Below are 115050 nucleotides of genomic sequence, written 5' to 3' on the forward strand. Positions count from 1 at the left end.
GCTTGCACACTGGATTTGCAGTGTTTGTAAATTAATCTGACTTCCCTTGCCTCTGCCGAGCGTTCCATGCCCGACTTGCTCGACCGTTACCCGCTGACCGCGGGCACTTATCACGAACTGCTGGACGACAGCGGCGCGGTTCGCGCCCATTGGCAGCGGCTGCTCGATCACTTGCAACGCAGCACCCCGGCGCAACTGGCCCAGCGCCAAGCCTTGCTGACTCGGCAGATCCAGGAAAACGGCGTGACCTACAACGTCTACGCCGACCCCAAGGGCGCCGATCGTCCCTGGGAGCTGGACCTGCTGCCCCACGTGCTGGCCGCCGATGAATGGAAGCAACTTGCCGCCGGCATCGCCCAGCGTGCGCGCCTGCTGAATGCAGTACTGGCCGACCTCTACGGCCCGCAACGCCTGATCGCCGAAGGCTTGCTGCCGGCAGAACTGGTGTTCGGCCATAACAATTTCCTGTGGCCGTGCCAGGGCATCCAGCCGCCCGACGGCGCGTTCCTGCACCTGTACGCCGTGGACCTGGCGCGTACGCCGGATGGCCGCTGGTGGGTCACCGCCGACCGGACCCAGGCCCCGTCCGGCGCCGGTTATGCTTTGGAAAACCGCACCATCGTGTCCCGCGCCTTCCCGGACCTTTACCGCGACTTGCAGGTGCAGCACCTCACCGGGTTCTTCCGCACCTTGCAGGAAACCCTGGCCCGCCAGGCGCCGAGCGACGACCAGCCACCGCTGATCGTGCTGCTGACCCCGGGCCGTTTCAACGAAAGCTATTTCGAGCATCTGTACCTCGCCCGCCAGCTTGGCTACCCGCTGGTGGAAGGCGGCGACCTGACCGTGCGCGACGCCACGGTGTACCTCAAGACCCTCAGCGGCCTGCGCCGGGTGCACGCGATCATGCGCCGCCTGGACGACGATTTCTGCGACCCGCTGGAACTGCGCACCGACTCGGCCCTCGGCGTGCCCGGCCTGCTGGATGCCGTGCGCCAGGGCAATGTGCTGGTGGCCAACGCCCTGGGCAGTGGCGTGCTGGAATCCCCTGGCCTGTTGGGATTTCTGCCGAAGATCAATCAATTCCTGTTTGGCGAAGAACTGATCCTGCCGTCCATCGCCACCTGGTGGTGCGGTGAGCCGCCGGTGCTGGCCGAAGCCCTGGAGAAACTGCCGGAACTGCTGATCAAGCCGGCGTTTCCGTCGCAAAGCTTCACCCCGGTATTTGGCCGCGACTTGAACGACGAACAACGCGAGGCCCTGGCTGAGCGCATGCGCGCGCGGCCTTACGCCTATGTCGCCCAGGAACTTGCGCAGTTGTCCCAGGCGCCGGTCTGGCAAACCGTTGACGATCACCTTCAGCACCGCGCCATCGGCATGCGTGTGTACGCCGTAGCCAGCGCCGACGGTTATCGGGTACTGCCCGGTGGCCTGACCCGTGTGGCCGCCGATGCCGATGCCGAAGTGGTGTCGATGCAGCGCGGCGGTGCGAGCAAGGACACCTGGGTGCTCGGCGAACGCGCTCATGGCACCGAGCAATGGCGCGCCCAGCGGGCCATCGGCGCCCATGACCTGGTGCGACGTGATCCGTACCTGCCGTCGCGGGTGGTGGAAAACCTGTTCTGGTTTGGCCGTTATTGCGAGCGCTGTGATGACAGTGCGCGCTGGTTGCGGATCGTCCTCGCCCGCTATGTCGACGGAGACGACCCGCTGGCGCTGCAGGCGGCGGTTGAACTGGGTGAGAACCTGCGACTGTTGCCGGAGGAGGGCGAGTTGCCTGAGCGGCTTCAGGCGGCGTTGCTCGGTGATGACTGGCCCTCGAGCCTGCGGGCCAACTTGCAGCGCTTGCAGTGGGCGGCGTCCCAGGTGCGCGGCAAGCTGTCCCGGGAAAACTGGCAGGCGCTGGTGGAGTTGCAGCGCGAAGCCCTGGAACTGGAAAGCGAAGAGCCGGACTTCGGCGAACTGCTGGATTTCCTCAACCGCCTGGTGATGTCCCTGGCCGCGCTGTCGGGCTTTGCCCTTGACGACATGACCCGCGACGAAGGCTGGCGCTTCCTGATGATGGGCCGGCGCATCGAGCGCCTGCAGTTTCTCAGCAGCAGCCTGGCGGCGTTCCTGCGCGGCGTGGCGGTGTTCGATCAGGCCGGGCTGGAGTGGTTGCTGGAACTGGGCAACAGCAGCATCACCTATCGTTCGCGCTACCTCGCGGTACCGCAGCTGATTCCGGTGCTGGACCTGTTGCTGCTGGATGAGCAAAACCCCCACGCAGTGCTGTTCCAGCTGAAACTGGTGAGCCGCACCTTGCGCCGCTTGAATGACGATTTCGGCGTGCCCCGGGAAACCGGGTTGGCGCCGTTGGTGGAGCGCCTGGCGCGCTTTGACCTGGGCTGCCTGGAGAATCCGCTGTTCGGCGAGTCCAGTGTGCGCGCTGCGCTGGACGGCCTGGCCGACCTGCTGCAAGCGGTGGCCGATGAAAGTGGGCAAGTCTCCGACCGCCTGGCCTTGCGCCATTTTGCCCATGTGGACGATGTCAGCCAGCAAACGGTGTCTGTGTGATGAGTGCCCGCTACCAGATTTTCCACGATACCCACTACCACTACGACAGCCCGGTGTCCCTGGCCCAGCAGCTGGCGCACCTGTGGCCGCGGCCTTGCGCCTGGCAGCGCTGCAGCTCGCAGCAACTGGAGATCAGCCCCGAGCCGACCTCGCGCCGGGATGAACTGGATGTGTTCGGCAACCCGATCACCCGGCTGGCATTCGAGCGGCCCCATGATGAACTGCTGGTGAACGCCGGGCTGACAGTGGAGGTGTTGGCGCGGCCGCTGCTGGATTTCAGCCTGTCGCCGGCCTGGGACCAGACCCGCAACGGCCTGACCTACAGCAGCCAGCCGCTGTCGGCCGAAGTGATCGAGGCGTGCCGCTATCGGTTCGAATCGCCCTATGTGCATTTGAAGAAAAGCTTCGTCGAGTTCTCCGAAGACTGTTTCCCGGCCGGTCGTCCGTTGCTGTTGGGTGTGCAGGCGCTGATGCAGAAGATCTTCAGCGAATTTACTTTCGATGCCGAAGCCACCCAGGTCGCCACGCCGTTGGTGGAAGTGCTGGAGCGCCGGCGCGGCGTGTGCCAGGACTTCGCCCACCTGATGCTCGCGTGCCTGCGTTCCCGGGGCCTGGCGGCGCGGTATATCAGTGGTTACCTGCTGACCCAGCCACCGCCCGGCCAACCACGGTTGATCGGCGCGGATGCGTCCCACGCGTGGGTGTCGGTGTTTTGCCCGGTGTCGGGTTGGGTGGATTTTGACCCGACCAACAATGTGCAGCCGGCACTGGAACACATCACCCTGGCCTGGGGCCGGGACTTTTCCGATGTTTCGCCGTTGCGGGGGGTGATTCTGGGGGGAGGGAGCCATGACCCGGAAGTGCGGGTGACGGTGATGCCGCTGGAGTAATGCACATATCTCAAATCGGGACGCGGAGCGCCCCAGGATGCATTCCCACGCGGAGCGTGGGAACGATCACCTATTCAGCGTCTTTCGGTGCTTCGGTTTCGTCTGTAGCCACTGTACCTTCAGCATCCGGGTTCAGTGCACCGGCTTCTTCGTCGGCTGCAATTTTCTTGCGCTGCAGCTTTTCCTCTTTCTTCTGCTCTTTGGCCAAGTCTCTCTGACGTTTGGCGAAGGAGTAATTAGGTTTTGCCATGGGCGATCCTCTGGGGTCGAAGGTGAGGTTGAGCGGCGCGTATTCTGCCTTTAATCGCGTCCCAAGGGTTAATCGGGTTTTTGGTCCACCCATTTGGGCAGGACCAGCGGTTGCCAGGCATCCAGTACGTCAAGCAGCTCAGCCGGCGATTCGCTCATTTGCAGCATGGCACGATGCGGTGCCCGGACGAAGCCTTCGCCGACGATATGATCAAGAAAATCGGTCAACTTGCGGTAAAAGCCGTTCACTTCGAGCAACCCCAGCGGTTTGCCGTGGTAGCCGAGCTGGCCCCAGGTCCAGACTTCGAACAGTTCTTCCAGGGTGCCCAGGCCGCCCGGCAGCGCAATAAAGGCGTCGCTCAGCTCGGCCATGCGTGCCTTGCGGGCGTGCATGCCGTCGACCACCTCCAGGCGGGTCAGGCCTTTGTGGCCGATTTCGAGGTTTTTCAGGCTTTCGGGAATAATTCCGATCACCTCGCCGCCGGCTTCCAGCGCCGCATCGGCGACGATACCCATCAGGCCCACGGCGCCGCCGCCGTACACCAGGGTCAGCTTGCGCTCCGCCAGCGCGCGCCCGAGGGCCACGGCTGCTTCACGGTAGGCCGGGTTGGTGCCGCTGCTGGCACCGCAAAACACACAGACAGACTTCAAGGACATACCTGACTCCACTCAGTTGTGGCTAAAGAGTAAAGGCTGGCTTGCGTCTCTCAAAGGATTAAACCTCGCGTTGAGGTGTTTCGCAGGTGCCGCTGGCACCACAGGCATACGCGGCAAGCAGGCTGCGGAACAGGCTATTGAGGTGCATGGCTGGGACTCCGGAAGGGTGATGGACCGATCATAGGCCGGCACCCGCACTTTGGCCGGTAGATTGTGTCGATGAGTCTGATAGCCTAAAGTTGTATACAATCTGTTGATACAGATCATATGAAGTCCTGCCTGACTCAGGCACCCTTGTCGCAATATGCGTTTTTTAAACCCTGCCCTGGAGATTCACATGTTTGCCAAACTCGTTGCTGTTTCCCTGCTGACTCTGGCTAGCGGCCAGTTGCTTGCTGCAGAGTGCAAGGTCACTGTCGACTCCACTGACCAGATGTCCTTCAACACCAAGGCCATCGAAATCGACAAGAGCTGCAAGACGTTCACCGTTGAGTTGACCCACTCCGGCAGCTTGCCGAAAAACGTCATGGGCCATAACTGGGTGCTGAGTTCCGCCGCCGACATGCCTGGCATCGCCAGCGACGGCATGGCCGCCGGTATCGACAAGAACTACCTGAAAGACGGCGACACCCGCATCATCGCCCACACCAAGATCATCGGTGCCGGCGAGAAAGACTCCGTGACCTTCGATGTGTCGAAGCTGGCGGCAGGCACTGACTACGCGTTCTTCTGCTCGTTCCCAGGCCACATCTCGATGATGAAAGGCACTGTGACCCTGAAGTAAGCAATCTTCAGGCAAAAAAAAGCGCCCTTCGGGGCGCTTTTTTTGCCTGTAGGCAGGCTGCTCTTGTGGCGAGGGAGCTTGCTCCCGCTGGGCTGCGGAGCAGCCCCAATAAGCTCACCGCGTAGCATCAGAAAAAGCAGTAAGCAGGTTTCAGGGGCCGCTTCGCGCCCCAGCGGGAGCAAGCTCCCTCGCCACAGCAAGCTCTTTCACCACAGCAAGCTCTGTTTCACCACAGCAAGCTCCTTCACCACAACAAGCCCTTTTGCCAGAATGAGCCGCTACGTCAGATCAGGGTGCAAACGGCATCACTCGCTTGTGCTCGGTCTTGCGATAGGTGTCGCAGATGATCTTGAAGGCTTCCTCGCGCACCGGCTCGCCGTGCAGGAACGCGTCGATCTCGGCATAGGTCACGCCATGGGACGCTTCGTCCGGCTTGCCCGGCGAAAGGTCTTCCAGGTCGGCCGTCGGGATCTTCTCTACCAGCGATTCCGGAGCACCAAAGTGCCGGGCAATCGCGCGCACCTGGTTCTTCACCAGCCCGCTCAGCGGTGCCAGGTCGCAGGCGCCGTCACCGAACTTGGTGAAAAAGCCCATCAAGGCTTCCGCCGCATGGTCGGTACCGATCACCAAACCACCGGCCGCGCCGGCGATGGTGTACTGCGCCACCATGCGCATGCGCGCCTTGGTGTTGCCCAGCACGAAGTCCCGGGAGACTGCGGCCTTGCCTTCAAACGCCGCCACTTCATTGGCCAGGGATTTCACCGCCGGGCCGATGTTCACTGTGTGGCGTTCGTCGGGTTCGATAAAGTCCACGGACGCCTGGGCGTCGTGTTCGTCGAACTGGGTTTCGTAGGGCAGGCGCACCGCGATAAAGCGGTACGCATCGTCACCCTTGGCAGCCCGCAACTCTTGCATTGCACGCTGGGCCAGCAGGCCGGCGGTCAGGGAGTCGACGCCGCCGCTGATGCCCAGCACCAACGTCTTGAGGCCTGAATTGAGCAGGCAATCCTGGATAAAGGTAACGCGCCGGGCGACCTCCGCCTCAAGGGCGGCCTGGTCCTTGAACGGTGGTTGGACCTTGAGCTGTTCAGCAATCTCGCGCTGTACGGCTTGCATGATTCACTCCTTGCTGGGTAGGGCAGGTACTTTGAAAACGTGGCGCAAATAGGCGACAAAGTTCGGATCGGTGCAGTGGGTCTTGCCCGCTTCATCGGAAATCTTCGCGACGGGCTGGCCATTACAGGCAGTCATTTTAAGCACGATGCTCATCGGTTCCACACCTGGAATATCACAGGTCAGGTTGGTGCCGATGCCGAAGCTCACATTGATCCGACCACGCAGCGCGCGGAAAATCTCCAGCGCCTTGGGCAGCGACAGGCTGTCGGAGAACACCAGGGTCTTGCTCATGGGCTCGATCCCCAGCTTGTGATAGTGGGCGATCGCCTTTTCGGCCCATTGCACCGGGTCACCGGAGTCGTGGCGCAGGCCGTCGAAGAGCTTGGCGAAGTACAGGTCGAAATCGCTGAGAAACGCATCGGTGGTGATGCAATCGGTCAGGGCGATGCCCAGCAGGCCACGGTACTCGCGCACCCAGCAGTCGAGGGCGGCGATCTGGCTGTCGATCAGGCGCGGGCCGAGTTGCTGGTGGGCCATGATCCATTCGTGGGCCATGGTGCCCAGCGGCTTCATGTTCAGCTCGCGGGCCAGGTGCACGTTGCTGGTGCCGACAAAACGCCCGGGGAAGTCGTGCTTGAGCACGTTCACCACTTCTTCCTGCACGCGGTAGGAGAAGCGTCGACGCGTGCCGAAATCCGCGACCTGCAGTTCGGACAGTTCTTCGACGCTGGCGTTGGCCGTCAGCCAGTCGAACTTGCGATACAGCTGCTCGCGGGCCTGTTCGAGGATCACGCTCTGGTAGCGATAGCGGTTACGCACTTCGCTGACGATGGCCAGCATCGGCACTTCAAACAGGATCACGTGCAGCCATGGCCCGCGCAGGCGGATAAACAGCTCACCGTTTTCGATACCGGTGTGCACGTAGCGCAGGTTGAAGCGAAACAGCCCGAGGAAACGCAGGAAATCCGGCTTCATGAAGCTGATGCGTTCCAGGAAGCCCAGTTGGTCGGGGCTCAGGCTCAGCTCGGCGAGGCGCTCGATCTGGTAGCGGATCTCCGCCAGGTACGGGCGCAGGTCTTCACTGTTGCGGCAACGAAACTCCCATTCAACTTCCACGTTCGGGTAGTTGTGCAGCACCGCCTGCATCATGGTCAGCTTGTAGAAGTCGGTGTCGAGCAGGTTCTGCACGATGCGATCGGCAAACACACTCTCGCTCATAACGGGAATCTCCAGACGGGTCGGCGATGGGCGCCGACCTTTACGCACAATTAAGGAATGGCGCTAGTGGCGCATAGACCTGTGCTGTTTTGCCAGTGTTTTTTCAGCTGGGCATTGTTGTTTGGCCCCTGACGCCTTCGCGAGCAAGCCCGCTCCCACATTTGAAATGCGTTCCAAATGTGGGAGCGGGCTTGCTCGCGAAGGCGGTATTGCAGGCGACGCGCCTCAATCAGACTCAACCTGCTCCATCATCCACTTCACAAAATCTCGCACCTTGGGCACTTCCGCCGAGTGCTCGGGGTAGGCCAGGTAATACGCATCCTGGCTCGGCATCGCATGCTGCCAGGGGATCACCAGTTTGCCTTCTGCTAGCTCTTCTTCCACCAGAAACCTGGGCAGCAGCGCCACACCGCAGCCAACCTGTGCGGCGCGAATGCACATATAAAAGGTCTCGAAGCGCGGCCCATGGTAGCTGTGCTCGGTGTGATGACCCTGGGCGGCGAACCAGTCGTGCCAGCCTTGCGGGCGCGAGGCGTTTTGCAGCAACACCAGTTCGCTCAGTTGCGTGGGGTCGGTAAATGCTTGGGCGGGCAGGCTGTCGGGTGAGCACACGGGCACCAGTTCTTCGCTGAATAGCTTGAGGCTCTCGGTGCCGGGCCGTGAGCCCTGGCCAAAGTAGAAGGCCAGGTCGGCCTTGCCTTGCAGCAGCTCGTCGGGCTCCTGTTCGTTGCACAGGTCCAGGTGAATCTGCGGATGGCGCAGTCGCCAGCCCTTGAGGCGCGGCACCAGCCAGCGGGCGCCGAAGGTGTAGGGCGTGGACACCCGCAGCACTTCAGTCTCGCCGCCGTAGGAGCGCAGGTAATGGGTGGACATCTCCATCTGGGTGAGGATCTTGCGCACTTCCACCAGGTACAGATCGCCCGCCGGGGTCATCTGCAAGCGGCGGCGCACCCGGCGAAACAGCAGGTGCTGCAACAGTTCTTCCAGCTGCGCGACCTGTTTGCTGACAGCGCTCTGGGTGAGGTTCAGCTCTTCGGCGGCGCGGGTAAAACTCAGGTGGCGGGTGACCGCTTCGAAGCACTGCAGGGCGGTGATCGAGGGCAAATGTCTTTTATTCAGCACGGCACGCCTCTTTTTGTTCTTAGCATGAATAAACGGAATGATATCTCGCCTAATCGTCGTTTGTTGGCAAGTCTTGGGCCAGCTACAAATAAGGTCTGGATCGCCGCGACCGCTGGCGGCGCATATTTCTGTTTGTAGATTGAAGGAGTGACCCATGGTTGCCGCATTGCTTGATCGTCTCGGGGTAAACCCGGCGCTGTACCAGTCGGGTAAACAACCCGTGCATTCGCCCATTGATGGCAGCCGGATTGCCAGCGTGCACTGGGAAGGCGCCGCCGAGGTGGAGCAGCAGGTCAGTCGCGCCGAGCATGCATTCGAGGCCTGGCGCAAGGTGCCGGCCCCCCGTCGTGGTGAGCTGGTGCGCCAGTTCGGTGACGTGTTGCGCGAGTACAAGGCCGACCTCGGCGAGCTGGTGTCGTGGGAAGCCGGCAAGATCACCCAGGAAGGTTTGGGTGAAGTGCAGGAAATGATCGACATCTGCGACTTCGCCGTCGGCCTGTCGCGCCAGTTGTACGGCTTGACCATCGCCTCCGAGCGTCCGGGCCACCACATGCGTGAAACCTGGCACCCGCTGGGCGTGGTTGGCGTGATCAGCGCCTTCAACTTCCCGGTCGCCGTATGGGCGTGGAACACCGCGCTGGCGCTGGTGTGCGGCAACGCAGTGATCTGGAAACCGTCGGAAAAAACCCCGCTTACCGCCCTGGCCTGCCAGGCACTGTTCGAGCGCGTACTGAAGAACTTCAGCGATGCGCCGCCGTACCTCAGCCAGGTGATCATCGGTGGCCGCGATGCCGGCGCCGCACTCGTGGATGACCCGCGTGTTGCGCTGATCAGCGCCACCGGCAGCACCCGCATGGGCCGCGAAGTAGCGCCGAAAGTCGCTGCACGTTTTGCCCGCAGCATTCTCGAACTGGGCGGCAACAACGCGATGATCCTCGGCCCAAGCGCCGACCTGGACATGGCCGTGCGCGCGATTCTGTTCAGCGCCGTCGGTACCGCCGGCCAGCGCTGCACCAGCCTGCGCCGCTTGATCGCCCATGAGTCGGTGAAGGAGGAAATCGTCACCCGCCTCAAGGCTGCGTATTCCAAAGTGCGCATCGGCCATCCGCTGGAAGGCAACCTGATCGGCCCGCTGATCGACAAGCACAGCTTCGAAAACATGCAGGACGCCCTGGAGCAGGCCTTGAGCGAAGGCGGCCGGGTGTTTGGCGGCAAGCGCCAGTTGGAAGACACGTTCCCCAACGCTTACTACGTGTCGCCGGCCATCGTGGAAATGCCGGAGCAGAGTGATGTGGTGTGCACCGAGACGTTCGCGCCGATTCTGTATGTGGTCGGCTATACCGATTTCGCTGAAGCGCTGCGCCTGAACAATGCGGTGCCACAAGGCCTGTCTTCGTGCATCTTTACCACTGACGTGCGCGAGGCCGAGCAGTTCATGTCGGCGGTAGGCAGTGACTGCGGGATCGCCAACGTCAACATCGGCCCGAGCGGCGCGGAGATTGGTGGCGCGTTTGGCGGTGAGAAAGAGACCGGTGGCGGGCGTGAGTCGGGCTCGGATGCATGGCGCGGGTACATGCGTCGCCAGAGCAACACCGTGAACTACTCGCTGGAACTGCCGCTGGCCCAGGGTATTACCTTCGACTGATACCTCAAGTCGGAGTGAGGTCAATGTGGGAGCGGGCTTGCTCGCGAAAGCGGTGTGTCAGTCAACGAATGCTTATCTGATCCACCGCTTTCGCGAGCAAGCCCGCTCCCACATTTGACCGTATTTACAATTCGGAAAAGTGGTTTGTTAGGTCTCATCGGAGTCTGGCAATGGCATTACGCGAAGCATGCTTGTGGGAACAACTCACTCCTGGCCGGCCGGATCGTGCCGCGCTCAAGGGCGAGGTAAAAGTGGATGTGTGCGTGATCGGCGCCGGCATCACCGGTTTGTCGGCAGCCATACACTTGCTGGAACAAGGAAAAAGTGTCGCCGTACTCGAGGCCCATCGCACCGGCCACGGTGGTTCGGGGCGCAACGTAGGGCTGGTCAATGCAGGGATGTGGATTCCCCCGGACGAGATCGAAGCCGGTTTTGGTACCGCGGTGGGCAGCCAGCTCAACCGCATGCTCGGCGCGGCACCGTCCCTGGTGTTCAGCCTGATCGACAAATACAACATCGACTGCCAACTGCGTCGCGAGGGCACCTTGCACATGGCGCACAACGCCCGTGGCGAGGCGGATTTGCGCAGTCGTGAGGAACAATGGAAGCGTCGCGGTGCACCGGTGGAGCTGTTGACCGGCGCTGCATGCGAACAAGCCACCGGTACCAAAAAGATTGCTGCCGCCTTGCTCGACCGGCGGGCCGGCACCTTGAACCCGATGGCCTACACCAGTGGTTTGGCCAATGCCGCCGTCGGGCTCGGCGGACAGTTGTTCGATCACTCCCCAGTCACCCAACTGGAACGCCAGGGCCAGCACTGGTCAGTGCAGACTGCCCAAGGCTCGGTGCAGGCTGAACAGGTGGTGATCGCTTCGAACGCCTACACCGAAGGCGAGTGGACCGAACTGCGCCGCAACTTCTTCCCCGGTTATTACTATCAGGTGGCGTCGGCCCCTCTGACCGACGACGCCGCCCAACAAATCCTTCCGGGCGGCCAAGGCTCCTGGGACACTCGCCAGGTACTCAGCAGCATCCGCCGCGACGCCGAAGGCCGCCTGCTGCTCGGCAGCCTGGGCAACGGCAACCAGAAACCCGCGTGGTTCCTCAAGGCCTGGGCCGATCGGGTGCAACAGCACTACTTCCCGTACCTCAAACCGGTGCAGTGGGAGTGCACCTGGACCGGCTGCATCGCGTTCACCCCGGACCACTTGATGCGCCTGTTCGAGCCGGCGCCCGGGCTGGTGGCGGTCACCGGTTATAACGGGCGCGGGGTGACGACCGGCAGTGTCGTGGGCAAAGCCTTCGCGGATTATCTGTGTCACCAGGATCCACAGGCACTGCCGATCCCCTTTGCGCCGATGCAGCCGTTGGCCGGTGTGGGCCTGCGCAGCTGTTTGTACGAGGCGGGATTCTCGCTGTATCACGCGGGCCAATGCCTGCGGATCGTGATCTGATCAACGAAATACCCCTCAGAAGCCTGCATTTTCTTAGCCGGCTACTAATCTGTATTGGTGCGAGTCGTAGCAGTAACGCACTGTAAATGTGCACTTCCGTTACGCACGCTGTTACATGTTTAAGGGTGGCCGTTTAGTGGCCGGGTTGCAGTGCTAGATTGGTCGGGTTGCACTTTATAGGTCCAATGGTTGCACCTGGTTGAGATAGACGGTTGCACGTCCAATCAAAAGGCGCCCAAAAACCTGCAATAACAATGACACCGTGTCTTTTTGAATAATAAAAACGTAATGGCACGACGCTTGCTCTGGGCTTTCTCCGAAAGTTTTTGAAGTGAAGCTGCAGTGCCAATTCAACAAAAACCTCGGAGCACCACTCATGTCCCAGACGTTTTACAAGAAAGGTTTTCTAGCCCTCGCCGTTACTGCGGCGCTGGGTGTTTCTGCGTTTGCTCAAGCTGATGTGAAGATTGGCGTAGCGGGGCCGATGACCGGTGCCAACGCGGCATTTGGCAAGCAGTACATGACAGGTGCCCAGGCGGCAGCCGACGTTATCAACAAGGCCGGCGGCATCAATGGCGAGAAAGTCGTGCTGGTTGCCGGCGACGATGCCTGCGAACCCAAGCAGGCCGTGGCCGTGGCCAACCGTCTGGTTGACCAGGACAAAGTGATCGGTGTGGTCGGGCACTTCTGCTCCTCGAACACCATTCCGGCCTCCGAGGTTTATAACGACGCGGGTGTAATCGCGATCACTCCAGGCTCCACCAACCCGCAAGTGACCGAGCGCGGCATGACCGCCATGTTCCGTATGTGCGGCCGTGACGACCAGCAAGGCATCGTGGCCGGTGACTACATTGTCGACGTGCTCAAGGGCAAGAAAGTCGCGGTTATCAACGACAAGGACACCTACGGCAAAGGGTTGGCTGACGCCACCGCGGCGCAGTTGACCAAGCGTGGCGTGAAGCCGGTGCTGGAAGAAGGCCTGACCCGTGGCGAGAAAGACTTCAGCGCCCTGGTCACCAAGATCCGCTCCACCGGTGCTGATGTCGTGTACTTCGGCGGCCTGCACCCGGAAGCCGGTCCACTGGTTCGCCAGATTCGTGAAGCCGGCCTGAAAGACGTCAAGTTCATGTCCGATGACGGTGTGGTCACCGACGAACTGGTAGCGACCGCCGGCGGCGCACAGTATGTGGACGGCGTGTACATGACCTTTGGCGCCGACCCGCGTCTGCTGCCAGACAGCAAGGCGGTGGTGGAAGAGTTCCGCAAAAGTGGCACCGAGCCTGAAGGCTACACCCTGTATGCCTATGCTTCACTCCAGGCCCTGGCCGCTGGCTTCAATGGCGCCAAGTCCAACAAGGGCGAAGACGCGGCCAAGTGGCTGAAAGCCCACCCGGTCAAAACCGTCATGGGCGAGAAGACCTGGGACGCCAAGGGCGACCTGAAAGTCTCCGACTATGTGGTTTACCAGTGGGACAAGGATGGCAAGTATCACCAGCTGGAAAAGCAGAAGTAATCCGAACTGACTGCATGACCTCTCTGTAGGAGCGAGCTTGCTCGCGAAGAACGTCAACGATGACGCGGGCATCCTGGATGCATGCGTCGCTCTCGGGTTTTTCGCGAGCAAGCTCGCTCCTGCAGTGGGCGAGTGCTGAGCCTCTGTTTTCCTCCTAGAAGATCCGCACACACACGCACCCGTGTGCAGGCTCTCACTGCGTGAGATTGCGTTATGGATGGTATTTTCCTGCAGCAACTGGTCAATGGGCTGACCCTCGGGTCGGTCTATGGCTTGATCGCCATCGGCTACACAATGGTCTATGGCATCATTGGCATGATCAACTTCGCCCATGGCGAGGTTTATATGATTTCCGCTTACCTCGCGGCGATCAGTCTGGCACTGCTGGCTTACTTCGGCATCGAATCCTTCCCGCTGCTCATCCTTGGCACCCTGATCTTCACCGTCGTCGTCACCGGCGTCTACGGCTGGGTCATCGAGCGTGTCGCCTACAAACCGCTGCGCAACTCCACCCGACTGGCACCGCTGATCAGCGCCATCGGTATTTCGCTGATCCTGCAGAACTACGCGCAGATCGCCCAGGGCGCCAAGCAACAAGGCATCCCGACGCTGCTGGCCGGCGCCTGGAGAGTCGATATCGGCACCGGCTTCGTGCAATTGACCTACACCAAGGTGTTCATCCTGGTGGCCGCGTTCGTCGGCATGGGCCTGCTGACCTACATCATCAAGTACACCAAGCTCGGCCGCATGTGCCGCGCTACCCAGCAAGACCGCAAGATGGCGTCGATCCTCGGTATCAACACCGACCGGGTCATCTCCTACGTATTCGTGATTGGTGCCGCCATGGCCGCGCTGGCCGGTGTGCTGATCACCCTGAACTACGGCACGTTCGACTTCTATGCCGGCTTCATCATCGGCATCAAGGCATTTACCGCAGCGGTACTCGGCGGCATCGGCTCCCTGCCTGGGGCCATGCTGGGCGGGATCATCCTGGGTATTTCCGAGTCGCTGTTCTCGGGGTTGATCAACTCTGACTACAAAGACGTGTTCAGTTTCTCCCTGCTGGTGGTGATCCTGATTTTCCGTCCCCAGGGCCTGCTCGGTCGCCCACTCGTGGCGAAGGTATAACTATGTCTGCTGCCTACTCTATCGATATCAAGAAAAGTGTCGTCGATGCGGTACTCGCCGGGCTGATTTCGCTGATCGTGTTCGGTCCGATCGTCGGCGTGGTCCTCGACGGCTACAGCTTCAACCTGCAACCGGCGCGTGTCGGCATCCTGGTGGCCATCGTGATGGTCGGCCGGTTCGCCATGAGCCTGTTCCTGCAAACCCCAAGGGGCCTGCGGATTCTGCAAGGGTTTGAAAGCACCGGCTCCGGTGTGCATGTGCTCAAGCCGGACTACAAGTCGCGCCTGCGCTGGATCATCCCGGCGTTGATCGTGATTGCCATCGTGTTCCCGTTCTTTGCCAACAAATACCTGCTGACCGTGGTGATCCTCGGGTTGATCTACGTGTTGCTGGGCCTTGGCCTGAACATCGTGGTCGGCCTGGCCGGGCTGCTCGACCTGGGTTACGTGGCGTTCTACGCCATCGGCGCCTATGGCCTGGCGCTGGGTTACCAGTACCTCGGCCTGGGCTTCTGGTCGGTGCTGCCGCTGGCGGCGATTTGTGCGGCGCTGGCGGGGTGCATACTCGGGTTTCCGGTGCTGCGAATGCACGGCGATTACCTGGCGATCGTGACCCTGGGCTTCGGTGAAATCATCCGCCTGGTGCTGAATAACTGGCTGTCGTTTACCGGTGGCCCGAACGGCATGCCGGTGCCCTCGCCGACGTTTTTCGGCCTGGAGTTCGTGCGCAAGGCGAAGGATGGCGGGGTGCCGTTCCACGAGTTCTTCGGCATCGACTACAACCCCAACATCAAATTCCTGTTCATCTACATCGTGCTGTTCCTGGTAGTGCTGCTGGTGCTGTACATCAAGCACCGCCTGACCCGCATGCCGGTGGGCCGCGCGTGGGAAGCCTTGCGCGAAGACGAAATCGCCTGCCGTTCCATGGGCCTCAACCACGTGCTGGTGAAGCTCTCGGCGTTCACCATCGGCGCGTCCACTGCCGGTCTGGCCGGGGTGTTTTTCGCCAGCTACCAGGGCTTCGTCAACCCGTCGTCGTTCACCTTCTTCGAGTCGGCGCTGATCCTCGCCATCGTGGTATTGGGCGGCATGGGCTCGACCGTCGGCGTGGTGATTGCCGCGTTCGTGCTGACGGTGGCGCCGGAGCTGCTGCGCAGCTTCTCCGAGTACCGCGTGCTGCTCTTCGGCGTGTTGATGGTGGTGATGATGATCTGGCGACCACGAGGCCTGATTCGTATCAGCCGTACCGGTGTTGTCCCACGTAAAGGAGTGGCGCCATGAGCAAGGAAGTCGTTCTTTCCGTGGAACACCTGATGATGCACTTTGGTGGCATCAAGGCCTTGAGCGACGTAAGTCTCAAGGTCAAGCGCAACTCGATCTTCGCCCTGATCGGTCCCAACGGTGCCGGCAAGACCACCGTGTTCAACTGCCTGACCGGTTTCTACAAAGCCTCCGGCGGCAAGATCGAACTCAATGTGCGCGGCAAGCAGACCAACGTGATCCAACTGCTGGGCGAGCGCTTCAAGGCCACCGACTTTGTCTCGCCGAAAAGCTTCGTCAGCCGGGTGTTCTACAAGATGTTCGGCGGCACTCACCTGGTGAACCGGGCGGGTTTGGCGCGCACCTTCCAGAACATTCGCCTGTTCAAGGAAATGTCGGTGGTGGAGAACCTGCTGGTGGCCCAGCACATGTGGGTCAACCGCAACATGCTCGCGGGCATCCTCAATACCAAGGGCTACCGCAAGGCTGAAAGCGATGCCCTCGACCATGCGTTCTACTGGCTGGAAGTGGTGGACCTGGTGGACTGCGCCAACCGCCTGGCCGGCGAGCTGTCCTACGGCCAGCAACGCCGCCTGGAAATCGCTCGTGCCATGTGCACCCGGCCGCAGATCATCTGCCTCGACGAACCGGCTGCCGGCCTCAACCCCCAGGAAACCGAAGCCCTCAGCGCGATGATTCGCCTGCTGCGGGACGAGCACGACCTGACGGTGGTGCTGATCGAACACGACATGGGCATGGTGATGAGTATTTCCGACCACATCGTGGTGCTGGACCACGGCAACGTGATTGCCGAGGGCGGGCCGGAAGCGATCCGCAATGATCCGAAGGTGATCGCGGCTTATCTGGGCGCTGACGAAGAGGAGCTGGTATGAGTGAGCCAATCCTCGAACTGAAAGACCTGGACGTGTTCTACGGCCCGATCCAGGCCCTGAAGAAAGTTTCGCTGCACATCAACGAAGGCGAAACCGTGAGCCTGATCGGCTCCAACGGCGCGGGTAAATCCACGCTGCTGATGTCGATCTTTGGCCAGCCACGGGCCGAGTCCGGGCAGATCATCTACCGCGGCGTCGACATTACCCACAAGTCGTCCCACTACATCGCCTCCAACGGCATCGCGCAGTCGCCGGAAGGGCGGCGGGTGTTCCCCGACATGACCGTCGAGGAAAACCTGCTGATGGGCACCATCCCGATTGGCGACAAGTTCGCCACCGAAGACATGCAGCGCATGTTCGAGCTGTTCCCGCGGCTCAAGGAGCGGCGCAACCAGCGGGCGATGACCATGTCCGGTGGTGAACAGCAGATGCTTGCCATCGCCCGCGCACTGATGAGCCGGCCCAAGCTGTTGCTGCTGGACGAGCCGAGCCTGGGGCTGGCGCCGATCGTGGTGAAGCAGATCTTTTCCACGCTGCGGGAGCTGGCGTCTACCGGCATGACCATCTTCCTGGTGGAGCAGAACGCCAACCATGCGCTGCGCTTGTCGGACCGGGCGTACGTGATGGTCAACGGCGAGATTCGCCTTACCGGCACCGGCAAGGAGCTGCTGGTGAATGAGGAGGTGCGTAACGCCTACCTCGGCGGGCACTGATGTAACTCTGATCGTTCCCACGCTCCGCGTGGGAACGCCTCTTGTGACGCTCTGCGTCACGCTTTGGGACGCGGAGCGTCCCGGCCTGCATTCCCACGCAGAGCGTGGGAACGATCATCCACAGTGCTTTCCTGAAATTGTGGACAACAAATCCGGGCACCTGCCAAAGCGCGACATATAGCCGCCGCAAATCCCTGTTTTGTCACAGTTTTGACTTGTCCCCAAGCACTGTGGAACCGGCTGTGGGTAACGTGGGAGTAGCTGGCTGGAGGCCTTTGTTTTCGCGGCTTGCAGCGTGGTGGTTGTTTATTGATCAGTGAGTTTTTCGTGACCACCCGAGGGGTTTGTCAACCTGTTTAAAGACACAGGTATATGACCGGAATATGTCACTCCGGCCTGTGGATAAGTCTGTGACTAAACTCTGGAAAGAGTGCCGCAGAGGCCGGAATGACTGGCCTGGAGCCATCGTCCTGGTTGCACTGTTTTGAACCGGGCTACATACGGGCTGCGCAAGGTCAAGCAAAAAACTTTTTGAATCGCGCTGAAAGCCTTGTGTAGCGCGGCTTTCAGCTTTTGTACTTGCCCCCAAAGACTGTGGACGGGGCTGTGGATAAGGTGCGCGCACATGGCTGCACGCCACGGCCTGTATGGCTTTCGGGCGATTGGTTGAATTTCGTACAGCATGAGCGGCATTCACCTGTGTCCACAGCGTGTATCAGTTGCCGCCAGCCCGGCAGCCGGGCATTCTGCTGGCTGATTTTTTACCTCGTAGCCCCGCAAGGAGAACACCATGTCCGATACGCTGTTTATTACTGGCGCGACCTCCGGTTTTGGCGAAGCCTGTGCCCGCCGTTTTGCCGAAGCCGGCTGGAAACTGGTGCTCACCGGCCGCCGCGCAGAGCGCTTGAACGCCCTGTGCGCCGAGCTTTCCAAGCAGACCGAAGTGCTCGGCCTGGTGGTGGACGTGCGTGACCGCAAGGCCATGGAAGAGGCGATCGCCAACCTGCCGCCGTCCTTTGCCACGCTGCGCGGGCTGATCAACAACGCCGGCCTGGCGGTGGGCACCGACCCTGCGCCGAAGTGCAGCCTCGACGATTGGGAAACCATGGTCGACACCAACATCAAGGGCCTGCTGACCACCACCAGCCTGCTGTTGCCGCGCTTGATCGCCCACGGCCGTGGCGCCGGCATCATCAACCTCGGTTCCATTGCCGGCAGCTACCCGTACCCGGGCAGCCACGTGTATGGCGGCACCAAGGCCTTCGTCAAACAGTTCTCGCTGAACCTGCGTTGCGACCTGCAGGGCACCGGCGTGCGCGTGACCAACATCGAGCCGGGCCTGTGTGAGAGTGAGTTCTCGCTGGTGCGCTTTGCCGGTGACCAGGCGCGTTATGACGCGACTTATGCCGGTGCCGAGCCGATCCAGCCGCAGGACATTGCGGATACGATCTTCTGGGTGCTTAACACCCCGGCACACGTGAACATCAACCGCCTGGAGCTGATGCCAGTGAGCCAGACCTGGGCCGGGTTTGCGATTGAGCGTGGCGCCAAGGCCTAAGTTCGTCGAGCTGTTGTGGCGAGGGAGCTTGCTCCCGCTGGGCTGCGAAGCGGCCCTGGCTTTTTTGGGGCGGCTTCGCCGCCCAGCGGGAGCAAGCTCCCTCGCCACAGGGTTTTTGTCAGCCTGGAAAATGCGGCAAATCGGCCAAAACAGGACATAAGGTACACTCCACCCCTGAAAACCCCGCCGCGCTGTGCGGTTCAAAGGTTTTGACAGGAGGATATGTGAGTAACCGAGGTGAGCAGTCGCTGCTCAAACAATCGACCATCCTGATGTTCGCCGTGGCGATCGCCGGGATTGTCACGGGGGTGGTGTCGGGCGCCCAATCGATTTTATTCGACGGCTTTTTCTCGCTGATCGCCACCGCCATCAAGGTGCTGATGCTGATCACGGCCAAGCTGATCGCCAAGAAAAGCAACGAACGTTTCCAGTTCGGCTACTGGCACCTGGAGCCCATGGTGCTGCTGATCGAGGGCAGTTTCCTGCTGTTGATCGCCATCTACGCGTTTCTCAACGGCGTGTTCGGCATTATCAATGGCGGGCGCGATATCGAGTTGGGTCTGGTGATCATCTATGCGGCGGTGTTTACCGTCGTCGAGTTCGCCTATTTCTTCTACGTGCGTTACCGCAATCGCACGCTCAAGTCGTCGCTGATCCAGTTCGACAACATCAGCTGGCTGGTGGACGCGATGCTGTCGGTGGGGCTGCTGGTGAGCTTCCTGGCGGCGCTGTTGCTCAAGTCCCAGGGCTATGGGCAGTGGGCGGTGTATGTGGACCCGTTGATCCTGATCCTGCTGGCGTTGAGCATGCTGGCGCCGGCCTTCAAGATCCTGCGCCCGGCGCTACGCGACGTGTTGGGGATTGTGCCGGACCAACTGGACGGCAAAGTGCGCGAAGTGATGGAGGCGGTCGTGGCCAGGCATGGTTTCGATGATTACGTGTCCTACGTACAGAAGCACGGGCGGGCGCGGTTTATCGAGATTCATGTGGTGCTGCCGGCGGATTACCCGGTGGATAACGTCGCCACCCTGGACGGGCTGCGCGAAGAAATATCCACAGGGTTGGGCAAGCCGGATGCGGCCCGCTGGCTGACGATCAGTTTTACCGGGGACCGCAAATGGATTGCGTAAGGCCCAGGTAGCACGTCGCCAAGTGGTAAGGCGTGGTCGACGGCATGTCCCGCCGGCTCACGTGCCCCTTGGCATCCAGGCACTCATTCCAGCCTTTGTCGTGCAGGAAGCGTTGTTGCAGCGCCAGCAATTGGCGTTGCAGCACGGCTTCACTGTCGGGCCGCAAGGTCAGCGCCCGCAGGTATTCGGCCTGGGCCCAGATGCGCTGGGTGCCGTCGCGCACGCTGCCGTCCAGGGCGAGCATGCCGCTGACCGCACCGGTCAGGTTATCCACACCCTTTTGCTCTGCATAGGTGAACGCTTTGCTCAGTGATGTGTGCAACGGTGTGCCCCGCAGCAAATCCGAAGATTCCAGCAGGAAGAACCATTCGAACTGATGCCCCGGTTCAAACCAGTTATCCACAGCGCCCAGCGGTTTTTCCATCATCACCCCGTGTTGGCGGTCGATGAAGCGCTTCTGCATGGCGTTGGCCAGGTCCAGCAACGCGTCTTGGGTGACGGCGTCCTCCCGCACGGCCAACGTGGCGAGGAAACCTTCGGCAAGGTGCATCAGCGGGTTTTGCAGAGGGCCAGACTTGAGGGATGACCAGTTACGTTCCAGCACCGCATCGTACAGGCCGTCGCCGGTGGCGAAGCGTTCGGCGACCACTTCCAGGGCGGCGTCGAGTACCGATTCCACCAGCGATTCACGTACCTTGGCCCAATAGTGGGCGCAGGCGAAGATGATGAAGGCGTGTGTGTAGAGGTCCTTGCGCTTATCCAGCGGCTTGCCGTGGGCGTCGATGCTGTAGAACCAGCCGCCGTGCTCGGCGTCGTGGAAGTGCCGTTGCAGGGAACGGAACAACGCGGCGGCGCGCTCCTCGGCAAAGGCTGCGCCGGGTTCACCGATCAGGCTGGCAAACAGGTACAACTGCCGTGCGCAGGCCATGGCGCGATAGCGTTGCGGGGGCAAAGGCCGATGATCGGCGTCCAGGGCCTCATAGGGCAGCGCCAGGTCGGCATTCCAGCCCGGGCCTTGCCAGAGCGGCACGATCAGGTCGTGGAAGTGCGTCAACACGGCGGTCAATTGAGGCTTGAGGGCGGAGCTTGGAGCGATGGGCATCGGCTGGCGTCGTCACGGCAGGGGTGTTTGCGCGACATGGTATCAGGCTTGGGATCGGTGTTGTCTTTACTGCCGCCTTCGCGAGCAAGCCCGCTCCCACATTCGATCGAGTTCCATTGTTGGAATGCAGTCGAATGTGGGAGCGGGCTTGCTCGCGAAGGGGCCCTCAGGAGCACCGAAAATCAGGCAGCGAGCAACCAAACCCCGGTCGCCGCCGAAGCCGCACCCGCCACCCGCACCAACGGCGCAGCCGCCGCCGGCAGGAAACGCACCACGGCATAACCGGCAGCATGCAAAACCGCCGTCGCACCCACAAACCCTATGGCATACGCCCACGGGCTGGACATGTCCGGCAGCTCCAAACCATGGGCCACGCCATGGAACAGTGCAAACAGCGCCGTCGCCGCCACCGCCACGAACAACGGCGGCCGCACCGCCAGCGCTACCGCCAGGCCCAGCGCCAGCACCGACGCGGCAATCCCGCTTTCCAGCGCCGGCAGTTCCAGCCCTTCAAAGCCCAGCATCCCGCCGATCAGCATGGTGCCGACAAACGTGCACGGCAGCGCCCAGCGCGCCGAGCCTTTTTGTTGAGCGGCCCACAGGCCCACGGCGACCATTGCCAGCAAGTGGTCGATGCCGCCCAGCGGGTGGCTGATACCGGCCACCAGGCCGTTGTCGCCATGGCCGGGGTGGGCGAAGGCGAGGGCGGGAGTGAGCAGCAAGGCTGCGGCAGCGAGAAGTGTATTGAGGCGCATGGACAGGCTCCTTGTGGGGGTTGATCAGGCTGCGGTCAGCAAGCCCTGGCGTTCGATGAAGGCGACGATTTCTTCCAGGCCGACGCCGGTTTTCTGATTGCTGAAGACGAAAGGTTTACCGCCGCGCATGCGCTGGGTATCGCTGTTCATCAGTTCCAGGGATGCGCCTACCAGCGGCGCCAGATCGATCTTGTTGATCACCAGCAGGTCGGATTTGCAGATTCCCGGCCCGCCTTTGCGCGGCAGCTTGTCGCCGGCCGACACATCGATCACGTAGATGGTCAGGTCCGACAGTTCCGGGCTGAAGGTGGCCGACAGGTTGTCGCCGCCGGATTCCACCAGGATCAGGTCCAGACCGGGAAAGCGACGGTTGAGTTGGTCGACCGCTTCGAGGTTGATCGAGGCGTCTTCGCGAATCGCGGTGTGGGGGCAGCCGCCGGTTTCCACACCGATGATGCGCTCGGGCGCCAGGGCCTGGTTGCGCACCAGGAAGTCGGCGTCTTCGCGGGTGTAGATATCGTTGGTGACCACCGCCAGGTTGTAGCGATCACGCAGGGCCAGGCACAGGGCCAGGGTCAGGGCGGTCTTGCCGGAGCCGACCGGGCCGCCGATGCCGACGCGCAGGGGTTGGGTGTTCATGTGATTCTCCAAGATAAAGTGCCCTAGGAACGGAACAGGCGGCTGTACTGGCGCTCATGGGCCATGCACGCCAGGGACAGGCCAAACGCGGCGCTGCCGTAGTGATTGGGGTCAAGCTGGCTGGCGTCCTGCTGGGCTTGTTGCAGCAGCGGCAGCAGTTCGCTGGTCAGGCGCTGGGCGGCTTGTTGGCCCAGAGGCAGCGTCTTCATCAGCACCGCCAATTGGTTTTCCAGCCAACTCCACAGCCAGGCGGCCAGGGCGTCATCCGGGCTGATCTGCCAGGCGCGGGCGGCCAGGGCCCAGCCCAGGGCTAGGTGCGGTTCGGAGCGCTGTGCCAGGAACTCTCGGGCGGCGTCATCCAGCTCCGGTAAACCGTTCAATAGCTGGTGCAGGGAATAGCCCATCTGCCGGCTTTCCTGATAAAGCTCGCGGGTTTCACGGCTGGCGCGGTGTTCCTCGCACAACTGCGCGAGGCGTGGCCAGTCCTGTTCGGCGGCGGCCTGGCAGTGGGCGAGCAGCAGCGGCGCTTCGAAGCGCGCCAGGTTGAGCAACAGTTGATCGCTGATCCAGCGCCCGGCACTTGCCGGGTCGGTCACGCGGGCTTGCTCCACGGCCATTTCCAGGCCCTGGGAATAGCTGTAGCCACCAATCGGCAGCTGCGGACTGGCCAGACGCAACAGCGCCCAGGCTGGGTTCATAGGCGTACGCCGAACTGGTGCAGCTTGGGCGGGTAGTTGAAGTCTTCGTCGCCATGGCGGGAGTGGTGGTGGCCGCCGCCATAGGCGCCGTGTTCCGGCTGGAAGGGGGCCTCGATGGTCTCGGTCGTCGCGCCCAACTGATCGAGCATGGCCTTGAGCACGTAGTCATCGAGCAGGCGCAGCCAACCGTCACCCACTTGCAGCGCCACGTGGCGGTTGCCCAGGTGATAGGCGGCGCGGGTCAGTTCAAAGGCATTGCCGCAGGTGACGTGCAGCAGTTGTTCAGGCCGGGCGCACACGCGTACGACACGTCCGTCTTCAGCCTGTAGGAATTCGCCATCGTGCAGCGGCGGTTGGCCGCGCTCCAGAAACAGGCCGACGTCTTCTCCGTCGGCACTGAAACAGCGCAGGCGGCTTTTGCTGCGGGCTTCGAAATTCAGCAGCAACTCTGCGGCCCAGACGGGTTGGGGGGCGATTCGGCGGTGGATCACCAGCATCAGAAAGCTTCCAGCTATGAGCGATGAGCAAGCTAGAGCAAGGGTCTTGCCAACCACGCGGGGAGTAGGAATTCCCTGTAGGCAGGCGACTTGTGCCACCTGATGGCGCAGGAAATTATTCCAAAATGTTTCATTTTGGTGCGTGGTTGGATTTATAGCACCGGATTCGGGCGCTCGGCGTTGAATTCCATTGCTTGGTGCATGAAATTTCTTTCATCTTTTATGAGTTTTGATTGCTTGGGACTTTTCCTACGCACTTGCAGGATTTGCCGTGCGTTGCGTTACGCGCTGTTTCATTAGGATTCCGCTCCGTATTTAATCTTCAGCGGTTTCCACCATGTACAAGTCATTTTTCTGTTTACTCATTGTCAGTTTGTCGCTCGCCATTTCATCTGCTTCGGCCAACCTTCAGCGTGCCCCGGCATTCGCGCCGCCACCTACTATCGACAACGTGATCGACCGCGCCCACGAGCTGTTGGGCACGCCCTATAAATTGGGCGGCGCTTCGGTGAAGCAGGGCTTCGATTGCAGCAGCTTCCTGGTGTACCTGTTCAAGACCGAAGCCAACATTCATCTGCCTCGCACCACCTCGGCGATGCACCGCTCAACCGCGGCCACGGTCAAGCGCAATGCGTTGCAACCGGGTGATGCGGTGTTTTTCAGGGGCAATGGGCGCGGCCAGGTCAGCCACGTTGGTCTCTATATAGGAGAGGGCAAGTTCATCCACTCGCCACGCACGGGCAAAAGCGTGCGCATCGACTCACTGGCCAACAGCTATTGGAACCGGAACTACACCACCGCCAAGCGTTTTCACACCGTGCGCTGAGTTATTCGGTGCTGCCCAGGCCTTGCCAATGCTTGAGGCCGATAAAGATGAAACGCAGCTGCTGGGTGATCTTGGCTTGTGGCGTGAGGTGCGCAGGCAGCGCTTCGGCGGGCGGGTCGATAATGTCGGGCAGGGTGGCGAACACGCTCTTGACGATCAGGTCGGCCATCACGTGCAGGCCGTCGGCATCCAGGTGCTGGAGCTTGGGCATCAGGGTCAGGTCGGCGGCGAGGTCGCTGGCGATGTCTTCACGCAGGGCACCAATGGCTTGGCGAACGGCGAGGCTGCCACCGTATTGCTCGCGGGCCAGGAACAGGAATTGCGAACGGTTGGCGGCGACCACATCCAGGAAAATCCGCACGGAGGCATCGATGATGCCGCCCATCACGAATTCGTTGTGGCGCACCAGGCGAATCGTCGCGCGAAAGGTCTGGCCGACTTCGCTGACCAATACCAGGCCCAGCTGATCCATATCGGCAAAGTGACGGTAGAAACCGGTGGGCACGATGCCGGCGGTCTTGGCCACTTCACGCAGGCTGAGGCTGCCGAACCCACGGCCACACTCCATCAGATGGCGGGCTGCGTCCATCAGGGCGAGTCGGGTCTGTTGCTTCTGTTCGGCGCGGGGCAGCATTGGCAGGCGGGCTTTGTGGACAAGGACAGCGACGCACTCTAGCAAATCAGCTTTGCCAGCGTCGAACTTCAAAAGGGAGAAGGGCGTTGCGGTTCACACAAAGTCAAAGCCCGATCGGCTGATCGGGCTTTTTTCCAGGGCCAGCACGGGCTTAGCTCTGTGCTTGATGCAGTTCTGCCAGACGGTCAGCACCGCCTTCCACTACGCCGTCAGCATAAGCGCGTTTGTTGGCGCGGCTCGAACCATCTTCAACCAGGCCTTTCTGTTCCAGACGATCACGACCACCTTCGGCAACAGCATTGCGTTCCATCAGGCGATCAGCGCCACCTTCAACCAGACCTTTCTGTTCCAGACGGTCACGGCCACCTTCAGCAACGCCTTCGGTGTAAGCACGTTTGTTGGCTTGTTCAGAACCGTTTTCAGTGATGCTGCCGTTGTAGTCGGTGTTGTTCTTGTCCGAAGCGCCGCTGCGAGCCAGGGTTTGGCTGAAGTGGGAAGCGTCGGCTTTCACTTGTGGGGTTGCCTGTTCAGCAGCTGGCAGGGCAAATGCGCTGGTGGCCAGGAGGGAAAGTGCAAAGCTTGCGAGTATTTGGCGTTTCATGATGGGTTGCTCCTTGGGAGGGCGATAAATTGGGTACAGGGCTAATGCTACTCTTGATAAGTCGATATAAAAGTTCATAAACACAATGGTAATAATCAACAGAATTGATTGTTCCCTGCGAAGGCTCTATCTCGCAGGTCTCAAGCCCGCGCTTTTGCACCGAGGTGGGTATTTTCGACACGAACGTGGGTAACAACGGTGCGTCGTTGATGATTGAAACTGTCTGGTTGGTCAGGAAAGGCGGTTTTTATGAGGAATTCATCAATGGGGTTAAACCCCCGCGCCGTTTGTCAGTCGTAGCCATATAAGCTGTAGTCAAAACGCGCGCCGCAAAGCGCCCGCTCAGTCGTAACCTGGAGTCCTGTGCAATGACGCGCACTCGTAAAATTCTCGCCTGGAGCTGCGCCAGCTTCGTTTTGTTAATCGCCATTGTGGTGTTGGTCCTGGTGTTCTTTGACTGGAACCGGATCAAGCCGCCCCTCAACGCCAAGGTCTCCGAAGAGCTGCATCGACCGTTTGCCATCAATGGCAACCTGGCAGTGGTGTGGCAGCGCGAGCCCGATGAGGGTGGCTGGCGCGCCTGGATTCCGTGGCCCCATGTGATTGCCGAAGACCTGACCCTGGGCAATCCCGACTGGTCGAAAGCCCCGCAGATGGTCACCCTCAAGCGCGTGGAGTTGCGTATCTCGCCCCTGGCGTTGCTGGCCCAGCGCGTGGTGATCCCGCGTATCGACCTCACCGAACCGAGTGCGCAGTTGCAGCGCCTGGCCGATGGCCGCGCCAACTGGACCTTCAAGTTCGACCCCAAGGACCCGAATGCCGAACCGTCCAACTGGGTGGTGGACATCGGCGCCATCGGCTTCGACAAAGGCCATGTGACCCTCGACGACCAGACTCTCAAGACCCAGCTCGACGTCGTGATCGACCTGCTCGGCAAGCCGATCCCCTTCGGCGAGATCGTCGGCGATGCCGACGCCAGGAAAGCCCTGGAAAAAGGCTCGGCGCCGCAGGATTACGCGTTCGGCCTCAAGGTCAAGGGCCAATACCACGGCCAGAAACTCGATGGCACCGGCAAGATCGGTGGCCTGCTGGCCTTGCAGGACGCGGCCAAGCCGTTCCCGCTGCAAGCCCAGGCCAGGATCGGCGACACCAGCATCGCGCTGGCCGGCACCCTGACCGACCCGATGAACCTCGGCGCCCTCGACCTGCGCCTCAAACTCTCCGGCAGCAGCCTGGGCAACCTGTACCCCCTGACCGGCGTGACCCTGCCGGATTCGCCGGCCTATTCCACCGACGGCCACCTGATCGCCAAGTTGCATGAGGCCAGCGGCGCGTCGTTCCAGTATGAAAACTTCAACGGCAAGATCGGCAACAGCGACATCCACGGCAACCTCGGCTACGTCGCCAGCCAGCCGCGGCCCAAGCTCACCGGGGCGCTGGTCTCCAACCAGCTGTTGATGACCGACCTGGCGCCGCTGATCGGCGCCGACTCCAACGCCAAGCAAAAAGCCCGTGGCGGCGAAAGCAAGCAGCCGGCGACCAAGGTGCTGCCAGTGGAAGAGTTCCGCACCGAGCGCTGGCGCGACATGGATGCCGACGTCGAATTCACCGGCAAACGCATCGTCCACAGTGCCGAATTGCCGTTCACCGATCTCTACACTCACCTGGTGCTGAACGACGGGCAGTTGAGCCTGGAGCCCCTGCGTTTCGGTGTGGCCGGTGGCAAGCTCGACGCGCAGATTCGTCTCAACGGGCGCACCACGCCGATGGAAGGCCAGGCCAGACTCACCGCGCGCAACTTCAAGCTCAAGCAGCTGTTCCCGACCTTCGAGCCGATGAAAACCAGCTTCGGTGAGCTCAACGGCGACGCGGACATTTCCGGGCGCGGCAACTCCGTCGCGGCATTGCTTGGCACGTCGAATGGCGATCTGAAGATGTTGATCAACGACGGCGCCATCAGCCGCGGACTGATGGAAATCGCCGGGCTCAACGTCGGCAACTACGTGGTCGGCCGCCTGTTTGGCGACAAGGAAGTGAAGATCAACTGTGCGGCCGCAGACTTCGGCATCAAGTCGGGCCTGGCGACGACTCGCCTGTTTGTGTTCGATACCGAGAACGCGATCATCTACATCGATGGCACCGCGAGCATGGCCAGCGAGCAGCTTGACCTGACCATTACCCCGGAGTCCAAAGGCTTCCGCCTGTTCTCCCTGCGCTCGCCGTTGTACGTCAACGGGCCGTTTATCAAACCGAATGCTGGCGTGAAGGCGGTGCCGCTGATGCTGCGTGGTGCGGGCATGGTTGCCTTGGGTGTGATTGCCGGCCCGGCGGCGGGTTTGCTGGCGCTGGTGGCACCGAGCGGCGATGAGCCGAACCAGTGTGCGCCGCTGCTGCAACAGATGAAGGAAGGCAAGGCACCTAAAACAGTGAAAGGCTAGCTGACAAAACCGTGAACCAAATGTGGGAGCGGGCTTGCTCGCGAAGGCGGTGGATCAGTCAAGAATGTTCCGACTGACCCACCGCCTTCGCGAGCAAGCCCGCTCCCACATGGATTTTGCGGTGTTAGCTGTGTTAGTTACAGGTCCTTCAGAATATCCGCCATGTCGTCGGCGTGTTCTTCTTCCTGGGCCAGGATGTCTTCGAAGATCCGGCGAGTGGTCGGGTCTTTGTCACCGATGTACTGGATGATTTCGCGATAGCTGTCTACCGCGATGCGCTCGGCCACCAGGTCTTCGTAGACCATCTCCTTCAGCGTATTGCCGGCCACGTACTGCGCGTGGGAATTCTTCGACAGCAGGTCGGGGTTGAACTCCGGCTCGCCACCCAACTGCACGATACGCTCGGCCAACTTGTCGGCGTGTTCGGCTTCCTGGGTGGCGTGCTCGAGGAATTCCTCGGCGGCGACATGTGCCTTGACGCCATTGGCCATGAAGTAGTGGCGCTTGTAGCGCAGCACGCACACCAGCTCGGTGGCCAGCGATTCGTTGAGCAGACGCAGGATTTCCTGGCGGTCGGCGTCATAACCTTCGGTCACGGCACCGTTTTCGACGTTCTTGCGGGCGCGGTCACGTAAAGTGGCTACGTCAGACAAATGTGAGTCAGTCATCTCATTCTCCTGGTACTAATCCGGTTTTGCGCCACGCTCTGCCGGCGTGATCGCTCCAAGTTGTGAGTCCCAGGCAACGCAAAAAGTTTTATCGGATTTTACAGAGCGTGCCCCGACAGCCGCGCTTCCTCCTGCAACCACTCAAAAAACGCCCGGACCGGCGGGTGCCGTTCCCGTCCCGGTACGCACAGGGCGCTGTAGCCGGCGCCGTTGACGCGGACCTGTGCCCGGTAAGGCACCAGCAACCCGCTGGCGACGCTTTCCGAGACCAGGATATTGCTCGCCAGCACCAGGCCCTGGCCGGCGATGGCCGCTTGCAGGGCGTAGTGTTCTTCGTCGTATTCGCGCAGCGGCGAAGCGGATTGCAACCAGTCTTCCCCGGCCTTTTCGCACCATGCCTGCCAGCCCAGGGCGTACAGCCTGGAGTTGTGCCAGCGCACGCTGATCAGGGTCGGGGTGCGCTCGCGCGCCAAGGCGACTTGTTCGGGGGAGCCATACACGGCGAAACATTCGTCGAACAGGCACAAACCGTAGAGGTTCGTGTAGTCGTCGATGCTGTAGCGGATCACCAGGTCGACGCTGGCATCCTGCTGTAAATCGACCACGGCGCAGTTGGTGTCCAGGCGCAGGCTGATATCCGGATGGGCGGCATAGAAGCGCCCGAGTCGCGGCACCAGCCACAGAGCGGCAAACGCCGGCGTAGTGGAGAGCGTGAGATTGCCGGCGCTGCGTTGCGGGCGCAGGGTGTCGACGCTTTGCGCGACGTCCAGCAAGGCGCCGTGCAAGCTGTGGAACAGGCGCTCGCCGCGTTCCGTCAGGCGCACCTGGCGCGGCAGGCGCTCGAACAGCGGTACGCCGAGCCAGGTTTCCAGGGAGCGAATCTGATGGGACACCGCCGTCGGCGTGACCGACAACTCCTGGGCGGCGGCCTTGAAGCTCAACAGGCGCGAGGCCGATTCAAAGGCGCGCAGGGCGGTCAGGGGCAGCGAGGCAAACATGTGTGGCTCCATGGATGAATTCAGTTCATCCAAAACAACTATTGCTCATTTGTGAGGGTGGCCGCTCGGCTCTAGATTTATGCGCAACAGAGGTAGCCATTCAGGTTGCCTGAGTCTAGCGTGTGAAGGCCTACAGATGAAAAAAATTCTTGCGATCCATTCCAGCCCCCGCGGCGAACGTTCCCACTCCCGGCGCCTTGCCGAGGTGTTCCTGGCCGCCTGGCACACCGCCAATCCCGACGCGCAGCTGACCCGCCGCGAAGTGGGCCGGGCGTCTATCCCCCACGTCAGCGAAGCGTTCATTGCCGCCAGCTTCCACCCGGAGCCGCAGGCGATGCCGTTGTCCATGCACGCCGATTTGCAACTGAGCAATGAGCTGGTAGCCGAGCTCTTCGAGCACGAACTGCTGGTGATTTCCGTACCGATGTACAACTTCGGGATTCCCAGCGGCCTCAAGGCCTGGATCGACCAGATCGTGCGCATGGGTCACACCGTGGATATCACCCAGGACAGCCAGGGTATCGCCCAGTACCAGCCGTTATTGTTGGGCAAAAAGGCCTTGATCATCACCAGTCGCGGCGGCAGCGGCTTTGGCCCGGGCGGGGAAAACGAGGCGATGAACCACGCCGATCCGCACCTGCGGACCGCGTTGGGGTTCATCGGTATTGAAGATGTCACGGTGATCGCCGCAGAAGGCGAGGAGTCCGACCCGAGCGTTTTCCGCCGTTCCTGCGATGCAGTCGAAGGGCAACTGCGCGACCTGGCCGGGAGCTTCTGAAGTGTCGTGGCTTTTCCTGCTGATCGCCGCCGGCTTTGAGGTGACCTTCGCCATGGGCATGAAGTACGCCGATGGTTTCACCCGGCTGTGGCCATCGCTGGTCACCGTCATCGCGGCCGTGGGCGGGATCTACTTCCTGACCCTGGCCATGCGTGAGTTGCCGGTGAGCGTGGCCTACCCGATCTGGACTGCCATCGGCTCACTGGGCACGGTGTTTCTCGGTTTCGCGTTGCTGGGGGAGAGCCTGACGCTGATCAAGCTGGTGTCGGTGGGCTTGATCGTCGCCGGTGTGGTGGGGCTCAAGTAGCTTCCTGCGCGCTGACATTGCTGCGAACCGGCGTCGTCCAGCGCTCCGACAAAATCACCCCGCCCAGGGTCAGCAAGCCGCCCACCAGGTGATACATCGCCAGCTGCTCTTTCAACACCACTGCGGCAATCAACGCGGTGATCAGCGGCAGCAGGTTGAAAAACAGCGTGGTGCGGCTTGGGCCGAGGGTCTTCACCGAATGCATCCAGGCCAGCGGCGCGAGCATCGAGGCCAGCAGGCAGGCGTACAGCACCAGCGGGATATTCGACCAGCCAAGGCCGGCCTTGTCGGAGAGCAGGAACAGCGGAAACAACACCACCACCGCCACCAGCACCTGCAGGTACAGCAACACCAGTGGCGGCAAGCGCAGCTGCCATTTTTTCAGCAGGGTGCTGTAGACCGCGTAGGCGAGGGTGGCCACCAGCATCATCGCGTCACCCATATTCAGCCCGTGTTGCAGCAGGGCGCTGAGACTACCGGCGGAAACCACCACTACCACGCCGGCAAACGACAGCACGGCACCGGTCAGGGCGCCGAAGGTCAGGCGCTGGCCAAGGCTGATGATTGCGGCGGTGAGAGCCATCAGTGGCATCAGCGAGAGGATAATGCCCATGTTGGTGGCCGAGGTCAGGTTCGCGGCGTAATACGCCAGGCTCTGGTACACCGCCATGCCCAGCACGCCGAGGATGAAGATCTTGCCCAGGTTGGGACGAATCAGCGGCCAGTTGGCGATGACGGGTTTGAGCATGAACGGGGTAAACAGCAGGCCGGCCAGCAGCCAGCGGTAAAAACCGATCTCGGCAGGGAAAATCGTCCCCACCGCGAGTTTGTTGACCACGGTATTGCCGGCCCAGATAAAAATGGCCAGTAACGGATAAGCGTATTGCATCGAAAAGAACCAGTTGCGTCTATGAGCGGTGATTATCCTTTGTCTGGATCGAAGCCTATACTTCGATCCAGCCATCCGACCTTTGTATCCAGACAACATGCTCAAGAAGTACATCAACCTTCCCGATTTTGACCAGTTACCGGCCCCGGTGTATTTCCGTTATTCGGAATTCGAGGCTGACACCCATGCCAGTGCGCACCAGCATGCCTGGGGTTCCCTGGACTACTCGGCCCGTGGCGTGATGCGCTTTGAAGTGGCCGGCAGTCGCTTTATGTCGCCGCCGCAATATGCGGTATGGATCCCACCCAACACCCAGCACAGTTCCTACAACGCCCAGGCGATCGTCTACCGCTCCGTATATCTGGCGCCCGCCTTGTGCGAGCAATTGCCGGCGCAGCCGTGCACCCTGACCATCAGCGATATCCTCAAGGCGATCCTCAGTGATTTCGCCGAGCGTGACGTCAACATTCCCGAGAACGAAGCCGACGTGCGCCTGGCCCAGGTGCTGGTAGACCAGCTCAGGCAGGCGCCGGTGCACGATTGTTTCCTGCCGTATGCCAGCCATCCCGGGTTGCTCAGTGTGCTGGAGGGCATGCAGGCCGACCCTGGCGATAACCGCGCGCTGGCCCAGTGGGCGCAGCAGGTGCATGTCAGTGAGCGCACCCTGGCGCGGCAATTTGTGCGTGAGCTGGGGATGAGCTTCGGCGAATGGCGCCAACGCCTGCGGTTCCTGGCGTCGATCGAAGCGCTGGACAGCGCGCGCAGCGTCCAGGAAGTTGCGTTTGACCTGGGCTACAGCACGGCCTCGGCGTTTATCGCGATGTTCCAGCGCCAGGCCGGCTGCACGCCGGAGCAGTATCGCCGGACCCATATACGCGGCAGGAAGGTGTAACAGGGTTTGACTACACTGCTGGGGAGGCCGTGCCCCTCGGCACGGTAACAGGGAGAAAACTCCATGAAGATGCTGCGTATTCCGCTGTTGATGATGGGCCTGCTGCTGTGTTCCCAAGGCTTTGCCGCGACTGCCGCACAGACGGCTCAGCAACAAAAAATGACTACTTGCAACGCCGAAGCCAAGACCAGTGGCAAGACCGGTGATGATCGCAAGGCGTTCATGAGCAACTGCCTCAAGGCGGCCCCGGCGGCCAACGACGCCAAGACCCTGACCCCCCAGCAACAGAAGATGAAAGATTGCAACGCCACCGCGAAAACCCAGGCGCTGACCGGCGATGCGCGTAAAACCTTTATGAGCACCTGCCTGAAGAAATAATGATGCAGAACTCTGTGGGCGCTGGCTTGCCTAAGATTGCGACCTGACAGTCGATGCCTTTGTTGGCTGACCCACCGCCATCGCAGGCAAGCCAGCTCCCACATTGGACCGCGTTTAGACTTCTCGCTTGATTCACCCAACGCTGGCAGACTGCCCATCCTTTAACGCCGTTCGTTTTGAGGCTGTATGCCAACGTTTTCTCAGCGTCACGTGTTGTTGTTGGTCAGTTGCGTGCTGATTTTTGGCGGGCTGCTGCTGGTTTTGCCATTGAAGTTGCTGCCGAGCCTGCTGGCCGGGCTGCTGGTGTATGAGCTGGTCAACATGCTCACCCCGCAGTTGCAGCGGTTGATCGAAGGCCGGCGTGCGCGCTGGTTGGCGGTAGCCTTGCTGGGGACCTTGATCGTCAGCATCCTGACCCTGATCTTTGCCGGGGCCATCAGCTTCCTGCTGCACGAAGCGGAAAACCCCGGGGCTTCCCTCGATAAGTTCATGGGCGTGGTCGACCGTGCCCGCGGCCAGTTGCCGCCGTTCCTCGACGCCTACCTGCCGGCCAGCGCCGCCGAGTTCCGCGTGGCCATCGGCGAATGGCTGAGCAAACACCTCAGCGAACTGCAACTGGTGGGCAAAGACGCCGCGCACATGTTCGTGACCTTGTTGATCGGCATGGTGCTGGGGGCGATCATCGCCCTGCAACGGGTGCCGGACCTGACCAAGCGCAAACCCCTGGCGGCAGCGCTGTTTGATCGCCTGCACCTGCTGGTCCAGGCCTTTCGCAACATCGTTTTCGCGCAGATCAAGATCGCCGCGCTGAACACCGCGTTCACCGCGATCTTCCTCGCGGTGGTGCTGCCGTTGTGCGGGATCCACCTGCCGTTGACCAAGACGTTGATCGTGCTGACGTTCCTGCTGGGCCTGCTACCGGTGATCGGCAACCTGATGTCCAACACCCTGATCACCATCGTGGCCTTGTCGCTGTCGATCTGGGTGGCGGTGGCGGCGTTGGGCTACCTGATCGTGATCCACAAGGTCGAGTACTTCCTCAACGCGCGGATCGTCGGCGGGCAGATCAGTGCCAAGTCGTGGGAATTGTTGCTGGCGATGCTGGTGTTCGAAGCCGCGTTCGGCCTGCCGGGGGTGGTGGCGGGGCCGATTTATTATGCGTACTTGAAGAGTGAGTTGAAGCTGGCGGGGATGGTTTAGGCATTGATGTTGCCTGGACTGGCCCCTTCGCGAGCAAGCCCGCTCCCACATTTGACCGAGTTCCAACTTTGGAATGCAGCCGAATGTGGGAGCGGGCTTGCTCGCGAAGGGCGCGCCACGGTTTCAGCTAAAACTCAGTAGCCGTAGCGCTTGCTGGCCTCAATCGCCAGACCACTGCCAATACTGCCAAAGATGTTCCCTTCCACATGCTGCGCATTCGGCAGCATCGCCGAGATGCTGTGGCGCAGCGCCGGAATCCCGCTGGAACCCCCGGTAAAGAACACCGTGTCCACCTGGGCCACGTCCACCGAGGCGTCGTTGAGCAGTTGCGTCACCGCATTGCGCACCCGCTCCAGCAAGCCATCGATGGCCGACTCGAACAGCGCCCGGCTCAATTCCACGCTCAACCCCGGCTCGACCCGGTCCAGCAGCACATGGCGGCTGTCCTGCCGGGTCAGCTGAATCTTGGTTTCTTCCACTTCCATCGCCAACCAGTGCCCGGCGCGCTGTTCGATCAGGTTGAACAGGCGGTCGATGCCACCCGTGTCCTCGATGTCGTAGCGCATGCTGCCCAGCGCCAGCTTGGATTTCTGCGAGTACACCGAGTTGATGGTGTGCCAGGTCGCCAGGTTCATGTGGTGGCTGGTGGGCATATAAGCGCCGCTCTTCATGCGGCTGCCGTAGCCGAACAGCGGCATCATGCCGGCCAGCGAGAGCTGCTTGTCGAAGTCGGTACCGCCGATGTGCACACCGCCGGTGGCGAGGATGTCGTCGTGGCGGTTGTCGATCTGGCGGCGCTCGGGCGACAGGCGCACCAGGGAGAAGTCGGAGGTACCCCCGCCGATGTCGACAATCAGCACCAGCTCTTCTTTCTCGATGGTGGACTCGTAGTCGAAAGCCGCGGCAATCGGTTCGTACTGGAAGGAAATGTCCTTGAAGCCGATCTTGCGGGCCACGTCCACCAGGGTGTTCTCGGCTTCCTGGTCGGCCATCGGGTCGTCGTCGACGAAGTACACCGGGCGGCCCAGCACCACTTCGTCGAACTCACGCCCGGCGGTGGTCTCGGCGCGGCTCTTGAGTTGGCCGATAAACAGCGCCAACAGGTCGGTGAACAGCATGGCCGTGCCCAGTACGCTGGTGTCGTGCTTGATCAGCTTGGAACCCAGCAGGCTCTTGAGCGAGCGCATCAGCCGGCCTTCGTAGTTTTCCAGGTACTCGTGCAGGGCCAGGCGACCGTACACCGGGCGGCGTTCTTCGAAGTTGAAGAACACCACCGACGGCAGCGTGATCTTGTCGTCCTCCAGCGCGATAAGCGTTTCCATGCCGGGACGAATCCAGCCGACGGTGGAGTTGGACGTGCCGAAGTCGATACCGCAGGCACGGGCTGGGGATGGGTTTTTCATGTCAATCGGGTTCCGGTTGAAAAACGGCCGCGCAGTGTATGCCACCCGCGTGCAGATGCGTAGGCCGACTATCCGCTAAATACAACGCACTTGTTACCTTGAAAGCCCGGCCTTTGCCCCCAAATCCTCCCCATACGGTTGGTGGCTGCAGGATTCTGCCCGCAGCGCCGATAAACTTCTGACGCACCCTTCGGTCACAAGATTGAGATCGGTCAATCCAGACGCCGCAAACAGGCGCATGCTGTGACGCTGGCAGTGCGATATCGATAATGGATGGTGATGCCTCCGATGGACTTCAAAGACTATTACAAGATTCTCGGTGTAGAACCCACCGCTGACGACAAGGCGATCAAGGCCGCCTATCGCAAGCTGGCGCGCAAATATCACCCGGACGTGAGCAAGGAAAAGGACGCCGAAGCCAAGTTCAAGGACGCGTCCGAAGCCTATGAAGCGCTGAAAAGTGCCGACAAGCGCGCCGAATACGACGATCTGCGCAAATATGGCCAGCATGGCCAGCCGTTCCAGGGCCCGCCAGGTTGGCAGAGCCGTGGTGGCTATGGCGGCGGTGGCCAGGACACCGGCGACTTCTCGGACTTCTTCAGCTCGATCTTCGGTTCGCGCGGCAATGGTTTTGGTGGTGCCCAGGGCCGCAGTGCCGGGCGCCGGGGGCAAGATGTGGAAATGGAACTGCCGGTCTTCCTCGAAGAGACCCTGTCCAACGAGTCCAAGCAGGTCAACTTCCAGGTGCCGCAATACAACGCGGCCGGCCAGCACGTCAGCAACACCACCAAGAGCCTGAACGTGAAGATCCCGGCCGGTGTGGCCGACGGCGAGCGCATCCGCCTCAAGGGCCAGGGCGCGCCGGGGATTGGCGGTGGTGCCAATGGTGATCTGTACTTGATCATCAAGTTCGCGCCACACCCTAAATTCGATGTGGAAGGTGAGAACCTGATCATCACCCTGCCACTGGCCCCGTGGGAGCTGGCGTTGGGCACGGAAGTGGCGGTGCCGACCCTCACCGGCAAGATCAACCTCAAGGTGCCGGCCGGCAGCCAGAACGGCCAGCGCATGCGCGCCAAGGGCCATGGCTTGTTGAACAAGGCCGGGCAGCGCGGTTACCTGTTTGTGCAACTCAAGGCGGTGATGCCGAAAAACACCGACGACGAGGTCAAGGCGTTGTGGCAGGAACTGGCACAAAAAGCCGCCTTCGATCCAAGAGAATCATGGAGTAGCTAACGATGAGCAGTCCCCGTTTGGTTCAAGTGAACATGGCAGAATTCTGTGAGGCCACCGACCTGTCGGTGGCCTACGTGATCGAAATCGTCGAGCACGGCATCGTTGAACCGGTGGGGACCAGTCCCGAGTCCTGGCGCTTCACCGATTACGAACTGGCCCTGGCCAAGCGCGCCTCGGCGCTGCAAAAGGACCTGGAGCTGGAATGGGAAGGCGTCGCCCTGGCGCTCGACCTGCTGGAAGAGGTCCAGCAACTGCGGGCCGAGAACCAGATGCTCAAGCAACGGCTGGGGCGGTTGGTGCAAACGCCCTGAATCCATCAGGTGATGCTGCAGCGCGCCTTGCACGGCACCCAGTCGCGCAGGGTCAGCGAGCGAATCAGTTGCGCCTCGTGCACGGCCAGTTGCAGTTGCACATTTTCAGCCTGGGTTGCGTATGCCTCATCACTGAGGGCGCCCGCATCGTGTTCCTCGGATAACGCATTCAAGCGCACGTCATGGGGCTCCCTCAGGACTCTGAACTCATCGTCATAATGGTTGCGAATAAAGGCCTGCCAGAATTCGCGGCCTAACAGCGACTGTACGAGCTTCTTGGAGTTGTCCAGTTTTTCTATTGTGATGGCGGCATTATTCAGGATCTGCGGCGCTACCTGTCCCGTTGCGAGGTAGCGGGCATCGTTGGGCTGACCGGGCAGGCCGAGGCGGCGGGCCAGGCCCATGCGATAGGCCAGGCGAATTTCAACATCTTCCAGTTTTTCCAGGGCGGCGACTTTTTGTTCAGGGGTCATGGTCGACGTGCGAATCATGCCTTCTCGAACCCGAATGTCTGCGCTGGCTAATTTTTCCACCTCGTCCAGGCGAAAAAGACCTTTGGCCAACGTGTAGAGTGCCGGTCCCGCCTCGCCATCGGCGGCATAGCGCGTGGCTTGCCACGTCAGCACCTTGGTCTCCATGTCACTGAACACCAGGGCCGACCGATCGCCGCAGCGCGGGTCACCCGCCAGGTTGAACAGCTCTTCACGCAAGCCATCGTCCCGGGCCGCATAGAGCAATTGCCACAGGCGCGATTGCAGGTCGGTATGGCGGCTGCGGTACTCCGCCGATTCTTTGAGGTTGTCGAGGATGTCGAGGAAGATCTGCGAACCGGGTTTCTCGGCAATCGACTCCCACAGGCTGCGTCGTACGTCGATTTCCTCGGGTGACAGACCATCCATCCAGTGCTGGTATGCCGGCTCCGGTGTGTCGTCCACGATCTGTTCTTGAGGCGCGTGAACCTCGACTGTAGCGGGCTGTGGCGCCCGATAACGCATCGCGCCGGGCTGCCGGCCCGCTGCTGCCTCGCGGTGGAGCAAGGTTGCATTGCTCCAATACTCGACCAACTGCCTGCGGGCTTCGGTGCTCAGCGGGTTGCCGTCGATAAAGGTGACGTTGTTGACGTAGATGAATGCCTCGGCCTCCTCGGGCAGCGGGTTGACCAGGGACTCGGGCAACTGCGTGATGCGGTTCTGCGCCAGGTTAACGATGTCCAACGCCTGATGTGGCCCCAAGCCCTGCGGCCACTCGGTGATCCCGGTGTTTTTCAAATTCACCCTACGCAGGTTCGGCAGGGTTGCGAAGTTGGGGGTACGCGCCAGGGCGTTGCGGCTCAGATTGATGATCTTGAGTGAAGTGAGCCCCTCCAGCAGATCCACGTCGGCCTCGCTCAGGGAAAGTTGGTTGCTCCTGAGGTCCAGGCGGGTAAGCCGAGTCATCCGGGCAACGCTGGGCGGGATTGAACGCAACTCTCCGTACGACAGGTCGAGCCAACGGGTGTGACTGAAGTGGCCGAGAAACTCATCCAGGCCGTATACGGATTGCATGTCCTGAAGCTTGATTGACCCAACGTGGCTGAAATCTGCTTCCAGCGCAGGCAAGTCGCCGACTCTCAAGCCGAGTGCTTCAAGGGTGTAGCCGGCGGGAGAACCATCTTGGGCCAGCACTTTGGGAGTCATGCGCCGCCAGCACGCCTTGAGGTCTCGAGCGAATTGCTGGCGATGGTTGGCATCCCCTGCACGCAGGTTTTCGCTGTCGGCAGCCACCAGGAACCGTTGTGTGGCCCAGGCGTTCAGTTGGGTGCTCAAGGTTTGCCACTCGCCTTCCAGGCGCGTCAGTTCAGCCGGCGCCCCGTCGCCTGCGTGCAATACGAATTGCTCGTTTTCCTCCTCGCTGTAGCCGGGAAACAGGTCCCTTATCCGCCGCATTTCGTCGGTGTGGCTCAAGGGTACTTCGAAGGCGCCAGGCTGGCCGCCGTTGCGCCAGCCCGGGCGAGTTTGTGCCAGGCGAGCGATGTACGCCCGCATCTGCTGATTGGCTTGCGGGGTGAATGGGTTGTCACGCAGGCGGGTCATGCGGTTGAGACGGATGCTGGCTTCCACGTTTTCGGGGGCTGGGTTGAGCAGGCTGTCGGGCACCGCGCTCAGGTGATTGCCGGACAGGTCGACTTCTCTCAGCTCCGGCAGTTCCAGCAGGCCTGTGGGCCACTGATTGATCCGGGTGTCACGCAGCTCCAGCTTGCGCAGTCGTAGCAGCGGGCTGAAATCCGGCAGGGTGCCCAAGGGGTTGTCGTTCAGGCACAGTTCTTCCAGGCGGCTCAGGCCGGCCAGTTGGCCGGCGCTGATTTCGCTCAGGCGGATGGCATTTTTCGACAGGTCCAGGTGCGTCAGCGCCTTTATGGCCGTGATTGCTTCGGGCAGTTCGGTCAGCGTATGGCGTCCGATACCGCCGACTTGTTTGAGGGTCAAACGTTTCAGATTGGGGAAGTTGCCAAGGAACTGCCCGGGGCCGTCGCTGAAGCTCACGTAGTCGAGAACCAACTCCTCGACATGGCCAAAATCGGCGTTGAGTTTGGGCAGGTTCACCTGGGCGCTGATTTCCAGTCGGCGCCCGGTGTAGGCCCCGGCACGGTCCACGGTCTGTCGGCGCCAGCAATCTCTCAATGCATCGGCCACTGACTGCTCCCGGCCTCCCGGGTTTACCTCAAATGGACGCCGGCTCGTATCTTCTCGGGCACTGCGATTCACCCAGTCCTTGAGTGCGCGTTTGAGGGCGGCGTACTGGTCTTCCCGGCGCGTCAATTCAGTGCGCGCATCGCTCCCGAGGGTCTCGATGAAGGCTGTGGCCTGCTCGTCGCTGAACCCAGGATACAGCTTGCGCACCCGCGTATGGGTGCTGCGCAATTGAGTGAGTTTGTGCAGCGGGGAGCCGCCCCGCAGGCGCAGGTCTCCTGCCAAGGGTTTGCGCAGCATCGGGTATTCCAGCAGCACCGAGCGCAGCTCGTCCCGGGCCAATGGCGTTTGTCGCACCCGCTGCTTCAGGGTGCCGGCGTCCCGTGCGGCTTCGCCAAGTGCTCGACGCTGGCCCTGTTCAAGGCGTGCCAGAACGGCGCCATACAGGTCGGTGGCGCCGAACGCTCCGTCTTCACCCATCGCCAGCACCAACGGCTGTGCGTCGGCCTCTGGGCCGACGGCGTCGATCAGGGGGCCCTGTTCGCTGCCCAAGCGGATTTCTACCCGCAGGCTCGGGTCCCAACCCGGCAAGCTGGGCAGGGTATGCAGGGCCAAGCGCAGGCTGTCCTGGCTCTGCAGGGTGTCGAGGAACAAGCCTTCATAGGCCCGTGCCATGCGCACTTGCTGCTGGCTTTCGCGCGCCAGGGCGGTGAGCCTTGGTGACAACTGCTGATGGCCACTCAGCGCAGTTAAATCCGCGTCCGTGGCGGTTTCCAGCAACTGCCTGGCAACCTCCGCCGGCAGGCCGGAAAACCTGTCCATGAGCTGCTGTACCGGGGGCGAGCGAGTCAGGTTATGGGCGCGGTAATCCGCGTCGAACAGCGAGGTCCGACTGTCCCGGGCAGCCTGGGCAACTTCGCGGCGCCACAGCATCGTCTGTTCGTCCAGCCCCCGGGGAGTCGGGTCGAGGACCGCCGGATAGGTCAAGCCTCGGTGCGCCACCACGCGCTCGGTGATCGCCGGGTCGGCCAGCGCATAATCCAGCGGGTCGTCACTGCCCATCTTCTCGATAAACGTCTCGATCCGCTGATGGATGCCAAAGCGCGCCAGGCTGTCGCTCAACAGGACGGGCGGCGGTTGCAGGTCCACATGCAGTTGGCGCAGTTGATCGGCGCGAGTGCCACTGGCCAGGCGTGCCTGTTCCAGTTGTGCGTCGCTCAAGCCCCGGGTGCGACAACCCAGGCGGCGCATCAGCGCCGGGCCGTCCCAGGTCAGTGGTTCTTCGCCTTCATGCAGCCAGGCGCCCGCGCCGTTATGCGCCACCTGCGGGGCATAAGCGTCGGAGCGTGTGGGGTGTTGTATGCGATAGGTGTCGCCGTCGGGCTCGGGTTTGATGGCATACAGTTGATCGTCGAGGGGCAGCAGCGGCTGCTGGTCGTGGCTGTGCAAGCCCAGGTCATCAAACGTGGCGTCCTTGGGCAATACGACGGGGCTGCGATAAGGCGTAAGGTCCGGCTTCCACAGCCGCTGCTCGCCACCTGGCAAACGCACCGGCTTGAGCCCTTGTACCAACGCGGGTGTAGGCGGCGCAGCGAGCTTTTGCAGGCCTTTCCCCGCGCCGGCCAGCAGCGCCATGGCGGCCAGGTTTTGCGCGACGTCGAACCAGTGAGCCTTGGCCGTGTCACGGTCGCCTTCGCCCCAGTCGATCACGCCTTCGAAGGTTTCGTAGAGCAATTGGCCCGCCATGGCGGCCAGCATGATTTCGCCGAGCACCGGGACGAACGCCAGTCCCAGGCCGAGCACGGTAGCGCCGGCCTCCAGCCAACGGGCGATTTTTTGCCCGCGCACCCGGGCGTCGACATCGGCGGTGGGCACTGCCTGGTCGCGCGCATCGCCGAGGGCCTTGTCGCGGCCATGCTCAAACAGGTTGGCCCACAGGTCGACGTTGTCAGCCCACAGGCCCTGTCTTGAGACCACCATCAGGTACAGGTCGGGAGCGCCCGTCTTCACCACCCTGCAGCCGGCTTTCGGGGGCGGAAGCGACTGGGGCATGACCGTCGTAGTCAATACCGGGAAGGCCAGTTGCAGCATTGTCTGGGTCACCGGCGAACGCGCTACTGCGTCGACGGCGGCGGTGGAGTCCGCAGCGGGTTCGGTAAACCGGTTGAAGAACGCCGGCTTGTCATGCTCATTGAGAAACTGGCTGAAAAAATGCTGGTAGCTCGTGGGCGTCGGGCGGTTGTTATTGCCGGATTCGCTTGGCGCTTTGTCGCGCGCCACCCACTGGCGGTTCAGTTCGGTTTTCAGCGCATCAAGGCTGTTGTAGCGCTTGAGCGGGTGCTCCGGATCGTGGGGCAGGTAGACGATGAAGTCGGTGGCATAGCGATATTTTTCCACCGGTGTAAACACCACGCTCCCCATGAGCGCGCGGTCCATCACGCTCAGGCAACTGAACCACACCGGCTTGCCGCCCAGCGTCGGGTTGCGTTCGCCGTCGACCACCTTGAGCACCATGGTGAAGTCATCCGGGAGAATGTCCTGCTTGAGCAGCGCCAGGTACGCCGCAGCCCTGAGGGCATCCTTCTGGCTGGTGATCACGGCGTCGCGCAACCGGGTGGCGGCCGTCTCGTCGGTGGGCAGTAATGTTTCCTTGAGGTGCGCCTGGTAGCGGGCACCCACGTCCAGCGTACGGCACAGCCTGATAAAGGCGGGTACGGTCAGCGCCGGGCTGATCCTGGGAGAGGCGCCTTCCCGGTCCGGGTATTGGGTGAACCCGGAGGCAGGATCGAATGCGCCGTCTTCACCTTCACTGGCTTCAAAGTTATGCAGGGCAGCCTGCACCAGCGACACCTCCAGTACTTTGTATTCGCCGGCCTTGATCCCCAGGGTGCCGAGCCTCAGCGGCTCATACAAACGAAGAGAGGTGCCTTCGACATCCACGGTGAGGTTGAATTGTTCTTTCAGCGCGCCGTTGAGCAGGCCTATGGCGAAGGGCTTGAGTGCCTGGACGTTGGCCAGGTGTTTATCCACCGCGTGTTGGGATTTGAAACTGGTTTCATTGAACCCCTTCAAGGTTCTTCGCTGCAGCGGCGACAAGCTGTCCATCCACTGCGCCTGTTCGAGCCTGGCCTGTTTCAACGCTTCTATGCGGTGGGCCGGCGCCTGTACCAGCCAGTCCGGAATGGCCTGGCGAATGAACGCACTGTTGTCGTCGGAAGATGAGAGGGGAGTAACGGAGGGGGCATCCTGCATGGGGGCATTCCTTTGGGTAAGCAAAGGAAAAAGGCTACTGAAAACCGCTGTGGATTAATAAGTCGAAAAGCCGCTGGATAGCACGCAATAGTTAACGCATCGGCCCCGGATTACCTATGGATCGACGACTTAATTACCCCATGGAAATCCCCCCGTGTGCATCAAGCCTGCCAGCGCTTTTTGAGTGTTCGTCCATGGGGGGCAATCCGTTCAAATAGCTACCGCCGAGTGCCGGGGACGACTGATTAAGGTCATTGCCTTAATTTCCCTATCGGTACTCGTTTATGCCAGCACCTCAAGCCTCCACCTCGCTCCTGCCGGGCGGCGAAGGGCGTCACTATGCACAGATCAAAGCCGCCATCCCCGAAAGCCTGGTCAGCGCATCTCCTGCCCTGCGTGCAGCCATCACGCAGGCCAAGCCAGAGATCCCCGCCTGGTATGCGGCCACCACCCCGGCACAGAAGGCTGCGCTGCAAAACCTGTTGGAGGCGAGCATCAAGTCTCACACTGCACTGGAGCAAGCGACCGGCAAGGTGCAAGAGGTCAACGCCTTCGCCCGGCCATTGCTTGAAGCCACGTTGAAGGCCGCCGGGTTTGAGCTGGACGTCAACCAGGTGCATCTGCGCCTCTATGTACCGGTCGAAGGACTAGCGACAGGCTACCGGACCAAGACTTTGTCCCTGTTGCAAGCGGCCTTGAACAATTTTGAAGCGCGCGAGACCCGCGCCGGGTTCTTCGACAGTGCTTCAGGCTTTATCACCGCTCCCGGCGCGGATGGCCGTTTCGAGCGCCATACCACGACCCTGACGATCGAGACCTTCGCCCGGTTATGCCGCGACCTGGACCTGGGCAGGCTGTACCAGGAACACCTCACCACCTACCTGCTGCCCGTGCAAACCGTGTCCAGGAACCTGCTGCGTGAACGCTTTATCACCCGGCAAAAGGACGCCTTCAGAGCCGCCGCCTACGTGGCGTTGCTCAAAGGTGATATTCGCAGCGACGACTACGCGCTACTGCTGCGCATCGCCAATGGCGAGCGACGCATCAAGCACGAAGGCAAGCAGGTCTGGCACCGCTGGCCCAGTATCATGGAACTGCAAATGCACGGCTGCCTCATGATCGACCCGAGCGTGGAGCATGGGTATGGCACCTGGCTTATCGTCTACATCCCCGACCACCCCGAGCACCCCATCAAGCGCTACAAAACCTTTGCCGACTATGCAGAGGAAACGACCCGTGAGCTGACCGCTTACAGGCCAGAGGACTATTGGGACAGCAGGGGTGTTCAGGTCACGGCCCACCAACAGTTTTTCTCACGGTTCATCGGGAAAAAATACCTGGCTTACTACTACGGGCGGTTCACCGAGAAACGCGTCGATGAACCGCAAGGGCGCGTGGCCCTGGGCCCTGATCCAGCGTGGCGACAGTACTACGCTAGAAAATCCCTTACCGAACTCCAGGCGATCAACGCCGTCATAAAGTCCCCGCGACATATCAGCCGCACGCCGCAGGACCAGCCAAACCTGAACCTCAACGCCCACCCGATCAAGGGGCTGTGGATCGACGTCGACCCTTGGGACGAGCTGTACGCCGACATGCGCAAGCGCGCACTCGACGATGGGTTGAGCATGGCGATACCCACCGCTCACACCGACGCGGCTGGCCACGACCGGCGGATGGCGCATCTGATGAACATCGGCCTGTTCACCTTGAACCTGGTGTCGATGTTCATTCCGCCCTTGGGTGCACTGATGGCGGTGGTCACGGCCGGGCAACTGCTGTACGAAGTGCTGGAGGGCGTGGTTGAACTCGGCCAGGGTGACCGCGAGGCCGGCTGGGCGCATATCGCTGACGTGCTGGAAAATCTCGCGCAACTGGCGGTGGGCGGCGCTGCGTTGCATATCAGCCTGTCGCCGTTTATCGAAGGACTCAAGGCGGTCAGGCTGCCGTCGGGCAAGGCCCGCTTGTGGAAGCCGGACCTTGCGCCCTATGCGCAGGACATCCGACTGCCGGCAGGCTCGGTTCCCGACCAGGCGGGACTACATACCGTCAATGGGCGCCAGGTGGTGTCGGTGGACGGCAATCGCTACGCCGTGACCGCGCAAGACGAACCGGGCGTGTACCGGGTCCAGCACCCCAGCAGGCCCGAGGCGTATGAGCCTCAGATCGTCAACAACGGTTCTGGCGCCTGGACCCATGAGGCCGATGAGCCCCTGACGTGGCAAGGTGCTCCGCTGATGCGGCGACTGAGCCATGTAATGGAAGGCCTGAGCGATACGCAGTTGGAGCAGGTGCGCAAGATCAGTGACACCGACGAAAGCGTGCTGCGCCGGCTGTATGTGGAAAGCGAGCCCACTCCGGCCATCACACTCGATACGGCGGTGCGCATGCGGGCTTACGGGCGTGCCGAAAGCTTGAGTGGGCAGATCCTTGCGGGGTCGATGTCGATGGACCTGGGCAGCTACGCCGCGTCGTTGATGGTGGAAATGACCGGCTGGCCGCCCGGCAGGACCATCGAAGTATTTGACGGCCAGGGCACCAGCAGGACAGCTGCGTTGTATGGCCAACCTCATGCGCCCGGGACGGAACTGATCAGCATCAGCCGCATCGACCTGTTCGGCGGCAAGCTGCCGGCGTTGATCGTCGAGAGTTTGCCCGAGGAGCAGCTTAAAAACCTGCTCGGCCAGCATATGCCCTACGGGGCCGCGCTGCGTAGCCAGGCGTTGCAGGCTCGCCTGGGAATCTATGCAAAACAGTCCCTGCGGCGGGTGTTCGACAGCCTTTACCTCGGGCGGTCATCGCCTGGCAGCGCCGAACTGCAACTGTTCGCGCGCGACTTCAAAAGCCTGCCACCGGTCATGGTCGAGGAACTGCTGGAAGGTGCCAGCCCCTCGCAGAGGGCGAGCCTGGTCAACAATCGCAAGATTCCCCTGGAGCTGGCGCAGCAAGCGCGCCAGAAACTTGGGGAATTGCGCCTGGCCCGGGCGTATGAAGGGCTGTACCTGGATGCGTTGGCCAATGCTGACACTGAAGCCCTGGTGCTCAATACCCTTGAGCACCTTCCCGGTTGGCGGGACAGCCTGCGCATTGAAGTGCACGAAGGCTCGGTGAGCGGGCGCCTGCGTGCCAGCTATGGCCTGCCTGGGTCCAGCAACCTCAAACTGCTGGTGCGAGTGGGCGATGGTCAGTATCAGGTGTTTGACACCCAGGGCAACGAGTTACATGGGGTCGATAGCTTGTACGATTCCTTGCAGCACGCACTGCCGGAGGCCCATCGCCAGTCCGTGGGGTTGCCAGAGGTCGGGCAGGGGCCGCAACTTGGAAGGTTGATTCAACAGCACGCCCTGTCCCGTGCCGGCCTGCGCAAGGTGCTGGGCATGCAACCGTTGGGCTCACCCTTTTTCATTTCGCCGCAGCGCTCTTCTCGCGGGCGGATCGGTTATGCCTGGAGTGGTCGTGGTGCGGGCTCCTGGGAGCACAACGTTCGCCAGCGTATCAAAGCCCTCTACCCCACTTTTGACGAAGTGCAGATTGCCCAACTGCGTGCACCTTACACGCCGGCCGACGACACCTGGCTCATCTCTCTGGAGCAGGAGTACGAAATGCTCCGTTCCACCTTGGAGACCTGGGAAGCATCACCGATCCAGGGCTTTGGTGAGGCCAATAGCGCTGAATACCGAGAGCAGCGTGCCATCCGTAAAGAACTGCGCAAGGTGTTGATTCGCGCCTGGAGGCGTAACGGTGAGGTTGATGTGGATAGTTCCGGCAATCCCCTGGGCCAGAAGATCGAAGTGAGCGAGATTGACATACAACCTCAGTTGGCGTCGCTTCCGGCGCTGAGCGCCAACTTTGATCATGTCACTTACCTGGAAATATCCAGTGCGGAACTGACCAATGCCGTCGAGCCTTTCCTGGCTCCCTTTCGCGGCTTGCGCACCCTCAACCTGGAAGACAACCAGCTCACTCGCCTGCCCCTGTTGCTTGAGCATCTGCCCAGGCTTGAGACGTTGATACTGGCGGATAACGAGATTGTGCTGGACGTCGCGGCCGTCAACCGATTGAAGAACCTCACCCGGCTCCAGACACTCGAGCTGGAGTCCAATCCGCTGGGCATGGCGCCGGACATCAGCCGGATGCGCCGGCTGTATCACGTTTCATTGGGCGATACCGGGCAGCGTGGTTGGCCCATTGGGATCTTCGCCAGGCCTCGGCCTCGCGAGTTCAACCTGGACCTGGAAGGTAATGCGCTCGAGGTGCCGATAGTCGAGCCAGGTTCAGCGCAGGCTGCGATTCTTGCGCGCACCCGTGTTACTCGCTCCTTGCTGACGCCCGAAGGCCTTCGCCAGCTCAAGCAGTACATTGCATCTGTAGGTATGGACCCGGAGCGGCAGTTTCCACCCCGAGGGATGCAGGACAGCATCCAATGGAAGTCCGGCCTCACCGACATGCAGTGGAGGGACTTGCAGCCCCTATGGAATGCCTTGGAAGAGTCCAGGGGCGCCGAACCGTTTTTTAACGAAATCCGCAAGTTGAGCGAGTCTGCCGATGCAGTGTCGGAAGACTTCGCGCAAGACCTTACGGCCAAGGTCTGGCGAATGTTGCGCGCCATGTACGACGACACCCGGCTGCGTGAGAAGCTTTTCGACATGGCGAGGGCGCCTACCAGCTGCGTTGATGCGGGTGCCCAATTGTTCAATGCCATGGGGATCGAAGTGATGGTGTATGAGGCTTGGACCAACCCTCACCCCGACGTGGTCGAGCAACTGATGTTGACGGTGGCCAAAGGCAGGACCCGGCTCAACAAGCTGGGAGAAATTGCTCGCGCCCGGGTGGCGGCATTGAGTGAGCAAGGCCGCAAGTTCCCCAATGATCGGGACCGGGGAACCGACTCTGCTGGAAACCCCGAACGGGCTATCGACGAAGTGGGGGTCCATCTGGCGTTTTCCACCGGGTTGGCCCAACGGCTTGAGCTGCCCTGGCAATCAGCGGATGTGATGTACCCGGAACCCGACGTCACCCCGCAGATGCTGGACGATGCTTTTGATCGGGTCATGGCATTGGAGGAGGGCGACCTGCTCAGGGATGCGCTCGTCGAGCTGGACTTCTGGGGTGAGTACCTTGAGCGTTCGACGCCCGCGGCCTTTGTCTGGCTGACGCGCAAAAGGGCGGCGCTGGAAGACTTGACGAGTGCCCTGAATGATCTGGCGGCCAATGGTCGATTGCTTGAGTCGCAGAAGATGGCCCTGCGCAATACCCTGCGCAATTCGGCCCTGATGCTGGACAAGTCGGTTGAGGATTTTCCTCCCGGCACGCCCATGCACCAGGACGTCTATGATGCGCTTGCGGTGAAACTGCACGAGGAGCGCAAGGCGATTCTCCAGAGGCTCACTGACGAGGCTCTGGAAATCGCGCTTCAGAACAGAAAGTAACGCTGCGCCATCGGCAGCACATCCGCCGGTTCACACCACAGCAACACACCGTCGGCCTTGACCTGGTAGGTCTGCGGGTCAACCTCGATATCCGGCAGGTAATCGTTGTGGATCAAGTCGGTTTTCTGCACCGCGCGGCAACCCTTGACCACGGCGATCTGCTTCTTCAACCCCAACTGCTCCGGCAGGCCTGCCGCCAACGCCGCCTGGCTGATAAAGGTCAGGCTGGTGGCGTGCAGCGAGCTGCCGAAGCTGGCGAACATCGGGCGGTAGTGCACCGGTTGCGGCGTCGGGATCGAGGCGTTGGCGTCGCCCATCAGGCTTGAGGCAATCGCGCCGCCCTTGAGAATCAGCGTCGGCTTGATCCCGAAAAACGCCGGGCGCCACAGCACCAGGTCGGCCCACTTGCCCACTTCAATCGAGCCCACTTCGTGGCTGATGCCGTGGGTAATCGCCGGGTTGATGGTGTACTTGGCGATGTAGCGTTTGGCGCGGAAGTTGTCATTGCCTTCGCCGTCGCCAGGCAATCGCCCGCGCTGTTTTTTCATCTTGTCGGCGGTCTGCCAGGTACGTGTGATCACCTCGCCAACCCGCCCCATGGCCTGGCTGTCGGAGCTGATCATCGAGAACGCGCCGAGGTCGTGAAGGATGTCTTCGGCGGCAATCGTTTCGCGGCGGATGCGGCTTTCGGCAAAGGCCACGTCTTCGGCAATGCTCGGGTCCAGGTGATGGCAGACCATCAACATGTCCAGGTGTTCGTCGATGGTGTTGCGGGTGAACGGCCGGGTTGGGTTGGTGGAGCTGGGCAGCACGTTGGGGAAGCCACAGGCCTTGATGATGTCTGGCGCGTGACCGCCACCGGCACCTTCGGTGTGGTAGGTGTGGATGGTACGGCCCTTGAAGGCGGCGAGGGTGGTTTCGACAAAGCCGGATTCGTTGAGGGTGTCGCTGTGGATCGCCACCTGCACGTCGTACTCGTCGGCGACGCTCAGGCAGTTGTCGATGCTCGCTGGCGTGGTGCCCCAGTCCTCGTGCAGCTTCAAGCCAATGGCACCGGCCTTCACTTGTTCGATCAACGGCTCCGGCAGGCTGGCGTTGCCCTTGCCGGTGAAGCCGATGTTCATCGGGAACGAGTCGGAGGCCTGGAGCATGCGCGCCAGGTGCCATGGGCCGGAGGTGCAGGTGGTGGCGTTGGTGCCGGTGGCCGGCCCGGTGCCGCCGCCGATCATGGTGGTGACGCCGCTGGTCAGTGCTTCTTCGATTTGCTGCGGGCAAATGAAGTGGATGTGGGTATCGATGCCGCCGGCGGTGAGGATCATGCCTTCACCGGCAATCACTTCGGTGCTGGCGCCGACACAGATGGTCACGCCGGGCTGGATGTCCGGGTTGCCGGCCTTGCCGATGGCGGCGATGCGGCCGTTTTTCAGGCCGACGTCAGCCTTGACGATGCCCCAGTGGTCGATGATCAGCGCGTTGGTGATCAGGGTGTCGACCACCTCATGGGCGAGCAATTGGCTCTGGCCCTGGCCATCACGGATCACCTTGCCGCCGCCGAATTTCACTTCTTCGCCGTAGACGGTGAAGTCCTGTTCGACTTCGACGAACAGCTCGGTGTCGGCCAGGCGGACCTTGTCACCAACGGTGGGGCCGTACATGTCGGCGTAGGCTTGTCTGGAAATCTTCATGTGTTTAGTTCCTGATCGTTCCCACGCTCTGCGTGGGAATGTCGCCCTGGACGCTCTGCGTCCGCTCTTGAAGGTCGTGACGCGGAGCGTCACAGGATGCATGCCCACGCAGAGCGTGGGAACGATCATTAATCCAGGTCGCCCATGATGCGTCCGGCAAACCCGAACACCCGGCGTTTGCCACTCAGCTCAACCAGTTCCACTTCACGACTCTGCCCCGGCTCAAAGCGCACGGCGGTGCCGGCCGGGATGTTCAGGCGCATGCCACGGCTGGCAGCACGGTCGAACGTCAGTGCGTCGTTGGTCTCGAAAAAGTGATAGTGGGAACCAACCTGGATCGGCCGGTCGCCGCTGTTGGCTACGCTCAGGGTGGCGGTGCGCCGGCCCACGTTGAGTTCGATGTCGCCAGGCTGGATCTGAAATTCGCCAGGAATCATACAGGTTGCCCCAGGGTCTTGAAGTAGATGGCGGTCGGGGTGTAGCGCCCGTCCGGGCTTTGGCAGTAGTCGGGCAATTCACCGATCTTGGTATAACGCAGCGACTGGTAGAAGGCTTCGGCGCCGGAGCCGGCTTCGGTGTCCAGGTACAGCAGCCCGCGTTTGTACTGGCGGGCGCTCAGTTCCAAAGCGCTCATCAGTTGCTGGCCGAGGCCACGGCGCCGGGCCTCGCTGTGCACCAGCAGCTTCTGCACTTCGGCGCGGTTCAGGCCGTTGGCTTTCATGCACAGCGCCAATTGCACGCTGGCGATGACGTGTTCATCACGCACCACCACCCACAGCAGCAGGCTGCCATCGTTAAGACTGGCCTGCACGCCGTTGAGATAAGTGCCGGCCTGGGCTTCATCGAAGTCGGCCATGAAGCCCACCGATGCGCCGTGCTTCACGGCGTCCAGCAACAGCTCAATCAAACCCGGGCGGTAATGGGCAAAACTTTCGGCATTGACTCGACGCAGTTGGGCGTTCATCGGTGTCACTCCTTGGGCGGCACAGCGCCTGGGTTGAGCGTCAGTTGCATGAAGGTCAGGTCCAGCCAGCGGCCGAACTTGGTGCCGACCTGGGGCATCTGCCCGGTGGTGATGAAACCCAGGCGCTCATGCAGGCGGATCGAGGCCTGGTTGCCGCTTTCGATGGCGGCGACCATCACGTGTTTGTCGCAGGTTTTCGCCCGCTCGATCAGCACCTGCATCAACTGTGGGCCGAGGCCTTTGCCGCGCTGGTCGTTGCGCACGTACACCGAGTGTTCGACGGTGTGGCGAAAGCCTTCGAAGGGCCGCCAGTCACCGAACGAGGCATAGCCGATGACCTGCTCGTCTTCGACGGCCACCAGGACCGGGTAAAACTGTGACTGACGAGCGCTGAACCAGGCCTGGCGGTTGCCCAGGTCTACCGGTTGTTCGTTCCAGATCGCCGTGGTGTTGAGCACCGCGTCGTTGTAGATATCGCGAATCCCTGGCAAATCGGCGTGCACCGCATCACGAATCAAAAAGGACATGGTCGGGCCTCAGGCGATGGGTTGGTGGACGGTGACCAGCTTGGTGCCGTCGGGGAAGGTGGCTTCCACCTGGATGTCCGGGATCATTTCCGGGATGCCTTCCATCACCTGTTCGCGGGTGAGCAGGGTGGTGCCGAAGTGCATCAGCTCGGCCACGGTGCGGCCATCGCGGGCGCCTTCCATCAACGCGGCGGAGATGTAGGCGATGGTTTCCGGGTAGTTGAGCTTCACACCGCGCGCCAACCGTCGCTCGGCTACCAGGCCGGCGGTGAAGATCAGCAGTTTGTCTTTTTCCCGTGGGGTCAGGTCCATCGTTCAAGGTCCACTATGAAATACATTCGTAAAAACACCGGAGATCCAATGTGGGAGCGGGCTTGCTCGCGAATGCGGTGTGTCAGTGAATGCATCTTTGCCTGACCCACTGCATTCGCGAGCAAGCCCGCTCCCACATTTTTAATCTTCATGTGCTCCAGATTCTCGGTGATACCGCTTCTCGGCCCAGCACGGCCGGGCGCAGCAGGCGCCACAGTGCGATCAGCCAGGCTCGCGCCAGCAGCGCTTCACTGGCCAGGCAGCGGGCCACCAGCAGGCCGGGCAATTGGGTCAGGTCGCCGCGTACCGGGTGGGGCAGGGAGCGACATTGTTCGAGCAGTTCAGGGTCGATTTCGCCGGTCACCAGCAAGGTCGCAAACACCGGTTGCCCGTCCAGCCCGATGGGTGAGTCGAGCAAACCGTCGGCGCCCACAATGCGCTGGCGCTCATGCCAAATCAACTGGCCGTCGCGGCGGATATCCAGGTGCGACTGGAAGTGCCCGAGGTCGAAACGCTCGCCGCTGGCGGGGCGCCCGAGGGCGACCACGTCCCAGTAAAACAGCCGGGCATCGCCTTGCAGGTCGATGCGGGTGGTGAGTTCGGCCTGGGCGGCGCTGAACACGATGGTCTCCTGCGGCAGCCATTCCAGCGTCGCGCCCGCCTCAACCGTCAGCTCCAGTTTCTGATACGCCGGCCCGCCGGCGCGGTACCACTTGGCCGCGCCGGGGCTGGTCAGTTGCGCCCACGCACCTTCGGCGACATGGGCGCTGATATCGAGACGATCACCGCCGGCAATCCCGCCCGGCGGGTGCACGATGATGTGCTGGCACACCTCGGGGCCTTCGGCGTACAGATGCTTTTGCACCCGCAGTGGGCCGAGGTGGCGGCGCATCACTGGGCGCGTGGTGTCGCCGAAACGCGCGTAGCCGAGTTCCAGCTCGGCGTGCCAGCTTGGGGTGAACAGCGCGGTGGGGGCAGGTAGGGTCATGGTCAGTGCTTATCGTTAGGACGCTACAGATTAGATCGTAACGAGCCCGCGCACACCCTCGCTTTCCATATTTTCTCCACGCCCCTGCTGGACGATTTCGCCCCGGGACATCACCAGGTACTGGTCGGCCAGTTCCGCGGCAAAATCATAGAACTGCTCCACCAGCAGAATCGCCATGTCGCCGCGTGCCGCGAGCTTCTTGATCACCGCGCCGATCTCCTTGATCACCGACGGCTGGATGCCTTCGGTGGGTTCATCGAGGATCAGCAGGCGCGGGCGGCTGGCCAGGGCCCGACCGATAGCCAGCTGCTGTTGCTGGCCGCCGGACAAGTCACCACCCCGGCGTTGCTTCATTTGCAGCAGCACCGGGAACAGCTCGTAGATGAAGGCGGGCACTTCCTTGGCTTCGGAGCCGGGGAAGCGTGACAGGCCCATCAGCAGGTTTTCTTCCACTGTCAGGCGGCCAAAAATCTCCCGGCCCTGGGGCACGTAAGCGATACCGGCGTGCACCCGCTGGTGCGGCTTGAAGCCGGTAATGGCGCGGCCTTCCCAGTTCACCGCACCTTCCTTGGCCGGCAGCAAACCCATCAGGCACTTGAGCAAGGTGGTCTTGCCCACGCCGTTGCGGCCCAGCAGGCAGGTGACTTCGCCGACTTTTACCTCAAAGGAAAGCCCGCGCAGGATGTGGCTACCGCCGTAGTACTGGTGCAGCTTGTCGACTTGCAGCATGTTCAGTTCCCCTTAATGATCGTTCCCACGCTCTGCGTGGGAATGCCGCAATGGACGCTCCGCGTCCGCCGTGTGACGCAGAGCGTCACCGGATGCATTCCCACGCGGAGCGTGGGAACGATCAGGTTCAGCGGCCGAGGTAAACCTCGATCACCCGCTCATTTTCCTGCACCTGCTCCAGCGACCCTTCGGCCAGCACGCTGCCCTGGTGCAACACCGTCACGTGGTCGGCAATCGAGCCGACAAAGCCCATGTCGTGTTCCACCACCATCAGCGAATGCTTGCCCGCCAGGCGCTTGAACAGCTCGGCGGTGAACTCGGTTTCGGCATCGGTCATGCCCGCCACCGGTTCATCCAGCAGCAACAGTTGCGGGTCCTGCATCAGCAACATGCCGATTTCCAGGAACTGTTTCTGGCCGTGGGACAGCAAGCCGGCCGGGCGATTGACTGAAGCGGTGAGGCGGATGGTGTCGAGCACTTCGCTGATGCGGTCTTTCTGCTCACCACTCAAGCGCGCCCGCAGGCTGGCCCACACCGATTTGTCGGTCTTCTGCGCCAGCTCCAGGTTTTCAAACACGCTGAGGGCTTCGAATACCGTGGGCTTCTGGAACTTGCGACCGATGCCGGCCTGGGCGATCTGCACTTCGCTCATGCTCGTCAGGTCGAGGGTTTCGCCGAACCAGGCCTTGCCGTGGCTGGGCCGGGTCTTGCCGGTGATCACGTCCATCAGCGTGGTCTTGCCCGCGCCGTTGGGGCCGATGATGCAGCGCAATTCGCCGACGCCGATGTACAGGTTCAAGTCGTTCAACGCCTTGAAGCCGTCGAAGCTGACGCTGATGTCTTCCAGGGTCAGGATCGTGCCGTGGCGGGTGTTCAGGCCTTTGCCGGCCGCCTGGCCGAGGCCGATGGCATCGCGGGCGCTGCCCTGGTCTTTATTGGGTTCAAGGATAGGTTCGAGCATAAATTCGGCCGTCGCTGTGATCCTCATTGGTCGCCCCTCTTCTTCAGCAGGCCAATCACACCCTTGGGCAAATACAGGGTGACGATGATGAACAGCGCACCGAGGAAGAACAGCCAATACTCAGGAAACGCCACGGTGAACCAGCTCTTCATGCCGTTGACCACACCGGCGCCCAGCAGCGGGCCGATCAAGGTTCCACGCCCGCCGAGGGCCACCCACACAGCGGCCTCGATGGAGTTGGTCGGCGACATTTCGCTGGGGTTGATGATGCCCACTTGCGGCACATACAACGCGCCCGCCAAACCACACAGCACCGCGCTCAACACCCACACGAACAGCTTGAAGCCACGCGGGTCGTAGCCGCAGAACATCAGGCGGTTTTCCGCATCCCGCAGCGCCGTCAGCACCCGGCCGAACTTGCTCTGGGCCAGGCGCCAGCCGATGTACAGGCTCGCCACCAGCAACGCCACGGTGGCCACAAACAGCGCCGCTCGCGTGCCCGGCTCGGTGATGCCAAACCCGAGGATGCTGCGGAAATTGGTAAAGCCGTTATTGCCGCCGAACCCGGTCTCGTTGCGGAAGAACAACAGCATCCCGGCGAAGGTCAGGGCCTGGGTCATGATCGAGAAGTACACGCCCTTGATCCGTGAGCGGAAGGCGAAGAACCCGAACACCAGCGCCAGCAATCCCGGCGCCAACACCACCAGGCACATTGCCCAGAGGAAGTGGCTGGTGCCGGTCCAGTACCACGGCAACTCGGTCCACGACAAAAAGGTCATGAACGCCGGCAGCTCATCGCCGGACGCCTGGCGCATCAGGTACATGCCCATGGCATAACCGCCCAGCGCAAAGAACAGGCCGTGGCCGAGGGACAACATCCCGGCATAACCCCACACCAGGTCCAGCGCCAGGGCGACGATGGCATAGCACAGAATCTTGCCCACCAACGTCAGGGTATAGGCGGAAACGTGCAGCGGATTTTCCGGTGACAACAGCGAGAACAACGGCAGCGCCAGCAGCAGGATCAGCACCACTGCACCGACCGCGACAGTCACCTTGGGGCCGGCCTTTTGCGCGGCCGTAAGCATCAATGGCTGGTTCATCAGTCGATCACCCGTCCTTTCAGTGCGAAGAGTCCTTGCGGGCGTTTCTGGATGAACAGAATGATCAGCGCGAGGATCAGGATCTTGCCGAGCACGGCACCGATCTGCGGTTCAAGAATCTTGTTGGCTATCCCCAGGCCGAAGGCGGCCATGACGCTACCGGCCAACTGGCCGACACCGCCGAGTACCACCACCAGGAACGAGTCGATGATGTAGCTCTGGCCGAGGTCCGGGCCGACGTTGCCGATCTGGCTCAGGGCCACGCCACCGAGGCCCGCTATGCCGGAGCCGAGGCCAAAGGCGAGCATGTCCACGCGTCCGGTGGGCACGCCGCAGCAGGCGGCCATGTTGCGGTTCTGGGTGACGGCCCGCACGTTGAGGCCCAGGCGCGTCTTGTTCAGCAGCAGCCAAGTCAGCACCACCACGAACAGCGCGAAGGCGATGATCACGATGCGGTTGTACGGCAGCACCAGGTTGGGCAGCACCTGGATTCCCCCGGACAGCCACTCGGGGTTGGCCACTTCAACGTTCTGCGCACCGAACACCAGGCGCACCAGTTGGATCAGCATCAGGCTGATGCCCCAGGTGGCGAGCAGGGTTTCCAGCGGGCGGCCGTAGAGGTGACGAATCACCGTGCGCTCAAGGGCCATGCCGATGGCGGCGGTGACAAAAAACGCCACCGGCAGCGCGATCAGCGGGTAGAACTCGATGGCCTGGGGCACGTAGCGCTGCATCAGCAACTGCACCACATAGGTGGAGTAGGCGCCGAGCATCAGCATCTCGCCGTGGGCCATGTTGATCACCCCGAGCAGGCCGAAGGTGATCGCCAGGCCGAGCGCCGCCAGCAGCAGGATCGAGCCCAGGGACATGCCGCTGAAAGCCTGGCCGAGAATCTCGCCCACCATCAGTTTGCGTTTGACCTGGGCCAGGCTGGTCTCGGCGGCGGTGTGCACCGTGGCGTCGGCTTCGACGCCGGGGGCGAGCAGGGCTTCCAGGCGAGTGCGGGCCAGCGGGTCGCCGGTGCCGCCGAGCAAGCGCACGGCGGCCAGGCGCACGGCCGGGTCGGGATCTACCAGTTGCAGGTTGGCCAGGGCGAGACTGAGGGCTGTGTGTACGTCATCATTGGTTTCGCCGGCGAGTTGCTGGTCGAGGAATTTCAGCTGCGCAGGTTGTGCACTTTTTTGCAGAGTCTGGGCGGCGGCAAGGCGCACCTTGGGGTCGGCAGCGAGCAATTCCTGGCTGGCTTGCACGTTGTCGATCAGGCCGCGCAGGCGGTTGTTCAGGCGTACGGTCTTGGTTTCGCCGTTGACGCTGATCTGGCCTTGTTGCAGGGCGTCCACCAGCTCGATGCGCGCCGGGTCGGGCTGGGCGGCCCAGTCCTGGAGCAGCTTGGCTTGTTGCATCGGGTTGGCGTTGATGAAGTCTTCGGCGTCGCTGGCGTGTGCGGCGAGGGGCAGCAACAGCAGGGCGGCGAGGGTGAAGCGGTATAGGGCAGTGGGCATACAAAATGTCCTGATCATGCACGGACAATGTGGGAGCGGGCTTGCTCGCGAAAGCGCTGGCTCAGTTTCGGATGCGTCGACTGACACACCGCTTTCGCGAGCAAGCCCGCTCCCACATTTAGACCGAGTCGGTCTTAGTTGCTCTTGACGGCGTAATCCGGCTTCTTGTCATTCCCCGGAATGTACGGGCTCCATGGCTGCGCCCGAATCGGCTCCTGGGTCTGCCACACCACCGAGAATTGCCCGTCAGACTGGATCTCGCCGATCATCACCGGCTTGTGCAGGTGGTGGTTAGTCTTGTCCATGGTCAGGGTGAAGCCGGACGGCGCGGCAAAGGTCTGCCCGGCCATGGCTTCACGTACTTTGTCGACGTCGGTGGACTTGGCTTTCTCCACCGCCTGCGCCCACATGTGGATGCCCACGTAGGTGGCTTCCATCGGGTCGTTGGTCACGGCTTTGTCCGCGCCCGGCAGGTTGTGGGCCTTGGCGTAGGCTTTCCAGTCTGCGACGAATTTCTTGTTCACCGGGTTCTCCACCGACTGGAAGTAGTTCCAGGCGGCGAGGTTGCCCACCAGCGGCTTGGTGTCGATGCCGCGCAGTTCTTCTTCACCCACGGAGAAGGCGACGACCGGTACGTCGGTAGCCTTCAGGCCCTGGTTGGCCAGCTCTTTGTAGAACGGCACGTTGGAGTCGCCGTTCACGGTGGAGATCACTGCGGTCTTGCCACCGGCCGAGAATTTTTTGATGTTGGCCACGATGGTCTGGTAATCGCTGTGGCCGAACGGGGTGTAGACCTCTTCGATGTCTTTATCCGCTACGCCTTTGGAGTGCAGGAACGAACGCAGAATCTTGTTGGTGGTGCGCGGGTACACGTAGTCGGTGCCCAGCAGGAAGAAGCGCTTGGCGCCGCCGCCTTCTTCGCTCATCAGGTATTCCACCGCCGGGATCGCCTGCTGGTTCGGCGCCGCACCGGTATAGAACACGTTCGGCGACATCTCTTCGCCTTCGTATTGCACCGGGTAGAACAGCAGGCCGTTGAGTTCTTCGAACACCGGCAATACCGATTTGCGCGACACCGAGGTCCAGCAACCGAACACCACGGCGACCTTGTCCTGGGTCAGCAACTGGCGGCCCTTTTCAGCGAACAGCGGCCAGTTGGAAGCCGGGTCCACCACTACCGGTTCAAGCATCTTGCCGTTCACGCCGCCCTTGGCGTTGATCTCGTCGATGGTCATCAGCGCCATGTCTTTGAGCGAGGTCTCGGAGATCGCCATGGTCCCGGACAGCGAGTGCAGGATGCCGACCTTGATGGTCTCGGCGGCCTGTACCGTCCAGGTCATGCCCATCGCGGCGATGGATGCCGACAGTGTGAAAGCCTTGATCAAGCTGCGACGCTTCATTGTGCAATCTCCATGACTCAATGATGTGATGAGGGAGTGATTGCAAAGGCTGTGCCGGGGCGCGCAATCGTGGTGCGCGCGAGCCGTGACCGGGCTGTGGGGGTGGGCGATGCACCAATGCGGCGCCAATCAACGCAGGCTGTGCGTGCAGGCGCACCCTGATGGTGCCTGGCGCCCCGAGCCTTAACTATCTAATGCCTGCGTCCAGCCAAACCCTTGAAAGTGAAGCCTGCCTGGTGCCCCCGGCAACCCAGGGGCAGCGCCAGTTTTCTTAACTTCACTCAAGTGACGATGAACATGGACAGTACTCACATTCAAGACGATCAAGCGGCGAGCACGCGCAGGCCGGTTCCCCATCTGGGGCCGGCATTCGTCACCGACCATGATGCCGCCCATTGGGCGCATCAACAGATCGGCAACCGGCGCGAGACGGTATTTGGCGGGCTGGTTTTCAAGCGTGATGACGGGATGTACCTGCCAAGCGTGCCGGTGGCCGGCACCGCCACTGCATTCGATTTCCAGAGCGACCTGCTCAAGGTCGATGCCAACAGGAATTTCCTGGCGTACGAGGGCCACAGCGTTCACGCCCTGTACAGTTCGCGCGGCGAGGATGGCACCCGACGCTCCGCGCAGATACAGCACTGGACAGGCGCGCAGCGCCGCCTGGATCGCAGCTTTTTCCCCATCAATATCCTGCGCATCATCATCCAGGTGCGCATGCTGTGCACCCGTTACTACTTGTCCGGGTTCTATGGCTCGCTCATCCAGTATGAAAGCAGCGGCTCTGCGACTGAGGCCAGCTTCTTGAACCAGTTGATGGCGGCCAAGCCTGCGGCCGATTTCGACGACTACATCGCCTTTATCAATGAGACGGCCAGGGCCGGCTACCTGCGGGTCATCGTTGCCAACGCCGAGCTGGGTGGAAAGCCTGGCCAACTGCTGGCGCCGTGGACCCTCAATCAAACCCTGTCGCAAATCGGGCAGGACGCACTGGCGCCTCTCGCCAGCCAAGTCAGCCGCCGGTGGCAGGACGCGGTGCGATCAGTCTTGCCGCCGCTGGGGTTTGCACGGCAGGAGAGTCTCTTTGGCTACCTGTACAAAAGCGCGTCGAACCAGTACGTGGCCGAATTTCCGTCGGATGAACTCAAGGCAGCGTTTGCGCTGACCAGTGGCAAGTTGTCACTGCCAAAAGTGCACAAGGCGGACAGTGAGTTTTTGACCTTCGGTATTTACTGCTCCCTATCACCGCAAGCGAAACCGACCGTGGCGAAAGAGTCGTGGCTGGCGGAAAACTTCTTCACGGCTTCCGCGTTGGCTGCCGTGGTGATGATGGCGGGGACCGACGACCTGGGCTTGCACTTTTACTTGCGCGCTAACGACGGCGCGCTGCTGATGTATCACTGCACCGGCTCGCAGGCGCAGTCCCAGCTGTTCGCCAATCGCGGCGCGGATCTCGACGGACGCTTGAAGGACGCTACCTTGAGCCCTTCCGAGTTTGTCCGGCAAGTGGCTGCCGTGGGCACGCTGACGGTGGTTGAGCCCGGACGGGTGTGGGACAAGGCCGGAGTGGTAGGACCGCAATGGAGGGCCTTCGCGAAAGTCCATGCGTCGCTGAGCCCTGCCTTCGTCACTGCCGATGATGTCGCACGCTACCTGCATTACAAGGTGGGTTCACCCCACGGCTCTTTTCTCCAGGCTTACATCTTCAAGCGCAGCGATGGGCTGTTTGTGGCCTCCAGTCTGTCAAACCCTGAAAAGTGGCTGTCGTTGTGGGGTGGGGCATTGCCCACCGACAACGCTCTGACGCGGGTCGAGCTTGAAGGGCACCAAATGGTTGGCGAGTTCAATCGAGCTGTCTACGACCTGGCCGAGGTGCGTGCCAACTATCCTCAAAAAACCTCGCGACAGCTGGCGTTCCTGATCAGTACACCGTCGACTCAAGCAATCGACATGACGCTGGTTTTTTCCGATCAGATCAAGGTGCTTTACACCAGCGGAACAAACGGTACGTTGATCAAATACGCTGTCAGCGGCTCTCGGGCCGAGCGTGAATTCGGCGAGTACCTGGCACAAGTTGAACGCGATGGCCAGGGTGTGGCCCGCGTACAAGGGTTTGACGGCACGCGTGAAGGGCTGATCAAAGAGCTGGTAAAACTCGGTGAGTTGACGGTGCTGCTGGCGGATGAGACCTGGTACAACGTCCAGGGCCGGGTCCCGGCCACCTGGGAGCCCGAAACGCCTTTCGCCGCCGCAGCCCCCATTGATATGCCCCTGAGCTGGGTTTTCACTGACCTGGCAACCGCCGCCCGTTATGCCCATGACCGTATGCAGGCAACGGCGGATGGCCGGCGAGTCGGTTGCATCCTCAAGCACTCGAGTGCAGAGCAGTATGTGGTCAGCGAGCCTTGCGCACCGATACCCGCCGGCGAAACCCTTTTCGTGTTGGCGAATGTTTTTGGCAATGCCAGCCTGCCGCCAGGCTTCGCCCTGCGTGGCTGGTACTGCCGCAGCGCACCGGACGCCACCGGCATCGGCGCCGAACCCTGGTTGTACGAGGGCTTTATCGACACCACGGATTTTGCCCAGGGGATTGCCGCGCTGCGCATCCACCCCGAGAGCAATCTGGCCTTCTACCTCAGCACGGCGGACGGCGCTCAGCTGGCCTATGACGCCTCCGGCTCGGCCGAGGAAAGCCAGCTCTACCAGGTGCTGCCCGATGGCCGGGTGACGGACAACGGGCTGGGGGATGAACTGCGGGCCGCCACCGTGACGCCCCACGAGATGATCCAAAAGGTCGCCGCCGCCGGGGCGCTGTCGGTGTTGCAACCGGGCACGTTGTGGGATGTGGCGGGGCTGGTCGCCGACACCTGGCGACCTTACGCCCTGGCACCCCGCCCGCAACTGAGCCGCGGGTTTCTCCAGGTAGAAGACGCGGCACGCTATGCCCACGGGCAAATCGGCAGCTGGCGTGAGGGCGAATACTGCGGCTATATCCTGCAGCGCCCGGACGGTCTCTACGTGGCCACTGAGCCATTGCCGGCCAGCGACGCCGGGCGCTTTGCCCTGGGCGTTGTCTACCCTCAGGACGTCAAGGGCCGCTCACTGCTCCCGCCCGGTCACATGCTGAAGGCCGTGTACGGTTCCAGCCGCGGGGTTTCGTTGCTGGAACCCGAGCGCCTGCAGCGCCCGGGCTGGTCGCGGGACGATGCCTGCCTGGAGGCGCAGATGTTCAGCGCCCTGGACGTGCACACGCTGATCCGCAATCGCCAACAGGTGTCCGTGGCCTACCTGTCGGGCGCCGAAGATTGTTTGCTGGCGTATGACCTGATCGACTCTGCCGCCCAGGCGAACCTGTTCAAGGCGCTCGACCCCTTGCCCCATCGCAGCCCAACGGCCCTCAACCTGGCCAGCGGCACGCTGACGGCGCGGGAGTGGATCAGCCAGGTGGCGGCGGCCGGCAGCGTGCGGGTGGTGCAGGCCAACCCGTTGTGGGGCGCGCCGGGGCTGATCGCCGAACACTGGCGGCCACGCCTGCCGATACCCCGGCGCGAACGTCCGGAGCAGATTGCCTATGGCCCGGTCTGCGCCAGTGCCGCTGACGCGGCTCGGGCACTGCACACGCGCCTGGACCATGAAGCACCGACGCAAACCGGTTTCGGTTTCATGCTCAAGCATCGCGATCAGGACGCCTTTGTCTGCTCCGAGCTTGTACCCGCCTGGGATAGGGCCGGGCTGTTCGCCTTGAGCGCCGTGTTTGCCGTGGATGACGAAGGCGAGTTCATCTACCCCGCGGGTTATCAACTGCACGCCTTGGTTTACCGGCGCAACTGGATGCCACAGGGGCTGACCACCGCCGAACACTGGCTGGCGCAGCATTTTATTTCGGCCGGGGATCTGGCCAGTGCCACCGTCGAGGCCAAGCGCCAACGGGAGACAGGCGCACTGACGGGCTTGCCGGTGTTTATCTCGACACTGGACCAGGCGCTGCTGCAGGTACAAACGCCGGTGGCATCGACGCTGTTCAACCCGGTCCGCCAGTCGTCGGGGGTCTTTGAAGACGTGCAGACCTTGATGGCCAGCGGGCAGCTCTCGGCGGTCGGGTTTGTCAACGAAGTGGCGAAGTTGAGCTGGTTGAGCGTTTTGGTGCCGAGCGAATGCTGGGCGTTGGCGGGTAAGCTGGATGTCAGCCAGGCCCCATGGACCGCCTTCGCCAACTTTATGCGTCGCCCATTGAGCCCGCTGTTCAGCAACCAGGCCGATGCGGTGCGTTACGCCCACCAACAGCTGGGCACACAGCGCGACACGTTGCAAGGCGGGCTGGTGTTGCAGCGCAACGGCAAGTTTGTCGCGACCCTGGCGGTGCCGGTGTTGAGTGAAGACTTCGACCCGAACGTCATCCTGCCGGGCCTGGACGTCAGCCAGGCGCTGCTGGCCCCTGGTTGGAAAATGGTCGCGCGCTACCGGTCACGTGTCGCCCGGGTGCTGGAGTTCTGGTTACCCTCTGAAGAAAACGCGGTGTATCAAAACCTGTTCTCGACCAAAGTACTGGAGACCGCCCTGAAGTCGGGTCACCTGTGGACCCACGAATACCTGCTGACGCCCGACGGCTCACTCATCGGTTTCAGTACCCAGGACGCCGAGCGCAGCTTGCTGGATTCGGCCCATCGCAACGAAGCGACGCAGTTGCTCAGCCACCTGGAAACCTCCCTGGCCCCCAACAGCCTGGCGCTGCACGACCCTTACAGCAATGCCGTCGAGCAGCAGATGCGCAGCGGCCGCAAGAGCCCCACCGAGCTGGTCAATCAGCTGGCGCGGGTGGGGACTTTGCAAGTACTGGAGGGCGGCCCGTTGTGGGGCACTGCCCAGCGTGTGCTGCCGGGCTGGATGCCCGGCCTGGCCTACGTTGCACCGCAGGCGGCGGTCCATGCCGTGGCGGATCGGCAGCTGGGCCCGGTTTTCAAGCATGCTGACGACGCGGCACGCTATGGTCATCAATACGCCCAGGCGCGCGCCGATTTGAGTTTTGGCGTGATTCTCAAGTCCTCCGACAATGGGCATTTTGTCGCCTGCGCACCGGTCAAGGGCGACGACCTGGGCTTTGCCCTCGACCGGGCGTTCCTGCGCGGGCAGTTGCCGAGCGGGTACAGCCTGCAAGGCCTGTATCTGAGGCTGCCGCAGCGTGCTGCGCCCGAGTTGCCCCAGGCCGAAGGCTACGCGCAACTGATGGCTCCGGCCGTGGTGCTGGCGGCGCTGAGCTTTTTGCGGGTGGCACAGAGTGAGCGGTTCCTGGCGTTGCATGTGTCGTGTGCCGACGGCTCACTGTTTCGGTACCAGGCGGTGAGGATCGACCCGGACTGGGATTCCAGCCGCCGGCAGGCGGCGTATCTGAAACACCTCAACAGTCGTGGCAGCGTCGACAGCCATGTGTTGAAACTGGTGGAGTCCGGCGAGCTGCGGGTACTCGACAGCAGCCCGTTCTGGGATGCCTTGTTGCCCCGGATAAAGCGCCTGGCCACGACACTGGCAGTGCGCGATACCCGCATGGCCCTGGGCCCGTTGTGCGCCCACCCGGACGATGCCGCGCGCCAGGTATGGCAACAGGTTGTGCCGCTGGAGCACCAGGCGCGGCTGGGAGCGGTGCTGGGCAACGGCGACAGCGACACCTTCATCGCCGTGCAACCGGTGGCAGACCCGGGCCCCTCGGTGGCCGTGGGACTGCGGCCGGACACACCGGCCTACAAGGCATTGTTCGAAGGCATCATGAACCTCGGCTACCCCGGCACATCGACCCGCTACCCGGCGGGCTACAAGGTGATGGGCGTCCAGCAGTTGTTCAAGCTCGACACCGAGCGCCAGCATCTGGCGGATCGCTACGAAGAAGGCCTGGCCCACAACTTCATTGCCCAGAAGGAAATCCGCGGGTTCATCGAGATGCTGCGCCAGGACAAGATCGCGGGGGCGCGTTACTACTTCACCCCGGTGCACGGCGCGTTGATTGTGTATGAGCCCAGCTATCACGCGGACGAAAGCCAGTTGCTGCGCGATGACTGGATCGACGAAGACACGGGTGTGGTGAAGGTCAAGCCCAGCGAGGTGATCCGCCGGTTGGCGACCTCGGGCAAGCTGACCATCCTGGAAACCGATCGCTTCTGGCAACCCCGCAGCCAGGTGGCGCGGCGCTTGTTGCATGCATTCAAGCAGGCCGACCAGGGGGGTTAACGCCGCCGCATCAGCCCGATAAAAAACAGCCCGCCAATGGCCGCCGTGGCCACGCCGATGGGCAGGTCTTCGGGGGCAATCATTGTGCGGGCCGCCACATCCACCCACACCAGGAACACACTGCCCAACAGCACGCACACCGGCAGCAAACGCCGGTGTTCGGCACCTACAAGGCGCCGGGCAATGTGCGGCACCATCAGCCCGACAAAGCCGATGGAGCCGCTGATGGACACCAGCACGCCGGTCATCAGCGAGGCGATCAGGAACACCTTGAGCCGCACATTGCGCGCGTTCAGGCCCAGGGTCACGGCGGTCTGCTCGCCAGCCATCAGCGCGTTCAACGGGCGAGCCATCCCCAGCAGCAACACCAGCCCCAGCAACACCGTGGCGAAGGGAATGGCCAGCAGTTCCCAGCGCGCCAACCCGAGGCCGCCGAGCATCCAGAACATCACCGCCGAGGCCGCGCGATGGTCGCCCATGAACAGCAGCAAATTGGCCACGGCCATCATCACGAACGACACCGCCACCCCGCACAGCAGCAGGCGGTCGCTCTCCAGCCGACCGTTGCGACTGGCCACCGCCAGCACCACGATCATGCTCAGCAACGCACCGATGAACGCGGCGATGGGCAGGGTCAGCAAGCCGATCACTTCACCCACATGCAGCACCACGATCACCGCGCCGAGGGTGGCGCCGGAAGTCACGCCCAGCAGGTGCGGATCCGCCAGCGGGTTGCGCGTTACCGCCTGCAACACCGCACCGATCAACGCCAGCCCGGCGCCCACCAATGCGCCGAGCAGCATGCGCGGCACGCGGATCAGCCACACGATATGTTCCTGCCCCGCGCTCCAGTCCATCTCGCCAACGCCGAAGGCTTTATGCAGCAGGATCCGCCACACCACGTCCACCGGTACCCGCGCCGAGCCGAACCCCAGCGAGACCACGCACGAGATCAGCAACAACGCGCCGAGGGCACTCAGCAGCAGGGCATAGCGACGGTTGATCATTCGCCGTGAAACCCCTTGGCCAGGGTTTCAACCGCCAGCACGTTGTCGATGCCCGGCGTGGCCTGCACGTAGGGGATCACGATAAAGCGCTGGTTCTTGATCGCGTCCACCGATTGCAGCGCCGGGTTGTTCAGCAGGAACTGCTCTTTTTGCTCGGCGGTGATTTCGCTGTAGTCGACGATCACGATGACCTGCGGGTTGCGCTCCACCACGGTTTCCCAGTTGACCCGGGTCCAGCTGGCGTCCACGTCATCGAGAATGTTGCGCCCACCGGCGGCGTCGATCAGCGCCTGGGGCATGCCCAGGCGGCCGGAGGTCATGGCGCGGTCTTCGCCGCTGTCGTAGAGGAACACGCGGGGCTTGTCGGCCGGCAGGTTTTCCTGCACTTGGGCGACCTGTGCCTGCATCTGTGCGATCAAGGCATTCGCGCGGTCCTGCACATCGAAGATCTTGCCCAGGTTGCGCAGGTCGTTATAGGTGTCTTCCAGGGTGGCCGCCGGGCGCTTCATCACGAAGGCACAGGACTCGGTCAGCTCGTAGACGTTGATGCCCAACGGTTGCAGGGTTTGCGGGGTGAGGTCGCCACCGACGCGCATGCCGTAGTCCCAGCCGGCGAAGAAGAAGTCGACGTTGGCGTTGAGCAGGGTTTCCACCGACGGGTATTTGCTCGCCAGTTCCGGCAGGCCGTCGAGGATCTGCGCCATTTCCGGGGTGACCGACTTCCAGCCGGTCACGCCGCTGTAGCCGGCCATGTGCGACTTGAGGCCCAGGGCGAGCATCATCTGGGTCATGTTGATGTCGTGGCTGACCGCGTGTTTTGGTGCCTCGGCGAAGGTCACTTCGCGGTTGCAGCTCTGGATTTTCAGCGGGTAATGGGTCGCTTCGGCGAACGCCTGGGAAGTGCCGAGCAGCAACGCGAGAGACAGCAGGGAGCGCAGGATCATGGTTGGGTTATCCAGGTGATTCGGGGGTAGCCGGACAAGGGGTGAGTGTCGATCAATGCTTCAACGCCGAACACTTCGCGCAGCAATTCGGCGGTCAGCACTTCGTGAGGTGTGCCGCTGGCGACGATGCGCCCGTGGTTGATCACATACAGCCGATCGCAGAACGCGGCGGCCAGGTTCAGGTCGTGAATGCTGGCCAGGGTGCCGATGTTCAGGCGCTTGACCAGTTGCAGCAATTGCAGCTGGTAGCGCGGGTCGAGGTGGTTGGTCGGTTCGTCGAGGATCAGCAGTTGCGGTTGCTGGGCCAGGGCGCGGGCGAGGATCACCCGCTGTTTTTCTCCGCCCGAGAGGGTGGCGAAGGCGTGGTCTTCAAAGCCCAGCAGGCCGACGTTATCGAGGGCCTGGCGGATCAGGTTCTGGTCTTCAAGCGTATCGCTGTCGAACAGGCCCTTGTGCGGTGTGCGGCCCATGGCGACCACTTCATCCACCCGCAAGCCGAAGGCGTCGGGAAACTCCTGGAGCACCACGGCAATGCGTTGCGCGCACCACTTCGAGGATTGCTTCCAGACGTTCTGGTGTTCCAGCAGCACCTCACCGTCAGCCGGTTTGCTGAACCGATAGGCGCAGCGCAGCAGGCTGGTCTTGCCGCTGCCGTTGGGGCCGATCAGCCCGACGAACTCACCGGCGTTCACGTGCAGGCTGGCGTCACGCAGTTGGAACTGGTGATGACAGTGCTCGTGGCCTGGTGGGGTCCAGGCGAGGGCGGTGAGGTTGAGTGAGGTCATCTTTACTCTCAGGTCCAACACAGAACAAATGTGGGAGCGGGCTTGCTCGCGAAAGCGGTGGATCAGTAACAGATACAGTGCCTGACACACCGCATTCGCGAGCAAGCCCGCTCCCACATTTGGACAGTGTTGCGTTCAGTTAGAAGGTGTAGTCCGCCGTCACGAAGAACGAGCGCGGCTCGCCCAGGATCCATTGCTGGCCGTCGTTGTATTGGCTGACGGCGTAAGTGCGGTCGAACAGGTTATTCAATTGCAGGCCCAATGTCGTGTTGCGCATGGCTTTCCATGAAACGCTGGCGTCGACCACGGTGTAGCTCGGCACTTCGCTGGTGTTGGCGGTGTTGGCGAAACGCGAGTCTACATAACGCACGCCCGCACCGGCACGCACGTCGTCAGTGATGGCCTTGCTCAGCCACAGGTTGGCGGTGCGACGCGGCACGTCGGTGGGGCGGTTGCCGTCGCGGGACACGGACTGGCCGTTGACCACTTCGGAGAAGTCGTCGTACTGCGCCCGCACGATCGCAGCGTTGGCTTGCAGTTGCCAGGCATTGGGCAGTTGCAGGTCGAGGCTGGCTTCCAGGCCGTTGGAGGATTGCTGGCCGACTTGTTCCTTGAGGGTGGTGCCTGGAACGCTCACCAACAGTTTCTTTTTGACGATGTGGTAGGCCGCCAGGGTCCATTCACCACGGGAATCCCAGAACGCCTGCTTGAGGCCGATCTCGGTTTGCTTGGCGGTGGACAGGCCGAACTGCTGCTGGCTCGGGCTCAGGGTGATCAGGCTGCCAACGCCGTCAGTGCTGGTGGCGTATTGGCCGTAGACCGAGGTGTCCGGGGTGATCGCGTAGACCAGGCCGGCTTTCCAGTTGTTGCCGGTAAAGGTTTTGTTGGAGTCGCTGCCATCCACCAGGGAGTCACTGTCGATGTGCAGGTAATCGCGGCGCACGCCGGTGATCAGCGACAGTTTATCGGTCAGTTGCAGGCGGTTTTCGGCGAACGCAGCCAGCTGTTTGGTGGTGCTGACGGACTGCGGAATGAAGGGGCTGGCGCTTTCAAACGGCTGCGGTACCGGGTGGTTGATGTCCACCGGTTGGCCGGCGTTCGTCAGGTCATCGAACGGCGAGTTGCTGGCCAGGCGGAAGCGAATGCGGTTGTACTCCACCCCCGTCACCGTCTGGCTGTCGAGGCCGAACAGCGTGTGTTTGAAGGTGAAGGTCTGGCGGTCACCCACCTGTTCCTGGTTGTGCTTGATGCCCAGGTAGCTCTGGCGCACCAGGCCGCCGTCGACGTAGTTGTAGCTCTCGGCGTTCTGCCAGCGCCGCTGGTTTTTCAGGTAGGACAGTTCGTTGGTGGCGGTGACGTTGTCGTTGATCTGCCACTCGCTGGTCAGGCGCGTCCACTGGTCGTTGTAGTGCTGGATATCGTTGCTGACGTTGTAGTTCTTGTCCCGCAGGCCCTTGTGCAACTGGCCGTTGATCAGCGGTGTGCCGTAGTCGTTTTGCGGGGTCTGGTCGCCGTAGTCGGAGGCCAGGGTGAAGCTCAGGTTGTCCGCCGCCTGCCAGCGCAGGGCACCGCTGACGAAGTCGCTGCCGGACTCGCCGCGGTCGATGAAACCGTTGCTGCGCAGGCGGTTGATGTTCAGGCGATAGCTCAGGGTGTCGGTCAGCGAGCCGCCGCTGTCGAGGGCTTGCTGCTGGCGGTCATAAGAACCGTAGCCCAGGCGGATATGGTTTTCGATCTCGCCCTCGAAGGGTTTCTTCGCGATGGTGTTGATCACCGCGCCGGTGGCGCCCTGGCCGTACATCACCGAGGCCGGGCCGCGCAGTACGTCCACCCGCTCAACGGACCAGGTGTCCACCGGGAAGGTGGAAGTGCCCGCGCCATCGAACATGCGCGCGCCGTCGTACAACTGCAGCACCGAGCTCTGGCCGGTGAACCCGCGTGCCGACAACGAGGTACCACCGTCGCCCGGCGTGCCGGTGCGGCTGATGCCGGTGGCCCGGGAAATCGCGTCCTGCACCGTGGCATCGCCCCGTGCGCGAATCTGCTCGCCGGTCTGGCTTTCAACGCTGCCCGGGGTTTGCAGGGCCGTGAGGTTCAGGCGTGAACCTGCCGTGGTCGGGGTGTTCAGGTCGACGCGCTCGTCGTCGACGGCGGGGGCGGAGACGGCACTGGCGGGAAGCGTCAGGGCCTGGGCAGTGTTTTGCAGGGCGAGCAGGCACAGGCCGGACGCAAGGTACTTGTTCATCGGACGATAAATCGCTTCTTCGAGACGGTACTCGCCGCAGGGCGCGGCGAGTGGGAGAACACATTAAGTGTTACAACATAACACTTTGTGCGGCGTGGGCGAAAGCCCGCGTAAGACTACATAACGCCTCTAGGTAGGGCATCTCGTCTGTTTCACGCTGAACCTGAGGCAGATTCACGTTGGCCAAACCACCGTGAAAGCACCAGGCGATCCAGTGCCCAGACCACGATCAGCGAGGCGCCCACCAGCGGAAAGACAATCGCCAGCCCGAGCATGATCACCATCGCGGTTTTCCATTTCGGCAGGTCATGGCGCAACGGTGGAACCCCCAGGCTGCCCTGTGGCCGACGCTTCCACCAGATCACCACACCGCTGACGGCGCTGAGCAGGATCATCAGGCAAATCAGCAGCACGATGATCTGATTGACCACGCCAAACATCTTGCCTTCGTGCAGCATCACGCCCGATTCGGTAACCCGCGCCACGCTGTTGTAGTGCTCCCAGCGCACATCGGCCAGGACCTTGCCGGAGTATTGGTCCACATGCAGGGTGGCGTCATTGCGCGGGTCGTTGGCGAACACCGCGAGGGTGAACACGCCTTCGGCAGTGGTGGGGAAGGTGATGCTGTAGCCGGGCTCGACCTTGCGTGAGTTGGCGAGGTCGACCACCTGTTGCAGGCGGATGACCGGGGCGGCGGGGCCATGGCTCATGCCGGCGTGGTTCATGTGCTCGGCATGCTCGCCAGACATCGGCATCGGCGTGTTTTCCATGGCCCACGGCACGGTTTGTTGGCTCGCGGTGTTGAGGCTGCGGGCCTGCTGGTCGGACTGCGGCACGTTGTTCCACATGGCCGCCGGGAATTTATTCCACAGCTCGGCGTATTGCTTGCCCCAGAAGCCGGTCCAGGTCATGCCGCTGAGGAGCATCACCAGCAGGAACGCCGCGCCCCAGAAACCGGCGACCGCGTGCAGATCGCGCCAGAACAAGCGACCGCGGCTGCCCAGCCGCGGCCACAGAATGCCCGCCGCCGACTTGCCTCGCGGCCACCACAGATACGCGCCCGAAATCACCAGCATCACGCCCCAGCCGGCGGCCAGTTCCACCAGGCGATCACCGACGGTGCCGATCATCAACTCGCCATGCAGCGCGCGGGCGATGGCTTGCAGGTTGTACTTGGCGTCCTGTTCGCCGAGCACGGTGCCGCGATACGGGTCGACGAATACAGTCACTTCGCGCCCGTCGTTGTGCATCACGAATTGCGCGCTGCTGGTGGCGTCGGCAGGTGGCAGGTACTTGCTGATCTTGCCTTGTGGATAGGCAGCCTGGGCACGTTGCAGTTGCTCGTCGGCACTCAGCGCGTGTTCGGCGCTTTGCACGGTCAGCAGGTTGCCGTACATCAGCGGGTCGAGTTGGGGTTTGAACAGGTAGATGATGCCGGTCAGGGCCAGCAGCACCATGAACGGCGCGACAAACAGCCCGGCGTAGAAATGCCAGCGCCAGGCCAGGTTGTAGAAGGAAATCTTCGGTGGGTTCATCAGGGTGCTCCGCAAAGGCTTGGATTTTTTGTGTTATCGAGGACGCCATCGCGGGCAAGCCCGCTCCCACAAGGGAATGCATTGCAACTGTGGGAGCGGGCTTGCCTGCGATGCGCTTAGAAGCTCATGTCCACCTTGGTCCAGAGCGTGCGCCCCGGTTCCTTGATGGCTTGCGGGTCATTGGCCGGGTAGCCGAACCCGGCGTTGCCGGCCAGGTTCAAGTGCTCGGCGTACGCCTTGCCGAACAGGTTGTCGACGCCGGTGCTGACCTTAAAATTCTTGTTGATGCGATACGCCGCGTTCAGCGAGAACACGCCAAACCCCGAGCTTTTGTCGAAGTCCTTGCCCACCACGTTGCCCTTGTTCTGGTCGATGCGGTTTTGCGCCGCGACCACCCGCCACAAGGCGCCGGCGCTCCAGTCGTCCTGGCTGTAGGTGAGCCCGAAGCGCGCATCCAGCGGCGGGATCTGCGGCAGCGGTTTGCCGTCGCTGGTGTTCTTGCCCCAGGCGTAGGCGAAGGTGGCATCGGCCTTCCAGTTGGCGGTCAGCTTGTAGGCTGCGCCCAATTCACCGCCCATGATTCGCGCGTCCACATTGCGCGCCTGGGAGGTGGTGCCCATCATTCCCGGCTGGTAGTCGAACAGGATGAAATCACGCACCTGGCCGACGTAGCCCGAGGCCCAGGCATCGAGATCGGCGGATTTGTATTGCAGGCCAAAATCCAGCTGGGTGGTTTTTTCAGGCTTCACACCGTCGAAGGCATTCACGGTACCGACCGACCCGGTGTCGGGAGAAAACAGCTCCCAGTAATCAGGGAAACGCTCCGAATGCCCAAGTCCTGCGTACAGGGTGGCAGGGCTGTCCGCCAGATCGTGCTCGTAGCGCACAAAGCCCGACGGCAGCGTATCGGCGCGGGTTTTACCGGCGGTGGGGTTGGGGCTGCTCATCATCCCGGAGCTGATGGTTTGCCGGAAATCCTTGGCCGAGGCGCGGTCGACGCGGGCGCCGGTGATCAGGCGGTCGCGGTCGGCGGCGTACCAGGTCAGTTCGCCGAACACCCCGTAGTTGTGGAAGTTGGCGTCCTTGCTGCGGGGCAGGTCCTTGTAGGTGTCGACGCCCATGGCGCTGCGTTCGCGGTGTTCGTTGGTTTGTGCATCAATGCCGCTGATCAACTGCACATCGGCCCAGCGCCAGGTGGCCTTGATACGGGCGCCGAGGGTGCGGCGGTCGACGTTGGCCGCCATGGGCCCGGCCATCATCCCGGTGCCCGACGGGACGCGCAGGGTGTAGTTGTCCATCACGTGGTCGGCGTAGTTGTAGTAGACCTGCGCTTCGACCTTATCCAGCACCTCGCCGATGTTCGATTTCTCGAAGCGCAATCCGAGGCTCTCGCGCAAAAACTGCGAACCGTCCATGCCACGCCCGGCGTAGCGGGCTTCGCCATCGCCACGGCCGGCGGTGAGTTCCAGCAGGGTGTCGGCGTCCGGGGTCCAGCCCACGGCCACGTCGCCGTTCCACTTGTCGTAGCGCGAGGCGACGGTGTCGTTGTTGCCGTCCTTGTAGTCATCGGCGTGGGCCTGGTTGCCGATCACCCGCACATAACCCAGCGGCCCGCCGGCTGCTGCGTCGACGACTTTGTCGAAACGCCCGTTGGAGCCCGCCAGGATGCTGGCGTTGACCCGCGTGCCCAGCTCGCCGAATTGCTCAGGCTCGCGCTCGAACAGGACCGTGCCGGCTGAAGCGCCCGGACCCCAGAGCACGGTTTGCGGGCCTTTGATCACGGTGAGCTTGTCGTAGGTTTCCGGTGAGATATAGGAGGTGGGCGCATCCATCCGGCCGGGGCAGGCGCCGAGCATCATGCTGCCGTTGGTGAGGATGTTCAGACGTGAGCCGAACATGCCCCGCAGCACCGGGTCGCCGTTGGTGCCGCCGTTGCGCACCAGGGCGAAGCCGGGGATGGTCTTGAGGTAGTCGCCGCCATCGCTGGCGGGCACCGGTTGGCGCGGGTCTTTCGGGTTGGTGACGACGGTCAGTGGTGAGCTTGGGGCAATGGCGGTGATCACCGTCGGGCTCAGTTCGTTCTGGTCGGCAGGCTCGTCGGCGTGGACCTGAGGAACCAGCAGCGCGCCACACAGAACGGCGAAAACGGGAGTACATCCCAAACGGGTGTCAGCAGAAAACCTGGACATGAAAAATTCCATCATTCATTCGTAAACAACACGGCCAGCAGCCTGCGGCTGTCTGTCTAAAGTCGGCCGGGGTGAAGTAACGGTGTGAGGTGCTTACGCGATGATGGGCGGGGCGCGGCTGCGGGCGCCGGGGAACACGGTTTGCCGGGCATGGCCCAGGCGTGGGGCGGGGGTCAGGGCGTTGGCGGGCGGCGGGCTGCCGAGGGTGACAAACGACACGCTGCCAGGCAGCGCCGGGCAACTGAAGAGCAGGCTGCAATAGCCGCACTTTTCCCAGAGCACGTGGTGTTCGTCGGGTGCTTTGTGGTGATCGGTCGCAGGCTTGGCGTCGCCATGGCAGCTCGGCGCGTCCATGGACATTTCCATCGACATGCCGGCGTGATGATCCATCGGCATCGCTTGGGAAATCAGCGGACCGATAAAGATCATCAGCATGGCGAACAGGCTGATCCAGCTGCCGCGCATAAGGCCTACAGGCTTACGGCGGTGCGGGGACAACCTGGCGCGTGGGGCGCCCATCAAGGTTTATCTATTGGGCGTGCATGTGTTCGTGGCTGGCCATGGGCGGCTGCTTCTGCACTGACACTTCCACCTTCACTGGCCCGGCCTTTTCAAAGTTCAGGGTCAGCGGGAAATGCTGGCCGTCGCGCAAAACGCTGCGGTCCTTCAGGTCCAGCAGCATCACGTGGTAGGCCATGGGCGCGAACGCCAGGTCACCTTTGGCCGGCACCGCGACGCTGGTCACTTGCTGCATCTTCATCAGATCGCCCTGCATCACATGCTCATGCAGTTCGGCCTTGGCGGCCACGGGCGTGTCGACGCTGAGCAAGCGATCCGCATGCTCGCCCTGGTTATGAATCACGAAATACGCCGCGACGGTCGGCGCATTGGGCGGCAGTTCCTGGGACCAGGGTTCGCTGACCACCAGTTCGCCGACCTTGAAGTCTTCGGCATTGGCAGCAGCACACACCGGCAGCAACAACGCAGCCAGAAGCAGGGAAGATTTGAGCATGGCAGTTCTCCAGAACGGTTCTAAACGCAGTTCACTTGCGAAGAAATCAGACCGTTGGAGAGGCGCGGGGGTTAAGGCTCGGCCATTGCTGGCGCGGGGTGGGGGATTGCAATGACGGCGGCGGCAGGTCTTGCACCGCGTCGAATCTTGCGAAATACAGTGTTGGTGAATGCCCCGGCAGCGCCACTAATGGCGCCGAGCCCGAGCAGCACCAGCAATGCTGCATGGTGGAGTGATCGTCCTGCTGCGGCGCCGGAATCTCCAGCTTGCCCAGGGCAATGGCCGTCAGCTTGTTGGCATTGGAGGAGCAGAAACTGCCCCACAGCAGTTGCTTGACCGGGTCATCCGCCTGCTGCATCGCACCCGCCAGCGGCATGGCAAACGCATTGAACAGCACTGCAAGGCAGGCTATCCAGGCAATTGCAAAGCGTTGACGGGCCATGGCGGACAATCCGTAGGGTTAAGCGATCAGGTGGGTATTTAGCCTGATCGGGGAGGATAAGTAAAAAGGGGCGGTGTGGTTTGGTGTCGCAGTGCTGGGTTTGAGGATAGACGGGAATCAAGGATTTCCATTTTTTTCAAATGGGCCGCGATGTTTAGTGCGACAGCTGAATGCTGTGGGAGCTGGCTTGCCTGCGATACAGGCGACTCGGTCTTCCTGCTGGAACGAGGTGATGCTATCGCAGGCAAGCCAGCTCCCACAGTTTGGATTGTGTTCGATTCGAATGTGGAGGCCCTCCACAGAAATTTCCGACAGTGATTGGCGGTTGTCCTTGGGAAACTCAATCTCTAGTCTCCGAACACCACTGCAAACTCAGTGGTCGGGCGTCGCGGCCCGGATCCTATAGGCGCTAAGCGCCATCGTCTGCTTTCAGTTGACGCTTTTTTATCGTCTACTGTGCGGCGCTATGGTGGCTGTGCGCGGGATACCTTCGGGTATGCCGGGTTGCCTAGGGACCGGTCCGCGAACCTGCGCACAGCTGCCACCTTCCATCGCGTCGCGGCGATCAGTGGCAGCTCCACATCCCTTAGGAGCTTCACAATGATTAAACCTACCCCCAATCCCCCCTTTCGGCTGTTCACCGTAGCCGACGGAATCAGCACCGAAGACCTGTTGGTCAACCTCATTGAAACACTCGCCTCGGCCAATGCGCTGAGTTGCGACTTGGCGTTTAGCCTGGAAGGATCGAAGCGAGAGGAGTTGTTGGGCGTCGCTCAGTTGATCGAGCTGGCGGAGTTACTGGCTGATCGGGTGCACGAAGGTGGCGGAAAACGCATTTAACACTTCGATGATCGATCGTTCCTGCGCTGATGTGTGGGAATGATCCCGTGAGACGCCATTAAACGTCCCAGCTTGCTTCCCGTATGTGATTGAAGTTCACGACATCTACGCTGTGCTGATGAGCAAATCCAGCGACTCTTAGGTCATCTGTCAAAACTAGATAATTATCTTTGGCTGCACAGATAATACCGACGTCGGTAAGTCCGTAGGGCGACAGCTCATAATCGCAACTTATATCAAGAGCAGGGCAGTGAATCTCAATGACTGTCGATAATGATTTTTTTAATGTTGCGTAGAAGTCGTGTAGCTTGCTCCCATAAAGCCCGTTTGTAAGGTTGCTGACTTCCGCAAGTATATGAGGAGTTGAAATAAGCTTTTCGAATTGATCAATCACGTTAAGCAGAAGTTTGTAATCTTTGGCGGTGTACCCGCTTGTTCTTTTGAAGCCTGCAATACTGGGTGTGCCTCCGATCAGTGCCAAGAGCAGAAGGTTGGTGTCGACTATGATTCCTTTTCTTCGATATTGCCGGATATATATTTCGATCATACTTCGCGGATCTTCATGGAGCGGAACTCGCCAGTCTCCGAGTCAATGAAGAATGTTTTATATTTTCTTGCGTACATTTGTCCCGCTAAAGATGCGCCTAATCGTTGATATTTATCAGGGGCTGGAACATTGAAGCCAAGTGTTATTGCCCACGTTTTGTCGCCTGGGTTTAACTCGACTTCCTCAAGCATCAAGTCCTGAAGCACTGTTTCCTGGCCGAGAAAGTCATTGGCTGCTGCCTTGGCAACTTGCACGGCTTCTTTGACGTCTATCATGTCAGCTCCTGAATAGAATTGAGTCTGGCTTGAACTGTTTCTGGAGTGTAGCACTTCATGTTGTGGATTCATCGCCGTCCCTTTAGTCACAAATAGAGTTGATAGAGGTGGGCGATGATCCTGATCTATCGAATGAAATCTGCCAATAACTCGATTGTTTCTGCGGGCGACAAAAGCTCCTGATCCACCGCCACCAACACCGGCCGCCTCAACACCAACACCGGCACCCCCCGCTCCCGTGCCACTTCCAGCTTCGGCTCGGTAGCCGTGCTGCCGCTGTTCTTGCTGATCAGCACATCAATCTGCCGCCGCTCAAACAGCGCCCGTTCATCCTCGATCAAAAACGGCCCACGGGCGCCAATCACTTCGCAGCGTTCATTGCCGGGGTACACATCCAGTGCGCGCAGTGTCCAGAACTGCTCGGCGGGGATTTCGTCGAGGTGTTGTAACGGTTCACGGCCCAGCGTGAACAGTGGTCGCTTGAAGGGTTTCAGGGCTTCAATCAACTCCGCCCAGTCACCGACTTCGCGCCAGTCATCATCCGCCTGTGGCTGCCACGCCGGGCGGCGCAGGGCCCAGCAGGGAATGCCACACACACCCGCAGCACGGGCGGCATTGGCGCTGATCTGTGCGGCATACGGATGGGTCGCGTCCAGCACCAGCTCGATACCTTCATCGCGAATGAACTGCGCCAAACCTTCCGCGCCGCCATAGCCACCGACGCGCACCTGGCACGTAAGGTCGGTGGGAACGCGGCCAACACCCGCCAGGCTGTAGATATGTTCGGGCCCCAGTGTGCGGGCGATGGCCAGGGCTTCCGTCACGCCGCCCAACAGCAGGATGCGTTTCATAGCGGCTTGATCACTTCCAGCAGGGTGATCGGCAGCGCCTGGCGCCAGGTATCAAAGCCCCCCAGTGGCTGGGCCTGGGCCACATGAATGCGGGTCAGCTCGCCGCCGTGTTGTTCGCGCCAGGCCATCAGGGTCATTTCACTTTGCAGGGTCACGGCGTTGGCCACCAGCCGGCCGCCCGGGCGCAGGTGTTGCCAGCAAGTGTCGAGCACGCCGTCGCGGGTGACGCCGCCGCCGATGAAGATGGCGTCGGGCGCTTCCAGGCCAGCGAGTGCGTGGGGCGCGGTGCCGCGAATCAACTGCAGGCCTGGGGCGCCGAGTGCATCACGGTTATGTTCGATCAACAGTTGCCGGCCTTCGTCGGCCTCGATGGCCAGGGCGCGGCAACTGGGGTGGGCGCGCATCCATTCGATCCCGATGGAGCCGCTGCCCGCGCCCACGTCCCACAGCAGTTCACCGGGCATCGGCGCGAGGCGGGCGAGGGTCATGGCGCGCACGTCGCGCTTGGTCAGTTGGCCGTCGTGCCTGAAGGCCGAGTCCGGCAGCCCTGCCAGGCGTGACAGGCGCGCTGTGTTGGCGTCGGCCACGCAGTCGATGGCCAGCAGATTCAACGCGGCAATCGGTTCGCCAGGCCAATCCCGGGCGATGCCGTCGATGCGCCGCTCATCCGGCCCGCCGAGGTGTTCAAACACACTCAGGCGACTTGCGCCAAACCCGCGCTCGGCCAATTGTGTGGCAATCGCCGCCGGGCTCTGGCCGTCATTGCTCAGCACCAGCAAACGCACGCCGCTGGCCAGATGCGCATTCAGCGCCGCCATCGGCCGGGCAACCACCGACAGCGTCACTACCTCTTGCAACGGCCAGCCCAGACGCGCCGCCGCCAGGGACACGGAAGAGGGCGCCGGCAGAATCAGCAGCTCATCGGCCGGCACCTGCCGCGCCAGGCTCGCACCCACGCCATAGAACATCGGGTCGCCGCTGGCCAGCACGCACACCGCTTCACCACGCCTGGCCAGCACCGGCTCCAGGGAAAACGGGCTGGGCCACACCTGGCGTTCGCCACGGATGCACACCGGCAACAAGTCCAGCTGGCGTTGCCCGCCAATAATGCGCGAGGCGCGCAACAGGGCGTGCCGGGCGTTTCTGCCCAGGCCCTTGAAGCCGTCTTCACCGATGCCTACTACCGTCAGCCAGGGCGACATATGAATTCCTTGAACGACATCCGACGGGCAGGCTTTTCATGCCGCCGGACAAAGCAGGCATAATACCGCGCCTTTACCCGTGAACCGGTAGCCCCGTGAAACCAATACCACCGTCCAATACCTTGCGCCCCTCGGCCTGTCCGGGGTTGCTGCGTATTGTCCAGGCGTTGGATGGCGGGATTTGCCGGATCAAACTGGCGGGCGGTTCGATCCGCGCCGAGCAGGCGTTTGCCGTGGCCGACGCCGCCCAGGCCCATGCCGGCGGGGTGATCGAGGCGACCAACCGCGCCAACCTGCAGATTCGCGGGATCGGCGCCGAACAGGATGCATTGATCGCCGCCTTGCTGGCCGCCGACCTGGGCCCCAAGCGTGCCGCCGGTGATGATGTGCGCAACCTGATGCTGAGCCCCAGTGCCGGCATTGACCGCGAGATGCTGTTCGATACCCGACCGTTGGCCGACCAGATCCTCACCACCCTGGAAACCCACCCGCGTTTCCATGAGCTGTCGGCCAAGTTCGCCGTGCAACTGGACGGCGGTGAAGCCCTGGCCATGCTCGAGCATCATCACGACCTGTGGCTGTCAGCCTTCGATGCCAATGGCAACACGCTGTTGGCATTCGGCCTGGCAGGCTGCCCGGCGCGGGATGCGCCCTTGGCGGCGGTACCTTCGGCGCAAGGGCATGCACTGGTGGTGGCGGTGCTGGAACGGTTCCTTGAACTGGCCCGGCCTGATCAGACCCGTATGCGCCATCTGCTGGCTGAAACCGCTGTGGATAACTTTTTGCGGCAGCTGAATATGCCATTGCAGCCGGTTGATGGCTTTTCAAGGCACTCCAACTCCGCGTCGCTGCACCTGGGAAGTTATCCACAGCGCCAAAAAAACCAGGTCTACGTCGCCGCCGTCGCACCCTTGGGCCGCCTGGGTTCGGCGATGCTCAGGGGCGCTGCGCAACTGGCCGTCGACCATGGCGACGCCACCTTGCGTGTCACGCCATGGCAAGGCCTGCTGCTGCCCAATATCCAGGATGCGGCGGCTGTCACCGAACGCCTCGAACAGCTTGGCTTTTTGTGTTCGGTGGACCAACCCCTCGCACGGATGATCGCCTGCACCGGCGCCGGCGGTTGCGCCAAAGGCCTGTCCGACACCAAGGCCGACGCCGTGCAACTGGCCGCGCTAGCGCCCGGCCACAGCGTGCACCTGTCCGGCTGCCCGCGTTCCTGCGCGGCCGCACACACCGCGCCGGTCACCCTGCTGGCGGTAAGTCCCGGCCACTACGACCTCTATTTTCGCGACGCAGGCCTGCCCGGTTTCGGCCGCCTGCACGCGCGCACTCTTTCTATTGAAGCGGCGGGCGCCTTGTTGCGCGCTCACCCACGGAGCAACACCGATGATTGATTACATCCGCGACGGTCAGGAGATCTATCGCAACTCCTTCGCGATCATTCGCGCAGAAGCCCGGCTTGATCGCATCCCTGCCGACCTGGAAAAACTCGCGGTGCGGGTGATTCATGCCTGCGGCATGGTCGACGCCATCGACGGCCTGCAATTTTCCGAAGGTGCCGGCAAGGCCGGGCGCGAAGCCCTGGCCGCTGGCGCGCCGATCCTGTGTGATGCGCGGATGGTCTCCGAAGGCGTGACCCGTACGCGCCTGCCGGCCAACAATCAGGTGATCTGCACCCTGCGCGACGACAGCGTGCCGGAGTTGGCCCGTGAGCTGGGCAACACCCGTTCCGCCGCCGCCCTGGAGCTGTGGCGCCCGCACCTGGAAGGCAGTGTGGTGGTGATCGGCAATGCGCCGACAGCTCTGTTTTACCTGCTGGAAATGCTCGACGCCGGCGCGCCAAAACCTGCACTGATCCTCGGGTTCCCGGTGGGTTTTGTCGGCGCCGCCGAATCCAAGGCGATGCTGGCGGCAGACAGCCGCGGCGTACCGTTTGTGATCATGCAGGGCCGCCTCGGCGGCAGTGCGATGGCCGCCGCCGCGGTCAACGCCTTGGCCACGGAGGTCGAATAATGCCGGCACGCGGACGTTTGATTGGCCTGGGCGTAGGCCCCGGCGATCCGGAACTGATTACCCTCAAAGCCCTGCGCCTGCTGCGCGAATCGCCGGTGGTGGCGTACTTCGTGGCCAAGGGCAAGAAGGGCAACGCCTTCGGCATCATCGAAGACCATTTGGTGCCCCAGCAAACCCTGATGCCGCTGGTGTACCCGGTGACCACTGAAGTGTTGCCGGCGCCGCTGTCCTACGAGCAAGTGATCAGCGATTTCTATGACACCGCCAGTGTCGACGTTGCGGCACATCTGGACGCGGGGCGCGATGTGGCGGTGATCTGTGAAGGCGACCCGTTCTTCTACGGCTCCTACATGTATTTGCACGACCGCCTGGCCGAGCGCTACGAAGCCCAGGTGATCCCGGGTGTGTGCTCGATGCTCGGTGGCGCCTCTGTACTGGGCGCACCGTTGGTGTATCGCAACCAGAGCCTGTCGGTGCTTTCCGGCGTGCTGCCCCATGACGAACTCAAGCGTCGCCTGGCGGATGCCGACGCGGCGGTGATCATGAAGCTGGGGCGCAACTTCACCAAGGTGCGTCAGGTACTGGAAGAATTGGGATTGGCGAGCCGGGCGTTGTACGTCGAGCGCGCGACCATGGCCAATCAGAAAATCGTCGCTCTGGATCAGGTCGATCCGACGTCCTCGCCGTATTTCTCGTTGATCATCGTTCCTGGTGAAAGGTGGCAAGGCTGATGACGGCTCCCGCGATTGTCATCCTGGGGCAGGGCAGCCTCGCCACGGCCCGCGCTATCCAGCAGGTGTATCCCGACGCACTGATTCACGGCCTGGCCGGGCGGGTCGAGGGCGCAGATCAGGCCTATAACGAATTCGGCGCCAGCGTGCGCCAGTTGTATCAACAGGGCACGCCGATCATCGCCCTGTGCGCCGCCGGGATTGTGATCCGCACCCTGGCGCCGCTGTTGCTGGAGAAGGGCGTCGAGCCTGCTGTGCTGGCCGTCGCCGAAGACGGCAGCGCGGTAGTGCCGCTGCTCGGTGGCCTGGGTGGCGTGAACGTGATGGCGCGGGAAATCGCCGCTGCCCTGGACGTTGCCGCCGCGATCACCACCAGTGGCGAGCTGCGTTTTGGTACCTGCCTGCTTAACCCGCCCCATGGTTATCAGCTGGGGGATCTGGAGCTGGGCAAACGCTTTGTCTCGGACTTGCTGGCTGGCGAATCAGTACGCATTGAAGGCGCGGCGCCGTGGCTGGATCAGGCCAACTTGCCCCAGGATCAACAGGCACGCCTGGCGATTCACGTCGGCAGTGCCGAGCGCACACCTGCGGCCAATGAGTTGCTGATTTATCCGAAGACGGTGCTGGTTACCTGCCAGCCGGGGCCGCAACTGGCCGGGCGAATTCGTGCGGCGTTGCAGGATGCCGGGCTCGCCGTGCAGTCCCTGGCTTGCTTGCTGGCGGCTGAAACGGAGATGGCCGATTCGTCATTGCACGAAGCGGCGTTGGAGCTGGGCGTGCCATTGCGCTTCGCCGATCTGGCGCCTCAGGCGGACATCGCGATCACGGTGGCCGAGGCCCCTCTGGACCTGTCCCTGATCGGTCGTCCCCGTGGCCGCCTCGCGGTGATCGGTTTGGGCCCCGGCGCTGCCGAACTGATGGTACCGGCAGTAAAAGCCGAGCTGGCCCGCTGCACCGACGTGCTGGGTTACGAAACCTATGTGCGCATGGCCGGGCCGTTCCGCGCGGACCAGATCCAGCATTGCACCGACAATCGCGAAGAGATGCAGCGCGCGCGTCATGCCTTTGAGCTGGCGGCGCAGGGGCGTTCGGTGGTGGTGGTTTCCTCGGGGGACCCGGGTGTATTCGCCATGGCCGCCGCGGTGATCGAAGCCTTGCACGAGTCCGGCGACCCGGCCTGGCATCAGGTCGACCTGGAGATTTTGCCGGGCGTGTCGGCATCCCTCGCCACGGCGGCCCAGGCAGGTGCACCGCTGGGGCATGACTTCTGTGTGATGTCACTGTCGGACAACCTCAAACCCTGGTCGATCATCGAGAAGCGCCTGGACCTGGCGTCCCAGGCCGACCTGGCGCTGGCGTTCTATAACCCGATCTCCCGTGCGCGGCCCTGGCAGTTGGGACGCGCCCTGGAAATCGTCGCGCAGCACCGCACGCCTGAAACACCGGTGGTATTGGGCCGTGACATCGGTCGCCCGGGCCAGACCCTGCGAGTCACCACCCTGGGGCAACTGACGCCGGAGCAGGTGGACATGCGCACCATGGTGCTGATCGGTTCGTCCACCACCTGCGTCTTTGCGCGGGCAGGTGGTGGCGAGTGGGTCTACACGCCACGTTGGTACGGCGAGAAACCCGCCTCCTGAAAACAACGGCGGCCCCGCCATGGGGCCGCCTTGAAACGTCAGTCATTGATGCCGGAAAGATCTGCTTGCCGAGGTTTTTTTGCATCGGCTCAAGTCATACCTTTCTCTACGGCTTGAAGAAAAGCACGGCGCTTTTGTGTGCCGCCGCCTCATCCCCAGCGTTTACTCAGCTGCGCCGCCTGCAGTGATTTTTCCTGCGGGTCGCGGCGCGTCCCGTGGTCAATTTCCAGCAGCTCAAAATCCCCGGCAAGTCGACTAGTGTTGGCGTTGAGCCCCATGTTGGGGGTTATGGAGAAATGGCTATGGAGCGAAACAACAAACGGATCAACAGCGCAAAAAGGAGGAAGCTGATTGCCGCTTACCGGCTTCCGGGCGCGCCCGGCCTGGCGTCGGGGTTGAGCGCGCCGGTGAAGCCCGAGGCGGATGATGAGCTGGACGCGGCGGTGGTGAACAACAGCGTCATGTCGTTTGTGCAAGGCATGACCAGCCTCAACAAGGAGTACACCCGCAAAAGCTATTTGCTGGCGAGCAGCTACGTCAGCGATGTGCTGCGGGTCGCCCGGGGCACAGAGGCCTGGTACAACGAATTCATCAAGGTCATGAGCAGCCTCGGCTGGATGCCGGTCAGGAGCAGTTTCGAGCGGGTGTACACCTCTCGCAAGGGGCTGTCGGTACAGCTGGCGGCGCTGAACCTGATGGCGGCCACCGTGGCCTCGACGTTTCTGTCGGGGCCACTGATCAGTGTATTGCCCAAACGGGTGGCGGAGGCGGTTGAAGCGTTGAAGCAGCTCCCGGCCTCATTTGAGTTATTCAAGCGAAATACCACCACGCGTGACGGTGGCGATTTCGGCTTGGCGTCCTGCTCGGAAATCGCCGGGGAAGTTTCGATGGTGCTGGTGACGTACAGCTCCCACGGCGTCAGCAAGCAACTGGGCATACCGTTTCTGGAGTGGGACAGTGCATCCGTCGAGGCCTTCAGTGGCCGCACATGCCTGGTGCTGAACAGCTCGGTGGTCAACGAAGACACGATTCAACTGCTGCGGGACAGCGCAGGGGACAAGGTCCGCCTGGCTATCGCCAACTACAGGATTTGATCTACGGCACCAGGTAACCGCGTACACCGGTGAAGATGATTTGTGCGGCCAGGGCGCACACGAACAGCCCCATCAACCGGCTGACAATCTGCAAGCCCTGGTCGCCGAGGATGCGTTCGATACGGTTGGACAGGTACAGCACCACGCCCACCGTCAGGCTGGCCAGGGCGATACTGAGGATCGCGGTGATCTTGTCGTCCCAGTGCGGCTGGCTGACGCCCATCACCAGCAGCGCACCGATGGTGCCGGGGCCGACGGTCAGGGGAATGGTCAGCGGCACGATGGTCACGTCCTGCTGCACGTTGTCGGTCTGCACCGCCGACTTGCCCTGGGCCATGCCCAGGGCCGAGATGAACAGCACACTGCCGGCGCCGATGCGGAAGGCGTCGACGGTGATGCCGAACACACTGAAAATCACCCGGCCGAACAGGTAGAGCAACACGCTCGATACCAGGGTGGCGAGGGCCACTTTCCAGGCCAGGCGCCGCCGCTCCTTGCTGGAGTAACCGCGAGTCAGGCTGATAAAGCAGGAGAGCACGAAGAAGGGGCTGTAGAGCACCAGCATCTTCAGGTAAACGCTGAATAGCACGTGGAGCATGGTGGGAGCTCGCAGCGAAGGAGGGCGAGCGGGAGTTTATCAGGCCTGTGACGAACGGGCTGCACTGATCCCCTGTAGGAGCGAGCTTGCTCGCGAAGGTCGTTAACGATAACGCGGGCTTTCTGGTTTAACGCGGCGCTCTCAGGTTCTTCGCGAGCAAGCTCGCTCCTACAGGTTGGGCGTGTCAGGAAGTCGGGGCGTGCTCGGGGCGTTGTGCCCGCTGTGCTACCCAGTACTCCACCAGCTCGCGCAATTGCGACAACTCCACCGGCTTGGCCATGTGCCCGTCCATCCCGGCCTGGCGTGCACGCTCTTTGTGCTCCGAAAGAATGTGCGCCGTCAGCGCCACCACCGGCGTACGAATCCGCTGGTTGCTGACTTCCCACGCACGCAGTTGCTGGGTCGCGGAGAAGCCGTCGAGGATCGGCATTTCACAGTCCATCAACACCAGGTCGTAGCGCTGGGCCTTCATTGCCTGCAGGGCTTCTTCGCCGTTGCTGGCGGTGTCCGGCTGCAGGTTGAGCTTGCCGAGCATGCCGCGAATCACCTTGGTGGAGATGCTGTTGTCCTCCGCCACCAGGATCCGGAAGTCACTCGGCACGGTCACCGGGGCCGGCGCGCTGATCGCCGGCTGGCGTGGTTGCACGGAGCCCTTGCTGCGCTGGGTCAACTCATCGGCAAGGGTGGTCTTGAGGGTATAGCCGGCCACGGGTTTGGCGAGGATGCGCTTGATCCCGCAGTTGCGCGCGATGATCTTGCTCGGCGCATTGCTGATGCCGGTGAGCATGATCAGCAGGATGTCGTGGTTCAGGCTCGGGTCTTCCTTGATCTTCGCCGCCAGTTGCATGCCGGTCATGCCGGGCATGTTCTGGTCCAGCAGCACCACGTCGAAATAGTCCCGCAGGTGCGCCTTGGTGCGCAGCAGCGCCAGGGCTTCCTTGCCCGAAGGCACGGCGCTCACGTTCAGGCCCCAGGCCGTGCATTGCTGCACCAGCACTTTGCGGCAGGTGTCGTTGTCGTCCACCACCAGCACGCGCGCGCCCTTGAGCGGGCCGTCTAGGTCCGAGGTCGGGTGCTCCAGGCGTTCCGGGTCCAGCGGCAAGGTCAGCCACAATGTGCTGCCTTGCTGGCTGCCACTCTTGATGCCGAATTCGCCGTTCATCAACAGGATCAGCTGGCGGGCAATGACCAGGCCCAGATGGCCGCTCAGGCGGGTGGCAGAGAGGAAGTTCTTGCTGTGCAACTCGCTGTGCAGCAGGGCGTCGCGCTCGGCGGGTTCCATCGGCAGGCCGCTGTCTTGCACGGCAATGCGCAGGCGCGGTTTGCTGCTGCGCTCGTCCAGTGCGACGACGATCAGTACTTCGCCTTCATCGGTTTTTTGCAGGGCATTTTCCAGCAGGCTCAACAGTGCCTGGCGCAGCCGCGTCGGGTCGCCGCTGATCACCCGGGGTACCTGGGGCTGGATAAAGCTGATCAGCTCGACGTTCTGCTGCTCGGCCTTGGCGCGGAAAATACTCAGGCAGTCTTCGATCAGCGCGTTGAGGTCGAACTGCACATCGTCCAATTCGATCTGCCCGGATTCCAGCTTGGAGATGTCGAGAATCTCGTTGATCAGGGTGAGCAGTTCGTTGCCGGCGCTGTGGATGGTTTGCACGTAGTCGCGTTGCTTGACTGAAAGCGGGGTGCCCAGCAGCAGTTCGGTCATGCCCAGCACGCCGTTCATGGGCGTGCGAATTTCGTGGCTGATCTTCGCCAGGAATTCGGCCTTGGCGGCGATTTCGGCGTTGCTGGCCGCCAGGTCGCGGCTGAGGCTGAAGTTGTCTTCGGTGATGGCGCGCTGGCGTTCGCCCAGGGCCAGGCTCATCAACAGGCCACTGAGGCAGATAAAGCCGAGCAGGGTGATGATCAAGCCTTGTGGCGGCACCAGCGTCAGGCCCAGCAAGGCCGGGAGAATAATCAGCGTGCCGATGTTGAAGATCACCATCGCCAGCATGAACAGGCGCGCCGGGCGGTAACCCTTTTGCCAGTGATAGGCCGAGACGAACAACATGCTCAGGCCGGCCAGCGCCACCAGGGCGTAGGTGATGATGTTCAGGGGCAAGGTGTTGACGAACAGCAGCAACAGGCCGGTCAGGACGATCAGCAGGATGTCGGCCATCAACAGCTTGTTCAGCGGATGCGGGCCCAGTGGCGCAAAGAAGCGGTAGGCAAACATCAGCCCGCACGGCGCGGTCAGCAGCAGGGCGAGGTAGGCACCGGGGGTTTGTACCGCGTGCCAGTTCGGCAACCACGGGCCCAGCACGTTGAGCAGCAGCGCAAGGCTCAGCAGCAACAGCAATTCGCAGGCGGCGAGCCACAGGCTGCTGCGGGAGCGATGGTAGGCGTAGCGGGTGAGGTTGTGCAGGATCAGCATCACCAGGCAACCGAACAGCAGCCCGTAGATCAGCGTCTGGTTCTGGTTGGCCGCAGCCAGCACGGCCGGCTCAAGGGTGATGTAGGGGCGCAGCTCGTGTTCCGAGACCATGCGCAGGTACACGTCCAGCGGCTTCTGGCTTTGCGGCATCGGCAGCATGAAGTCGCTGCTGGGCAGCGGGCGCTCGGCCTGGGGCTGGCGGGTGCCGGTAGCTTCCTGCTCCACCAGGGTGTCGCCGTCGAGTACATACAGGTTCAGGTGTGACAGGTCAGGGGCGAATACCCGCAGCACTTGCTCGTGTTTGCCGGGTTGCAGCCTGAAGCGTACCCACAACGCACCGTCCGGTTGCGCGGCGGTAATCCGGTCCAGTTCGATGGGGCTGAATTGATTGATGTAGCGGGGCGAGCGGATGTCGCTCAGTTGCAGATCGGCCTGTTCATCAAGCAATACTGCCCAGCCACTGCCTTGTGCGGCGGCCTGGGCCGGGAGCAAGCAGAGCAAGGTCAGCAGACTGACAGTGAAACCTATGGCGATCCTGAGCCAGCGCACGGCGAAATCCCTTCGTAGGTTGATGCATGGGTATAACTATGCGCGGGGCCACAAGCGTAGGGCAAGGGCCAGAGGCCCCTGCCTAACCGAACGGATAGCTGTTTACTGACTTTCGCCACGCTCACGGGCAATGGCACGGTAGCCAATGTCGGTGCGGTAGAAGCAGCCTTTCCAGTCGATCTTCGCCGCCAGCTTGTAAGCCTGTTGCTGGGCGGCATCTACGCTGCTGCCCATGGCGGTTGCGCACAGTACGCGACCACCGGCGGTGACGACCTTGCCATCCTTGAGCGCGGTGCCCGCGTGGAACACCTTGCCTTCCAGCGTAGCAGCCGCGTCCAGACCTTCAATCACATCGCCCTTGGCGTAGTCGGCCGGGTAGCCGCCGGCGGCCAGCACGATGCCGACACTCGGGCGCGGGTCCCACTGGGCTTCGACCTTGTCCAGGGCCTGGGCCAGCGCAGCTTCAACCAACAGCACCAGGCTCGATTGCAGGCGCAGCATCACCGGTTGGGTTTCCGGGTCGCCGAAGCGGCAGTTGAACTCGATGACTTTCGGATTGCCGGCCTTGTCGATCATCAAGCCGGCGTACAGGAAACCGGTGTACACATTGCCTTCGTCGGCCATGCCGCGCACGGTTGGCCAGATGACCAGGTCCATCACGCGCTTGTGCACTTCGGCGGTAACCACTGGCGCCGGGGAGTAGGCACCCATGCCGCCGGTGTTCGGGCCGCTGTCGCCGTCACCCACACGTTTGTGGTCCTGGCTGGTGGCCATCGGCAGTACGTTCTTGCCGTCGACCATCACGATGAAGCTGGCTTCTTCGCCGTCGAGGAACTCTTCGATCACCACGCGCGAACCGGCTTCACCGAAAGCGTTGCCGGCGAGCATGTCGCGCACGGCGTCTTCGGCTTCAGCCAGGGTCATTGCGACGATCACGCCTTTACCGGCGGCCAGGCCGTCGGCCTTGATCACGATCGGTGCACCGACTTCACGCAGGTAGGCCAGGGCCGGCTCGATCTCGGTGAAGTTCTGGTAGTCGGCGGTCGGGATCTTGTGGCGCGCCAGGAAATCCTTGGTGAAGGCTTTCGAGCCTTCCAGCTGGGCAGCGCCGGCGGTTGGGCCGAAGCAGTCCAGGCCGCGGCTGCGGAACAGGTCCACAACGCCAGCTACCAAGGGCACTTCCGGGCCGACGATGGTCAGGGAAACGTTTTTCTCGGCAAAGTCCGCCAGTTGCTCAAGGGCCAACACGTCGATGGCGACGTTTTCGCACTTGGCTTCAATGGCGGTACCGGCGTTGCCGGGGGCGACGAAAACTTTCTGGACACGTGGGTCCTGGGCAACTTTCCAGGCCAGGGCGTGTTCACGGCCACCGCTGCCAATGATCAAAACATTCATTTCAAAAACCTCGGATGACGCTGAATTCTGACCGTTCCCACGCTCTGCGTGGGAATGCCTCTTGTGACGCTCTGCGTCACGCTTTGGGACGCGGAGCGTCCCGGGCTGCATTCCCACGCAGAGCGTGGGAACGAGCAATCAGTGACGGAAGTGGCGCATGCCGGTGAAGACCATGGCAATGCCGGCTTCATCAGCCGCTGCAATCACTTCTGCGTCACGCATCGAGCCGCCCGGTTGGATCACGGCGGTAACACCGGCTTTCGCGGCGTTGTCCAGGCCATCACGGAACGGGAAGAATGCGTCGGACGCCATCACCGAACCGGCGACCTGCAGGCCGGCATGTTCTGCCTTGATCGCAGCGATGCGTGCCGAATTCACGCGGCTCATCTGGCCCGCGCCGACACCGATGGTCTGGCGGTTCTTGGCGTAGACGATGGCGTTGGATTTAACGTACTTGGCGACTTTCCAGGCGAAGATCAGGTCGTTGATTTCCTGTTCGGTCGGGGCGCGCTTGGTCACCACTTTCAGATCGGCGCTGCCGATCATGCCGATGTCGCGGCTCTGTACCAGCAAGCCGCCGTTGACGCGCTTGTAGTCCCAGGCAGCGGCACGTTCGGCCGACCACTCGCCGCACGCCAGCAGGCGCACATTGGCCTTGGCGGCAACGATGGCGCGAGCCTCTTCACTGACGGATGGCGCGATGATCACTTCAACGAACTGACGCTCGACGATCGCCTTGGCGGTCTCGGCGTCCAGCTCACGGTTGAAGGCGATGATGCCGCCGAAGGCCGACTCGGTGTCGGTGGCGTAGGCCAGTTCGTAGGCCTGGCGGATACCGCCTTCAGCGTCCGGGCTCACGGCCACGCCGCACGGGTTGGCGTGCTTGACGATCACGCAGGCTGGCTTGACGAAGCTCTTCACACATTCCAGCGCGGCGTCGGTGTCGGCCACGTTGTTGTACGACAGCTCTTTGCCTTGCAGTTGGGTCGCGGTGGCGATGCCGACTTCAGCAGGCTTGGCCTCAACGTAGAACGCCGCGCTCTGGTGCGGGTTCTCGCCGTAGCGCATTTCCTGGGCCTTGATGAACTGGCTGTTGAAGGTGCGCGGGAACTGGCTGCGACCTTCTGTGCTGAGGGTTTCAGCGGCCTGGTTCACGGTGCCCATGTAGTTGGCGATCATGCCGTCGTAGGCAGCGGTGTGTTCGAAGGCCTTGAGCATCAGGTCGAAGCGCTGGGCGTAGGTCAGGCCGCCGGCTTTCAGGCTTTCCAGTACGTTGGCGTAGTCGCTGGCGTTCACCACGATGGCCACGTCTTTGTGGTTCTTGGCTGCCGAGCGAACCATGGTCGGGCCGCCGATATCGATGTTTTCGATGGCGGTCGGCAGGTCGCAGCCTGGCTTGTTGATGGTGGCTTCGAACGGGTACAGGTTAACGGCCACCAGGTCGATCGGCTTGATGCCGTGCTCGCTCATGATGGCGTCGTCGATACCGCGACGACCGAGGATCCCGCCGTGGATTTTCGGGTGCAGGGTCTTGACCCGACCGTCCATCATTTCTGCGAAACCGGTGTAGTCCGCCACTTCCACTGCGGCCACGCCGTTGTCCTGCAGCAGTTTGAAGGTCCCGCCGGTGGAGAGAATCTCCACGCCCAGGGCTTCCAGCTCCCGGGCAAATTCGAGGATCCCGGTCTTGTCGGAGACACTGATCAAGGCACGGCGGATCGGCAGGCGGGTAGTCTGGTCGGTCATTTCAATTTCCATCAAAAGCAAAGGAGTCAGCAAAAAAGGCGTCCGTTTTTACGCGGGCGCCTTTCTGGTTTGATTGAATGCTTACAGCAAATCGTACTGCTTGAGTTTCTTGCGCAGCGTGCCACGGTTCAGACCGAGCAGCTCACTGGCCTTGGTCTGGTTGCCCTTGACGTAGTTCATCACGCTTTCGAGCAACGGCGCTTCGACTTCGGAGAGCACCAGGTTGTACACGTCCGTGACGGCAGCGCCCTCAAGGTGGGCGAAATAATTGTGCAGCGCCTTCTCGACACTCCCGCGAAGGGTCTGGCCTTCTTCGCTCGGCGTGTTGAGGTGCTGTTTCAAATTGACGTTGTCGCTCACGGGTGTTGTTCCACTCACTAAAGTCTCGGTCATCATCGTCATGCGGCCACCCCTTCTCCGTCCCCTGTCACCAGGCTCTTGTAACGCTCGGAGAAGAACTCACGAACGTTGGCGCACTGTGCTTCCGTATCATCCAAACGATTGAAGTGGGCGCGAAACTCCCTGGCGCCCGGCAAGGTTGCGAGATACCAGCCCACATGCTTGCGAGCAATGCGTACTCCCATCACGTCTCCGTAGAAGGCGTGCAGGGCGGCCAGATGCTCTAGCAGAATACGTTCCACCTCGATCAGCTCCGGTGCCGGCAAGGTTTCGCCGGTACGCAGAAAATGCTCGATCTCACGAAAAATCCACGGCCGCCCCTGGGCAGCCCGGCCAATCAACAGGCCATCGGCGCCGGTCGCGTGCAGCACGCGCCGGGCTTTCTCGGCTGAGTCGATGTCGCCGTTGGCAAAGACGGGAATCGACACCGCCTGCTTGATCGCGGCAATGGTGTCGTACTCGGCTTCACCGGTGTAAAGGTCGGCGCGGGTGCGGCCATGCACCGCCAGCGCTGTAATGCCCGCCTGCTCGGCGATCTTCGCCACCGTCAGGCCATTCTTGTTGTCCCGGTCCCAACCGGTGCGGATCTTCAGGGTGACCGGCACATCCACTGCAGCGACAACGGCATGCAGGATCTCGCTCACCAACTGCTCATCCTTCAACAGGGCAGAACCTGCGGCCTTGTTGCAGACCTTCTTGGCCGGGCAACCCATGTTGATATCAATAATCTGCGCCCCCAACTCCACGTTGGCCCGGGCCGCATCCGCCAGCATCTGCGCATCACCGCCGGCGATCTGTACCGAGCGGGGCTCGGGATCACCTTCGTGGATCATGCGCATCCGCGATTTGCGGGTGTTCCACAGGCTCATGTCGCTGGTGACCATTTCCGAGACTACAAGCCCTGCGCCCAAACGCTTGCAAAGCTGACGAAAGGGCTGGTCGGTGACGCCCGCCATCGGGGCGAGGATCAAGCCGTTGTGCAATGTGTATGGGCCGATGCGTACCGCCGACATAGGACTTCCCTGTTGTGGGGCCGGATCATTAGAGTTCGAAAAAGGGTTGGCATGATACCCGCTCTCGATGACTGGATAAAGGCTGAATTGGATAAAATCTGAGCAGTTATTTTCTTATCGCCGCAGGTTTGGTCAAAGGCGATGCAGTCAATAATCTGCCGTCAAGCACCGGCCAGGCAGCCGTTTCACTCGGGGGAGTGGAAGCTCAGGCTGTAATTCACCGCTTTGTTGCCCGGGTCGAGGATGTCCAGGGCAATGTGGATCGGCGTCTGGGAGGGCATCTCGGTCACGCCTGCCAACTCGCCGCTGAGGTATTCGGCGGGTTTGAAGCGACGACTGGCGATCATATTCCCGTTCATGTCGGCAAAGCGTAGCTCCAGCAGCGGGAACGGTTGGGAGAATGTCGCGCGGTTATAGATGATCGCGTCCACCACCAGGGCACCGGCAAACTCCGGGTGGCTGCGCACCACCAGGTTGCTGCTCTTGATGTGGGCGATATCGACCCGGGATGGCACGGTGCAGCCCAGTTTCGGGCACAGTTCCTGGAACCATGGACGGTAGGCGTCCTGGCGTGCCAGGTCGTCGAATTGGTAGGCGACGTATTGTCCCGCCAGGCCGGCGGCGGCCAGCAGCACCAGCAAGCCCCAGAACAGGCGGCGGCCCCAGCCGGAGGAACGCTTCTGGGAATACAGGTGCAGCGGGTCGTCTTCCAGGTCCGAAAGCAGGTCGTCGTGGGCGCCAGCCTCGGGGCGAGGGCGCTTGCGTTTGGGCTGCGGGCGTTCCGGTTGTTCGGGTTCCGGCTCGTCTGCTACGGCGGTTACCGGTGGGTCGAGTTCGTCAGCGGTGGGGCTTGTGTGCAGCGGTGGTTCGTCGTCCGGCTCGACCGCTTCAAACGACATCGACGGTTCGGTGCGCTTGGGTTTGCCTGGGCTTGCCTTGGCCGGTTGCGGTTCGTCGTCGACCATTTGCGGGGCTTGGGCCCGTTCATCCCGGGGTTCGCTGAACAGGCTGGAGGCCCATTGCTCTTCCTCGGCCTTGGCCGTATCACGGCTGGCGCTGAGGGCATCTTCCTTTTGCCGACGATCGGCGCCGGGCTGGCGACGGTCGGCACCCACGGGCTGGGTGTGCTGGATCTCGCGACGTTCCAGCTTGGCCAGTTCTACGTCGAGGTCCAGGTTATCCAGGTCCAGCTCTTCGGCGGTCCATTGCTTCTGGCTGATGGCTCGCGGCGCTTGGGGTGGCGGTTCTACGGCTGCCGGCGGCTCTGCCGCAGGTGGTGCCTGGGGCGCGGGCGCATTGGCGCGCTGCTCCAGCAGTTGGCGAGCGGCATTGAACACTTGCAGGCACGACCCACAGCGCACCACGCCACGGGCCACGCTCAATTGAGCGTGGTTGACGCGAAAGCGTGCTTGGCAGTGTGGGCACTGGGTGACGAAACTGTCGGTCATGCGGCCATCCGATTCATGCAGGCGCTCATTCTAGCGCCGACGACCACTGATGCGTACCCAGCCATCGCGGTTGGCGATCGGATCCAGCTCAAAATCCTGGGCGTAGGCTGCGGCAACATCTTCGCCCTGTTCGGCGAGGATGCCCGACAGCGCCAGGCGGCCGCCCGGCTTGACCAGGCTCGACAGCTGCGGCGCCAGGGAAACCAGCGGCCCGGCGAGGATATTGGCCACCAGCACGTCGGCCTGCACCTGGGGCAATTGCTCCGGCAGGTACAGCGGGAATTTCTCTTCAGCGATGTTATTGCGCCCGGCGTTATCGCGGGAGGCTTCCAGGGCTTGCACGTCGATATCGGTGCCGACCGCTTCCTTGGCGCCCAGCAGCAGGGCGGCGATCGCCAGGATCCCCGAACCGCAGCCGAAGTCCAGCACGTTGCAGTCTTTCAGGTCCTGGCCATCGAGCCATTCCAGGCACAGCGCGGTGGTGGGGTGGGTGCCGGTGCCGAACGCCAGGCCCGGGTCCAGCAGCAGGTTCACGGCGTCTGGCTCGGGGGCGGCATGCCAGCTCGGCACGATCCACAGGCGCTGGCCAAAACGCATTGGCTGGAAGTTGTCCATCCAGCTGCGTTCCCAGTCCTGGTCTTCGATGATTTCGCTATGGTGTTCCGGCAGCGGGCCGCCGGTGAGCAGTTCCATGTGGGCCAGGACGCTGGCGGCATCGGTGCCGTCTTCGAACAGGGCCAGCAGATGGGTGTGGGACCACAGCGGGGTGGTGTTGAGCTCGGGTTCGAAGATCGGCTGGTCTTCGGCGTCCATGAAGGTCACCGACACGGCGCCCACTTCGAGGAACGCGTCTTCGTAGGTTTCGGCTTGTTCTGGGCTGATGGCGAGACGGACTTGCAGCCAAGGCATGGCGGGCACCTTTGAAAAAATGAGTGTGCAGCGGGGTAGGGCTGCGAAAGACGCGCAAGTTTACGCGAGCGAACAGCAGAAGACGACTGTACTGCTGGTGTACACAGAACAAAATGTGGGAGCGGGCTTGCTCGCGAATGCGGTGTGTCAGTAATGGATGTGTTGACTGGCATACCGCATTCGCGAGCAAGCCCGCTCCCACAAGGGGAATGTATCCATCCAGAAAAATCGGGTGGGCAGAAACAACAAAACCGCCCGAAGGCGGTTTTGTTGGGTGGAGCACTTCGCTTACTGATTAGCCAGCTTGTGTTCCAGGTAGTGAATGTTCACACCACCTTCGCAGAAGCCTTCATCGCGAACCAGGTCCCGATGCAGCGGGATGTTGGTCTTGATGCCGTCTACCACGATTTCGTCCAGGGCGTTGCGCATACGGGCCATGGCCTCGTCGCGGGTGGCGCCCCAGGTGATCAGCTTGCCGATCAGCGAGTCGTAGTTGGACGGAACCTTGTAGCCGCTGTACAGGTGCGAATCCACACGTACGCCGTTGCCGCCGGGCGCGTGGAAATGCTTGACCAGGCCAGGGCTTGGGATAAAGGTTTTCGGGTCTTCGGCGTTGATCCGGCACTCCAGAGAGTGGCCGTGGATCTTCACATCATCCTGGGTAAATGACAGCTTGTTGCCAGCGGCGATGCTCAGCATCTCCTTGACGATGTCGATACCGGTGACCATCTCCGAAACCGGATGCTCTACCTGCACACGAGTGTTCATCTCGATGAAGTAGAAACGGCCGTTCTCGTACAGGAACTCGAAAGTGCCCGCGCCACGGTAGTTGATGTCGATGCACGCCTTGACGCAGCGAGCCAGTACTTCCTGGCGAGCTGTTTCGTCCAGGCCCGGTGCCGGCGCTTCTTCCAGCACCTTCTGGTGACGACGTTGCAGCGAGCAATCGCGGTCGCCCAGGTGGATGGCGTGGCCCTGGCCGTCGGACAGTACCTGCACTTCCACGTGACGTGGGTTGGTCAGGTACTTTTCCAGGTAGACCATCGGGTTGCCGAACCAGGCGGCAGCTTCCGAGCGAGTCTGCTTGGCGGCTTCGATCAGTTCTTCTTCCTTGTGCACCACGCGCATGCCGCGACCACCACCGCCACCGGCGGCCTTGATGATCACCGGGTAACCGACTTCGCGACCAATGCGCAGGGCGGTTGCCTCGTCTTCAGGCAGCGGGCCGTCGGAACCTGGAACGGTAGGTACGCCGGCCGCGATCATGGCGTCCTTGGCCGATACCTTGTCGCCCATCAGGCGAATGGTTTCGGCTTTCGGGCCGATGAAGGCAAACCCGGATTTCTCCACCTGTTCGGCGAAATCGGCGTTTTCCGCGAGGAAGCCGTAGCCGGGGTGGATGCCATCAGCGCCGGTCACTTCAGCGGCGGCGATGATGTTCGAGACTTTCAGGTACGAGTTCGTGGCCAGTGGCGGGCCGATGCAGATGCTTTCGTCCGCCAGTTTCACGTGCATCAATTCGGTATCGGCCGTCGAGTAAACAGCGACGGTCTTGATGCCCTCTTCCTTACAGGCGCGCAGGATACGCAGCGCGATCTCGCCGCGGTTGGCGATCAGGACTTTTTGCAGTTTCTTCGCAGGTTTCAACATCGAAGGCGCTCCGCGGTTCAAACGATGGTGAACAGCGGCTGGTCGTACTCAACCGGCTGACCGTTTTCTACCAGGATGGATTCGATGACGCCGGCTTTTTCCGCCGTGATGTGGTTCATCATCTTCATCGCTTCAACGATGCAGATGGTGTCGCCCACTTTCACGGTTGCGCCGACTTCAACGAAGGCTGGCGAGGTCGGTGCCGGGGTGCGGTAGAAGGTACCGACCATTGGCGACTTGACCACGAAACCGTTCAGTTTTGGAGCAGCCGGAGCTTCGGCAGCAGCCGCGACCGGAGCAGCCGCCACGGGTGCAGCGGCCGGAGCCGGCGCTTGCATCTGTGGTGCGTAGAACTGTTGGGCCGGGGTCTTGCTGTGACGGCTGATCCGTACGGATTCCTCGCCTTCCTTGATCTCCAGCTCGTCGATACCGGATTCTTCCAGCAGTTCGATCAGTTTCTTAACTTTACGGATATCCATGAATCATCAACTCCCAAAGGGTCGGTCAGGGGCGCTTGGCCGTGTCTTCAAGCTGTTCCAGGGCGGCCTCCAGGGCCAGTCGGTAACCGCTGGCGCCAAGGCCGCAGATCACTCCTACCGCAACGTCGGAGAAGTAAGAGTGATGGCGGAAAGGTTCGCGTTTGTGCACGTTCGATAAATGCACTTCGATGAATGGGATGCTCACCGCCAGCAGCGCGTCACGTAATGCAACGCTTGTGTGCGTAAAAGCGGCGGGATTGATCAGGATAAAGTCCACGCCTTCGCTGCGCGCGGCATGGATGCGATCAATCAGTTCGTACTCGGCATTGCTTTGCAGGTAGAGCAAATGGTGGCCGGCATCACGTGCCCGTCGTTCCAGATCGAGGTTGATCTGTTCGAGGGTCACTGCCCCGTAGACGCCCGGTTCGCGGGTGCCGAGCAGGTTCAGGTTGGGTCCGTGAAGAACCAGTAAGGTCGCCATCGGCTGTTCCTTGTTATTGATGTGGGCACGGTAGAACCCGGCGACTATGCCGCAAAGGCTTTGTGACTGTCCAGTTCTATGCAGTAGGCAGCACGATTAGCGAGGATTGCGCAAAATATGTGACCGCAAGGCTGAATCCGGTCAGTGTGGGAGCTGGCTTGCCTGCGATGGCGGTGGTTCAGCCGCCACATGCGTTGACGGGTGCGCCGCCTTCGCGAGCAAGCCCGCTCCCACATTTTGATCTTCACAAGACGGGAGAGCCGGTCAGACGCGGAATGCCTGCACGGCGGTATTGAGTTGCCCGCCAAGTACCAATAAGTGCTCGCCCTGGCGGCGTCCCTGGCCAATTCGCAGCAAGTTGTCCTCGCCCAACTGGTGAATCCTCTCACTGTTATCGCGGATTTCACTCACGGCGCCACTTTGCTGGGCCGTCACATCGGCGATCCGCACGGCGGTGTCGGAAATGGTCTGGATCGCCCCGACGATTTCATCCAGCGCGCCGTCAGCCGCCTGGGCTTGTTCGGCAGTGGCCTCGGCGTGTTCGACCTGGGCACGCATGCCTTCCACCGATTGCCGGGCGGCGGTTTGCAGGCCGACGATCAGGTGCTGGATTTCGGCGGTGGCGCCAGCGGTGCGCTGGGCCAGGGTGCGCACCTCATCGGCCACCACGGCGAACCCGCGCCCGGCTTCACCGGCCCGGGCGGCTTCGATGGCGGCGTTCAGCGCCAGCAGGTTGGTCTGGTCGGCAATCGAGCGAATCACCGTGAGTACGCCGCCGATGGTCGCGGACTCTTCGGCGAGTTTCTCGATCATCTGCGCATTTATCTGCACTTCGCCGACCAATGCGTGCAACCCGGTCAGGCTCAGGCCGATCACCCGTTGGCCCTGCTCGACGGCCTGGCCCGCGCTGCGGCTGGCCTCGGCAGCCTGGCTGGCGTCGCCGGCAACCTGCTGGATAGTCGCTTCCAGTTCGCCCAGGGAATCGCGAATCTGCGCGGTATCACCGGCCTGGCGCTCGGCCCCGTCGTGCATGCCGCTGCTCAACTCCGCCAGCGCGCTGCTGCTGCCGGCCACTTGCTCGGCGTTGCCTCTGATGGTGCCCACCAGGTCCACCAGGTAGGCGCGCAGGCGGTTCAGGGACTCTTCGATATCGTGCAGTTCGCGGTTGGTCTTGCCCAGGGCAATGTGTTGGCTGAAGTCACCTTCGGCCCAGGTGGACAAGGCCGGCGCCAGGTTGGTCAGCACCCGCGCCAGGCGCCGCTGCAAGGTGTCGATCAAGAGGGCGATCAGCAGAATCAGGCCGATCATCACGCCTTGCATCAGCCGCACTTCGCCCTGGATCTGCGCGTGCTGGGCGCGCACCACAGGCTCCAGCCCGGCGATGGCTTGCTGCACGGCGTTGATTTTCAAGTGGGTGGCGGTGGCCAGTTCGGTGCGTTGCTGGATTTGCTCGCGGGTGCGTTTCAGCTCGGCGGGGTAGCGGGTCAGCAGGCTGTTGAGTTCGCGCTTGAGGTCGACGCCGGTGTCCTGGGCCACGGTTTTTTCAGTGTTTTCCAGGCCCATCATGGCCGAGAAATCGTCGGTACTGGACTCGCTGCTGGCGGTCACCCCCAGTAATGGCAGCTGCCCCAGCACGTCAGCCTGGCTGCGGATATTACTGACTTCGCGCTCCACATCGTCGGCCAGTTCGCTGCGCCCGCTGCTCACCAGCTTGTCCCGGGCCAGGGAGAGTTTCGCCAGGTGCTGGGACGCAGCGAGCAACGGCGGCAGATAGCGCGCCGCCTCGGGCGTACTGACGCCGCTGGCGTACTGGTTCAGTTGCTCCAGGTTGGCACCGAGTTCGCGTTCGGCTTGCAGCAACAGGGCTTGCGGGTCGCCGGCCAGCTTACCGGCGGCCAGCAGGTCGGTCTTGCCGAAGGTGTCCAGGTCGGCAAGGCTGGGACGCAGGTTTTGCGCCAGCTCTGCGGGTAACTCATCCAGCTGCTGCAACAGGTTTTCCAGGCTCTGGCTGGCGCTGCTCAGGCGCAGGGCGTCGCCGCTGGCGAGGTAATCGTCGATATTGCGCGCGGCCTGGTTCTGGAACGTCTGCGACAGGCCAAGGTAGCGCTCCATCAGCAGGTAAGGCCGTTCCAGGGCACGTTGCGACCACCAGAGCGTAGCGCCCAGGGCCAGGCAAACGGCGACCAGAAGGAGGGTGTTCAGATTCGTCAGCAGCTTCAGGCGCATGCGTGGTTTCAACCGACAGCAGAAGTAAGTGCCTGAAGTTATTGCGTTTCCATTACAGAGTTATGACGGATTCGGTGGATTCCGGTGAAAAGGTGGCACTTTGCTTTGATGCACGCGCCGACATCACCCGGTTACGCCCGGCATCCTTGGCGCGGTACAGCGCCTCGTCGGCCTGGGCCGCCATCATCAGGCTGTCGGAGCCATCACACAGCTCCACCACGCCGGCACTGAACGTGCACCACAAATCCTGTGGCTGGGCGGGATAGTGAATCTCGGCAAAGCGCCCGCGAATCTCGTCAAGTACTTGGCAAGCCCTGTCGAGGTCGGTGTCGGGCATCACGATGGCAAATTCTTCGCCGCCGTAACGGCCTATATAGTCGGTCTTGCGCAGGCGCTGCTTGAGAAACAGCGCGAGGCTCTTGATCACCCGGTCGCCCATGGGGTGGCCGTGGCTGTCGTTGACCCGCTTGAAGTGGTCGATGTCGAGCATCGCAAAGCTCAGTGGCTTGCTCTCGCGTCGCGCGCGGAAGCTGCAGTCTTCGAGCAGTTGCAGGATGTGGGTGTGGTTGTACAGCCCGGTGAGGCTGTCGCGTACCATCCGCGCCTTGAGGTTGCGTGCCCGCGCGGCGCGGTTGCGTACGGTGGTGATCAGGTGCCGCGGCTTGATCGGCTTGGTGAGGAAGTCGTCGCCGCCTTCGCTCATGGCGTCCAGTTGCTTGTCCAGGTCGTCTTCGGCCGAGAGGTAGATGATCGGCACGCTGACGTAGCGGTCATTGTGACGGATCACCTTGGCCAGCTCGGTACCGGTGCAGGCCGGCATATACATGTCGAGGATGATCAGGTCGGGCTGGAAGTCCGCCAGCTCGGCCATGGCCTGGATCGGTTCGATCAGGGTGCGGGTGACGATGCCGGCGCTGTTGAGCAGGCGCTCGGTGTGCATCGCCTGGGCCCGCGAGTCGTCGATGATCAGCACTTTATAAGGTTCGTACTGGGCGACGCAGGTCAGCACTTCGATTTTTTCCAGCAGGCTCGACGCCTCCAGGGTGCCGGTGAGGAACTCCTGGCCGCCGGCGCGCACGGCGGCCAGGCGGGTGGGGGTGTCGGTTTCGTGCAGGCTGAAAAAAAGCAGTGGCAGCTTTTGCTCCAGGCCTTCCTGGGCTTCGGCGGCGAGCTTCAGGCCGAGGCCGGCGCCGCAGAAATCCACATCCATCACAATGGCCGCCGGCAAGCGCTCGGCCATGGATGAGCGAAACGCCGCCACGCTGTCGAGGGACTGGGCGCTCAAGCCGAAAAATTCCAGCTGCTTGGCCAGGCGGTCGGCGCGGTCGTGATCGGCCAGCATCACGTAGATCGGCTTGCGCATCGGCGGCAGCAGGGTTTGTTCCAGCTGGTCGCCCTGGCGCAGCCCGGTGCGCGACAGGCGCTGCATCAAACGGTTGAGTTCGGTGATCAGGTGGCTGCTCAGGCGGCCGCGGTTGTCGTCCACCGCCTTGAGTGAAGCGCCGATCTGGTGCGCCAGCTGGCCGTGTTCCGGCTGCTCGAAGCGCTCGGCAAAACGCAGCAGGCGCAGGTTGGCCTCACTGAGCTCGGACAAGTCAGTGGTCGACCATTCGCTGCGTTGCAGGCGCTGCCAGATCTCAAGAATTTGACGTGCCTGATGAATTACCCGCTGGGCAAAATGGTGCTTGAGACGCTCACGGCTGGGGTCTTCTGGCTCGGTCATATCCTGACTACTAGTTAGGCTGCATGCTGAGGTCGAACTGATGGCTCTATGCTAGCACCTCTTTTCCGTTGCACGAGTGTCATACGTCAATTAACTGCAAGGTCGCAGAGATTCATTTATCGACCATGCAGTCGCGCGGGCGTAAACAGCGTGCATCCTTTATAGTCGAACCGCGTACTCGCGCCACCCTGGCTAAAAGCGCCGCACTGCTCGGCACGATGGGGCAGGGTTGTGGTCGTAGCTATTGAACTCAAGTGATTGAAAGGATATCGCCATGCTGGACTGGAAAAACCGCGCAGGCAGTGCAAAGGGCCCGGCCCCTGAAACCAAGTCGGCCCCCCGCAGCTATTTCCGTAACCTGCTGATGAGCCGTGCGTTGCTCTCGCTGGTTGCGTTGTACCTGTTGGTCACCGGTGCCCTGGGTTGGTACTGGAGCGAAGAGCCTGCGTTGTTCCCGGTCCAGCAGAATGCGCAAATTGCCGCCGAGAAGGATGGCAAGCAGATGGTGGTGGGCTTTACCACCGTCGAAACCCTCAAGACGGTGGTGGGCACCCTGCTGAACAAGCCGGGTGGCTACATTTCCAACGACCGTTTCCCGCCGGGCCTGTGGATGGACAACATGCCGAGCTGGGAGTACGGCGTACTGGTGCAGGTGCGTGACCTGACCCGTGCCCTGCGCAAGGACTTCGCCCGCTCCCAGTCGCAGTCGGCGGAAGACGCAGACCTGGCCAAGGCCGAACCGCGCTTCAACTTCGACAACAAGAGCTGGGTGCTGCCGTCCAGCGAGTCGGAATACCAGGAAGGCATCAATTCCCTGAGCCGCTACGAAGCGCGCTTGTCCGACCCGAATCAAAAAGGCGCGCTGTTCTATGCACGTGCCGACAACCTCAACAACTGGCTGGGTGATGTGGCGACCCGCCTGGGCTCGCTGTCGCAACGGCTGTCGGCCAGTGTGGGCCGGGTCAAGCTCAACACCGCGCTGAAAACCGAAGCGCTGGCGCCGGGTGAAGTGCCGCAGGTCGACGAAGAAGTGGTGGAAACCCCATGGATGCAGATCGACAACGTGTTCTACGAAGCCCGCGGCCAGGCCTGGGCCCTGTCGCACCTGCTGCGCGCCATTGAAGTCGACTTCGCCGATGTGCTGGCCAAGAAGAACGCCACCGTCAGCGTGCGCCAGATCATTCGTGAGCTGGAAGCTTCGCAAGAGCCGGTATGGAGCCCGATGATTCTCAACGGCAGTGGCTTTGGCATCCTGGCCAACCATTCGCTGGTCATGGCCAACTATATTTCCCGGGCCAACGCTGCAGTGATCGACCTGCGTCAGCTCCTGAACCAGGGTTGATGATGGACGCTTCCACCAGGGAGGCAGCGCACCGCGCCGCCTCCGACGCCGAACTGATTGCCTGGGTCGACGAGGAGGACAACCTGCTCGGCAGCCTCGTACGTTCCGATCTGCGCCGGCGCGGGCTGATCGGGCGCTGCACCTTTATTTTCCTGTTCAACTCGGCCGGTGAGCTGTGTGTGCACCGGCGCACCCTGAGCAAAGCCATGTACCCGGGTTTCTGGGACACGGCGGCGGGCGGAATGGTGGCGGCCCACGAGTCCTATGCCGAGTCGGCGGCCCGTGAGCTGGAAGAAGAGTTGGGCGTCAGCGGCGTCGAACTGACCGCCCACGATCACTTCTACTTCGAAGACGGCGACAGCCGGCTCTGGTGCACCTCGTTCTCGGCCGTGTGGGACGGGCCGCTGCGAATCCAGCCGGAAGAAGTCATGGAAGCGCGCTTTCTGCCCCTGGCGACGGTGCTTCAGGAGGCCGAGCAAAAGCCCTATTGCCCGGATGCCCAGGAAGGGTTGCGTCGTTATTTGGCCCTGCGTCGCTAAAGTTGCATAAATTGGCGCGATTTGGCTCTTAGCAAGGGGCCTTTTTGCCGTTACACTGCGCGACTTTTCAGGCTGAACCGCTCTCGCGGTTCAGTAGCGCTGCCCCTGCCTGAGTGGGGCTTCGCGGTCGATGACCCCATCGATCAGTCTTTGTCCTCCCAAGAGGATTGCCGGTGGCCAAAAAAGCCGCATCCTTCGCCGCCCTTGGTGGCCTGGTATTTTCCACCGACGCAGGTCGACACTGCCCGGACTGTCGCCAGCCCGTGGACGCTTGTACCTGCAAAACAACCCTGATTCCCGAAGGCGATGGTATTGCCCGCGTTCGTCGCGAGAGCAAGGGCCGTGGCGGCAAGACAGTGACCACCATCACTGGCGTGCCCCTGGCCGAAGAAGCCTTGAAGGAACTGGCCACCACGCTGAAAAAGCGCTGTGGCACCGGTGGCGCCCTGAAAGACGGCGTGATCGAGATCCAGGGCGACCACGTCGAGTTGCTGTTGGCCGAGCTGATCAAGCTGGGTTACAAGGCGAAGAAATCCGGCGGCTAGCAGCCTCTGTGAAAACCACCCCGATAGCCCGCTGGCTGAACGCGAACTGTCGTCTCCATGGTTTTCACAGAGCCTGTTCCTGACCGGTGTCTAAACTCTGTCCTGCAAGTGGGGTCTACCCCTCTCACAGGCAAATCGTCATTTTCATTCTTTAGACTGCGCCAGCCTCTGATCAGGCCGGTGCACTTCGACTTCATTTATAGGGGACTTCGATGTCCGTACGACGCACACGCAAAGACGATGGCAGCCAATGGACAGTTGCGGACAGCCGCAGTGTTTACGGGATTCGCCATTGGGGGGCCGGGTATTTCGCGATCAATGATGCCGGTCGCGTTGAAGTCCGTCCGAACGGCCCGAACAGCACGCCTGTGGACCTGTACGAGCAAGTCGACGAGCTGCGCAAAAGCGGCCTGTCCCTGCCGTTGCTGGTGCGCTTCCCCGACATCCTGCAAGACCGCGTGCGCCAGCTGACCGGCGCGTTCGACTCCAATATCGAGCGCCTGGAATACCAGAGCAAATACACCGCGCTGTACCCGATCAAGGTGAACCAGCAGGAAGCGGTGATCGAGAACATCATCGCCACCCAGGACGTGTCCATTGGCCTGGAAGCCGGCTCCAAGCCCGAGCTGCTGGCCGTGCTGGCCCTGGCGCCGAAAGGCGGCACCATCGTCTGCAACGGTTACAAGGACCGTGAGTTCATCCGCCTCGCGCTGATGGGCCAGAAGCTGGGCCACAACGTGTTCATCGTGATCGAGAAAGAATCCGAAGTCGGCCTGGTGATCGAAGAAGCTGCCAACCTCAAGGTCAAGCCTCAGGTGGGCCTGCGGGTGCGCCTGTCGTCCCTGGCGTCGAGCAAGTGGGCGGACACCGGCGGCGAGAAATCCAAATTCGGTCTGTCGGCGGCGCAATTGTTGTCGGTGGTCGAACGCTTCCGCGCGGCGGGCCTGGACCAGGGCATCCGCCTGCTGCACTTCCACATGGGGTCGCAGATCGCCAACCTGGCCGACTACCAGCACGGGTTCAAGGAAGCCATTCGTTACTACGGCGAACTGCGCAACCTCGGCCTGCCGGTAGACCACATCGACGTGGGCGGCGGCCTGGGCGTGGACTACGACGGTACCCACTCGCGTAACGCCAGCTCGATCAACTACGACATGGACGACTACGCCGGCGTGGTTGTGGGCATGCTCAAGGAATTCTGCGACGCGCAGAGCCTGCCGCACCCGAACATCTTCTCCGAGAGCGGCCGTTCCCTGACCGCCCACCACGCCATGCTGGTGGTGCAAGTCACTGACGTCGAGAAGCACAACGACGACGTGCCGCTGATCGAGAACAAGGAAAGCCTGCCGGAAACCGTGCAATGGCTGGTGGACCTGCTGGGCCCGACCGACATTGAAATGGTCACCGAAACCTACTGGCGCGCCACTCACTACATGAGCGACGTGGCGACCCAGTACGCCGACGGCAAGATCACCCTGGCCGAGAAAGCCCTGGCCGAGCAGTGCTACTTCGCCGTCTGCCGCCGCCTGCACGACTCGCTGAAAGCCCGCCAGCGTTCCCACCGCCAGGTGCTGGACGAACTCAACGACAAGCTGGCCGACAAGTACATCTGCAACTTCTCGGTATTCCAGAGCCTGCCGGACACCTGGGCCATCGGCCAGGTGCTGCCGATATTGCCGCTGCATCGCCTCGACGAAGAGCCGTTGCGCCGTGCGGTGCTGCAGGATTTGACCTGCGACTCCGACGGCAAGATCAAGCAGTACGTGGATGAGCAAAGCATCGAGACCAGCTTGCCGGTGCACGCTGTGAAAGAAGGCGAGGACTACCTGCTGGGGATCTTCCTGGTGGGTGCCTACCAGGAAATTCTCGGCGACATGCACAACCTGTTCGGTGACACCGACTCGGTGAACATCTACCAGCGTGACGACGGTTCGGTGTACAGCGCCGGGATCGAGACCCACGACACCATCGAAGACATGCTGCGCTACGTGCACTTGTCGCCGGAGGAGTTGATGACTCACTACCGTGACAAGTGCGCCAGCGCGAAGATCACGGCGGCGGAGCGGACTCAGTTCCTGGATGCGTTGCGTCTTGGTTTGACGCGTTCGTCGTACCTGTCCTCTTAAGCACACCGCTTCCAGGCTGACAAAGATCTCAATGTGACAGAGATCCAGTGTGGGAGCGGGCTTGCTCGCGAAGGCGGTGTGTCAGTCGATACATGTGCAGACTTATACACCGCCTTCGCGAGCAAGCCCGCTCCCACATTTGGATCGCCGCAAGTCCTGCAGTTTTTATAGGGCCTGAATAATGTCGAAAAAGCTCCTGCAAGTGTTCACCCTGGCCATCGCGACGCTGCTCGCAGCCTGCTCCCCGATCAAAGTGCTCAACGCACTCACCCCCACCAGCACCTTCACCAAAACCTCCTCCCTCGCCTACGGCGATGACCCCCGCCAGAAACTCGATATCTACCGCCCCGTCACCGCCTTGCCCGACGCGCCCGTCGTGGTGTTTTTCTATGGCGGCAGCTGGAACAGCGGCTCCAAGGATGACTACGGTTTCGTCGGCGAAGCCCTGGCCTCGCGCGGCATCGTGGTGGTGATCGCCGATTACCGGCTTTACCCGCAAGTGCGCTACCCACGGTTTTTGCAGGACGGCGCCCAAGCAGTCGCGTGGGCGTATCAGCACAGTGCCGAATACGGCGGCGATCCCCGCAAACTGTATGTGATGGGCCACAGTTCCGGTGCGTACAACGCCGCAATGCTGGCGCTGGACCCGCAGTGGCTGGCCGGGGTTGGCCTGTCGCCGTCAGTCTTCAAGGGATGGATCGGCCTCGCCGGGCCGTATGATTTCCTGCCGATTGAAAACCGCGATGTGCGCCCGGTGTTCTTCTACCCGGACTCGCCGCCCGATTCCCAACCCATCAACCACGTGAGCCAAAGCGCACCCCCCAGCCTGTTGATTGCTTCGGTGGACGACAATCTGGTCAACCCCAAGCGCAACACCGGCGGGTTGGCGAAAAAGCTGCGAGCGGCGGGTGTGCCGGTGGAGGAGTTCTACTTCACCAAGACCAGCCACGCCACATTGGTGGCGTCGATGTCCCGGCCGCTGCGCTGGCTGGCGCCCGTGCTGGACCGGGTCACGGCGTTTATCACGTTCACGCCGGGCCAGTAAGCCAGCGGTCCTGCTTGTTCAGGCGCCAGGCAATTGCCCACAGCGTCAGGCTGCGCAGGGCCATGAACAACAGGAAGGTTATCCACAAGCCGTGGTTGCCCAGGCCCTGCAAGGCCCAGGCGAAGGGCAGCACAATCACCACCGTCAGCAGCATGCCGTTGCGCATTTCCCGGGCGCGAGTGGCGCCGATGAACAGGCCGTCCAGCAGGTAGCTCCACACGGCGATCAACGGCAGTACGGCGAGGTAGGGCAGGTAGATGTCGGCGGTTTCGCGCACGCTCGGAATATCGGTTTGCATGGCGATAAACAGGTGGCCGAACACGGCGAACAGGATCGCGAAGCCGATACTCGCCAGCAACGACCAACCACAGGCCACCACCAGCGAGCGGCGCAAGGCCTGGCGGTCGTGGGCGCCGATGGCGTGGCCGCACAAGGCTTCCACGGCGTGGGCCAGTCCGTCCAGGGCGTGGGCCGTCAGCAACAGACCATTGAGCAGCAGCGCATTCGCCGCCACCGTGGCATCCCCCAAGCGAGCGCCTTGCACGGTGATCATGAAAAACACCGATTGCAGGGCCAGGCTGCGGATGAAGATATCGCGGTTCACCGCCAGCAGCGGGCGCCAGCTTTGCCACAGCTTGAGTGCCGCCCAGGCGATATGGCCAGGGTAGGCACGCAGGGCTTTTTGGGTGAGGGCCAGGCCGAGCAGGGCGCCGGTCCATTCGGCGATCACCGAGGCGCGGGCCGAGCCGACCACGCCCCAATCCAGGCCCAGCACGAACCACAGGTTGAGCGCGATGTTCACGAGGTTGGTGGTCAGCAGAATCGCCAGCGGTGCGCGGGCGTTTTGGGTGCCGAGGAACCAGCCCACCAGCGCGTAGCTGGCCAGCGCTGCGGGCAGGCCGAAGAGGCGGGTGTGGAAGAATTCGCGGGTCAGTTGGTTCAGCTCGGGCGAGGGCTGCATCCAGTCCAGCACCAGGCCGCTTAACGGAATGCCGATGCTGCCGAGCACTATGGCCAGGCCCAGCGCCAGCAACAGCCCCTGCAACAGAATCTGCCGCAGCTCCGCGCCATCACCACGCCCGGCGGCCTGGGCGGCAAAGCCGGTGGAGCCCATGCGCAGGAAACCCATGGCCCAGGCGAGGAAGGTGTACAGGCTGGCGCCAACGGCCACGGCGCCGAGTTGGTGGGCGTGGGGCAGGTGGCCGATGACCATGCTGTCCACCAGCGCCACCAGTGGTACGGAGATGTTCGACAAAATCATCGGCGCGGCGAGGGCCCACACGCGGCGGTGGGTGGGGCGGTCGCGCCAGTCGGTTAGCAGGGAAGTCATGCGGGCTCCTTTGGGGAGCGGTAGTGTAACTGTCCATTAGCTGCGCCGCAGGGCCAATGTGGGAGCGGGCTTGCTCGCGAAAGCGGTGTGTCAGTCGCCGGATGTATTGGCTGATCCACCGCTTTCGCGAGCAAGCCCGCTCCCACATTTTTGACCGCGTAGTGTCAGGTTTTGCGCGGGTGCAGGCATTCGATGGAGCGGTCGACGGTGGTCTTGGCAATTTCCAGCAAGTGCCAAACGGCCAGGATCTTCGCGCGCTGCGGGCTTTCCAGCAGTTCGCCGCAATCAAGCGCAGTGGCCGAGGCGCTGCTCAGCAGGCTGGCGGTGTAGAGCAGGGAATCTTCGAAGCTCAGGTCTTCGTTGATGGTGTGGAAGCCTTGGGATGGCAGGTAATGTTCGAGCGCGCGATTGAAGGCGGCGCGGTCGTTGAGGAGGTCGCTGGGTGGATCGGGGACGAGCTTATGCATGGTGTAACTCCACTAGAAGGTAAGGAGCTGACACCCGCGCGACTAAACGAGGGTGGCGGCTGTACGCAGGTTAGTCGACCGGCTAGTGGAACCCGGCGCACCCGAAGGTGCCCTGCGCACAGCCGCCATGAAGCATGGCGACAACTTGCGCTCACTAATTCCGGGCGACTAAACCCGATCACTGATATGCAGTGAAGGGCCGAAGACTAGCCACCCATCCCAACAGGCACAAGGCCGAAAGATTGTCTCGGAAACGTCCCTCAAATTAAAGGGATTTACCCTGCTGGCCCTTTATTAATGCACCACCCAACTGAGCACCCACAGCCCGAGCATCAACCAGATAATCCCCATGATGATCGAAGCCCGCATAAACGCGCGCACCGCCGAGTACAGCAGCATCAGGCCGATAATCAGCATGAGGATGCTGATGATCGAGGTGTCCATCCCCAAGGATCTGGACAGCCCGTCGACAAAGTCGCCGCCCGCGTGGGACAGGGTATTGAACAGCCCGCTGAACAACTCGACGATAAAGTGGATGATCTGGCCGATCTTGAGACCCAGCCATCCGAAAAAGTCTGTTTGCATGTGTGTGTCCTGATAAGACGGTGGGCGTAGCTGCCGAACCTGAGCCTTTGTTCGTTATTGGCCCAAGCTAGTTCCCTTCTAGCATAGAGGTTTACGGGCCGCAGGGATTCACTTGCCTTCGCGCGGCTTGCGCCCGAAGCTATACACCTTCAGGAGCCCCCCATGAACCTCGATCACCTCACCGAACGCCTGCACCGCATCCGCGATACCAACGACTGGAAGCAGTTCCACAGCCCCAAGAACCTGGCCATGGCCGCCAGCGTTGAAATGGCCGAGCTGGTGGAGATATTCCAGTGGTTGAGCGAAGACCAGTCGCGCCAGTTGCCCGCCGACAAACTCGCCCATGCCGGCCAGGAAGTCGGTGACATCGTGCTGTACCTGCTGCTGTTGTGCAGTGAATTGGGGTTGGACATGGATCAGGTGGTAAAGGCCAAGCTGGCCGACAGCGAACGGCGATTTGCCAAATGAGCGACCGTCATTTCGACCAGTTGGCCACCCGCTTTGCCGAGAAGATCTACGGCGGTGCCAAGGGCGCGATTCGCCTGGCGGTGCTGCAGGCCGACCTGATTGAAGCGCTGCCGGACCGCCCGCTGCGGGTACTGGATATCGGCGCGGGGCTGGGCCATATGTCGCTGTGGCTGGCCGAGCGCGGCCACGATGTAACCCTGGCCGAACCCGCCGAGCCGATGCTCGAAGGCGCGCGCCAGCGTTTCGCCGAAGCCGGGCAGACCGCCACCTTCATTCAGGCACCCTGGCAGGACCTGCTGGGCCAGCTCACCGAACCCTATGACCTGGTGCTGTGCCACGCCGTGCTGGAATGGCTGGCCGAACCCCATGCGATCCTGCCGGTGCTGCACCAGTTGACCGCGCCCGGTGGCTGGCTGTCGCTGGCTTTCTATAACCGCGACGCCTTGATTTACCGCAACCTGCTCAAAGGCCACTTCCGCAAAATGCGCAAGAACGACATGGCCGGCGAAAAGCAGAGCCTCACGCCGCAACAACCCCTGGACCCACGGGAGTTGGCGACGCAACTAGAGGGCCTGTGGCAGGTCGAAACCGAAAGTGGCGTGCGGGTGTTCCACGACTATATGCCGGTGGAATTCCAGGCCCGCGCCGAGTTGCAGGATTTGTTGGAGATGGAGCTCGCACACCGTCGTCACCCAAGCTTTGCCGGACTTGGGCGTTATTTGCACTGGATCTGCCGTCCGGTTTAAGCGGCCCAGTCTGCGGAGGTCGAAATGAAGCGCTGTCTTGGACTGATCCTGCTGGGCCTGGGCCTGGCGGGTTGCCAAAGCCCCAACCCGTATGTGGCGGCGTCTGCCCCGATGCCGCCGGCGCCTGCCCAGGCGGCCAACACCTTTGATGCCAGCGCCTACCCGGCGCCGGTGCGCGACTACGGCGCCTACCGCAGTTGGGCCTGGCTCAACAACCAGCTGCCGGCGGGCTCGGCCTGGGCGGATTCGGCGCAGATTGCCGAGGCGGTCAGCGGCGCCCTCGACCAGCGCGGCCTGCGCCCCTTGCATGACAACCGCGCCCCCGACCTGCTGGTGAGCGCCGACGTGCGCCTGGAAAAACGCCTGCGCCAGGTCCAGGACGACTATGGCTATGGTTACGGCGGTTATAACCGCTATGGCAACGGCTACGGCATGTACAACACGGTGCCGGTGGTACGCACCTATGAAGTGACGGTGGCCGTGGCACGCATCAGCCTGTTCGACGCGCGCACCCGCCAGCCGGTATGGAGCACCAGCGCCGAAACCACGAGCCAGGGCAGCCTCAGCGAGCGCGCCGATTCGCTGCGTGAGGCGATGCAAAAGGCAATGACTGCCTACCCACCCAGTTAGCAGCTATTCTCATCTCAGGCCCGGATTGTCTTTTGGAGAAAAACCATGCTTCGTCGTATTGCTGCACTTGCTGTTGTTGTGTTGCTGGGCGGTTGCCAGACCAGCCAGGTCAACCATGATTTCGATGCCAGCCGGGACTTTGGTGCCTACCGCAGCTGGAGCTGGAAAGAACCCGCGCTGCAATACCGCCCGGATGACCCGCGGATCAAGAGTGACCTCACCGAACAGCGCATCCGCCAGGCCGTGGGCGAGCAGCTCGACCAGCGTGGCCTGCGTCCTGCGGCGCCGGGCACCAAAGCTGACCTGAATGTACAGACCTACCTGATCGTCGAAGACCGCCAGCAACAAGTCACCACCAACTACGGCGGCGCCTGGGGCGGCCCGTGGAATGGTTACTGGGGCGCGCCGATGTATAACGAAACCCGCAACATCACCTACAAGGTCGCAACCATCCAGATTGACTTGCTCGACGGCAAGGACGGCAAGCTGGTGTGGCGTGGCAGCGATGAGCAGATCCTCGCCAGCTCGCCTGAACCCCAAGACCGCAGTGCCGCTATTCGTGCCACGGTGACCAAGGTGCTTTCCAACTACCCGCCGCATTGATCGCCTGATCAGCCCTCCGCCAGTCGTCGATCTATGGCGACTGGCCTGCAGCCCCCGCCGCTCTTGACTACACTCCCAAGCAACACAGGAGAGTAAGCGCTCGGCAGTGTGCCGGCAAAGGAGTGCTCGATGTCTCTTCGACTTCGTTCCGGTCGCCAGGGCGGGCCTGCAAGGCAACGCGGTGCGATTGGCCTGATGGCGGCCCTGACCTTGGGGATGGCCTTGCTATTCCTGTTGCTGGTCATCGACAGCAGCCGCCTGTACGTGGAAAAGCGCAAGTTGCAGTCCGTGGCCGATACGGCAGCCCTGGAAGCTGCCAATCGGGGCGGGCAATGCGCATCGAGCACCACGGCCAACGATTACGCCACGCAGAACGCCACGCGCAATGGCTTCACGATAGTCGCCAACACTCGGGCATTGGTGGTCACCTGCGGCACGTTGGTGACCAATGCCAGCAATCAGCGGGTCTTCAGCGCCAACGCCAGCCAAAACGATGCGATCCAGGTGGTGGCCTCCGAGACCGTGGCGACCAGCGTTGCCGGCGGCATATGGAATATGGTCAACGGTACCGCGGTGGCCGCACAGACGACGGTGAGTGCAGTGGCAGTCGCCGCATTGGGACCACCGCTGGCGTCATTGACCATTCGCAGCACGGCGTTGGTGGTGGATACGAATAACGCGCCCCTGCTTAACGCGCTGACCGGCGGATTGTTGGGTGGCGCTGTGAACATCTCGGTGGCGGGCTGGAACGGCCTGATCAACACCAACATTTCTTTGCTGAGTTACCTGAACCAACTGAAGCTCGACCTGGGGCTGACGGCCGGTGGTTATACACAGGTACTGGGCAACACCATCGCGGTTGGCCAACTGATTCAGTCGGCAATCAATGTGCTGGACCCCACGCATACATTGTCGGCCACCGCGACCATTGCCAGCCTGCAGGCCCTTAAAGTCGCAGCGGGGGCGACCACGGTGGTGCTGGGCAATGTCCTGTCGGTGGAGAGTGGTGCCAGCGTCGCCGCCCTGGCGGTCAACATGCGGGTGTTCGACCTGATTCAGGGGTTCGTGCAATTGGCCAACAAGCAAAACGGCCTGGTGGCCAGTTTTCCCATCAACTTGCCGGGGGTGGCGCAAATCACCGCCAGCGTCCAGGTGTTGCAGCCGCCACAACTGTCGGCCATCGGTAACCCGGCGCTTGCCACGGCGCCCGGGCAGAATCCTATGACCGGCCCAAACCGGATTTACGTCCAAACGGCTCAGTTACGCACGAAGCTGTCGGTTAACCTGCCGATACTCAACACCGTCTCCACGCTGACGAACGCGGTGAACGGGTTGGCGAGCCCGTTGCTGGGCACCCTGGATGCGCTGCTCAGCCTGAACCTGGTCGGGGTGATCAATTCGTTGACCTGCGCGGTCTCGTGTACGTCGCCGGTGTTGCAAGTGCTGCCGCCGCCGGTGGGTATCGATATCGAGCTGGATGCGGCGAGTGCCGCCAGTTGGGTCACCGGTTACAGCTGCGCCAGCCCGACCAGTAAAACCCTGACCACGGCCACCAACACATCACTGGTCAATCTGCGGATGGGCCAGATTGCCAGCAGCAGCGTTTTCGGCACTGGCCCTACACCCCCTACGGTGGTGGTGACGCCGCTGAAGATCGTCGATATCGGTACGAAGACCTGCACGTTAATTGTGTTCTGCAATCCGGTGGTCACGGGCGTAGGCGGTGGTTTGGGATTGTCGGCCAATATTCAGGTAGGCGGTGCTTACAACATTCCCTACACCTACCAATCGCCGAATTTGCCGGAGATTTCCCAGCCGCCGTATTACTCCAGCTACAGCACGACCAATATCGTCAGCGGCCTGACCGATCCGGTGAACGGCGTGACGGCCGGGCTTAACCTGAATATGTACGGGCCTACCCCCGGCAACGCGAACGTGCTGGGCAACCTGATCGGTGGGCTAGGATCCGTGTTGAGTGGTGTGACCACGCTGCTGCTCAACGTGCTGAATGCCACGCTGATACCCTTGATCAATTCGTTGGTGAATACCCTGTTGCTGGGGCTGGGAGTCGACCTTAACCAGGTCGGCGTGGGCGCCAACCTCAGTTGCCACTCGGGTAATGCGTACCTGGTGATCTAAACCTCGCTCACCACCGGCAACTCCACACAAAACTTCGCCCCATGTTCACTGTTGGCGACGCTCAACCGGCCGCCCATGTTCTCGACAATGCCGTAGCTCACTGATAACCCCAGGCCGGTGCCCACGCCAATTGGCTTGGTGGTGAAGAACGGCTCGAAAATCCGCTCCAGCAGCCGCGGGTCAATCCCGCCGCCGTTGTCCTCGACCCAGATGCGTACGTGGCGGCTGTCCTGCTCGATCTGCACCGAGATCCACGGTTGCAGGTCGCGGTCGTGTTCGCGTTTGCTCAGCAGGGCATCGCGGGCGTTGACCATCAGGTTGATCAGCACCTGCTCCAGCTGGTCGACATAGCCTTTGACCTGCACCGTCACGTCTAGCTGTGTTACGCGCAGGTCCACGCCTTTGCCGCGCATGCCTTCACTGAGCAGCGACAGGGTGCCTTCCACCGCTTGCGCCGGGTTGAAGGGCTGCTGTTCGACTTCCGAACGGCGGCCGAACACCCGCATGTGGTCTACCACGCGGGCTGCGCGCTGGACCTGGGAGTCGATACGCTGGAGTTTTTCCGTCAGGTAGTCGATCTGTGCATCACCGTTGCTCAAGCGCTTGAGCACGTTGACGATGGCCATGCGCATCACATTCAACGGCTGGTTGATCTCGTGGGCCAGGCCGGTGGCCATTTCGCCGAGGGTGGCCATTTTGGCGCTTTGGGTCAGTTGCTGCTGGGAGCGGCGCACTTCGGTGTTGTCGCGGCCCACGGCCTGCACTTCCTGCAATTGGCCCTGTTCGTCGAACACGCCCCGGTCCGACCACACCCACCAGGCATGTGTGCGCCCCGGCAGTTGCAGGCTGATTTCGGCGGTGCTCACGGGGAACTCCGGGGTCAACTGCCGGATGCGCTGCACAAATGCCTCGCGTTGTTCTTCGGACAACCACTGGCTGAGGTTCATGCCCGGCAGCTGTCCAGGCAGGCATTCCATGTAGTTGGCCAGGGGCGTGTTGCCGAAGGTCAGGGTCAGGTCCGGAAGGTAGCGGCAGATCATGGCCGGGGAGTCTTCCACGAGGATTCGATAGCGCTCCTCGCTTTCCTTGACCCGTTGCGCCGCCAGGGTCGTCTCGGTCACATCCAGCCACAGGCCCACGGCTTCCACGGGCAACCCGAGGTCGTCGCGCAGCAGCCGGGCTTCATCCAGCAGCCAGTGGTAATTGCCCTGTGTGTCGAGCACCCGGTA

General features: G+C 62.1%; 96 protein-coding genes and 1 pseudogene (1 of these 97 running past the window's edge). 39 read left to right on the plus strand and 58 right to left on the minus strand.

All coding sequences use genetic code 11. The features are described 5' to 3' along the window. The first annotated feature begins 66 nt into the window (after positions 1 to 66). Positions 67 to 2553, plus strand: coding sequence for a circularly permuted type 2 ATP-grasp protein (locus HX807_RS02290; protein WP_177049120.1), 2487 nt, complete (start codon positions 67 to 69; stop codon positions 2551 to 2553). Further along, positions 2553 to 3443, plus strand: a complete 891-nt coding sequence (locus HX807_RS02295; protein ID WP_003217471.1) for a transglutaminase family protein — start codon at positions 2553 to 2555, stop codon at positions 3441 to 3443. Before HX807_RS02290 ends, HX807_RS02295 begins: the two co-directional genes overlap by 1 nt. 70 nt (positions 3444 to 3513) lie before the next feature. Here HX807_RS02295 and HX807_RS02300 read toward each other — a convergent pair whose 3' ends face one another. Together HX807_RS02300 and HX807_RS02305 are read right to left on the minus strand one after the other, a co-directional pair. Then, positions 3514 to 3693: a hypothetical protein gene (locus tag HX807_RS02300; RefSeq protein WP_003217470.1), complete on the minus strand. Its 180-nt coding sequence runs from the start codon at positions 3691 to 3693 to the stop codon at positions 3514 to 3516. A 68-nt stretch (positions 3694 to 3761) separates the two neighbouring features. After that, the gene (locus HX807_RS02305; RefSeq protein ID WP_003217468.1) at positions 3762 to 4349 is read right to left on the minus strand and encodes a TIGR00730 family Rossman fold protein; all 588 of its coding nucleotides are present in this window, start codon (positions 4347 to 4349) and stop codon (positions 3762 to 3764) included. A gap of 337 nt (positions 4350 to 4686) precedes the next feature. Between HX807_RS02305 and azu the strand changes: the two genes are divergently transcribed. Further along, positions 4687 to 5133, plus strand: a complete 447-nt coding sequence (gene azu / locus HX807_RS02310; protein ID WP_008439083.1) for an azurin — start codon at positions 4687 to 4689, stop codon at positions 5131 to 5133. 288 nt (positions 5134 to 5421) lie between these two features. Here the strand turns inward: azu and nadE are convergent, their stop codons facing one another. From nadE to HX807_RS02325, 3 genes are all read right to left on the minus strand, one after another. Further along, positions 5422 to 6249 carry an ammonia-dependent NAD(+) synthetase gene (nadE, locus tag HX807_RS02315; protein ID WP_177049122.1) on the minus strand — a complete coding sequence of 276 codons (828 nt, stop codon included), beginning with the start codon at positions 6247 to 6249 and terminating at the stop codon, positions 5422 to 5424. 3 nt (positions 6250 to 6252) lie between these two features. Beyond that, complete coding sequence (gene pncB, locus HX807_RS02320) at positions 6253 to 7467, minus strand: nicotinate phosphoribosyltransferase (RefSeq protein WP_003217456.1); 1215 nt, start codon at positions 7465 to 7467, stop codon at positions 6253 to 6255. A gap of 225 nt (positions 7468 to 7692) precedes the next feature. After that, positions 7693 to 8589, minus strand: a complete 897-nt coding sequence (locus HX807_RS02325; protein ID WP_177049124.1) for a LysR family transcriptional regulator — start codon at positions 8587 to 8589, stop codon at positions 7693 to 7695. A gap of 154 nt (positions 8590 to 8743) precedes the next feature. Here HX807_RS02325 and HX807_RS02330 point away from each other — a divergent pair, with 154 nt between their 5' ends. The 9 genes from HX807_RS02330 to HX807_RS02370 all read left to right on the plus strand — a co-directional run bounded on the left by HX807_RS02330 (position 8744) and on the right by HX807_RS02370 (position 19882). Next, positions 8744 to 10234: an aldehyde dehydrogenase family protein gene (locus HX807_RS02330; protein ID WP_177049126.1), complete on the plus strand. Its 1491-nt coding sequence runs from the start codon at positions 8744 to 8746 to the stop codon at positions 10232 to 10234. A gap of 170 nt (positions 10235 to 10404) precedes the next feature. Then, positions 10405 to 11688, plus strand: a complete 1284-nt coding sequence (locus HX807_RS02335; protein WP_087692468.1) for an FAD-binding oxidoreductase — start codon at positions 10405 to 10407, stop codon at positions 11686 to 11688. Between the two features lie 376 nt (positions 11689 to 12064). Next, on the plus strand, positions 12065 to 13201 hold the full coding sequence (locus HX807_RS02340) for an ABC transporter substrate-binding protein (protein WP_017478363.1): 1137 nt from the start codon (positions 12065 to 12067) through the stop codon (positions 13199 to 13201). Between the two features lie 213 nt (positions 13202 to 13414). Further along, positions 13415 to 14329 carry a branched-chain amino acid ABC transporter permease gene (locus HX807_RS02345; RefSeq protein ID WP_003217447.1) on the plus strand — a complete coding sequence of 305 codons (915 nt, stop codon included), beginning with the start codon at positions 13415 to 13417 and terminating at the stop codon, positions 14327 to 14329. Positions 14330 to 14331: 2 nt separating this feature from the next. Beyond that, the gene (gene livM, locus HX807_RS02350; RefSeq protein ID WP_003217445.1) at positions 14332 to 15609 is read left to right on the plus strand and encodes a high-affinity branched-chain amino acid ABC transporter permease LivM; all 1278 of its coding nucleotides are present in this window, start codon (positions 14332 to 14334) and stop codon (positions 15607 to 15609) included. After that, complete coding sequence (locus HX807_RS02355) at positions 15606 to 16481, plus strand: ABC transporter ATP-binding protein (protein WP_003217442.1); 876 nt, start codon at positions 15606 to 15608, stop codon at positions 16479 to 16481. The genes livM and HX807_RS02355 overlap by 4 nt, the downstream gene beginning before the upstream one ends. After that, a complete protein-coding gene (locus HX807_RS02360; protein WP_003217439.1) occupies positions 16478 to 17194 on the plus strand; it encodes an ABC transporter ATP-binding protein in 717 nt (238 codons plus the stop codon). The genes HX807_RS02355 and HX807_RS02360 overlap by 4 nt, the downstream gene beginning before the upstream one ends. Positions 17195 to 17984: 790 nt before the next feature. Next, positions 17985 to 18752, plus strand: a complete 768-nt coding sequence (locus tag HX807_RS02365; RefSeq protein WP_008439080.1) for an SDR family oxidoreductase — start codon at positions 17985 to 17987, stop codon at positions 18750 to 18752. Positions 18753 to 18976: 224 nt separating this feature from the next. Beyond that, entirely contained in the window at positions 18977 to 19882 is a 906-nt protein-coding gene (locus HX807_RS02370; RefSeq protein ID WP_008439079.1) for a cation diffusion facilitator family transporter, read from the plus strand. Here the strand turns inward: HX807_RS02370 and HX807_RS02375 are convergent. From HX807_RS02375 to ureE, 5 genes are all read right to left on the minus strand, one after another. Next, the gene (locus tag HX807_RS02375; protein ID WP_177049128.1) at positions 19854 to 20984 is read right to left on the minus strand and encodes an AGE family epimerase/isomerase; all 1131 of its coding nucleotides are present in this window, start codon (positions 20982 to 20984) and stop codon (positions 19854 to 19856) included. The genes HX807_RS02370 and HX807_RS02375 overlap by 29 nt on opposite strands. Before the next feature lie 182 nt (positions 20985 to 21166). Continuing rightward, complete coding sequence (locus HX807_RS02380; RefSeq protein WP_087692463.1) at positions 21167 to 21739, minus strand: HupE/UreJ family protein; 573 nt, start codon at positions 21737 to 21739, stop codon at positions 21167 to 21169. 24 nt (positions 21740 to 21763) lie between these two features. Next, positions 21764 to 22378 carry an urease accessory protein UreG gene (gene ureG / locus HX807_RS02385; RefSeq protein WP_003217431.1) on the minus strand — a complete coding sequence of 205 codons (615 nt, stop codon included), beginning with the start codon at positions 22376 to 22378 and terminating at the stop codon, positions 21764 to 21766. Positions 22379 to 22401: 23 nt separating this feature from the next. Further along, a complete protein-coding gene (locus HX807_RS02390) occupies positions 22402 to 23076 on the minus strand; it encodes an urease accessory protein UreF (RefSeq protein WP_003217429.1) in 675 nt (224 codons plus the stop codon). Then, complete coding sequence (gene ureE / locus HX807_RS02395) at positions 23073 to 23573, minus strand: urease accessory protein UreE (protein ID WP_008439076.1); 501 nt, start codon at positions 23571 to 23573, stop codon at positions 23073 to 23075. Before ureE ends, HX807_RS02390 begins: the two co-directional genes overlap by 4 nt. Before the next feature lie 337 nt (positions 23574 to 23910). On the opposite strand from ureE, the gene HX807_RS02400 reads away from it, so the two are divergent. Next, positions 23911 to 24399 (plus strand): C40 family peptidase, encoded by a 489-nt coding sequence (locus HX807_RS02400; protein WP_003217425.1) that lies wholly within the window; start codon positions 23911 to 23913, stop codon positions 24397 to 24399. A 1-nt stretch (position 24400) separates the two neighbouring features. Here the strand turns inward: HX807_RS02400 and HX807_RS02405 are convergent, their stop codons facing one another. Both HX807_RS02405 and HX807_RS02410 read right to left on the minus strand, forming a co-directional pair. Further along, on the minus strand, positions 24401 to 25033 hold the full coding sequence (locus tag HX807_RS02405) for a TetR family transcriptional regulator (RefSeq protein WP_003217423.1): 633 nt from the start codon (positions 25031 to 25033) through the stop codon (positions 24401 to 24403). Between the two features lie 151 nt (positions 25034 to 25184). Further along, positions 25185 to 25634, minus strand: a complete 450-nt coding sequence (locus tag HX807_RS02410; RefSeq protein ID WP_003217421.1) for a hypothetical protein — start codon at positions 25632 to 25634, stop codon at positions 25185 to 25187. Between the two features lie 368 nt (positions 25635 to 26002). Here HX807_RS02410 and HX807_RS02415 point away from each other — a divergent pair, with 368 nt between their 5' ends. Next, positions 26003 to 28072: an AsmA family protein gene (locus tag HX807_RS02415; RefSeq protein WP_177049131.1), complete on the plus strand. Its 2070-nt coding sequence runs from the start codon at positions 26003 to 26005 to the stop codon at positions 28070 to 28072. A gap of 137 nt (positions 28073 to 28209) precedes the next feature. On the opposite strand, the gene HX807_RS02420 is transcribed toward HX807_RS02415, so the two are convergent. Then, complete coding sequence (locus HX807_RS02420; RefSeq protein WP_003217418.1) at positions 28210 to 28740, minus strand: bacterioferritin; 531 nt, start codon at positions 28738 to 28740, stop codon at positions 28210 to 28212. A 98-nt stretch (positions 28741 to 28838) separates the two neighbouring features. Then, the gene (locus tag HX807_RS02425; RefSeq protein ID WP_134325651.1) at positions 28839 to 29750 is read right to left on the minus strand and encodes a LysR substrate-binding domain-containing protein; all 912 of its coding nucleotides are present in this window, start codon (positions 29748 to 29750) and stop codon (positions 28839 to 28841) included. A gap of 124 nt (positions 29751 to 29874) precedes the next feature. Between HX807_RS02425 and HX807_RS02430 the strand changes: the two genes are divergently transcribed. Beyond that, complete coding sequence (locus HX807_RS02430) at positions 29875 to 30516, plus strand: FMN-dependent NADH-azoreductase (RefSeq protein ID WP_177049133.1); 642 nt, start codon at positions 29875 to 29877, stop codon at positions 30514 to 30516. 1 nt (position 30517) lies between these two features. Beyond that, the gene (locus HX807_RS02435; RefSeq protein WP_102367994.1) at positions 30518 to 30823 is read left to right on the plus strand and encodes a multidrug efflux SMR transporter; all 306 of its coding nucleotides are present in this window, start codon (positions 30518 to 30520) and stop codon (positions 30821 to 30823) included. On the opposite strand, the gene HX807_RS02440 is transcribed toward HX807_RS02435, so the two are convergent. Beyond that, entirely contained in the window at positions 30816 to 31712 is an 897-nt protein-coding gene (locus HX807_RS02440) for a DMT family transporter (protein WP_087693122.1), read from the minus strand. The genes HX807_RS02435 and HX807_RS02440 overlap by 8 nt on opposite strands. Before the next feature lie 97 nt (positions 31713 to 31809). Here HX807_RS02440 and HX807_RS02445 point away from each other — a divergent pair, with 97 nt between their 5' ends. The 3 genes from HX807_RS02445 (at position 31810) to HX807_RS02455 (ending at position 34182) form a co-directional block, all read left to right on the plus strand. Beyond that, complete coding sequence (locus HX807_RS02445; protein WP_003217407.1) at positions 31810 to 32604, plus strand: helix-turn-helix transcriptional regulator; 795 nt, start codon at positions 31810 to 31812, stop codon at positions 32602 to 32604. Between the two features lie 63 nt (positions 32605 to 32667). Continuing rightward, positions 32668 to 32982: a PsiF family protein gene (locus tag HX807_RS02450; RefSeq protein WP_003217404.1), complete on the plus strand. Its 315-nt coding sequence runs from the start codon at positions 32668 to 32670 to the stop codon at positions 32980 to 32982. A 186-nt stretch (positions 32983 to 33168) separates the two neighbouring features. Continuing rightward, positions 33169 to 34182, plus strand: coding sequence for an AI-2E family transporter (locus HX807_RS02455; RefSeq protein WP_003217402.1), 1014 nt, complete (start codon positions 33169 to 33171; stop codon positions 34180 to 34182). Between the two features lie 134 nt (positions 34183 to 34316). Here HX807_RS02455 and HX807_RS02460 read toward each other — a convergent pair whose 3' ends face one another. Beyond that, positions 34317 to 35585, minus strand: a complete 1269-nt coding sequence (locus HX807_RS02460) for an Hsp70 family protein (protein ID WP_177049134.1) — start codon at positions 35583 to 35585, stop codon at positions 34317 to 34319. A 288-nt stretch (positions 35586 to 35873) separates the two neighbouring features. Between HX807_RS02460 and HX807_RS02465 the strand changes: the two genes are divergently transcribed. Beyond that, entirely contained in the window at positions 35874 to 36821 is a 948-nt protein-coding gene (locus HX807_RS02465) for a DnaJ C-terminal domain-containing protein (protein WP_008439071.1), read from the plus strand. 2 nt (positions 36822 to 36823) lie between these two features. Further along, positions 36824 to 37132: a chaperone modulator CbpM gene (locus tag HX807_RS02470; RefSeq protein WP_003217397.1), complete on the plus strand. Its 309-nt coding sequence runs from the start codon at positions 36824 to 36826 to the stop codon at positions 37130 to 37132. 5 nt (positions 37133 to 37137) lie between these two features. Here HX807_RS02470 and HX807_RS02475 read toward each other — a convergent pair whose 3' ends face one another. Next, positions 37138 to 43053: an NEL-type E3 ubiquitin ligase domain-containing protein gene (locus HX807_RS02475; RefSeq protein WP_177049136.1), complete on the minus strand. Its 5916-nt coding sequence runs from the start codon at positions 43051 to 43053 to the stop codon at positions 37138 to 37140. Positions 43054 to 43337: 284 nt separating this feature from the next. Between HX807_RS02475 and HX807_RS02480 the strand changes: the two genes are divergently transcribed. Continuing rightward, a complete protein-coding gene (locus HX807_RS02480) occupies positions 43338 to 48482 on the plus strand; it encodes a dermonecrotic toxin domain-containing protein (RefSeq protein WP_177049138.1) in 5145 nt (1714 codons plus the stop codon). Here HX807_RS02480 and ureC read toward each other — a convergent pair. From ureC to urtA, 11 genes are all read right to left on the minus strand, one after another. Next, positions 48467 to 50167 (minus strand): urease subunit alpha, encoded by a 1701-nt coding sequence (gene ureC, locus HX807_RS02485; RefSeq protein WP_003217391.1) that lies wholly within the window; start codon positions 50165 to 50167, stop codon positions 48467 to 48469. The genes HX807_RS02480 and ureC overlap by 16 nt on opposite strands. A gap of 128 nt (positions 50168 to 50295) precedes the next feature. Beyond that, on the minus strand, positions 50296 to 50604 hold the full coding sequence (locus tag HX807_RS02490) for an urease subunit beta (protein ID WP_003217389.1): 309 nt from the start codon (positions 50602 to 50604) through the stop codon (positions 50296 to 50298). Next, the gene (locus HX807_RS02495; protein ID WP_177049140.1) at positions 50601 to 51131 is read right to left on the minus strand and encodes an N-acetyltransferase; all 531 of its coding nucleotides are present in this window, start codon (positions 51129 to 51131) and stop codon (positions 50601 to 50603) included. Before HX807_RS02495 ends, HX807_RS02490 begins: the two co-directional genes overlap by 4 nt. Positions 51132 to 51136: 5 nt before the next feature. After that, positions 51137 to 51658: a GNAT family N-acetyltransferase gene (locus HX807_RS02500; protein WP_003217385.1), complete on the minus strand. Its 522-nt coding sequence runs from the start codon at positions 51656 to 51658 to the stop codon at positions 51137 to 51139. 9 nt (positions 51659 to 51667) lie between these two features. Further along, positions 51668 to 51970 carry an urease subunit gamma gene (gene ureA, locus HX807_RS02505; protein ID WP_003217383.1) on the minus strand — a complete coding sequence of 101 codons (303 nt, stop codon included), beginning with the start codon at positions 51968 to 51970 and terminating at the stop codon, positions 51668 to 51670. A gap of 148 nt (positions 51971 to 52118) precedes the next feature. Beyond that, positions 52119 to 52958, minus strand: a complete 840-nt coding sequence (locus HX807_RS02510; protein WP_003217381.1) for an urease accessory protein UreD — start codon at positions 52956 to 52958, stop codon at positions 52119 to 52121. A 30-nt stretch (positions 52959 to 52988) separates the two neighbouring features. Continuing rightward, complete coding sequence (gene urtE, locus HX807_RS02515) at positions 52989 to 53687, minus strand: urea ABC transporter ATP-binding subunit UrtE (protein ID WP_003217380.1); 699 nt, start codon at positions 53685 to 53687, stop codon at positions 52989 to 52991. Between the two features lie 127 nt (positions 53688 to 53814). Further along, positions 53815 to 54675 carry an urea ABC transporter ATP-binding protein UrtD gene (gene urtD, locus HX807_RS02520; protein WP_003217378.1) on the minus strand — a complete coding sequence of 287 codons (861 nt, stop codon included), beginning with the start codon at positions 54673 to 54675 and terminating at the stop codon, positions 53815 to 53817. Beyond that, positions 54672 to 55751 carry an urea ABC transporter permease subunit UrtC gene (gene urtC, locus HX807_RS02525; protein WP_177049142.1) on the minus strand — a complete coding sequence of 360 codons (1080 nt, stop codon included), beginning with the start codon at positions 55749 to 55751 and terminating at the stop codon, positions 54672 to 54674. Before urtC ends, urtD begins: the two co-directional genes overlap by 4 nt. Continuing rightward, the gene (gene urtB / locus HX807_RS02530; protein WP_177049144.1) at positions 55751 to 57253 is read right to left on the minus strand and encodes an urea ABC transporter permease subunit UrtB; all 1503 of its coding nucleotides are present in this window, start codon (positions 57251 to 57253) and stop codon (positions 55751 to 55753) included. Before urtB ends, urtC begins: the two co-directional genes overlap by 1 nt. A 134-nt stretch (positions 57254 to 57387) precedes the next feature. Further along, positions 57388 to 58653: an urea ABC transporter substrate-binding protein gene (urtA, locus tag HX807_RS02535; RefSeq protein WP_003217372.1), complete on the minus strand. Its 1266-nt coding sequence runs from the start codon at positions 58651 to 58653 to the stop codon at positions 57388 to 57390. A gap of 297 nt (positions 58654 to 58950) precedes the next feature. On the opposite strand from urtA, the gene HX807_RS02540 reads away from it, so the two are divergent. Then, positions 58951 to 64872, plus strand: a complete 5922-nt coding sequence (locus HX807_RS02540; RefSeq protein ID WP_177049146.1) for a hypothetical protein — start codon at positions 58951 to 58953, stop codon at positions 64870 to 64872. On the opposite strand, the gene HX807_RS02545 is transcribed toward HX807_RS02540, so the two are convergent. From HX807_RS02545 to HX807_RS02585, 9 genes are all read right to left on the minus strand, one after another. Continuing rightward, entirely contained in the window at positions 64869 to 65879 is a 1011-nt protein-coding gene (locus HX807_RS02545) for an iron ABC transporter permease (RefSeq protein ID WP_177049149.1), read from the minus strand. The two genes, HX807_RS02540 and HX807_RS02545, sit on opposite strands and share 4 nt — an antisense overlap. Then, complete coding sequence (locus HX807_RS02550; protein WP_008439045.1) at positions 65876 to 66823, minus strand: ABC transporter substrate-binding protein; 948 nt, start codon at positions 66821 to 66823, stop codon at positions 65876 to 65878. Before HX807_RS02550 ends, HX807_RS02545 begins: the two co-directional genes overlap by 4 nt. After that, the gene (locus HX807_RS02555) at positions 66820 to 67608 is read right to left on the minus strand and encodes an ABC transporter ATP-binding protein (RefSeq protein WP_003217364.1); all 789 of its coding nucleotides are present in this window, start codon (positions 67606 to 67608) and stop codon (positions 66820 to 66822) included. The genes HX807_RS02550 and HX807_RS02555 overlap by 4 nt, the downstream gene beginning before the upstream one ends. A gap of 139 nt (positions 67609 to 67747) precedes the next feature. Beyond that, entirely contained in the window at positions 67748 to 69853 is a 2106-nt protein-coding gene (locus HX807_RS02560) for a TonB-dependent siderophore receptor (protein ID WP_177049150.1), read from the minus strand. A gap of 152 nt (positions 69854 to 70005) precedes the next feature. Further along, positions 70006 to 71388, minus strand: a complete 1383-nt coding sequence (locus HX807_RS02565; protein ID WP_177049152.1) for a PepSY domain-containing protein — start codon at positions 71386 to 71388, stop codon at positions 70006 to 70008. A gap of 116 nt (positions 71389 to 71504) precedes the next feature. Beyond that, on the minus strand, positions 71505 to 73577 hold the full coding sequence (locus HX807_RS02570; RefSeq protein WP_102605730.1) for a TonB-dependent copper receptor: 2073 nt from the start codon (positions 73575 to 73577) through the stop codon (positions 71505 to 71507). Positions 73578 to 73670: 93 nt separating this feature from the next. Next, complete coding sequence (locus HX807_RS02575; RefSeq protein WP_102607479.1) at positions 73671 to 74042, minus strand: DUF2946 domain-containing protein; 372 nt, start codon at positions 74040 to 74042, stop codon at positions 73671 to 73673. A gap of 64 nt (positions 74043 to 74106) precedes the next feature. After that, positions 74107 to 74589, minus strand: a complete 483-nt coding sequence (locus HX807_RS02580; protein ID WP_102606170.1) for a copper chaperone PCu(A)C — start codon at positions 74587 to 74589, stop codon at positions 74107 to 74109. A gap of 46 nt (positions 74590 to 74635) precedes the next feature. Further along, on the minus strand, positions 74636 to 75031 hold the full coding sequence (locus HX807_RS02585) for a DUF2946 domain-containing protein (RefSeq protein WP_008439034.1): 396 nt from the start codon (positions 75029 to 75031) through the stop codon (positions 74636 to 74638). A 600-nt stretch (positions 75032 to 75631) separates the two neighbouring features. Between HX807_RS02585 and HX807_RS02590 the strand changes: the two genes are divergently transcribed. Further along, positions 75632 to 75871: a DUF6124 family protein gene (locus HX807_RS02590; protein ID WP_003217349.1), complete on the plus strand. Its 240-nt coding sequence runs from the start codon at positions 75632 to 75634 to the stop codon at positions 75869 to 75871. A gap of 58 nt (positions 75872 to 75929) precedes the next feature. Here the strand turns inward: HX807_RS02590 and HX807_RS02595 are convergent, their stop codons facing one another. The 4 genes from HX807_RS02595 to cbiE all read right to left on the minus strand — a co-directional run bounded on the left by HX807_RS02595 (position 75930) and on the right by cbiE (position 78746). Next, positions 75930 to 76418: a PIN domain-containing protein gene (locus tag HX807_RS02595; protein WP_177049154.1), complete on the minus strand. Its 489-nt coding sequence runs from the start codon at positions 76416 to 76418 to the stop codon at positions 75930 to 75932. Next, positions 76415 to 76693: a hypothetical protein gene (locus HX807_RS02600; RefSeq protein WP_003217345.1), complete on the minus strand. Its 279-nt coding sequence runs from the start codon at positions 76691 to 76693 to the stop codon at positions 76415 to 76417. The genes HX807_RS02595 and HX807_RS02600 overlap by 4 nt, the downstream gene beginning before the upstream one ends. A gap of 125 nt (positions 76694 to 76818) precedes the next feature. Continuing rightward, positions 76819 to 77544 carry a cobalt-precorrin-6A reductase gene (locus HX807_RS02605; protein WP_008439030.1) on the minus strand — a complete coding sequence of 242 codons (726 nt, stop codon included), beginning with the start codon at positions 77542 to 77544 and terminating at the stop codon, positions 76819 to 76821. Beyond that, positions 77541 to 78746: a precorrin-6y C5,15-methyltransferase (decarboxylating) subunit CbiE gene (gene cbiE / locus HX807_RS02610; RefSeq protein WP_177049156.1), complete on the minus strand. Its 1206-nt coding sequence runs from the start codon at positions 78744 to 78746 to the stop codon at positions 77541 to 77543. Before cbiE ends, HX807_RS02605 begins: the two co-directional genes overlap by 4 nt. 95 nt (positions 78747 to 78841) lie before the next feature. Between cbiE and cobG the strand changes: the two genes are divergently transcribed. The 5 genes from cobG to HX807_RS02635 all read left to right on the plus strand — a co-directional run bounded on the left by cobG (position 78842) and on the right by HX807_RS02635 (position 84227). After that, positions 78842 to 80143, plus strand: a complete 1302-nt coding sequence (gene cobG, locus HX807_RS02615; RefSeq protein ID WP_371316443.1) for a precorrin-3B synthase — start codon at positions 78842 to 78844, stop codon at positions 80141 to 80143. Continuing rightward, the gene (locus HX807_RS02620) at positions 80136 to 80762 is read left to right on the plus strand and encodes a precorrin-8X methylmutase (protein ID WP_003217338.1); all 627 of its coding nucleotides are present in this window, start codon (positions 80136 to 80138) and stop codon (positions 80760 to 80762) included. Before cobG ends, HX807_RS02620 begins: the two co-directional genes overlap by 8 nt. Next, positions 80762 to 81493 carry a precorrin-2 C(20)-methyltransferase gene (locus HX807_RS02625; RefSeq protein WP_003217336.1) on the plus strand — a complete coding sequence of 244 codons (732 nt, stop codon included), beginning with the start codon at positions 80762 to 80764 and terminating at the stop codon, positions 81491 to 81493. The genes HX807_RS02620 and HX807_RS02625 overlap by 1 nt, the downstream gene beginning before the upstream one ends. Continuing rightward, complete coding sequence (cobJ, locus tag HX807_RS02630; RefSeq protein ID WP_177049159.1) at positions 81493 to 83133, plus strand: precorrin-3B C(17)-methyltransferase; 1641 nt, start codon at positions 81493 to 81495, stop codon at positions 83131 to 83133. Before HX807_RS02625 ends, cobJ begins: the two co-directional genes overlap by 1 nt. Before the next feature lie 302 nt (positions 83134 to 83435). Further along, the gene (locus tag HX807_RS02635; RefSeq protein ID WP_102606174.1) at positions 83436 to 84227 is read left to right on the plus strand and encodes a hypothetical protein; all 792 of its coding nucleotides are present in this window, start codon (positions 83436 to 83438) and stop codon (positions 84225 to 84227) included. Between the two features lies 1 nt (position 84228). Here the strand turns inward: HX807_RS02635 and HX807_RS02640 are convergent, their stop codons facing one another. The 13 genes and pseudogenes from HX807_RS02640 to HX807_RS02700 all read right to left on the minus strand — a co-directional run bounded on the left by HX807_RS02640 (position 84229) and on the right by HX807_RS02700 (position 101256). Further along, the gene (locus HX807_RS02640) at positions 84229 to 84825 is read right to left on the minus strand and encodes a MarC family protein (RefSeq protein WP_003217330.1); all 597 of its coding nucleotides are present in this window, start codon (positions 84823 to 84825) and stop codon (positions 84229 to 84231) included. Between the two features lie 184 nt (positions 84826 to 85009). Next, positions 85010 to 87787 (minus strand): hybrid sensor histidine kinase/response regulator, encoded by a 2778-nt coding sequence (locus HX807_RS02645; RefSeq protein ID WP_177049161.1) that lies wholly within the window; start codon positions 87785 to 87787, stop codon positions 85010 to 85012. A 102-nt stretch (positions 87788 to 87889) separates the two neighbouring features. Further along, positions 87890 to 89182 (minus strand): phosphoribosylamine--glycine ligase, encoded by a 1293-nt coding sequence (gene purD / locus HX807_RS02650; RefSeq protein ID WP_003217326.1) that lies wholly within the window; start codon positions 89180 to 89182, stop codon positions 87890 to 87892. Positions 89183 to 89320: 138 nt separating this feature from the next. Next, the gene (gene purH / locus HX807_RS02655) at positions 89321 to 90928 is read right to left on the minus strand and encodes a bifunctional phosphoribosylaminoimidazolecarboxamide formyltransferase/IMP cyclohydrolase (RefSeq protein WP_008439025.1); all 1608 of its coding nucleotides are present in this window, start codon (positions 90926 to 90928) and stop codon (positions 89321 to 89323) included. Between the two features lie 81 nt (positions 90929 to 91009). After that, positions 91010 to 91330 (minus strand): DNA-binding transcriptional regulator Fis, encoded by a 321-nt coding sequence (gene fis, locus HX807_RS02660; protein WP_003186237.1) that lies wholly within the window; start codon positions 91328 to 91330, stop codon positions 91010 to 91012. Next, positions 91327 to 92340, minus strand: coding sequence for a tRNA dihydrouridine synthase DusB (dusB, locus tag HX807_RS02665; RefSeq protein WP_003217321.1), 1014 nt, complete (start codon positions 92338 to 92340; stop codon positions 91327 to 91329). The genes fis and dusB overlap by 4 nt, the downstream gene beginning before the upstream one ends. A gap of 185 nt (positions 92341 to 92525) precedes the next feature. Then, positions 92526 to 93788, minus strand: a complete 1263-nt coding sequence (locus HX807_RS02670) for a DUF3426 domain-containing protein (protein WP_177049163.1) — start codon at positions 93786 to 93788, stop codon at positions 92526 to 92528. Positions 93789 to 93818: 30 nt separating this feature from the next. After that, a complete protein-coding gene (prmA, locus tag HX807_RS02675; protein ID WP_003217316.1) occupies positions 93819 to 94697 on the minus strand; it encodes a 50S ribosomal protein L11 methyltransferase in 879 nt (292 codons plus the stop codon). Between the two features lie 288 nt (positions 94698 to 94985). Continuing rightward, positions 94986 to 96347, minus strand: a complete 1362-nt coding sequence (accC, locus tag HX807_RS02680) for an acetyl-CoA carboxylase biotin carboxylase subunit (RefSeq protein ID WP_003217312.1) — start codon at positions 96345 to 96347, stop codon at positions 94986 to 94988. A 17-nt stretch (positions 96348 to 96364) separates the two neighbouring features. Then, entirely contained in the window at positions 96365 to 96826 is a 462-nt protein-coding gene (gene accB / locus HX807_RS02685) for an acetyl-CoA carboxylase biotin carboxyl carrier protein (RefSeq protein WP_003217309.1), read from the minus strand. Positions 96827 to 96851: 25 nt separating this feature from the next. Then, positions 96852 to 97307: a type II 3-dehydroquinate dehydratase gene (aroQ, locus tag HX807_RS02690; protein WP_003217307.1), complete on the minus strand. Its 456-nt coding sequence runs from the start codon at positions 97305 to 97307 to the stop codon at positions 96852 to 96854. Positions 97308 to 97571: 264 nt separating this feature from the next. Next, positions 97572 to 98066: pseudogene (locus tag HX807_RS31900) on the minus strand (methyl-accepting chemotaxis protein); the annotation flags it as partial. Between the two features lie 1519 nt (positions 98067 to 99585). Then, positions 99586 to 101256, minus strand: a complete 1671-nt coding sequence (locus HX807_RS02700) for a PleD family two-component system response regulator (protein WP_008439016.1) — start codon at positions 101254 to 101256, stop codon at positions 99586 to 99588. A 274-nt stretch (positions 101257 to 101530) separates the two neighbouring features. Between HX807_RS02700 and HX807_RS02705 the strand changes: the two genes are divergently transcribed. The 5 genes from HX807_RS02705 (at position 101531) to HX807_RS02725 (ending at position 106853) form a co-directional block, all read left to right on the plus strand. Further along, entirely contained in the window at positions 101531 to 102598 is a 1068-nt protein-coding gene (locus tag HX807_RS02705) for a DUF2333 family protein (protein WP_003217301.1), read from the plus strand. Between the two features lie 2 nt (positions 102599 to 102600). Beyond that, positions 102601 to 103137 carry an NUDIX hydrolase gene (locus HX807_RS02710; RefSeq protein WP_177049204.1) on the plus strand — a complete coding sequence of 179 codons (537 nt, stop codon included), beginning with the start codon at positions 102601 to 102603 and terminating at the stop codon, positions 103135 to 103137. A 173-nt stretch (positions 103138 to 103310) separates the two neighbouring features. Next, positions 103311 to 103682: a translation initiation factor Sui1 gene (locus HX807_RS02715; RefSeq protein WP_003217297.1), complete on the plus strand. Its 372-nt coding sequence runs from the start codon at positions 103311 to 103313 to the stop codon at positions 103680 to 103682. 212 nt (positions 103683 to 103894) lie between these two features. Beyond that, the gene (gene speA / locus HX807_RS02720; RefSeq protein WP_003217295.1) at positions 103895 to 105808 is read left to right on the plus strand and encodes an arginine decarboxylase; all 1914 of its coding nucleotides are present in this window, start codon (positions 103895 to 103897) and stop codon (positions 105806 to 105808) included. Between the two features lie 181 nt (positions 105809 to 105989). Next, on the plus strand, positions 105990 to 106853 hold the full coding sequence (locus HX807_RS02725) for an alpha/beta hydrolase (protein WP_177049167.1): 864 nt from the start codon (positions 105990 to 105992) through the stop codon (positions 106851 to 106853). Here HX807_RS02725 and HX807_RS02730 read toward each other — a convergent pair. The 3 genes from HX807_RS02730 to HX807_RS02740 form a co-directional block, all read right to left on the minus strand. Beyond that, positions 106837 to 108183, minus strand: a complete 1347-nt coding sequence (locus tag HX807_RS02730) for an MATE family efflux transporter (RefSeq protein ID WP_177049169.1) — start codon at positions 108181 to 108183, stop codon at positions 106837 to 106839. The genes HX807_RS02725 and HX807_RS02730 overlap by 17 nt on opposite strands. A gap of 164 nt (positions 108184 to 108347) precedes the next feature. Beyond that, positions 108348 to 108650 (minus strand): DUF6124 family protein, encoded by a 303-nt coding sequence (locus tag HX807_RS02735; protein ID WP_023659366.1) that lies wholly within the window; start codon positions 108648 to 108650, stop codon positions 108348 to 108350. A gap of 294 nt (positions 108651 to 108944) precedes the next feature. After that, positions 108945 to 109235 (minus strand): hypothetical protein, encoded by a 291-nt coding sequence (locus HX807_RS02740; protein ID WP_003212934.1) that lies wholly within the window; start codon positions 109233 to 109235, stop codon positions 108945 to 108947. 162 nt (positions 109236 to 109397) lie between these two features. Here HX807_RS02740 and HX807_RS02745 point away from each other — a divergent pair, with 162 nt between their 5' ends. The 5 genes from HX807_RS02745 to HX807_RS02765 all read left to right on the plus strand — a co-directional run bounded on the left by HX807_RS02745 (position 109398) and on the right by HX807_RS02765 (position 113821). Then, a complete protein-coding gene (locus HX807_RS02745; protein ID WP_087693104.1) occupies positions 109398 to 109703 on the plus strand; it encodes a MazG-like family protein in 306 nt (101 codons plus the stop codon). Next, positions 109700 to 110449 carry a methyltransferase domain-containing protein gene (locus tag HX807_RS02750; RefSeq protein WP_177008340.1) on the plus strand — a complete coding sequence of 250 codons (750 nt, stop codon included), beginning with the start codon at positions 109700 to 109702 and terminating at the stop codon, positions 110447 to 110449. The genes HX807_RS02745 and HX807_RS02750 overlap by 4 nt, the downstream gene beginning before the upstream one ends. A gap of 24 nt (positions 110450 to 110473) precedes the next feature. Then, positions 110474 to 111079 carry a DUF4136 domain-containing protein gene (locus tag HX807_RS02755; protein ID WP_008439011.1) on the plus strand — a complete coding sequence of 202 codons (606 nt, stop codon included), beginning with the start codon at positions 110474 to 110476 and terminating at the stop codon, positions 111077 to 111079. A gap of 45 nt (positions 111080 to 111124) precedes the next feature. Beyond that, a complete protein-coding gene (locus HX807_RS02760; protein ID WP_003212927.1) occupies positions 111125 to 111682 on the plus strand; it encodes a DUF4136 domain-containing protein in 558 nt (185 codons plus the stop codon). Between the two features lie 129 nt (positions 111683 to 111811). Further along, positions 111812 to 113821 (plus strand): pilus assembly protein TadG-related protein, encoded by a 2010-nt coding sequence (locus HX807_RS02765; RefSeq protein WP_256344264.1) that lies wholly within the window; start codon positions 111812 to 111814, stop codon positions 113819 to 113821. Here the strand turns inward: HX807_RS02765 and HX807_RS02770 are convergent. Further along, positions 113818 to 115050, minus strand: the 3' portion of a protein-coding gene (locus HX807_RS02770; RefSeq protein ID WP_177049171.1) for a PAS domain-containing sensor histidine kinase. Its footprint extends 1518 nt past the window's final position; 1233 of the gene's 2751 nt are visible here — the last part of the coding sequence; its start codon lies beyond the right edge, outside the window; it ends in the stop codon at positions 113818 to 113820. The two genes, HX807_RS02765 and HX807_RS02770, sit on opposite strands and share 4 nt — an antisense overlap.

Source organism: Pseudomonas sp. D8002 (assembly GCF_013385695.1).
Classification (GTDB): domain Bacteria; phylum Pseudomonadota; class Gammaproteobacteria; order Pseudomonadales; family Pseudomonadaceae; genus Aquipseudomonas.

What these genes read in the sequence shown, in the direction of transcription:
- HX807_RS02290 (WP_177049120.1), top strand. Translation starts at nt 67, where the DNA reads ATGCCCGACTTGCTCGACCGTTACCCGCTGACCGCGGGCACTTATCAC.
- HX807_RS02295 (WP_003217471.1), top strand. Translation starts at nt 2,553, where the DNA reads ATGAGTGCCCGCTACCAGATTTTCCACGATACCCACTACCACTACGAC.
- HX807_RS02300 (WP_003217470.1), bottom strand. Translation starts at nt 3,693, where the DNA reads ATGGCAAAACCTAATTACTCCTTCGCCAAACGTCAGAGAGACTTGGCC.
- HX807_RS02305 (WP_003217468.1), bottom strand. Translation starts at nt 4,349, where the DNA reads ATGTCCTTGAAGTCTGTCTGTGTGTTTTGCGGTGCCAGCAGCGGCACC.
- azu (WP_008439083.1), top strand. Translation starts at nt 4,687, where the DNA reads ATGTTTGCCAAACTCGTTGCTGTTTCCCTGCTGACTCTGGCTAGCGGC.
- nadE (WP_177049122.1), bottom strand. Translation starts at nt 6,249, where the DNA reads ATGCAAGCCGTACAGCGCGAGATTGCTGAACAGCTCAAGGTCCAACCA.
- pncB (WP_003217456.1), bottom strand. Translation starts at nt 7,467, where the DNA reads ATGAGCGAGAGTGTGTTTGCCGATCGCATCGTGCAGAACCTGCTCGAC.
- HX807_RS02330 (WP_177049126.1), top strand. Translation starts at nt 8,744, where the DNA reads ATGGTTGCCGCATTGCTTGATCGTCTCGGGGTAAACCCGGCGCTGTAC.
- HX807_RS02335 (WP_087692468.1), top strand. Translation starts at nt 10,405, where the DNA reads ATGGCATTACGCGAAGCATGCTTGTGGGAACAACTCACTCCTGGCCGG.
- HX807_RS02340 (WP_017478363.1), top strand. Translation starts at nt 12,065, where the DNA reads ATGTCCCAGACGTTTTACAAGAAAGGTTTTCTAGCCCTCGCCGTTACT.
- HX807_RS02345 (WP_003217447.1), top strand. Translation starts at nt 13,415, where the DNA reads ATGGATGGTATTTTCCTGCAGCAACTGGTCAATGGGCTGACCCTCGGG.
- livM (WP_003217445.1), top strand. Translation starts at nt 14,332, where the DNA reads ATGTCTGCTGCCTACTCTATCGATATCAAGAAAAGTGTCGTCGATGCG.
- HX807_RS02355 (WP_003217442.1), top strand. Translation starts at nt 15,606, where the DNA reads ATGAGCAAGGAAGTCGTTCTTTCCGTGGAACACCTGATGATGCACTTT.
- HX807_RS02360 (WP_003217439.1), top strand. Translation starts at nt 16,478, where the DNA reads ATGAGTGAGCCAATCCTCGAACTGAAAGACCTGGACGTGTTCTACGGC.
- HX807_RS02365 (WP_008439080.1), top strand. Translation starts at nt 17,985, where the DNA reads ATGTCCGATACGCTGTTTATTACTGGCGCGACCTCCGGTTTTGGCGAA.
- HX807_RS02375 (WP_177049128.1), bottom strand. Translation starts at nt 20,984, where the DNA reads ATGCCCATCGCTCCAAGCTCCGCCCTCAAGCCTCAATTGACCGCCGTG.
- HX807_RS02380 (WP_087692463.1), bottom strand. Translation starts at nt 21,739, where the DNA reads ATGCGCCTCAATACACTTCTCGCTGCCGCAGCCTTGCTGCTCACTCCC.
- ureG (WP_003217431.1), bottom strand. Translation starts at nt 22,378, where the DNA reads ATGAACACCCAACCCCTGCGCGTCGGCATCGGCGGCCCGGTCGGCTCC.
- HX807_RS02390 (WP_003217429.1), bottom strand. Translation starts at nt 23,076, where the DNA reads ATGAACCCAGCCTGGGCGCTGTTGCGTCTGGCCAGTCCGCAGCTGCCG.
- ureE (WP_008439076.1), bottom strand. Translation starts at nt 23,573, where the DNA reads ATGCTGGTGATCCACCGCCGAATCGCCCCCCAACCCGTCTGGGCCGCA.
- HX807_RS02400 (WP_003217425.1), top strand. Translation starts at nt 23,911, where the DNA reads ATGTACAAGTCATTTTTCTGTTTACTCATTGTCAGTTTGTCGCTCGCC.
- HX807_RS02405 (WP_003217423.1), bottom strand. Translation starts at nt 25,033, where the DNA reads ATGCTGCCCCGCGCCGAACAGAAGCAACAGACCCGACTCGCCCTGATG.
- HX807_RS02410 (WP_003217421.1), bottom strand. Translation starts at nt 25,634, where the DNA reads ATGAAACGCCAAATACTCGCAAGCTTTGCACTTTCCCTCCTGGCCACC.
- HX807_RS02415 (WP_177049131.1), top strand. Translation starts at nt 26,003, where the DNA reads ATGACGCGCACTCGTAAAATTCTCGCCTGGAGCTGCGCCAGCTTCGTT.
- HX807_RS02420 (WP_003217418.1), bottom strand. Translation starts at nt 28,740, where the DNA reads ATGACTGACTCACATTTGTCTGACGTAGCCACTTTACGTGACCGCGCC.
- HX807_RS02425 (WP_134325651.1), bottom strand. Translation starts at nt 29,750, where the DNA reads ATGGAGCCACACATGTTTGCCTCGCTGCCCCTGACCGCCCTGCGCGCC.
- HX807_RS02430 (WP_177049133.1), top strand. Translation starts at nt 29,875, where the DNA reads ATGAAAAAAATTCTTGCGATCCATTCCAGCCCCCGCGGCGAACGTTCC.
- HX807_RS02440 (WP_087693122.1), bottom strand. Translation starts at nt 31,712, where the DNA reads ATGCAATACGCTTATCCGTTACTGGCCATTTTTATCTGGGCCGGCAAT.
- HX807_RS02445 (WP_003217407.1), top strand. Translation starts at nt 31,810, where the DNA reads ATGCTCAAGAAGTACATCAACCTTCCCGATTTTGACCAGTTACCGGCC.
- HX807_RS02450 (WP_003217404.1), top strand. Translation starts at nt 32,668, where the DNA reads ATGAAGATGCTGCGTATTCCGCTGTTGATGATGGGCCTGCTGCTGTGT.
- HX807_RS02455 (WP_003217402.1), top strand. Translation starts at nt 33,169, where the DNA reads ATGCCAACGTTTTCTCAGCGTCACGTGTTGTTGTTGGTCAGTTGCGTG.
- HX807_RS02460 (WP_177049134.1), bottom strand. Translation starts at nt 35,585, where the DNA reads ATGAAAAACCCATCCCCAGCCCGTGCCTGCGGTATCGACTTCGGCACG.
- HX807_RS02465 (WP_008439071.1), top strand. Translation starts at nt 35,874, where the DNA reads ATGGACTTCAAAGACTATTACAAGATTCTCGGTGTAGAACCCACCGCT.
- HX807_RS02470 (WP_003217397.1), top strand. Translation starts at nt 36,824, where the DNA reads ATGAGCAGTCCCCGTTTGGTTCAAGTGAACATGGCAGAATTCTGTGAG.
- HX807_RS02475 (WP_177049136.1), bottom strand. Translation starts at nt 43,053, where the DNA reads ATGCAGGATGCCCCCTCCGTTACTCCCCTCTCATCTTCCGACGACAAC.
- HX807_RS02480 (WP_177049138.1), top strand. Translation starts at nt 43,338, where the DNA reads ATGCCAGCACCTCAAGCCTCCACCTCGCTCCTGCCGGGCGGCGAAGGG.
- ureC (WP_003217391.1), bottom strand. Translation starts at nt 50,167, where the DNA reads ATGAAGATTTCCAGACAAGCCTACGCCGACATGTACGGCCCCACCGTT.
- HX807_RS02490 (WP_003217389.1), bottom strand. Translation starts at nt 50,604, where the DNA reads ATGATTCCTGGCGAATTTCAGATCCAGCCTGGCGACATCGAACTCAAC.
- HX807_RS02495 (WP_177049140.1), bottom strand. Translation starts at nt 51,131, where the DNA reads ATGAACGCCCAACTGCGTCGAGTCAATGCCGAAAGTTTTGCCCATTAC.
- HX807_RS02500 (WP_003217385.1), bottom strand. Translation starts at nt 51,658, where the DNA reads ATGTCCTTTTTGATTCGTGATGCGGTGCACGCCGATTTGCCAGGGATT.
- ureA (WP_003217383.1), bottom strand. Translation starts at nt 51,970, where the DNA reads ATGGACCTGACCCCACGGGAAAAAGACAAACTGCTGATCTTCACCGCC.
- HX807_RS02510 (WP_003217381.1), bottom strand. Translation starts at nt 52,958, where the DNA reads ATGACCCTACCTGCCCCCACCGCGCTGTTCACCCCAAGCTGGCACGCC.
- urtE (WP_003217380.1), bottom strand. Translation starts at nt 53,687, where the DNA reads ATGCTGCAAGTCGACAAGCTGCACCAGTACTACGGCGGTAGCCACATC.
- urtD (WP_003217378.1), bottom strand. Translation starts at nt 54,675, where the DNA reads ATGAGGATCACAGCGACGGCCGAATTTATGCTCGAACCTATCCTTGAA.
- urtC (WP_177049142.1), bottom strand. Translation starts at nt 55,751, where the DNA reads ATGAACCAGCCATTGATGCTTACGGCCGCGCAAAAGGCCGGCCCCAAG.
- urtB (WP_177049144.1), bottom strand. Translation starts at nt 57,253, where the DNA reads ATGCCCACTGCCCTATACCGCTTCACCCTCGCCGCCCTGCTGTTGCTG.
- urtA (WP_003217372.1), bottom strand. Translation starts at nt 58,653, where the DNA reads ATGAAGCGTCGCAGCTTGATCAAGGCTTTCACACTGTCGGCATCCATC.
- HX807_RS02540 (WP_177049146.1), top strand. Translation starts at nt 58,951, where the DNA reads ATGGACAGTACTCACATTCAAGACGATCAAGCGGCGAGCACGCGCAGG.
- HX807_RS02545 (WP_177049149.1), bottom strand. Translation starts at nt 65,879, where the DNA reads ATGATCAACCGTCGCTATGCCCTGCTGCTGAGTGCCCTCGGCGCGTTG.
- HX807_RS02550 (WP_008439045.1), bottom strand. Translation starts at nt 66,823, where the DNA reads ATGATCCTGCGCTCCCTGCTGTCTCTCGCGTTGCTGCTCGGCACTTCC.
- HX807_RS02555 (WP_003217364.1), bottom strand. Translation starts at nt 67,608, where the DNA reads ATGACCTCACTCAACCTCACCGCCCTCGCCTGGACCCCACCAGGCCAC.
- HX807_RS02560 (WP_177049150.1), bottom strand. Translation starts at nt 69,853, where the DNA reads ATGAACAAGTACCTTGCGTCCGGCCTGTGCCTGCTCGCCCTGCAAAAC.
- HX807_RS02565 (WP_177049152.1), bottom strand. Translation starts at nt 71,388, where the DNA reads ATGAACCCACCGAAGATTTCCTTCTACAACCTGGCCTGGCGCTGGCAT.
- HX807_RS02570 (WP_102605730.1), bottom strand. Translation starts at nt 73,577, where the DNA reads ATGTCCAGGTTTTCTGCTGACACCCGTTTGGGATGTACTCCCGTTTTC.
- HX807_RS02575 (WP_102607479.1), bottom strand. Translation starts at nt 74,042, where the DNA reads ATGCGCGGCAGCTGGATCAGCCTGTTCGCCATGCTGATGATCTTTATC.
- HX807_RS02580 (WP_102606170.1), bottom strand. Translation starts at nt 74,589, where the DNA reads ATGCTCAAATCTTCCCTGCTTCTGGCTGCGTTGTTGCTGCCGGTGTGT.
- HX807_RS02585 (WP_008439034.1), bottom strand. Translation starts at nt 75,031, where the DNA reads ATGGCCCGTCAACGCTTTGCAATTGCCTGGATAGCCTGCCTTGCAGTG.
- HX807_RS02590 (WP_003217349.1), top strand. Translation starts at nt 75,632, where the DNA reads ATGATTAAACCTACCCCCAATCCCCCCTTTCGGCTGTTCACCGTAGCC.
- HX807_RS02595 (WP_177049154.1), bottom strand. Translation starts at nt 76,418, where the DNA reads ATGATCGAAATATATATCCGGCAATATCGAAGAAAAGGAATCATAGTC.
- HX807_RS02600 (WP_003217345.1), bottom strand. Translation starts at nt 76,693, where the DNA reads ATGATAGACGTCAAAGAAGCCGTGCAAGTTGCCAAGGCAGCAGCCAAT.
- HX807_RS02605 (WP_008439030.1), bottom strand. Translation starts at nt 77,544, where the DNA reads ATGAAACGCATCCTGCTGTTGGGCGGCGTGACGGAAGCCCTGGCCATC.
- cbiE (WP_177049156.1), bottom strand. Translation starts at nt 78,746, where the DNA reads ATGTCGCCCTGGCTGACGGTAGTAGGCATCGGTGAAGACGGCTTCAAG.
- HX807_RS02620 (WP_003217338.1), top strand. Translation starts at nt 80,136, where the DNA reads ATGATTGATTACATCCGCGACGGTCAGGAGATCTATCGCAACTCCTTC.
- HX807_RS02625 (WP_003217336.1), top strand. Translation starts at nt 80,762, where the DNA reads ATGCCGGCACGCGGACGTTTGATTGGCCTGGGCGTAGGCCCCGGCGAT.
- cobJ (WP_177049159.1), top strand. Translation starts at nt 81,493, where the DNA reads ATGACGGCTCCCGCGATTGTCATCCTGGGGCAGGGCAGCCTCGCCACG.
- HX807_RS02635 (WP_102606174.1), top strand. Translation starts at nt 83,436, where the DNA reads ATGGAGCGAAACAACAAACGGATCAACAGCGCAAAAAGGAGGAAGCTG.
- HX807_RS02640 (WP_003217330.1), bottom strand. Translation starts at nt 84,825, where the DNA reads ATGCTCCACGTGCTATTCAGCGTTTACCTGAAGATGCTGGTGCTCTAC.
- purD (WP_003217326.1), bottom strand. Translation starts at nt 89,182, where the DNA reads ATGAATGTTTTGATCATTGGCAGCGGTGGCCGTGAACACGCCCTGGCC.
- purH (WP_008439025.1), bottom strand. Translation starts at nt 90,928, where the DNA reads ATGACCGACCAGACTACCCGCCTGCCGATCCGCCGTGCCTTGATCAGT.
- fis (WP_003186237.1), bottom strand. Translation starts at nt 91,330, where the DNA reads ATGACGATGATGACCGAGACTTTAGTGAGTGGAACAACACCCGTGAGC.
- dusB (WP_003217321.1), bottom strand. Translation starts at nt 92,340, where the DNA reads ATGTCGGCGGTACGCATCGGCCCATACACATTGCACAACGGCTTGATC.
- HX807_RS02670 (WP_177049163.1), bottom strand. Translation starts at nt 93,788, where the DNA reads ATGACCGACAGTTTCGTCACCCAGTGCCCACACTGCCAAGCACGCTTT.
- prmA (WP_003217316.1), bottom strand. Translation starts at nt 94,697, where the DNA reads ATGCCTTGGCTGCAAGTCCGTCTCGCCATCAGCCCAGAACAAGCCGAA.
- accC (WP_003217312.1), bottom strand. Translation starts at nt 96,347, where the DNA reads ATGTTGAAACCTGCGAAGAAACTGCAAAAAGTCCTGATCGCCAACCGC.
- accB (WP_003217309.1), bottom strand. Translation starts at nt 96,826, where the DNA reads ATGGATATCCGTAAAGTTAAGAAACTGATCGAACTGCTGGAAGAATCC.
- aroQ (WP_003217307.1), bottom strand. Translation starts at nt 97,307, where the DNA reads ATGGCGACCTTACTGGTTCTTCACGGACCCAACCTGAACCTGCTCGGC.
- HX807_RS02700 (WP_008439016.1), bottom strand. Translation starts at nt 101,256, where the DNA reads ATGACCGAGCCAGAAGACCCCAGCCGTGAGCGTCTCAAGCACCATTTT.
- HX807_RS02705 (WP_003217301.1), top strand. Translation starts at nt 101,531, where the DNA reads ATGCTGGACTGGAAAAACCGCGCAGGCAGTGCAAAGGGCCCGGCCCCT.
- HX807_RS02710 (WP_177049204.1), top strand. Translation starts at nt 102,601, where the DNA reads ATGGACGCTTCCACCAGGGAGGCAGCGCACCGCGCCGCCTCCGACGCC.
- speA (WP_003217295.1), top strand. Translation starts at nt 103,895, where the DNA reads ATGTCCGTACGACGCACACGCAAAGACGATGGCAGCCAATGGACAGTT.
- HX807_RS02725 (WP_177049167.1), top strand. Translation starts at nt 105,990, where the DNA reads ATGTCGAAAAAGCTCCTGCAAGTGTTCACCCTGGCCATCGCGACGCTG.
- HX807_RS02730 (WP_177049169.1), bottom strand. Translation starts at nt 108,183, where the DNA reads ATGACTTCCCTGCTAACCGACTGGCGCGACCGCCCCACCCACCGCCGC.
- HX807_RS02735 (WP_023659366.1), bottom strand. Translation starts at nt 108,650, where the DNA reads ATGCATAAGCTCGTCCCCGATCCACCCAGCGACCTCCTCAACGACCGC.
- HX807_RS02740 (WP_003212934.1), bottom strand. Translation starts at nt 109,235, where the DNA reads ATGCAAACAGACTTTTTCGGATGGCTGGGTCTCAAGATCGGCCAGATC.
- HX807_RS02745 (WP_087693104.1), top strand. Translation starts at nt 109,398, where the DNA reads ATGAACCTCGATCACCTCACCGAACGCCTGCACCGCATCCGCGATACC.
- HX807_RS02750 (WP_177008340.1), top strand. Translation starts at nt 109,700, where the DNA reads ATGAGCGACCGTCATTTCGACCAGTTGGCCACCCGCTTTGCCGAGAAG.
- HX807_RS02755 (WP_008439011.1), top strand. Translation starts at nt 110,474, where the DNA reads ATGAAGCGCTGTCTTGGACTGATCCTGCTGGGCCTGGGCCTGGCGGGT.
- HX807_RS02760 (WP_003212927.1), top strand. Translation starts at nt 111,125, where the DNA reads ATGCTTCGTCGTATTGCTGCACTTGCTGTTGTTGTGTTGCTGGGCGGT.
- HX807_RS02765 (WP_256344264.1), top strand. Translation starts at nt 111,812, where the DNA reads ATGTCTCTTCGACTTCGTTCCGGTCGCCAGGGCGGGCCTGCAAGGCAA.